Source organism: Actinomadura luzonensis (assembly GCF_022664455.2).
Taxonomy (GTDB): Bacteria; Actinomycetota; Actinomycetes; order Streptosporangiales; family Streptosporangiaceae; genus Nonomuraea; species Nonomuraea luzonensis.
Window position 1 is genome coordinate 2,986,832 of the sequence record NZ_JAKRKC020000002.1, and the last position, 115,343, is coordinate 3,102,174.

The 115,343-nt window shown below is 73.6% G+C and carries 102 protein-coding genes, 3 pseudogenes and 2 riboswitches (2 of these 107 running past the window's edge); of the genes and pseudogenes, 75 read left to right on the forward strand and 30 right to left on the reverse strand.

What is annotated here, in order from left to right; translation table 11 throughout:
- From pknB to thiO, 4 genes are all read right to left on the reverse strand, one after another.
- Positions 1-297, reverse strand: partial view of a Stk1 family PASTA domain-containing Ser/Thr kinase gene (gene pknB, locus MF672_RS44235; RefSeq protein ID WP_242381482.1) — the beginning only. Its footprint begins 1,776 nt before the window's first position; the window shows 297 of its 2,073 coding nt (coding positions 1-297); it begins with the start codon at positions 295-297; its stop codon lies off the left edge, out of view.
- Positions 298-475: 178 nt separating this feature from the next.
- Entirely contained in the window at positions 476-1,231 is a 756-nt protein-coding gene (locus MF672_RS44240) for a thiazole synthase (RefSeq protein ID WP_302893381.1), read from the reverse strand.
- On the reverse strand, positions 1,224-1,424 hold the full coding sequence (gene thiS, locus MF672_RS44245) for a sulfur carrier protein ThiS (RefSeq protein ID WP_242381483.1): 201 nt from the start codon (positions 1,422-1,424) through the stop codon (positions 1,224-1,226). The genes MF672_RS44240 and thiS overlap by 8 nt, the downstream gene beginning before the upstream one ends.
- Positions 1,421-2,686 carry a glycine oxidase ThiO gene (thiO, locus tag MF672_RS44250; RefSeq protein WP_242381484.1) on the reverse strand — a complete coding sequence of 422 codons (1,266 nt, stop codon included), beginning with the start codon at positions 2,684-2,686 and terminating at the stop codon, positions 1,421-1,423. Before thiO ends, thiS begins: the two co-directional genes overlap by 4 nt.
- Positions 2,677-2,794: riboswitch (TPP riboswitch) on the reverse strand. It overlaps the preceding gene by 10 nt.
- Positions 2,795-2,875: 81 nt before the next feature.
- Between thiO and MF672_RS44255 the strand changes: the two genes are divergently transcribed.
- The 3 genes from MF672_RS44255 to thiE are packed head-to-tail and all read left to right on the forward strand — an operon-like array spanning position 2,876 to position 5,063.
- On the forward strand, positions 2,876-4,039 hold the full coding sequence (locus tag MF672_RS44255) for an NAD(P)/FAD-dependent oxidoreductase (RefSeq protein WP_242381485.1): 1,164 nt from the start codon (positions 2,876-2,878) through the stop codon (positions 4,037-4,039).
- 30 nt (positions 4,040-4,069) lie between these two features.
- Positions 4,070-4,447 (forward strand): Rv2175c family DNA-binding protein, encoded by a 378-nt coding sequence (locus MF672_RS44260; RefSeq protein ID WP_242381486.1) that lies wholly within the window; start codon positions 4,070-4,072, stop codon positions 4,445-4,447.
- On the forward strand, positions 4,425-5,063 hold the full coding sequence (thiE, locus tag MF672_RS44265; RefSeq protein WP_242381487.1) for a thiamine phosphate synthase: 639 nt from the start codon (positions 4,425-4,427) through the stop codon (positions 5,061-5,063). The genes MF672_RS44260 and thiE overlap by 23 nt, the downstream gene beginning before the upstream one ends.
- Before the next feature lie 344 nt (positions 5,064-5,407).
- On the opposite strand, the gene MF672_RS44270 is transcribed toward thiE, so the two are convergent.
- Positions 5,408-6,478 (reverse strand): polyprenyl synthetase family protein, encoded by a 1,071-nt coding sequence (locus tag MF672_RS44270; protein WP_242381488.1) that lies wholly within the window; start codon positions 6,476-6,478, stop codon positions 5,408-5,410.
- Positions 6,479-6,611: 133 nt separating this feature from the next.
- Here MF672_RS44270 and metF point away from each other — a divergent pair, with 133 nt between their 5' ends.
- Entirely contained in the window at positions 6,612-7,532 is a 921-nt protein-coding gene (metF, locus tag MF672_RS44275; RefSeq protein ID WP_242381489.1) for a methylenetetrahydrofolate reductase [NAD(P)H], read from the forward strand.
- Positions 7,533-7,703: 171 nt separating this feature from the next.
- On the opposite strand, the gene MF672_RS44280 is transcribed toward metF, so the two are convergent.
- Together MF672_RS44280 and MF672_RS44285 are read right to left on the reverse strand one after the other, a co-directional pair.
- Complete coding sequence (locus MF672_RS44280; RefSeq protein WP_242381490.1) at positions 7,704-8,279, reverse strand: GNAT family N-acetyltransferase; 576 nt, start codon at positions 8,277-8,279, stop codon at positions 7,704-7,706.
- A gap of 9 nt (positions 8,280-8,288) precedes the next feature.
- Positions 8,289-8,765, reverse strand: a complete 477-nt coding sequence (locus tag MF672_RS44285) for a YbaK/EbsC family protein (RefSeq protein ID WP_242381491.1) — start codon at positions 8,763-8,765, stop codon at positions 8,289-8,291.
- A 121-nt stretch (positions 8,766-8,886) separates the two neighbouring features.
- Here MF672_RS44285 and MF672_RS44290 point away from each other — a divergent pair, with 121 nt between their 5' ends.
- Positions 8,887-9,723 carry a L,D-transpeptidase family protein gene (locus MF672_RS44290; RefSeq protein WP_242381492.1) on the forward strand — a complete coding sequence of 279 codons (837 nt, stop codon included), beginning with the start codon at positions 8,887-8,889 and terminating at the stop codon, positions 9,721-9,723.
- Positions 9,724-9,763: 40 nt separating this feature from the next.
- Here the strand turns inward: MF672_RS44290 and MF672_RS44295 are convergent, their stop codons facing one another.
- The gene (locus tag MF672_RS44295; protein WP_242381493.1) at positions 9,764-10,168 is read right to left on the reverse strand and encodes a winged helix-turn-helix transcriptional regulator; all 405 of its coding nucleotides are present in this window, start codon (positions 10,166-10,168) and stop codon (positions 9,764-9,766) included.
- 81 nt (positions 10,169-10,249) lie between these two features.
- Here MF672_RS44295 and MF672_RS44300 point away from each other — a divergent pair.
- Positions 10,250-10,507, forward strand: a pseudogene (locus tag MF672_RS44300) (NmrA family transcriptional regulator); the annotation flags it as partial.
- 265 nt (positions 10,508-10,772) lie between these two features.
- Positions 10,773-11,129, forward strand: coding sequence for a Rossmann-fold NAD(P)-binding domain-containing protein (locus MF672_RS44305; protein WP_247815746.1), 357 nt, complete (start codon positions 10,773-10,775; stop codon positions 11,127-11,129).
- 75 nt (positions 11,130-11,204) lie between these two features.
- Here the strand turns inward: MF672_RS44305 and MF672_RS44310 are convergent, their stop codons facing one another.
- Both MF672_RS44310 and MF672_RS44315 read right to left on the reverse strand, forming a co-directional pair.
- Positions 11,205-11,771, reverse strand: a complete 567-nt coding sequence (locus tag MF672_RS44310; protein WP_247815747.1) for a hypothetical protein — start codon at positions 11,769-11,771, stop codon at positions 11,205-11,207.
- A gap of 89 nt (positions 11,772-11,860) precedes the next feature.
- Positions 11,861-12,514: a TetR/AcrR family transcriptional regulator gene (locus MF672_RS44315; protein WP_242381200.1), complete on the reverse strand. Its 654-nt coding sequence runs from the start codon at positions 12,512-12,514 to the stop codon at positions 11,861-11,863.
- A 96-nt stretch (positions 12,515-12,610) separates the two neighbouring features.
- Between MF672_RS44315 and MF672_RS44320 the strand changes: the two genes are divergently transcribed.
- The 3 genes from MF672_RS44320 to MF672_RS44330 all read left to right on the forward strand — a co-directional run bounded on the left by MF672_RS44320 (position 12,611) and on the right by MF672_RS44330 (position 14,874).
- Positions 12,611-13,801, forward strand: coding sequence for a cytochrome P450 (locus MF672_RS44320; protein ID WP_242381199.1), 1,191 nt, complete (start codon positions 12,611-12,613; stop codon positions 13,799-13,801).
- A gap of 11 nt (positions 13,802-13,812) precedes the next feature.
- On the forward strand, positions 13,813-14,004 hold the full coding sequence (locus tag MF672_RS44325; protein WP_242381198.1) for a ferredoxin: 192 nt from the start codon (positions 13,813-13,815) through the stop codon (positions 14,002-14,004).
- Positions 14,005-14,427: 423 nt separating this feature from the next.
- Positions 14,428-14,874, forward strand: coding sequence for an SAV_6107 family HEPN domain-containing protein (locus tag MF672_RS44330; protein ID WP_302893382.1), 447 nt, complete (start codon positions 14,428-14,430; stop codon positions 14,872-14,874).
- 463 nt (positions 14,875-15,337) lie between these two features.
- Here the strand turns inward: MF672_RS44330 and MF672_RS44335 are convergent, their stop codons facing one another.
- From MF672_RS44335 to MF672_RS44355, 5 genes are all read right to left on the reverse strand, one after another.
- Complete coding sequence (locus MF672_RS44335) at positions 15,338-15,850, reverse strand: hypothetical protein (protein ID WP_242381196.1); 513 nt, start codon at positions 15,848-15,850, stop codon at positions 15,338-15,340.
- 814 nt (positions 15,851-16,664) lie between these two features.
- Positions 16,665-17,159, reverse strand: a complete 495-nt coding sequence (gene bldD, locus MF672_RS44340) for a transcriptional regulator BldD (RefSeq protein ID WP_026214021.1) — start codon at positions 17,157-17,159, stop codon at positions 16,665-16,667.
- 301 nt (positions 17,160-17,460) lie between these two features.
- Positions 17,461-18,327, reverse strand: a complete 867-nt coding sequence (locus MF672_RS44345; protein ID WP_242381195.1) for a universal stress protein — start codon at positions 18,325-18,327, stop codon at positions 17,461-17,463.
- Between the two features lie 46 nt (positions 18,328-18,373).
- Positions 18,374-19,792, reverse strand: a complete 1,419-nt coding sequence (locus MF672_RS44350) for an amino acid permease (protein ID WP_242381194.1) — start codon at positions 19,790-19,792, stop codon at positions 18,374-18,376.
- Between the two features lie 126 nt (positions 19,793-19,918).
- A complete protein-coding gene (locus MF672_RS44355) occupies positions 19,919-21,163 on the reverse strand; it encodes an arginine deiminase (protein WP_242381193.1) in 1,245 nt (414 codons plus the stop codon).
- A 160-nt stretch (positions 21,164-21,323) separates the two neighbouring features.
- Here MF672_RS44355 and pyrR point away from each other — a divergent pair, with 160 nt between their 5' ends.
- From pyrR to MF672_RS44515, 32 genes and pseudogenes are all read left to right on the forward strand, one after another.
- Positions 21,324-21,893, forward strand: a complete 570-nt coding sequence (gene pyrR / locus MF672_RS44360; protein WP_242381192.1) for a bifunctional pyr operon transcriptional regulator/uracil phosphoribosyltransferase PyrR — start codon at positions 21,324-21,326, stop codon at positions 21,891-21,893.
- Positions 21,890-22,807, forward strand: coding sequence for an aspartate carbamoyltransferase catalytic subunit (locus tag MF672_RS44365; protein WP_242381191.1), 918 nt, complete (start codon positions 21,890-21,892; stop codon positions 22,805-22,807). Before pyrR ends, MF672_RS44365 begins: the two co-directional genes overlap by 4 nt.
- Entirely contained in the window at positions 22,804-24,093 is a 1,290-nt protein-coding gene (locus MF672_RS44370; RefSeq protein ID WP_242381190.1) for a dihydroorotase, read from the forward strand. Before MF672_RS44365 ends, MF672_RS44370 begins: the two co-directional genes overlap by 4 nt.
- Positions 24,090-25,199 carry a glutamine-hydrolyzing carbamoyl-phosphate synthase small subunit gene (gene carA / locus MF672_RS44375; RefSeq protein WP_242381189.1) on the forward strand — a complete coding sequence of 370 codons (1,110 nt, stop codon included), beginning with the start codon at positions 24,090-24,092 and terminating at the stop codon, positions 25,197-25,199. The genes MF672_RS44370 and carA overlap by 4 nt, the downstream gene beginning before the upstream one ends.
- A complete protein-coding gene (carB, locus tag MF672_RS44380) occupies positions 25,186-28,473 on the forward strand; it encodes a carbamoyl-phosphate synthase large subunit (protein ID WP_242381188.1) in 3,288 nt (1,095 codons plus the stop codon). The genes carA and carB overlap by 14 nt, the downstream gene beginning before the upstream one ends.
- A 37-nt stretch (positions 28,474-28,510) precedes the next feature.
- The gene (locus MF672_RS44385; protein ID WP_242381203.1) at positions 28,511-29,377 is read left to right on the forward strand and encodes a dihydroorotate dehydrogenase electron transfer subunit; all 867 of its coding nucleotides are present in this window, start codon (positions 28,511-28,513) and stop codon (positions 29,375-29,377) included.
- Positions 29,367-30,344, forward strand: coding sequence for a dihydroorotate dehydrogenase (locus MF672_RS44390; RefSeq protein WP_242381187.1), 978 nt, complete (start codon positions 29,367-29,369; stop codon positions 30,342-30,344). Before MF672_RS44385 ends, MF672_RS44390 begins: the two co-directional genes overlap by 11 nt.
- 52 nt (positions 30,345-30,396) lie before the next feature.
- Positions 30,397-31,089, forward strand: a complete 693-nt coding sequence (gene pyrF / locus MF672_RS44395; RefSeq protein ID WP_242381186.1) for an orotidine-5'-phosphate decarboxylase — start codon at positions 30,397-30,399, stop codon at positions 31,087-31,089.
- A gap of 329 nt (positions 31,090-31,418) precedes the next feature.
- Positions 31,419-31,742, forward strand: a complete 324-nt coding sequence (mihF, locus tag MF672_RS44400; RefSeq protein WP_020541698.1) for an integration host factor, actinobacterial type — start codon at positions 31,419-31,421, stop codon at positions 31,740-31,742.
- 116 nt (positions 31,743-31,858) lie between these two features.
- The gene (gmk, locus tag MF672_RS44405) at positions 31,859-32,452 is read left to right on the forward strand and encodes a guanylate kinase (protein ID WP_242381202.1); all 594 of its coding nucleotides are present in this window, start codon (positions 31,859-31,861) and stop codon (positions 32,450-32,452) included.
- A gap of 4 nt (positions 32,453-32,456) precedes the next feature.
- Positions 32,457-32,726, forward strand: a complete 270-nt coding sequence (gene rpoZ, locus MF672_RS44410; protein ID WP_242381185.1) for a DNA-directed RNA polymerase subunit omega — start codon at positions 32,457-32,459, stop codon at positions 32,724-32,726.
- A gap of 7 nt (positions 32,727-32,733) precedes the next feature.
- A complete protein-coding gene (gene coaBC / locus MF672_RS44415) occupies positions 32,734-33,981 on the forward strand; it encodes a bifunctional phosphopantothenoylcysteine decarboxylase/phosphopantothenate--cysteine ligase CoaBC (protein WP_242381184.1) in 1,248 nt (415 codons plus the stop codon).
- 149 nt (positions 33,982-34,130) lie between these two features.
- Positions 34,131-34,454 (forward strand): hypothetical protein, encoded by a 324-nt coding sequence (locus MF672_RS44420; protein WP_242381183.1) that lies wholly within the window; start codon positions 34,131-34,133, stop codon positions 34,452-34,454.
- 129 nt (positions 34,455-34,583) lie between these two features.
- Positions 34,584-35,771 carry a methionine adenosyltransferase gene (gene metK / locus MF672_RS44425; RefSeq protein WP_242381182.1) on the forward strand — a complete coding sequence of 396 codons (1,188 nt, stop codon included), beginning with the start codon at positions 34,584-34,586 and terminating at the stop codon, positions 35,769-35,771.
- Positions 35,772-36,744: 973 nt separating this feature from the next.
- Positions 36,745-39,073: pseudogene (locus tag MF672_RS44430) on the forward strand (primosomal protein N').
- A gap of 49 nt (positions 39,074-39,122) precedes the next feature.
- The gene (locus tag MF672_RS44435) at positions 39,123-40,592 is read left to right on the forward strand and encodes a hypothetical protein (protein WP_242382546.1); all 1,470 of its coding nucleotides are present in this window, start codon (positions 39,123-39,125) and stop codon (positions 40,590-40,592) included.
- 37 nt (positions 40,593-40,629) lie between these two features.
- Positions 40,630-41,973 (forward strand): hypothetical protein, encoded by a 1,344-nt coding sequence (locus tag MF672_RS44440; protein ID WP_242382550.1) that lies wholly within the window; start codon positions 40,630-40,632, stop codon positions 41,971-41,973.
- A 30-nt stretch (positions 41,974-42,003) separates the two neighbouring features.
- Positions 42,004-42,552: a peptide deformylase gene (gene def, locus MF672_RS44445; RefSeq protein ID WP_242382555.1), complete on the forward strand. Its 549-nt coding sequence runs from the start codon at positions 42,004-42,006 to the stop codon at positions 42,550-42,552.
- A 5-nt stretch (positions 42,553-42,557) separates the two neighbouring features.
- Positions 42,558-43,484, forward strand: coding sequence for a methionyl-tRNA formyltransferase (fmt, locus tag MF672_RS44450; protein ID WP_242382565.1), 927 nt, complete (start codon positions 42,558-42,560; stop codon positions 43,482-43,484).
- A 23-nt stretch (positions 43,485-43,507) separates the two neighbouring features.
- Positions 43,508-45,151: an RsmB/NOP family class I SAM-dependent RNA methyltransferase gene (locus MF672_RS44455; protein WP_242382566.1), complete on the forward strand. Its 1,644-nt coding sequence runs from the start codon at positions 43,508-43,510 to the stop codon at positions 45,149-45,151.
- Positions 45,152-45,242: 91 nt separating this feature from the next.
- A complete protein-coding gene (gene rpe / locus MF672_RS44460) occupies positions 45,243-45,905 on the forward strand; it encodes a ribulose-phosphate 3-epimerase (RefSeq protein WP_242382567.1) in 663 nt (220 codons plus the stop codon).
- 53 nt (positions 45,906-45,958) lie between these two features.
- A complete protein-coding gene (locus MF672_RS44465) occupies positions 45,959-46,768 on the forward strand; it encodes an oxygenase MpaB family protein (RefSeq protein ID WP_242382568.1) in 810 nt (269 codons plus the stop codon).
- A gap of 65 nt (positions 46,769-46,833) precedes the next feature.
- Positions 46,834-46,964, forward strand: a riboswitch (FMN riboswitch).
- A 107-nt stretch (positions 46,965-47,071) separates the two neighbouring features.
- Positions 47,072-48,322 (forward strand): bifunctional diaminohydroxyphosphoribosylaminopyrimidine deaminase/5-amino-6-(5-phosphoribosylamino)uracil reductase RibD, encoded by a 1,251-nt coding sequence (gene ribD, locus MF672_RS44470; RefSeq protein WP_242382569.1) that lies wholly within the window; start codon positions 47,072-47,074, stop codon positions 48,320-48,322.
- Between the two features lie 3 nt (positions 48,323-48,325).
- On the forward strand, positions 48,326-48,916 hold the full coding sequence (locus MF672_RS44475) for a riboflavin synthase (protein WP_242382570.1): 591 nt from the start codon (positions 48,326-48,328) through the stop codon (positions 48,914-48,916).
- Positions 48,913-49,578, forward strand: coding sequence for a nicotinamide mononucleotide transporter family protein (locus MF672_RS44480; protein WP_242382571.1), 666 nt, complete (start codon positions 48,913-48,915; stop codon positions 49,576-49,578). Before MF672_RS44475 ends, MF672_RS44480 begins: the two co-directional genes overlap by 4 nt.
- Positions 49,575-50,807 (forward strand): bifunctional 3,4-dihydroxy-2-butanone-4-phosphate synthase/GTP cyclohydrolase II, encoded by a 1,233-nt coding sequence (locus MF672_RS44485; protein WP_242382572.1) that lies wholly within the window; start codon positions 49,575-49,577, stop codon positions 50,805-50,807. The genes MF672_RS44480 and MF672_RS44485 overlap by 4 nt, the downstream gene beginning before the upstream one ends.
- The gene (ribH, locus tag MF672_RS44490; protein WP_242382573.1) at positions 50,804-51,271 is read left to right on the forward strand and encodes a 6,7-dimethyl-8-ribityllumazine synthase; all 468 of its coding nucleotides are present in this window, start codon (positions 50,804-50,806) and stop codon (positions 51,269-51,271) included. The genes MF672_RS44485 and ribH overlap by 4 nt, the downstream gene beginning before the upstream one ends.
- A 76-nt stretch (positions 51,272-51,347) precedes the next feature.
- Positions 51,348-51,815 (forward strand): PH domain-containing protein, encoded by a 468-nt coding sequence (locus MF672_RS44495; RefSeq protein ID WP_242382574.1) that lies wholly within the window; start codon positions 51,348-51,350, stop codon positions 51,813-51,815.
- 69 nt (positions 51,816-51,884) lie between these two features.
- The gene (locus MF672_RS44500) at positions 51,885-52,751 is read left to right on the forward strand and encodes an AAA family ATPase (protein WP_242382575.1); all 867 of its coding nucleotides are present in this window, start codon (positions 51,885-51,887) and stop codon (positions 52,749-52,751) included.
- On the forward strand, positions 52,744-53,889 hold the full coding sequence (locus tag MF672_RS44505; protein ID WP_247815749.1) for a vWA domain-containing protein: 1,146 nt from the start codon (positions 52,744-52,746) through the stop codon (positions 53,887-53,889). The genes MF672_RS44500 and MF672_RS44505 overlap by 8 nt, the downstream gene beginning before the upstream one ends.
- Positions 53,882-54,985, forward strand: coding sequence for an XdhC family protein (locus MF672_RS44510; RefSeq protein WP_242381641.1), 1,104 nt, complete (start codon positions 53,882-53,884; stop codon positions 54,983-54,985). Before MF672_RS44505 ends, MF672_RS44510 begins: the two co-directional genes overlap by 8 nt.
- Positions 54,985-55,536 carry a nucleotidyltransferase family protein gene (locus tag MF672_RS44515; protein ID WP_242381660.1) on the forward strand — a complete coding sequence of 184 codons (552 nt, stop codon included), beginning with the start codon at positions 54,985-54,987 and terminating at the stop codon, positions 55,534-55,536. The genes MF672_RS44510 and MF672_RS44515 overlap by 1 nt, the downstream gene beginning before the upstream one ends.
- On the opposite strand, the gene MF672_RS44520 is transcribed toward MF672_RS44515, so the two are convergent.
- The gene (locus MF672_RS44520; protein WP_242381642.1) at positions 55,522-56,409 is read right to left on the reverse strand and encodes an endonuclease/exonuclease/phosphatase family protein; all 888 of its coding nucleotides are present in this window, start codon (positions 56,407-56,409) and stop codon (positions 55,522-55,524) included. The two genes, MF672_RS44515 and MF672_RS44520, sit on opposite strands and share 15 nt — an antisense overlap.
- Before the next feature lie 92 nt (positions 56,410-56,501).
- Here MF672_RS44520 and MF672_RS44525 point away from each other — a divergent pair, with 92 nt between their 5' ends.
- From MF672_RS44525 to MF672_RS44530, 3 genes are all read left to right on the forward strand, one after another.
- Positions 56,502-57,542: an LLM class F420-dependent oxidoreductase gene (locus MF672_RS44525; RefSeq protein WP_242381643.1), complete on the forward strand. Its 1,041-nt coding sequence runs from the start codon at positions 56,502-56,504 to the stop codon at positions 57,540-57,542.
- 91 nt (positions 57,543-57,633) lie between these two features.
- Positions 57,634-57,696 (forward strand): putative leader peptide, encoded by a 63-nt coding sequence (locus MF672_RS52370; protein WP_407654814.1) that lies wholly within the window; start codon positions 57,634-57,636, stop codon positions 57,694-57,696.
- A gap of 52 nt (positions 57,697-57,748) precedes the next feature.
- Complete coding sequence (locus MF672_RS44530) at positions 57,749-59,035, forward strand: dicarboxylate/amino acid:cation symporter (RefSeq protein WP_242381644.1); 1,287 nt, start codon at positions 57,749-57,751, stop codon at positions 59,033-59,035.
- Positions 59,036-59,095: 60 nt separating this feature from the next.
- Here MF672_RS44530 and MF672_RS44535 read toward each other — a convergent pair whose 3' ends face one another.
- Complete coding sequence (locus MF672_RS44535; RefSeq protein ID WP_242381645.1) at positions 59,096-59,449, reverse strand: hypothetical protein; 354 nt, start codon at positions 59,447-59,449, stop codon at positions 59,096-59,098.
- A gap of 290 nt (positions 59,450-59,739) precedes the next feature.
- On the opposite strand from MF672_RS44535, the gene MF672_RS44540 reads away from it, so the two are divergent.
- From MF672_RS44540 to MF672_RS44570, 7 genes are all read left to right on the forward strand, one after another.
- Positions 59,740-61,413, forward strand: a complete 1,674-nt coding sequence (locus MF672_RS44540; protein ID WP_242381646.1) for a serine/threonine-protein kinase — start codon at positions 59,740-59,742, stop codon at positions 61,411-61,413.
- Between the two features lie 47 nt (positions 61,414-61,460).
- Positions 61,461-62,522 (forward strand): M24 family metallopeptidase, encoded by a 1,062-nt coding sequence (locus MF672_RS44545; RefSeq protein ID WP_242381647.1) that lies wholly within the window; start codon positions 61,461-61,463, stop codon positions 62,520-62,522.
- Between the two features lie 26 nt (positions 62,523-62,548).
- Positions 62,549-63,109 (forward strand): elongation factor P, encoded by a 561-nt coding sequence (gene efp, locus MF672_RS44550; protein ID WP_242381648.1) that lies wholly within the window; start codon positions 62,549-62,551, stop codon positions 63,107-63,109.
- 1 nt (position 63,110) lies between these two features.
- On the forward strand, positions 63,111-63,521 hold the full coding sequence (gene nusB / locus MF672_RS44555; RefSeq protein WP_242381649.1) for a transcription antitermination factor NusB: 411 nt from the start codon (positions 63,111-63,113) through the stop codon (positions 63,519-63,521).
- Positions 63,522-63,829: 308 nt separating this feature from the next.
- The gene (locus tag MF672_RS44560; RefSeq protein ID WP_242381650.1) at positions 63,830-64,582 is read left to right on the forward strand and encodes a methyltransferase domain-containing protein; all 753 of its coding nucleotides are present in this window, start codon (positions 63,830-63,832) and stop codon (positions 64,580-64,582) included.
- Between the two features lie 54 nt (positions 64,583-64,636).
- A complete protein-coding gene (gene dinB / locus MF672_RS44565) occupies positions 64,637-65,878 on the forward strand; it encodes a DNA polymerase IV (protein ID WP_242381651.1) in 1,242 nt (413 codons plus the stop codon).
- 228 nt (positions 65,879-66,106) lie between these two features.
- A complete protein-coding gene (locus MF672_RS44570; protein ID WP_242381652.1) occupies positions 66,107-66,511 on the forward strand; it encodes an SCO2097 family morphological protein in 405 nt (134 codons plus the stop codon).
- Positions 66,512-66,706: 195 nt separating this feature from the next.
- Here MF672_RS44570 and MF672_RS44575 read toward each other — a convergent pair whose 3' ends face one another.
- The 4 genes from MF672_RS44575 to MF672_RS44590 all read right to left on the reverse strand — a co-directional run bounded on the left by MF672_RS44575 (position 66,707) and on the right by MF672_RS44590 (position 72,294).
- Positions 66,707-67,270: a dihydrofolate reductase family protein gene (locus MF672_RS44575; protein WP_242381653.1), complete on the reverse strand. Its 564-nt coding sequence runs from the start codon at positions 67,268-67,270 to the stop codon at positions 66,707-66,709.
- 149 nt (positions 67,271-67,419) lie between these two features.
- On the reverse strand, positions 67,420-69,879 hold the full coding sequence (locus MF672_RS44580) for a transglutaminase TgpA family protein (RefSeq protein WP_242381654.1): 2,460 nt from the start codon (positions 69,877-69,879) through the stop codon (positions 67,420-67,422).
- A 56-nt stretch (positions 69,880-69,935) separates the two neighbouring features.
- On the reverse strand, positions 69,936-71,204 hold the full coding sequence (locus MF672_RS44585) for a DUF58 domain-containing protein (protein ID WP_242381655.1): 1,269 nt from the start codon (positions 71,202-71,204) through the stop codon (positions 69,936-69,938).
- Between the two features lie 55 nt (positions 71,205-71,259).
- On the reverse strand, positions 71,260-72,294 hold the full coding sequence (locus MF672_RS44590) for an AAA family ATPase (RefSeq protein ID WP_407654802.1): 1,035 nt from the start codon (positions 72,292-72,294) through the stop codon (positions 71,260-71,262).
- 416 nt (positions 72,295-72,710) lie between these two features.
- Between MF672_RS44590 and mraZ the strand changes: the two genes are divergently transcribed.
- The 18 genes and pseudogenes from mraZ to MF672_RS44680 all read left to right on the forward strand — a co-directional run bounded on the left by mraZ (position 72,711) and on the right by MF672_RS44680 (position 94,931).
- A complete protein-coding gene (mraZ, locus tag MF672_RS44595) occupies positions 72,711-73,142 on the forward strand; it encodes a division/cell wall cluster transcriptional repressor MraZ (RefSeq protein ID WP_242381657.1) in 432 nt (143 codons plus the stop codon).
- 220 nt (positions 73,143-73,362) lie between these two features.
- Entirely contained in the window at positions 73,363-74,328 is a 966-nt protein-coding gene (rsmH, locus tag MF672_RS44600; protein ID WP_242381658.1) for a 16S rRNA (cytosine(1402)-N(4))-methyltransferase RsmH, read from the forward strand.
- Positions 74,318-75,097, forward strand: a complete 780-nt coding sequence (locus MF672_RS44605) for a hypothetical protein (RefSeq protein WP_247815750.1) — start codon at positions 74,318-74,320, stop codon at positions 75,095-75,097. The genes rsmH and MF672_RS44605 overlap by 11 nt, the downstream gene beginning before the upstream one ends.
- 1,187 nt (positions 75,098-76,284) lie before the next feature.
- Complete coding sequence (locus MF672_RS44610) at positions 76,285-78,015, forward strand: peptidoglycan D,D-transpeptidase FtsI family protein (RefSeq protein ID WP_242383955.1); 1,731 nt, start codon at positions 76,285-76,287, stop codon at positions 78,013-78,015.
- Between the two features lie 40 nt (positions 78,016-78,055).
- Positions 78,056-79,594: a UDP-N-acetylmuramoyl-L-alanyl-D-glutamate--2,6-diaminopimelate ligase gene (locus MF672_RS44615; RefSeq protein ID WP_242383953.1), complete on the forward strand. Its 1,539-nt coding sequence runs from the start codon at positions 78,056-78,058 to the stop codon at positions 79,592-79,594.
- Positions 79,594-81,029: pseudogene (locus tag MF672_RS44620) on the forward strand (UDP-N-acetylmuramoyl-tripeptide--D-alanyl-D-alanine ligase). The gene MF672_RS44615 and the pseudogene MF672_RS44620 overlap by 1 nt, the downstream one beginning before the upstream one ends.
- The gene (mraY, locus tag MF672_RS44625) at positions 81,026-82,084 is read left to right on the forward strand and encodes a phospho-N-acetylmuramoyl-pentapeptide-transferase (protein ID WP_242381908.1); all 1,059 of its coding nucleotides are present in this window, start codon (positions 81,026-81,028) and stop codon (positions 82,082-82,084) included. Before MF672_RS44620 ends, mraY begins: the two are co-directional and overlap by 4 nt.
- Positions 82,081-83,457, forward strand: a complete 1,377-nt coding sequence (gene murD / locus MF672_RS44630) for a UDP-N-acetylmuramoyl-L-alanine--D-glutamate ligase (RefSeq protein ID WP_242381909.1) — start codon at positions 82,081-82,083, stop codon at positions 83,455-83,457. The genes mraY and murD overlap by 4 nt, the downstream gene beginning before the upstream one ends.
- On the forward strand, positions 83,454-84,734 hold the full coding sequence (gene ftsW / locus MF672_RS44635) for a putative lipid II flippase FtsW (RefSeq protein WP_242381910.1): 1,281 nt from the start codon (positions 83,454-83,456) through the stop codon (positions 84,732-84,734). Before murD ends, ftsW begins: the two co-directional genes overlap by 4 nt.
- A 12-nt stretch (positions 84,735-84,746) precedes the next feature.
- Complete coding sequence (gene murG / locus MF672_RS44640; RefSeq protein ID WP_242381911.1) at positions 84,747-85,823, forward strand: undecaprenyldiphospho-muramoylpentapeptide beta-N-acetylglucosaminyltransferase; 1,077 nt, start codon at positions 84,747-84,749, stop codon at positions 85,821-85,823.
- A complete protein-coding gene (gene murC / locus MF672_RS44645) occupies positions 85,820-87,220 on the forward strand; it encodes a UDP-N-acetylmuramate--L-alanine ligase (protein WP_242381912.1) in 1,401 nt (466 codons plus the stop codon). The genes murG and murC overlap by 4 nt, the downstream gene beginning before the upstream one ends.
- A 217-nt stretch (positions 87,221-87,437) precedes the next feature.
- On the forward strand, positions 87,438-88,103 hold the full coding sequence (locus MF672_RS44650; protein WP_242381913.1) for a cell division protein FtsQ/DivIB: 666 nt from the start codon (positions 87,438-87,440) through the stop codon (positions 88,101-88,103).
- Positions 88,104-88,438: 335 nt separating this feature from the next.
- Positions 88,439-89,938, forward strand: coding sequence for a cell division protein FtsZ (gene ftsZ / locus MF672_RS44655; RefSeq protein WP_242381914.1), 1,500 nt, complete (start codon positions 88,439-88,441; stop codon positions 89,936-89,938).
- A gap of 102 nt (positions 89,939-90,040) precedes the next feature.
- Positions 90,041-90,733 carry a YggS family pyridoxal phosphate-dependent enzyme gene (locus MF672_RS44660; RefSeq protein WP_242381915.1) on the forward strand — a complete coding sequence of 231 codons (693 nt, stop codon included), beginning with the start codon at positions 90,041-90,043 and terminating at the stop codon, positions 90,731-90,733.
- 141 nt (positions 90,734-90,874) lie between these two features.
- Entirely contained in the window at positions 90,875-91,375 is a 501-nt protein-coding gene (locus MF672_RS44665) for a cell division protein SepF (protein WP_242381916.1), read from the forward strand.
- A gap of 80 nt (positions 91,376-91,455) precedes the next feature.
- Positions 91,456-91,743: a YggT family protein gene (locus tag MF672_RS44670; RefSeq protein ID WP_242381917.1), complete on the forward strand. Its 288-nt coding sequence runs from the start codon at positions 91,456-91,458 to the stop codon at positions 91,741-91,743.
- 105 nt (positions 91,744-91,848) lie between these two features.
- A complete protein-coding gene (locus tag MF672_RS44675) occupies positions 91,849-92,721 on the forward strand; it encodes a DivIVA domain-containing protein (protein ID WP_242381918.1) in 873 nt (290 codons plus the stop codon).
- Between the two features lie 41 nt (positions 92,722-92,762).
- Positions 92,763-94,931 carry a hypothetical protein gene (locus MF672_RS44680; RefSeq protein ID WP_242381919.1) on the forward strand — a complete coding sequence of 723 codons (2,169 nt, stop codon included), beginning with the start codon at positions 92,763-92,765 and terminating at the stop codon, positions 94,929-94,931.
- Positions 94,932-95,057: 126 nt separating this feature from the next.
- Here MF672_RS44680 and ileS read toward each other — a convergent pair whose 3' ends face one another.
- A complete protein-coding gene (ileS, locus tag MF672_RS44685; protein WP_242381920.1) occupies positions 95,058-98,207 on the reverse strand; it encodes an isoleucine--tRNA ligase in 3,150 nt (1,049 codons plus the stop codon).
- A gap of 456 nt (positions 98,208-98,663) precedes the next feature.
- On the opposite strand from ileS, the gene MF672_RS44690 reads away from it, so the two are divergent.
- Genes MF672_RS44690 through MF672_RS44700 form a run of 3 tightly spaced genes read left to right on the forward strand, consistent with a single transcriptional unit; the run spans position 98,664 to position 100,541 of the window.
- Complete coding sequence (locus MF672_RS44690) at positions 98,664-99,053, forward strand: TraR/DksA family transcriptional regulator (protein ID WP_242381921.1); 390 nt, start codon at positions 98,664-98,666, stop codon at positions 99,051-99,053.
- Positions 99,054-99,100: 47 nt separating this feature from the next.
- Entirely contained in the window at positions 99,101-99,619 is a 519-nt protein-coding gene (gene lspA, locus MF672_RS44695; RefSeq protein ID WP_242381922.1) for a signal peptidase II, read from the forward strand.
- Positions 99,612-100,541, forward strand: coding sequence for an RluA family pseudouridine synthase (locus tag MF672_RS44700; RefSeq protein WP_242381923.1), 930 nt, complete (start codon positions 99,612-99,614; stop codon positions 100,539-100,541). Before lspA ends, MF672_RS44700 begins: the two co-directional genes overlap by 8 nt.
- Before the next feature lie 8 nt (positions 100,542-100,549).
- Here MF672_RS44700 and MF672_RS44705 read toward each other — a convergent pair whose 3' ends face one another.
- From MF672_RS44705 to MF672_RS44730, 6 genes are read right to left on the reverse strand one after another with little or no spacing between them, the layout of a single operon-like run.
- Complete coding sequence (locus tag MF672_RS44705; protein WP_247815752.1) at positions 100,550-102,313, reverse strand: serine/threonine-protein kinase; 1,764 nt, start codon at positions 102,311-102,313, stop codon at positions 100,550-100,552.
- A gap of 9 nt (positions 102,314-102,322) precedes the next feature.
- Positions 102,323-102,637: an AzlD domain-containing protein gene (locus MF672_RS44710; RefSeq protein WP_242384123.1), complete on the reverse strand. Its 315-nt coding sequence runs from the start codon at positions 102,635-102,637 to the stop codon at positions 102,323-102,325.
- Positions 102,637-103,323 (reverse strand): AzlC family ABC transporter permease, encoded by a 687-nt coding sequence (locus MF672_RS44715; RefSeq protein WP_242384124.1) that lies wholly within the window; start codon positions 103,321-103,323, stop codon positions 102,637-102,639. Before MF672_RS44715 ends, MF672_RS44710 begins: the two co-directional genes overlap by 1 nt.
- 11 nt (positions 103,324-103,334) lie before the next feature.
- Positions 103,335-104,177 (reverse strand): AraC family transcriptional regulator, encoded by an 843-nt coding sequence (locus MF672_RS44720; RefSeq protein WP_247815753.1) that lies wholly within the window; start codon positions 104,175-104,177, stop codon positions 103,335-103,337.
- Positions 104,178-104,230: 53 nt separating this feature from the next.
- Positions 104,231-105,910 (reverse strand): serine/threonine-protein kinase, encoded by a 1,680-nt coding sequence (locus tag MF672_RS44725; protein WP_247815754.1) that lies wholly within the window; start codon positions 105,908-105,910, stop codon positions 104,231-104,233.
- A gap of 10 nt (positions 105,911-105,920) precedes the next feature.
- On the reverse strand, positions 105,921-107,819 hold the full coding sequence (locus MF672_RS44730) for a serine/threonine-protein kinase (protein ID WP_242384029.1): 1,899 nt from the start codon (positions 107,817-107,819) through the stop codon (positions 105,921-105,923).
- A gap of 304 nt (positions 107,820-108,123) precedes the next feature.
- Between MF672_RS44730 and MF672_RS51915 the strand changes: the two genes are divergently transcribed.
- Positions 108,124-108,987, forward strand: a complete 864-nt coding sequence (locus MF672_RS51915; protein ID WP_308210645.1) for a chorismate mutase — start codon at positions 108,124-108,126, stop codon at positions 108,985-108,987.
- 95 nt (positions 108,988-109,082) lie between these two features.
- Here the strand turns inward: MF672_RS51915 and MF672_RS44740 are convergent, their stop codons facing one another.
- Complete coding sequence (locus tag MF672_RS44740; protein WP_242375858.1) at positions 109,083-110,201, reverse strand: SGNH/GDSL hydrolase family protein; 1,119 nt, start codon at positions 110,199-110,201, stop codon at positions 109,083-109,085.
- A gap of 150 nt (positions 110,202-110,351) precedes the next feature.
- Positions 110,352-111,737 carry an amino acid permease gene (locus MF672_RS44745; RefSeq protein WP_242375857.1) on the reverse strand — a complete coding sequence of 462 codons (1,386 nt, stop codon included), beginning with the start codon at positions 111,735-111,737 and terminating at the stop codon, positions 110,352-110,354.
- 173 nt (positions 111,738-111,910) lie between these two features.
- Between MF672_RS44745 and dnaE the strand changes: the two genes are divergently transcribed.
- Positions 111,911-115,343, forward strand: the 5' portion of a protein-coding gene (gene dnaE / locus MF672_RS44750; RefSeq protein ID WP_242375856.1) for a DNA polymerase III subunit alpha. The gene runs 95 nt beyond the window's last position; only the first 3,433 of its 3,528 coding nucleotides appear in the window; the start codon lies at positions 111,911-111,913; the stop codon falls past the right edge of the window.

Sequence of the window (115,343 nt, forward strand, 5' to 3'; positions counted from 1 at the left end):
CGGCACGTACTCCATCGACAGGTAGACGACGTCGTTGTCGGTGCCCTGGTCGAAGACGTGCACGACATTGGGGTGGGAGAGACTGGCCACCGACTTCGCCTCGCCGATGAACCGCCTGACGAACGCGGGGTCCTCGGCGAGCGAGCGGTGCATGACCTTCAGCGCCACCGTGCGGTCGAGCCGCACGTCGAGCGCCAGGTAGACGGTCGCCATACCGCCCCGGGCGATCCGGCTCTCGATGCGATAGCGTCCATCGAGGAGCCGCCCGACCAGAGGGTCCGCAGTCGTCGTATCCACCCCGCCGAGTTTACGGGCGTTTTGGCACCGGCAGGGCCCGGCCGCCCGAAACCGATGCCGAGCCGTGCCCCCTGGAACGCACCATAGTCCCGCGGGCCCCGCTGTGTCCCACCCGTGCCACGAAAGGCCGGGTCACGGGCAGGGCGCGGGGGTCACGGGGTCGTCATGGGGTCACGGGTCACGGGGTCATGGGCGAGGACGCCTCGGCGTAGCGGCGGCGCGGGATGCGCCCGGCCTGCCGCGCCAGCCGCCCGGCCGACACCGCCGCCTTCATCGCCGCCGCCATCAGGTCCGGCCGCTGCGCCCGGGTGACCGCCGTGGCCAGCAGCACCGCGTCGCAGCCCAGCTCCATCGCCAGCGCGGCGTCGCTCGCCGTGCCGATGCCCGCGTCGAGGATCACCGGCACCGAGGCGGCCTCGACGATCAGCTCGATGTTGTGCGGGTTGCGGATGCCGAGCCCCGACCCGATCGGCGCGCCCAGCGGCATCACCGCCGCGCACCCGGCCTGCTCCAGCCGCCGGGCCAGCGCCGGGTCGTCGCCGATGTACGGCAGCACCACGAACCCGTCGGCGACCAGCCGCTCGGCCGCGTCGAACGTCTCGATCGGGTCCGGCAGCAGCGTCCGCTCGTCGGCGATGACCTCGAGCTTGACCCAGTTCGTCCCCAGGGCCTCGCGGGCCAGCCGGGCCGTCAGCACGGCCTCGCCCGCGGTGAAGCAGCCGGCCGTGTTCGGCAGCACCTTGATGCCGCGCTCGCGCAGCACGTCCAGCACCGAGCCGCGCGCCGCCGGGTCGAGCCGCCGCATCGCGACCGTGGTCAGCTCGGTGCCCGAGGCCGCGAGCGCCTGGTCGAGCACCTCCAGCGAGGGCGCCCCGCCGGTGCCCATGATGAGCCGGGAGGCGAACTTCTCCCCGGCGATGATCAGCTCATCCACCCTGCACCGCCGTCAGCACCTCCACGCGGTCGCTGTCGCGCAGCGCCGTGGTCTCCCAGGCGCCGCGCGTGACCACCTCGTCGTTCACGGCCACGGCGACCCCGGTGGTCGCCGTGGTCAGGGCCCGTACGGCCTGCGCCACGGTCGTGCCGTCGGCGAGCTCGTGCGCGGCCCCGTTGATCTGGACAATCATGCGATCTCCTGAACTCCCCCCGACTCGTGGAACCTGGCGGGCGAGCACAACGCGCCCAGCGCGTCCAGCTCGGCCGCCTCCTCGCCACCGCTCTCCCCGGCGACCAGGGCCGCCGTGAGGGGCGCGAGCAGCACGCCGCCCCGGTGGTGACCGGTGGCGAGGACGAGCCCCGGCGCGCCTCCAGGGCCGATGACCGGCAGGTTGTCGGGCGTGCCCGGGCGCAGGCCCGCCACCACGTCGGCCAGCTCCAGCTCGGTGACGCCGGGCACCAGCTCCCTGGCGTCGCGCAGCAGCTCGTACAGGCCGCCCGCCGTCACGCGGGTGTCGAAGCCCAGCTCCTCCTGGGTGGCGCCGACCACCAGCTCGCCGTCGCCCCGGGGGACGAGGTAGACGGACGAGCCGTGGACGGAGCCGCGTACGCACCGGGTGAGCAGCGGCCGCGGCGAGCGCAGGCGCAGGATCTGGCCCTTGACCGGGCGCACCGGGACCCCGGCCAGGCCGCCGCTCCAGGCGCCGGCCGCGAGCACCACCCGCCCGGCCCGCACCTCGGACGGCCCCGCGCCCTCCTCCAGCCGCACCCCGACGACCCTGCCCGCGCCCGGCGGCTCCGCTCCCGTGTCGTCCTCGCGCAGCAGCCCGGTGGCGCGGGCCCGGACCAGCGGCACCCGCAGCCGCTCCAGCGCGGCCAGCAGCGCCGCCGTCACCCGGCGCGGGTCCACCCAGGCGTCACCGGCCGCCAGCAGCCCGCCGCGCACCGACGGCGCCAGCATCGGCTCCAGCCGCCGGCACTCGCGCCCGGTCAGCCGCTCGACCGGCAGCCCCAGCTTGTCCATGAACGCGGCCAGCTCGTCCAGCGCCGCGAGGTCGTCGGCCCCGAACGCCACGTCCAGGGTCCCCTCCGCGCGCAGGTCCACCCCGGGCCCGGTGGCGGGCAGGCCCGCGTCGGCGGCCAGCTCGGCCGCGAAGGCCGGCCAGCGGCGCAGCGACGCCATCCCGAGCCGCAGCAGCGGCGCCTCGGTGTAGGTGACCTCGCTGATCGGGGCCAGCATGCCGGCCGCCGCGTGCGAGGCCCCGCGCGCCGGACGCGGATCGACCACGGCCACCCGCCGCCCGGCCCGCGCCAGCCGCCACGCCACGGACAGCCCGACGACCCCGCCCCCCACGACCACGTCGGTGAGCCCGGAGAGCCCGCCGCCCGCGCCGGAGAGCCCGGCGGTCGTAGTGGAGAGCCCGGCGGCTGCGCCGCCTGCGTTCGCGTCCATCGTGCGCTCCCTTCGCCGGCATGATCCGGATCAGGTGTCTTGCGGTCGAAGGCCCGCTGGCAGCCTTCCTCTCAGCCCGGTCACGGCCGGACTCCCGCGCGTCTTACGCCCACAGCCTACGACCTCACCGGCGTGTCCCCGCACGCCCCCCTTCGCCGCCGGGCCGCGCGCCCGTCTATGGTCTTGGTCGTGAACCATGTCGTGGTGGTGGGAGCGGGCCTGGCCGGCGTGCGCACGGTCGAGGCGCTGCGCGGGCGCGGATTCGACGGCACGATCACCCTGGTCGGACGGGAGCGCCACCGCCCCTACGACCGCCCGCCCCTGACGAAGAGCGTGCTGCTGGGCGAGTCCGACACCACCTTCGTCGACACCGACCTCGCCGCGCTGCGCGTCGCCTTCCGGCCCGGGGTGTCCGCCACCGCGCTGCGCCCGGGAGCCGTCGAGACGACCGAGGGCGAGCTGCGCTACGACGGCCTGGTCATCGCCACCGGCGCCGACCCGGTCAGGCTGCCCGGCGACGGCCCGCAACACGTCCTGCGCACCCTGGACGACGCCCACGAGCTGCGGGCCGCGCTGGTGCCCGGCGCCCGCGTCGCGGTCATCGGCGCGGGGTGGATCGGCGCCGAGGTGGCGACGGCCGCCCGCCGCGCCGGCTGCCACGTCACCGTCGTGGAGGCCGGGCCCGCGCCGCTCTTCACCGCCGTCGGCGCCGAGATCGGCGCCCGCACCGAACGCTGGTACGACGGCATCGACCTGCGCCTGGACACCATGGTCCACTCCGTCGAGGAGGGCGGCGTCGAGCTGGTCGGCGGCGAGTTCCTGGACGCGCACGTGGTCGTCGCCGGCATCGGCGTCCGCCCCGCCGTCGAGTGGCTCGCCGACGCCGACCTCGACCTGCACAACGGCGTCGTCGTGGACGAGCGGCTGCGCGCCTCGCTGCCCGGCACGGTCGCGGTGGGCGACTGCGCCGCCTGGTGGTCGCGCCGCTTCCAGGCCAGGCTCCGCGTCGAGCACTGGGACACCGCGCTCAACGCCCCCGAGGTCGCCGCCGCCGCCCTGCTCGGCGAGGACGCCGTCTACGACCCGGTGCCGTACTTCTGGTCCGAGCAGTTCGGGCACATGGTCCAGTACGCGGGCCACCACCCGGCCGGCGAGCGCCTGCTCTACCGCGGCGGCCCGGAGGGCAAGTGGTCGGCCGTCTGGCTGCGCGCCGACGACACCCTCGCCGCCGTCTTCGCCGTGGACCGCCCCCGGGACCTCGTCCAGGGCCGCCGGCTCATCGACGCGGGCGCCCGCCTCCACGCGGAACGCCTGGTAGATCCAGAAGTACCCCTACGGGATTGTGTTGTTTGAGCAAGCACGCCATGTGGTAGTTGTGGTTCCGTGACGCTTTCTGTTGCACAGATCGACCGGGAGACCGACCAACTCGTCGACGAGTGGCTCACCCTCCCCGAAGTGGCCCGGCGCCTCGACCTTCCGATGGGGCGGGCCAAGCAACTCCTCAAGGACCACAAGCTCCTCGGCGTGCGCCGGGAGGGCAGTGGCGGGCCGCAGGTGCCCGCGGTGTTCCTCGACGGAAAGGAAGTGATGAAGGGCCTGCCGGGCACGCTGACCGTGCTGCAGGACGCCGGCTACGACGACGTCGAGTCCCTGCGCTGGCTCTTCACCCCCGACGACTCGCTGCCCGGCTCGCCCATCGAGGCGATCAGGGCCGGCCGTCACACCGAGGTCAAGCGGCGTGCCCAGGCCCTCGCTTTCTGACGCCCGCCTCTATCTCTGCACCGGCGCCCGCCGCGACCGCGGCGACCTCGCGCAGTTCCTCGACACGGTGCTGGCCAACGGCGTGGACATCATCCAGCTGCGGGAGAAGGGCCTGGAGGCCCGCGAAGAACTCGCCCTCCTCGAAGTCTTCCGCGACGCCTGCGACCGGCACGGCAAGCTGCTGGCGGTCAACGACCGGGCCGACATCGCCTACGCGGCCCGTCCCGACGTGCTCCACCTGGGGCAGGACGACCTTCCAGTGACGGTCGCGCGAGAGATACTCGGCGACGACATCGTCATCGGACGGTCCACCCACTCCACCGCCGAGGCTTCCGCCGCGGCCGTGGAGGAGGGCGTCGACTACTTCTGCTGCGGGCCGATCTGGCCCACGCCGACCAAGCCCGGCCGTCCGGCCCCCGGCCCGCCGCTGCTGCGGCACGCCGCGGGGCTGGGCACGGCGCGGCCGTGGTTCGGCATCGGCGGCATCGACCTCGGCAACCTGGACGAGGTCCTGTCGTACGGGGTGCGCCGGGTCGTGGTCGTCCGGGCGATCACCGACGCCGACGACCCGGGCGCGGCCGCGGCCGAGTTCGCCAAACGGCTGGCGGCAGCCTGACCGGAGCCCCCACAGCCGGTCGCACTCCGGCCCCCCACAGCCGGCCCCACCACGGTCGGGCCCGCCACAGTCGGGCCCGCCACAGCCGGCCCCACCACGGTCGGGCCCGCCGGCCCGGCCACCGACCCGGGCCACGGCCCCATCACACCGGCCGCACTCCGGCCGGCACCCCGCCTCTGCCCGACGCGCCGCCCCCTCCCTCCGGACGGGGCGGCGCTCCAGTTTTTCGCGGGGTCTGGTGGTGCGGGAGGCGGCGACCGCCAGGCCGGACGGGGCGGCGCTTCAGCTTGGTGGCGCGTGTCTGGCGATGCCGGAAGTGGCGGCGGCGGTCCAGCTTGTGCGGGTCAGGTGGTGCGGGAGGTGGCGGCGATCGCGAGGCCCTCCAGCGCCGCCCTGGCCTCCTCGGTGACCGGGGCCCGCGCGAGGGCGTCCAGCGCCTCGCCCAGGTAGACGCCGATCAGCTCCTCGCACTCGCGCAGCGCCCCCGTGCCCTCGATGACGTCGCGCAGCGTCGCCACCCCGTCCTCGTCCAGGCGGGGGTCGCCGAGCAGCCGCCGGACGGCCGCGGCCGCGCCGGGGGAGGCGGCGGCCAGGGTGCGGGCCACGAGCATGGTGCGCTTGCCCTCGCGCAGGTCGTCGCCCGCGGGTTTGCCGGTCTGCGCCGGGTCGCCGAAGACGCCCAGGATGTCGTCGCGGAGCTGGAAGGCGATGCCGACGCGCTGCCCGTAGCCGGTGCACAGCTCGTCCATCCAGGGCGTGAGCTTGCGCGCGGCGAGCGCGAGGCCGAGCCGCAGCGGCTGCTCCACCGAGTACTTGCCGCTCTTGTACAGCGCCACCCGCAGCGCCGAGTCGAACGTGTTCTCCCCGTGGGCCTGCTCCAGCAGGTCGAGGTACTGGCCGCACATCAGCTCGGTGCGCATGTGGTCGTGCACCGGCTGGGCCGCCTCCAGCGCCTCGCGCGGCAGGCCGCTGGTGCGCCACATCTCGCCCGACCAGATGAGCAGCAGGTTGCCCAGCAGGATCGCCGCGCCCTCGCCGAACTGCTCGGGGGAGCCGTGCCAGGCCGCCTTCTCGTGCATGGCCTGGAAGCGGCGGTGCGCCGCCGGCATGCCGCGGCGCAGGTCGCTCTTGTCCATCACGTCGTCGTGCACGAGCGCGCTGGCCTGCAGCAGCTCCAGCGAGGCCGCCGCGGTGAAGATGCCGGGGTCGTCGTCCGCGCCGCCCGCGCCGCGCCAGCCCCAGTAGCAGAACGCGGGCCGCAGCCGCTTGCCGCCCGCCAGCAGGTCCTCGGCGGCGGCGCGCAGCGGCTGGAAGTCGGGGTCGCCGGCGGCGGGGAGCCGGTGCTCGACGAAGGCGCCCAGGGCACGCTCCACCCGCGTGCGCAGGACGTCCATGCTCACGGCGTCAGAGGTCATGCCTTTGAGACTAGTGGCCGGTCGGAGCGCTTCCGCTCGGGGCCGGGGTGAGGTACGTGAACCCCGCCGGGCCGGGCGGGAGCGGTCGCGGCGGGGCCTCCGCGACCGCCGCCGCTGCCTGTAACCTTGGGCCATGGCGCTTGGTCGACCCTCCGTCCTGCCCGGACGTGTCCCCACCGTCCGCGACATGCTCGCCGCCGGGGGCCGCACGTTCTCCTTCGAGTTCTTCCCGCCCAAGACCGACGAGGGCGAGCGGCAGCTCTGGAAGGCGATCAGGGAGCTGGAGTCGTTGCGGCCGGCGTTCGTGTCGGTCACCTACGGCGCCGGCGGCTCCACCCGCGACCGCACGGTCGACATCGTCGAGCGCATCGCCCACGACACCACGCTCACCCCGGTCGCCCACTTCACCGCGGTCAACCACTCGGTGCGCGAGCTGCGCCACCTGGTCGGGCGCTTCGCCGACGCGGGCGTGCGCAACATCCTGGCCGTGCGCGGCGACCCGCCCGGCGACCCGGCGGGGGAGTGGGTCCGGCATCCCGAGGGCGTCCTGTACGCCGAGGAGCTGGTGCGGCTGATCCGGCAGTCGGGCGACTTCTGCGTGGGCGTGGCGGCGTTCCCCTACAAGCATCCGCGCTCGCCGTCCATCGAGTCCGACACCGAGTTCTTCGTGCGCAAGTGCCGGGCCGGGGCCGACTACGCGATCACCCAGATGTTCTTCCAGGCCGACGACTACCTGCGGCTGCGCGACCGGGTGGCGGCCCAGGGCTGCGACACCCCGATCATCCCGTGCATCATGCCGGTGACGCAGATGAGCACGATCGCGCGCTCCGAGCAGCTGTCGGGCGCGCCGTTCCCGCCGGACGTGGCGGCGCGCTTCGAGGCCGTCAAGGACGACCCGGCGGCGGTGCGGCGGCTCGGCATCGACCACGGCGCCGAGCTGTGCCAGCGGCTGCTGGACGAGGGCGCGCCCGGCATCCACTTCATCACCTTCAACCGCTCCAGCGCCTCGCGCGAGGTGTTCCAGCGGCTCGCCCCGGTCCCGCTCACCGCCTGAGCCCCGGCAAGGGCGGCCCCGGCGCGCGTCAAAGCCGTCACCCGCCCGCAGGGGGACCGGGCGGATGACGGCAGGAGACACCTGTCATGCCGTAAAGGGTCGGTCACTTTCCGTCGTGGTTCATGCCCGCGGTCATGACATGGCAAACCCCGCACCAGGCGGAGGCCGGGCTCAGGGCAGCGGGAGGGGGCGGCCCGCGATGGCGTACTCCTCGTAGCCGCCCGGGAAGACGAACCGTGACAGCAGGTCGGTGAAGCCGAGGCTGGCGTAGAGGTGGCGGGCGGCGGTCGGCCGGTCGTGGGTGGACAGCACCGCCGAGCGCTCGCCGCGGCCCGCGCAGAGGGTCCTGATCATGGCGCGGCCGATGCCCTTGCCCTGGTAGTCGGGGTGGACGTGGATCTCGGCCAGCTCGAAGGCGTGGCCGAGCCAGGCCTGGGCGGTCTCGCGGCCGGACTGCTCGGTGAGCGCCCTGAGCACGACGTCGTGCCACCACTGCCCGGGCGCGCCGCGGAAGCCGTAGGCGAAGCCGACGGTCCTGGGCTCCTCGCGGTCGCCAGGAGTCAGCGACGGTTCACGCAATTCGGCGAAGTAGCACTGAAAATGGGGATATGTCGCGTGATTGCGCATGATGGCCTTGCGGCCGGTGATCTGGTCCCCGGGCGGGTTCATCGCTGCCGTGTAGATCCCGATCACCGTCTCCAGCCGCTCGGTGAACTCGGCCGGCCCCGCCCCGCGAAACTCGATCACCGTCGCACCCTACTCGACGTCCACCGCGACGCCCCCGGTGATGCGCACCAGCTCGTCGAACGTCGTCGGGAACACCGTCAGCGGATGCCCGCCGGCCGCCCACACCACCTCGTGCTTGCTCAGCCAGTTGTCCACCAGCGTGCGCACCGGCGCGGGGTGCCCGACCGGGGCCACGCCGCCGATGGGCTGCCCGGTCGCCGCCCGCACGAACTCCGGCGTGGCCCGCCGCACCTTCGCCGCGCCCGCCGTACGGGCGATCAGGCCGGTGTCGACGCGGTGGGCGCCGCTCGTCAGCACCAGCAGCGGCTCACCGTCGGCGTCGAAGATCAGGCTGTTGGCGATGGCCCCGACCTCGCAGCCGAGCTGCGCCGCGGCGGTCGCCGCCGTGGGCGCCTTCTCCGGCAGCACGATGACCTCGCCGCCCGCCCCCAGCTCACGCAACGCGGACTGCACGACGACGGCGTTAGGAGGCAACTTCTCAGACATGGGGACACTCTAAACAGGTTGACGGCTTGATTACCCGTTCGTGGTGACTGGTGTAGTGTCCTGTGATCCGCTGCACACGGCATGAGAGGTGGTACGGGTGGGGTTTTCGCGACTGCCCGGAATGGCTGCTCTGCTGACGGCCGGAGCCGTCGCGCTGTCCGGCTGCGGCACGACCGCGGCGCGACCACCAGCCCTGCCGTCCGCCGCCGCGTCCACTCAGGGGCCCGCTCAGGGGCCCGCTCAGGCGCCCGCCGCCACCGGCGGGGCCGCCGCGCAGGCAGGCCCCTCCGCCACCTCCGCGGCCCCCGTCGCCGCGCCTCGTAAGACGCTGAAGCTGGGCGCCAAGGGCAAGGCCGTCACCTGGATGCAGCGGCGGCTCACCGAGCTCGGCTACCGCCCCGGCAAGGCCGACGGCCGCTACGGCGGCACCACCCTGGCGGCGGTGTGGGCGTTCCAGAAGGTCAACGGCATCCGGCCCACCAGCACGATCGCCAGGCGCACCTGGGAGGCCCTGGAGAGCCCGAAGGCCCCCAAGGTCCTGGTGCCCGGCGGCAGAGCGACCCGCGCCGAGGTCAACCTCACCAAGCAGATCATGGTCCTGTACGTCGGCGGCCGGCCGGCGCTCATCACCCACATCTCCTCCGGCAGCGGCGTCCCGTACTGCGAGACCGCGGTGTGGCAGGGCAAGGAGCAGCGTTTCTGCGGCTCGGCGAGCACGCCCACCGGCGACTACCGGACCACCTGGCGGGCGAGCGGCTGGCACAAGTCCTACCTGGGCGAGCTGTACAACCCCATCTTCTTCAACGGCGGCATCGCCTTCCACGGCGCGCTGTCGGTGCCGCTCCAGCCGGCCTCGCACGGCTGCGTCCGCATGCCGATGAACGTGGCCGAGGTGCTGCCGGGGATGCTCGGCAAGGGCGTGCCGGTGCACGTGCGGGGCCGCTTCAAGGGGCTGTGAGCCCCGGGGCCGACCTCGGGTCTCAGCCCGGCTCGCCCGCTCAGCCCGGCTCGCCCGGGTGCTCGGCGTCCCAGCGGTCCCTCGCGGCGGCCATGGCCGTCCTGTGCTCCCTCGACCAGTCCGCCAGCCGCTCCACCGTCTCCGCGAGGCTCCGGCCGATCGGCGTCAGCCGGTACTCCACCTGCGGCGGGATGGTCGGGTACGCCGTCCGCTCGACCAGGCCGTCCCGGCACAGCCGCCGGGTCGTCACCGTCAGCATGCGCTGGGAGACGCCCGGGATCGCCCGGTGCAGCTCCCTGAACCGCCGCACGCCCTTGGCCAGCTCGACGAGCACCAGCACCGTCCACTTGTCGCCGAGCCGGTCGAGCACGTCGCGGATCCCGCAGTCCTCGTCCCCGCACGGCCCGCTGACCTGGGCGGTTACGTCGGTGTGCGCGACTGACATGAAAGTGCCTCCTTATGGCGGACGCCCGGGTGCGCCCATGCTGGTGACCGTCTAACCGGGCACAACACCAGGAGTGGTCAGATGATTCTCGTCACCGGCGTGTCGGGGCAACTGGGCGGGGCGATCCTCGCCGGGCTGCGGGCCGTGGGCGGAGTGGAGGCGGCCGGGGCCAGCAGCTCCGCAGGCGTCGCGGACCGGACGGCGGACTTCGACCGCCCGGAGACGCTCGCGGAGGCGTTCGCGGGCGTGGACGTGCTGGTCTTCGTCTCGGCCGGGTACGCCGAGGACGACGTCGTGCTGGCCCGCCACGGGGCCGTGGTGCGGGCGGCCGCCGAGGCAGGGGTGCGGCACGTGGTCTACACGAGCCTCGCCGGGTCGGGGGAGCGGCTGACGCTCGCGCTCGCGCACCGCTGGACCGAGGCGCGGCTGGCCGAGGCGCCGTTCGGCGTCACCGTCCTGCGCAACGGCCTGTACGCCGAGCTCGTGGCCGGGCTGGCGCTCGCCGGGGCCGCGGCGGCGGCCGGGAGCGGGGTGTTCGCGGCGCCGCTCGGCGACGGGCGGCTGACGGCGGTGGCCCGCGACGACCTGGCGGCCGTGGCCGCGCGTGGCGGCCGAGACGCAGGCCGACCTGGCGGCCGGGGTGCCGGCGCGGCACGCGGGGCGGACGTACGAGCTGGAGGGCGTGGCGCCGGTCGGCGGTCCGGACCTGGCGGCGGCGCTGGCCGGCGCGCTCGGCCGGCCCGTCACCTACCGGCCGGTGCCGCTGGCGGCGGCGCGGGAGGGGCTGGCGGGGCTGGAGCCGTACCAGGCGGGGCACAGCATGTCGATCTACGCGAACATGGGGGCGGGGCTGCTGGAGGCGCGTGGGGGCGATCTGGGCGCGTTCCTGGCCGCGCCGCGGCCGGTCCTGGACGTCGTCGCCGACACCCTGAAGGCGGCCCTGGCGTCCGCGGCGGGTTAGCGCGGGGCGGCCGGGTGAGCGCGGGGCGGGCGTTCAGAGCGCGGCGGGGCGGCCGGGTGAGGGCGGGGCGGCCGTTCAGGGCGCGGCGGGGCGGGCCTGGTCGGGCTCGGCGGACGGGGCCGGTGCGCGGCGGGGCGGGCGGCGGGCCGTCAGGGCCAGCCCGGCGGCCTGGACGAGCCCCGCCGCCGGCAGCAGGAAAGCCGTGGCCGGCTGCCAGCCGGGCAGCCCGGCGACGAAGTCGGACGCCTGGTAGAGGCGGCCCAGCAGCCGCGGCGCGTTGACGAAGGCGACGACGCACCCCAGCGCGTACGGCACGATCAGGAACCCCGACAACACGAGCAGGAACGTCCGCCCTCGCGCCGAGCGCCGCCCCAGCAGCGGCCCGACGGCCAGATAGGCCAGCGCGGTCACCCCCACCACCAGGGCCGTCAGCGCCACCACCCGCCAGGCGTCCACGCCGAGCGAGGTCAGCCCGTCGGGCCCGATCCTGCCGCCCTCCCACCCGGGGCCGCGCACCTGCGCCTCGGCGGCCTGCCCGACGGCGGCCCACCCGGCCAGCGCGTACGCCCCCACGAGCGCCGGCCCGGCCGCCAGCAGCACCACCCCCGCCCGCCGCCCCCGGCCCGCACGCCCCCGGCCCACACGCCCCTGCCCGCCCCTGTGCTCAGCCCCGGCCGGTCGCCCTCACCCGCCACGCGCACCCCCACACCACGTCCCTTGAGGATCCCGGGTCAGCTTGCCATCCCCGGCCGCTCGGCGTGGACGCGGACGCCCGGCCGCGCCTCCAGCGCGCGCAGCCCGTCCAGCGCCAGCTCGGCCGCGCGCCGGGCGGTGCCGTGCATGTGCCCCAGCGACCGGTCCTCGCCGAGCTGGGCCATCACGGCCAGCTTGACCGCCCCGAACAGCGCGCCCACCGCGGCCGCCGCCTCGACCTCGTCCAGCTCGTCGGGGCACGCCTGGCGCAGGGCCGCCGCCAGCTTGAGCTGGCTGTCGTAGAGCAGCAGCAGCGCCCGCGCCCGCAGCCCGGGCTCGGCCATGATGAGCCGCGTCCGCAGCCCCGCCTCCTCGAACGTCAGCCCCCCGGACTGCAGCGTCCACTCGAAGGCCGCGTCGATGAGCCGCATCAGCAGCGCGACGACGGACTCGCCGGGGCGGCGGCTCTCCAGCAGCGCCAGCGCCCGCTCCAGCCGCTCCTCCATGTCGTGGAAGACCAGGTCCTCCTTGCCGGCGAAGTAACTGAAGAACGTCCGTGTGGACACCTCCGCCGCGGCGGCGATCTCCGCGAGGGTGGTGTCGGTGTAGCCCTTCTCGTCGAACAGCCGGAGCGCCGCCTCGATCAGCGCCCGGCGCGTGCGCTGCTTCTTACGCTCCCGCAGTCCTGCCATGGGCGAACTTTACTGCATGTCCAGCTTTCTTTCATCGGTTGTAATTTTGCAACCGATGAGGTTTTCTGGACGTACGTCCCGGAGAGGAGCCGAGGCATGTCCGATCTGACCCTTCCCATGGTGCGGCAGCGCCCGCTGGACCCGCCCGACAAGATCGACGAACTGCGGCACCAGGCCCACATGCACCGCATGACGTACGCCGACGGCCACGTGGGCTGGCTCGTCACCGGCTACGCCGCCGCCCGCGCGGTGCTGGCCGACCCCCGTTTCTCCAACCGCCCGGAGAAGATGCACCCGCCGCTCCCCGGCCGGATGGAGCTGCTCAGGCGGCAGGGCTTCAAGCCGCAGCCCGGCCTGTTCCTGCGTACCGACCCGCCCGAGCACACCCGCTACCGCAGGCTGCTCACCGGCCAGTTCACCGTGCGCAGGATGAAGGCGCTGGAGCCGAGGATCGCCGAGATCACCGAGGAGTGCCTGGACGCCATGGAGGCCGCGGGGCCGCCCGCCGACCTGGTGCAGGCGTTCGCGCTGCCCATCCCGTCCCTGGTGATCTGCGAGCTGCTCGGCGTGCCGTACGAGGACCGCGCCCGCTTCCAGGAGGACGCGCGGGTGCTGTTCAACCTGGAGGCCGGGCTCGAGGAGGCGCTGGCCGCCATCGGCAGCACGATGGCGTACCTGCGCGACCTCATCGGCCGCAAGCGCAAGGAGCCGGGCGACGACCTGCTGAGCGGGCTCGTCGAGGGCGGCGAGCTGGACGACGAGGAGCTGACCGGCGTCGGGTTCCTGCTGCTCATCGCCGGGCACGAGACCACCGCCAACATGCTCGGGCTCGGGACGTACGCGCTGCTCGCCAACCCCGGCCAGCTCGCGCTGCTGCGCGCCGACCCCTCGCTCGCGGACAACGCCGTCGAGGAGCTGCTGCGCTACCTCACCATCATCCATCTGGGGCCGCTGCGCAGCGCCGAGGAGGACGTCGAGATCGAGGGCAACCTCATCAGGGCGGGGGAGACGGTCACGCTCAGCCTGCCCGCGGCCAACCGCGACCCCGCCCGCTTCCCCGGCGGCGACACCCTCGACCTGACCCGGCCCGCGACCGGCCACCTCACCTTCGGCCACGGCATCCACCAGTGCCTCGGCCAGCAGCTCGCCCGGGCGGAGATGCGCCTCGCCTACCCCGCGCTGCTGCGCCGCCTGCCTGGCCTACGCTTGGCCGTAACGCCGGAGGAGGTGCCGATGCGCTCGGACATGTCGATCTACGGAGTGCACCGCCTCCCTGTCACCTGGTAGAGGTCATCAACATGGAAATCAAGGCAGACACGACCGTGTGCATCGGGGCGGGAATGTGCGCGCTGACGGCGCCCCAGCTGTTCGACCAGAGCGAGGACGAGGGCACGGTGCTGGTCCTGCAGCGCGAGGTGCCGGCCGAGCTGGAGGACACCGTGCGGCGCGCGGTCAACCTGTGCCCGTCGGGAGCCATCTCCGCCTCCTGACCCCGCCCCCGTCCCCTTCCCCGTTCGAGCCGCCGCCGCCGCGACACGCCGTCGCGGCGGCGGCTTCCGCCTGTTCGGAGCGTTTCTCTTCAAGGTCATCGAACCTGTGTTCGTGGAACCGGTTGACACCGGAGGGTGATCGAAATTATGTTCGACCTAGTGGCGGTGAGGCTCGCGGCTCAGCGTCACGCGGACCTGGTCGCGGGGTGATCGCTTCCCCGAGCGTGACCCGCGGCGAGGCTCCACGGGCGAAGGGCACGTCCTCGTCGTCGGCGGAGACGAGCGGGCGTGTCCTGGCCGGACGGGGAGAGGGGAAGCTCCTCGTCCGGCCGGCCCGGCGGAAATGTCGGTGGCGTCTGCGATTGTTGGACCTACCGGTGAAGAAAGCCGGCAGCCGCCCACGACTTCGAGGAGGCGCGCAAGATGGCACCAAGGCCTAGAGACACGCCCGGGCCCCGGCTGTCGCCTGCGGTTCGGGCGCACCTGGCCGACGCACGTTCCAGCCTGGCGGAGGCGAGCGCCGCTCGCACCCCGGCTTCCCGATATGTGGCCGCGCACCTGGCGGCCCTGAGAGCGGCCGCGGCGATGCTCGCCGCCCGTCCCCGTCCCGCCGAGAGCCGCCGGCGCAAGCTGCGCAGCGCCTGGGAGCTGCTGCCCGAGGCGGAGCCCCACCTGGCCGAGTGGGCCGCCTACTTCTCGGTGACCGCCGCCAAGCGGGCCGCCGCGGAGGCGGGCATGACCAGCCGCATCAGCGCGGCCGACGCCGACGAGATCCTGGCCGAGGCCGACACCTTCGTCTCGACCGTCGAAGACCTGCTGGGGGTTCCCGTCCAGCCCCAACTACCACTGAACGTCCCGCTCGCCGGATGAAGAGCTGATCCGGCCGTCCCCGGCGACGAGAACGGGACGTCCGAGACCGCCTGACCCGTCGGCGGTGCACGACCCGACGCGGCTCCCGCGCACGCCCCGGTAGGCGCGCCGCGACCCGATCGGGAGCACGCTGAGCTCCCTGATCGTGAACTTGCGCATGGGCGTGAGCAAGCCCATGAGGATTGAGCCCGCCGCCACCTGGGCGATCGTGACGCCGAGCCGCACGCCGTGGGCGCATCTCAGGGCCTCACGCTGCGAAGCAGCCCGCCGACGCGCAGCGGCCTCCTTGCGATCACCACAGCGGCCCCAACCCCGTCAGCCCGAACGACACCCGCGGCGACGCCCCGAGCAGCCACGAACCCAGGCACTCGTCCAGCAACGGCCCGGACGAGGCCCGGGCGCGTGGATTGACGGCCCAGGACGCGATCGAGCCACGACGCCTCGATCGGCACATGGCCGAGGGCTACTGCCCTGCCGGCTTCTTGAAGATCAGGCCGAAATCTATGGCGAACCCGGGCTTGTCGAGATGGGGAGTGACGCCGACCAGTTCCCACCCCTCCTGTCCCTGCACATCGCACATCTCCTGAAGCGGCACGCGAAGATCCCGGTAGAAGATCACCCTGTAGTTCCACACTGTCATGAACTCATCTCCCTGTGCGACGATCGAGTACCAGGGAAACTCACACCAGCCGATTTGGCCAGCGCCGAAATCCTCCGAACCGCGTCCCCGCCCCCCTCCAGCGCCGCCCGCAACCTGACCACGCTGCGGCCGAAGCGCGCCGCCAGGGCGCGGATCGACTGCGCCGACATCCCGTACCGGGCGCGCAGCACCGCCGTCCGCTCCCCGCTCGATACTCCGCACCCCAGCGGCGACGAGCGCGTCACGCACCGGTGTGCGGGAGAAGCGGAGCTGCTGCCCGATCTGGCGTATGGCGGTGGCCACGTCCAGGCCCCGCCGAGCACGGGAGGTCTTCACGCCGGGCACCGTCCAAGACGACGGCTCAGCGCGACGCTGGGCAGGAAGGGCCACGATGGCGCATGACGGCTTCGCACGTCGGCTCAGGGTGAGGCGACGGTGCGGGCGTGGCCGTCGCGGTCGGTGGCTCTCAGGCGCGCACGAGGCCAGCCGCGAAGGCCGGACTCGGGAGGCCACTCGGAAAGGCCGGACTGCAAGGCCACGCTGAGAGGCCCTGTCTGCGACCGCGGGATCGGAGGCCCGCACCGCGGACACTCAGGCTCGCGGGCGCTGGTGAGAGGGGCCGCCATGCCGTTGGGGAGCCGGCGAGCGCAGGCCCGGCGAGCCACAGGCGGCGATGGCCGCAACGGTGGCCAGGCCGGCATCGGCGGGTCCGGCTCTCGGCGGGGCGCGAGCCGCCGAGCCCTCGGACGGCCGGAGGGCGTGCGGTGTGCGGTTCCGCGCCCCAGGGCCCAGGCCCCGCTCACAGGGCTTCGGGCCCCTGGCCCAGGATTCGAGCTCACGCCCGCGAGGCGAGCCCGGAGGCATGGCCCGACGCCGGGCGTAGGCGGTCGCCGACGCGGCTCCAGGGGCCGGCGCGGCGCGTCAAGGGGCCGTGGTGCGGGGCCATCCCGATGGGGCGTCAAGGGGCCGTGGCCCGGCGTCAGGCGTCGGGGCCCGTGGAAGCGGGTCCTGTTCCGGCGTCAGACGTCGGGGCCCGTGGAAGCGGGTCCAGGTCCGGCGTCGGGCGTTGCGGGCCCGTGGTGTGGGGGCCCGGGCCCGGCGTCCAGGCCCCGGTGGTGGGGCGTGGACGGGGGTGGGGCGGGCCGGTGGGTCAGAAGGACTCGACGGCGCGGCGGGCCTCGGCGTCCAGGACGCCCCAGCTGATGAGCTCCTCGGTCAGCTCGCTCGGCGACTTGTCATAGATCACGGCCAGGGAGCGCAGATCCTCCTGGCGGATCGACAGCACCTTGCCGTTGTAGTCGCCACGCTGGCTCTGGATGGTGGCGGCGTAGCGCGCCAGCGCCCCCGCCTTCTCCTTCGGCAGCGTCGCCAGCCTCTCCAGGTCGATCACAAGCTTGGGTGTCGGGCCCAGCGGGCTGGGCGCGGCCCCGCCCGGCAGCAGCTCCGATACGGGCACTCCGTAGAAGTCGGCAAGTTCGGCAAGCTTCTGCACCGTGACCGCACGGTCGCCACGCTCGTACGAGCCCACGACCACGGCTTTCCACCTGCCGCGCGACTTCTCCTCGACTCCATGCAGGGACAGGCCCTGCTGGGTGCGGATGGCGCGAAGTCGTGCACCCAGCGACTTTGCGTACTCAGACGGCATCGTGTGGCCCCCCGGCTCTCGTATGTATCGCTCTCAGTAGATTGTGCTCCCTTGCGGCATATGCCCCGGCCACCGGGGGGTGTGGTGCCGGGCTCGGCACCATCGGTAGCCATGGCTCTGGGTTTACCCCAGAAGGCCGCGAGGTGTGGTTACGCACAGTGACGGTAAAGGGGTGGACGCCGAAGGTCAAGCTGATTGGAAAAAAGATGCCGAATCCGGTCCGGTAGGGATCGCCGCAAACGCCCCTCATGTCCCAGAGGTAACACTACTTCGTCACAGTTTGCCCATCAGTGCGCCCACGTCAGGGCCGTCGCGTCAGAATCATGACAGGGCGGGTCGCCGCTCGTACGATCTTCAGCGAGGTATCCCCGAGGAACACCCGCCGGAGTGGCCCGGTGTCGCTGGAAGCGCATATGATCATCTCGCCGGGGAGCCACGACGCCGCGCCGAGCGCCTGCGCGACCGTGCGGCCCTCCAGCACCTCGACCTCCACGCGCAGCCGCCGCGCCTGGCCCCGCGCCGCCGCGCGCAGGTCGGTCGCGGCCTGCTCGCGCAGCCGCACCAGCATCTCCTCCTCGGCCCGGGCCCGCCGGCCGGGGCTGACGACCAGCGTCACCAGCCGCAGCGGCAGCTCCAGCGCCACGGCGGCGCGGGCGGCGTCCTTGACCGCGGCGTCGCAGCCGGGGCCGCGCCGGTAGGCGACGGTGAGGCGGTCGAAGGCGGGCGGCGGGCCGTCGCCGAAGCCGCGCGGCGCGAGCAGGACGGGAACGGAGGAGGCGTGCAGGAGCTGGTCGGCGGTGCTGCCCACCGCGATGCGCCCCCTGGCGCCGCCCGGGGCCGAGCCGATCACCACGACGTCGGCCGCGCGCCGGCGGGCCAGCTCCACCAGCCCGCGCCCGCTGTGCCTGGCGGTGTGGACGACGTACTCCGCCTCTTCGCCGGCCAGCCCGCGCGCCTCGGCGAGCGCCGCGTCCGCCTGCTCGGCCAGGTACGCCCGCCAGGCCGCGTCCTCCGCCCGCGCGGGGCCCGGCGTGGTCCAGGCGGGCGGGCGCACGTTCGCCACCGTGAGCCGGGCGCGGGCCTGGCGCCGCAGCAGCAGCGCCAGCGCCAGCCCGTCGCGGGCGCGCGGCCCCGGCACGTATCCGGCCAGCACCTCCTCCACCTTCACGACGACGACTCCAGCCTCATGACGACCAGCCTCATGACGACCCGGCTCACGACGGCGCCCCGAGCCGTGAGCGCCGGAAGCCGTACAGGAAGTAGCAGGCCAGCCCGGCCAGCATCCACAGCCCGAACGCCGCCCACGTCACCCCGGCCAGCCCCGCCATCACCACCCCGCACATGACCGCCCCGAGCACCGGCGTGAGCGGGAAGAACGGCACCCGGAAGCCGCGCGGCAGGTCCGGCCGGCGCCGCCGCAGCACCAGCACGCCGACGTTGACCAGGGCGAAGGCGAACAGCGTGCCGATGCTGGTGGCCTCGGCGAGCTGCCCCAGCGGCACCATCCCGGCCAGCACCGAGACGAAGGCGGCCACGATGAGCGTGTTGGCGACCGGCACCTGCCGGCGCGGGTCCACCCGCTGGAACACCGGGGGCACCAGCCCGTCGCGGGACATCGCGAACAGGATGCGGGTCTGCCCGTACATGACGGTCAGCACGACGCTGGCGATCGCCACGACCGCGCCGAACGACACGATCAGGCCCGGCCACGTGGACCCGGCGGCCCGGTCGGCGATGGCCGACAGGCTCGCCTCGGAGCCCTCGGGGTCGAACGCGCTCCACGGCTGGGCGCCGACGGCCGCCACGGCGACCAGTACGTACACGAGGGTCACGATCGCCAGCGACAGGATGATCGCCAGCGGCAGGTCCCGCCGCGGGTTGCGCGCCTCCTCGCCCGCCGTGGAGGCCGCGTCGAAGCCGATGTAGGAGAAGAACACCTGCGAGGCCGCCGCGGTCACCCCGGCCACCCCGAGGGGCGCGAACGGCGTCAGGTTGCCCGACCGGAAGGCGGTGAACGCCACCGCGCAGAAGAACAGCAGCACCGCGATCTTGACCAGCACGAGCACCGCGTTGGCCCGCGCGCTCTCCGACGCGCCGTGCAGCAGCAGCCAGGTCGCGAGCGCCACGATGAGGATCGCCGTGACGTTGACCACGCCGCCGTCCTGCCCGGGGGAGCGGGTGATCGCCGCGGGCAGCTCGACGCCGAGGAGCGAGCGCAGGAACGCGTTGAGGTACTCGCCCCAGCCGACGGCCACGGCCGCCACGGACACGGCGTACTCCAGCATCAGGCACCAGCCGCACACCCACGCCACCAGCTCGCCCAGCGTCGCGTACGCGTACGAGTACGACGACCCGGACACCGGGATCGTCCCGGCCAGCTCCGCGTACGACAACGCCGACAGCAGCGCCGTCACCGCCGCCAGCACGAACGACAGCACCACCGCCGGCCCCGCCTTGGGCACCGCCTGCCCGAGGATGACGAAGATGCCGGTGCCGAGCGTCGCGCCCACGCTGAACAGCGTGAGCTGCCACAGCGACATCGTGCGCCGCAGCTCGCCGCCCTCGCCGTGGCCGCCCTCGGCCACCAGCCGCTCGGTGGGCTTGGTGCGGAACAGCCGCGCGATCGCCGTCATCCCCCACCCCCCGAGAACGTGCTGGTCAGCGCCACCGGCGTGACGATCGTGCCCGCCCCGGGCGGGAGTATGCGCCCGCCCCCGCGCCAGCGGTGCGAAGCCGGTCAGACGCCGGTCGGGCGCCGGTCAGATGCCGTCGCGTTCGAGCGGGCAGCTCATGCAGCGCGGCCCGCCGCGGCCCCGTCCCAGCTCGCTGCCCCTGATCGTGATCACCTCGATGCCGTGGTCGCGCAGGTAGGCGTTGGTCGTGGTGTTGCGCTCGTAGGCGACGACCACGCCGGGCTCCAGGGCCAGGCCGTTGCAGCCGTCGTCCCACTGCTCGCGGGCCGCCGCCCGGGCGTCCTGCGCGGCGGTCAGCACGGTGATCGCCGGCAGGTCGAGCGCGTGCGCGATGGCCCGGTGCATGTCCTCCGGCGGGTGGTCGGTGAAGCGCAGCTCCTTGGCCGAGCGGCCCGGCTCGATCGTGTACGACGGCAGCATGCCGAGCCCCGCGTACTGGGTGAACACCCCCACGTCGAGCATCGTCATCACGGTGTCCAGGTGCATGAACGCCCGCGCCTTCGGCAGGTCCACGGCCACGATCCGGCGGGCCGCCCCGGCCCGGAACAGCCGCCGCGCCAGCATCTCCACCGCCTGCGGCCGGGTGCGCTCGCTCATCCCGACCAGGACCGCGCCGCGCCCGATCACCAGCACGTCGCCGCCCTCCATGGTCGCGGGCGCCGCCGAGTGGCCCGGCATCCAGCAGTGGAAGCCGCCCTGGTCCGGCCGGTCGAAGCCGCCGGCGAACATCGGGTGGTACATGTAGACGGCCTCCATGTTGACCGTCTCGCGCATGCGGGCCTTCTTGCGCATCGCGTTGATCGCCACGCCGTCGTACACCCAGCAGGAGGTGTCGCGGGTGAACAGGTGGTTCGGCAGCGGCGGCAGGATGAAGTCGTGCTCGCCCATGGCGTGCACGGTCACCGACTGCGGCTCGCAGCCCAGCTCGGCCAGCTCGCCCTTGGTGATGCCGCCGGTCAGGTAGAGCTGCAGGGTGGCCGCGTCCATGGCGTCGAGGGTGTTGCGGACGTCGTCGATCGCGCCCGGCCCGAGCCAGCGCTCGTCCACCACCGCGTCGAGGATGTGCTTGCGGGCCTCCGGGATCTCGACCGTCTCCCGCAGCAGGTCGTCGAGCAGATGGACGACGATGCCGCGCGAGCGCAGCACCTGCTGGAACTCCTCGTGCTCCTCCATCGCGCGCTGCACCCACAGCACGTCGTCGAACAGGAACGCGTCCTTGTTGGCGGGGGTGAGCCGCCGCAGCGCGAGGTCGGGCTTGTGCAGGAGGACCTGGCGCAGCCGCCCGACCTCCGAATCGACGTGGAATGTCATCCTTGCCATATCCCCGGCCCGCGGCCGGATCTCACGCCGCGCCGGGCCCGACACTCGCGGGGGGCCTCGCGTTGTACCTGGTAGCCCCTGGTACTGTGTGTCCCGACCAACACCCTTTTAAGACCCGTCCCGTGAGGCGGGAAAGGTGGTGAGCTTCGTCATGTCCGACCCCCAGCCGGGCGCACGCCCGGACGCGCGGGCGGTGCTGGAGGCCCCTGACGTCCACCGGGCGCTGACCCGCATCGCGCACGAGATCCTCGAACGCACCAAGGGCGGCGACGACGTCGTCCTGCTCGGCATCCCCACCCGCGGCGCGACCCTCGCCCGCCGGCTCGGCGACCGCATCGAGCAGTTCGAGGGCGTCAAGATCCCCGTCGGCTCGATCGACGTCACCATGTACCGCGACGACCTGCGGCTGCGCCCCGCCCGGCCGCTCGGCCGCACCGAGCTGCCGCCCGACGGCATCGACGGCAGGATCGTCGTCCTGGTCGACGACGTCCTCTACTCCGGCCGCACCGTCCGGGCCGCGCTCGACGCGCTCAACGACCTCGGCCGCCCCACCGCCGTCCAGCTCGCCACGCTGGTCGACCGCGGCCACCGCGAGCTGCCCATCCGCGCCGACTACGTCGGCAAGAACCTCCCCACGGCCAAGAGCGAGAAGGTCAAGGTCTACCTGCAGGAGACCGACGGACGCGACGCCGTGCTTCTCATGAAGGGGGAGCCCAGGTGAACCGTCACCTCATCTCCGCGGGCGACCTGTCCAAGGACGACGCCCTGCTCATCCTCGACACCGCCGAGGAGCTGGCGAGGGTCTCGGAACGTTCCATCAAGAAGCTGCCGACGCTGCGCGGCCGCACGGTGGTCAACCTGTTCTTCGAGGACTCCACGCGCACCCGCATCTCGTTCGAGGCGGCGGCCAAGCGGCTGTCCGCCGACGTCATCAACTTCTCGGCCAAGGGCTCCAGCGTGTCCAAGGGCGAGTCGCTGAAGGACACCGCGCTCACGCTGGAGGCCATGGGCGCCGACGCGGTCGTCATCCGGCACGGCTCCTCCGGCGCGCCGCACCGCCTGGCCACCTGGGTGCGCGGCAGCGTCGTCAACGCGGGCGACGGCACCCACGAGCACCCCACGCAGGCGCTGCTCGACGCCTTCTCCATGCGCCGCCGCCTGGGCGGCCTGGACGGCCGCAAGGTCACCGTCGTCGGCGACATCCTGCACAGCCGGGTCGCCCGCTCCAACGTGCTGCTGCTGCACACGCTGGGCGCCGAGGTCACCCTGGTCGCGCCGCCCACGCTGCTGCCGGTCTCGGTCGGCGACTGGCCGTGCGAGGTGTCCTACGACCTCGACGCGGTGCTGCCCAAGTCGGACGTGGTCATGATGCTGCGGGTGCAGAAGGAGCGGATGAACGCCGCGTACTTCCCCAGCGAGCGCGAGTACTCGCGCCGCTACGGCCTCGACCGCGACCGCTTCGCCAAGATGCCGGACGAGGCCATCGTCATGCACCCCGGGCCGATGAACCGGGGCATGGAGATCGCCGCCGAGGTGGCCGACTCGGCCCGCTCCACCATCGTGGAGCAGGTCGCCAACGGCGTCACCATCCGGATGGCCGTCCTGTACCTGCTGCTCGGGGGAGAGATCGCGTGATCGTCGTCAAGAACGTCAGGATCCTCGGCGGCGAACCCGCCGACATCCGCATCGACCAGGGCCTGATCGCCGAGATCGGCCAGGGGCTGAGCGGCGGCGAGGAGATCGACGGCGGGGGCGCGATCGCGCTGCCCGGCCTGGTCGACCTGCACACCCACCTGCGCGAGCCCGGCCGCGAGGACGCCGAGACCGTGCAGACCGGCACCCGCTCGGCGGCCCGCGGCGGCTACACCGCCGTGCACGCCATGGCCAACACCTCGCCCGTCGCCGACACCGCCGGCGTCGTCGAGCAGGTGTGGCGGCTCGGCCGCGAGTTCGGCCACTGCGACGTGCACCCGGTCGGCGCGGTCACGGTCGGCCTGGAGGGCCGCCAGCTCGCCGAGCTGGGCGCGATGGCCGACTCCGCGGCCCGGGTGCGGGTCTTCTCCGACGACGGCCGCTGCGTGGACGACGCGGTGCTCATGCGCCGCGCCCTGGAGTACGTCAAGGCGTTCGACGGCGTCGTCGCCCAGCACGCCCAGGAGCCCCGCCTGACCGAGGGCGCCCAGATGAACGAGGGCGTCGTCTCCGGCCGGCTCGGCCTGACCGGCTGGCCCGCGGTCGCCGAGGAGGCGGTCATCGCCCGCGACTGCCTGCTGGCCGCGCACGTCGGCTCCCGCCTGCACGTCTGCCACGTCTCCACGGCCGGCTCGGTGGAGATCATCCGCTGGGCCAAGTCCAAGGGCTGGGACGTCACCGCCGAGGTGACCCCCCACCACCTGCTGCTCACCGACGACCTCGTCGAGGACTCCCCGGTGGGCGCCTACAACCCCATCTACAAGGTCAACCCGCCGCTCCGCACCCGCGCCGACGTCGAGGCGCTGCGCGCCGCGCTGGCCGACGGCACGATCGACATCGTCGCCACCGACCACGCCCCCCACCCGGTCGAGGACAAGGAGACCGAGTGGTCGGCCGCCGCCATGGGCATGGTCGGCCTGGAGACCGCGCTCAGCGTCGTGCAGGAGGCCATGGTCGAGACCGGGCTGCTCGACTGGGCGGGCGTCGCCGAGCGCATGTCCGTCACGCCGGCGCGTATCGGGCGCCTGGCGGGGCAGGGGCAGCCGCTGGAGGCGGGCGGACCGGCCAACATCACGCTCTACGACCCGTCCGCGCGCACGCTGGTGGACCCCTCCGCCTTCGCGTCCAAGAGCAGGAACACCCCCTACGAGGGCATGACGCTGCCCGGCAGGGTGGTGGCCACGTTCCTGCGGGGCAGGCCGACCGTACTCGAAGGGAAGCTGGTTTGAACACTCCTGCCGTTCTCGTCCTGGAAGACGGCCGCGTCTTCCACGGGACCGCCTACGGCGCCGAAGGCGAGACGTTCGGCGAGATGGTCTTCAACACCGGCATGACCGGCTACCAGGAGACCCTCACCGACCCGTCCTACCACCGCCAGATCGTCGCCATGACCGCGCCGCACATCGGCAACACCGGCGTCAACGACGAGGACCCGGAGTCCCGCCGCGTCTGGGTCGCCGGCTACGTCGTGCGCGAGCCGTCCCGCGTCGTGTCGAACTGGCGGGCCACCCGCTCGCTCGACGACTACCTCAAGGAGCAGGGCGTCGTCGGCATCGCCATCCCCGGCACCCGCGCCCTGACCCGCCACCTGCGCGAGCGCGGCGCCATGCGGGCCGGCATCTTCACCGCCCCGTCCGCGCCGGTCGAGGAGCTGGCCGAGCGGGTGCGGCGCTCGCCGGGCATGACGGGCGCGGCGCTGGCCGCCGAGGTCGCCACCACCGAGCCGTACGTGGTGCCCGCCATCGGCGCGAAGCGCTTCACCGTCGCCGCCGTCGACCTCGGCATCAAGGGCATGACGCCGCACCGCATGGCCGAGCGCGGCTGCGAGGTGCACGTGCTGCCCGCCGGCGCCTCCTACGAGGAGATCATGGCCGTCGAGCCGGACGGGGTGTTCCTGTCCAACGGCCCCGGCGACCCCGCCACCGTGGACGTCACGCCGCTGCGGCAGGTGCTGGAGGCCAGGGTGCCGTTCTTCGGCATCTGCTTCGGCAACCAGATCTTCGGCCGGGCGCTCGGGCTGTCCACGTACAAGCTGCGCTACGGCCACCGCGGCGTCAACCAGCCGGTCCAGGACGTGCGCACCGGCAAGGTGGAGATCTCCGCGCACAACCACGGGTTCGCCGTGGAGGCGCCGCTCGACGGGCCGTTCGCGACCCCGTACGGGCAGGCCGAGGTCAGCCACGTCAACCTGAACGACCGCTGCGTGGAGGGGCTGCGGCTGCTCGACGGCAGCGCGTTCAGCGTCCAGTACCACCCCGAGGCCGCGGCCGGGCCGCACGACGCCGCCTACCTGTTCGACGAGTTCTGTGAGGTCATGAGCCGTGCCCAAGCGTGAGGACATCAGGTCGGTCCTGGTGATCGGCTCGGGGCCGATCGTGATCGGCCAGGCGTGCGAGTTCGACTACTCCGGCACGCAGGCGTGCCGGGTGCTGCGGGCCGAGGGCTTCCGCGTCATCCTGGTCAACAGCAACCCCGCCACGATCATGACGGACCCGGAGTTCGCCGACGCCACCTACGTCGAGCCGATCACCCCCGAGTTCGTCGAGAAGATCATCGCCAAGGAGCGGCCCGACGCGCTGCTGCCCACCCTGGGCGGCCAGACCGCGCTCAACACCGCGGTCGCGCTGCACGAGTCGGGCGTCCTCGACAAGTACGAGGTCGAGCTGATCGGCGCCGACTTCGACGCGATCCAGGCCGGCGAGAACCGCGAGCGGTTCAAGGAGATCGTCGCCAAGGTCGCGCGCGAGCACGGGCTGAACGCCGAGTCCGCCCGCTCGGTCATCTGCCACACCATGGACGAGGTGCTGGCCGGCGCGGCCCAGCTGGGCTACCCGCTGGTCGTGCGGCCGTCGTTCACCATGGGCGGGGCGGGCTCCGGCTTCGCCCACACCGAGGAGGACCTGCGCCGCATCGCGGGCGCCGGCCTCGACGCCTCGCCGACCACCGAGGTGCTCCTGGAGGAGTCCATCCTCGGCTGGAAGGAGTACGAGCTGGAGGTGATGCGCGACAAGGCCGACAACGTCGTCATCGTGTGCTCCATCGAGAACATCGACCCGATGGGCGTCCACACCGGCGACAGCGTCACCGTCGCGCCCGCGCTGACCCTCACCGACCGCGAGTACCAGAACATGCGCGACGTCGCCATCGCGGTCATCCGCGAGGTCGGCGTCGACACCGGCGGCTGCAACATCCAGTTCGCGGTGGACCCGCGCACCGGCCGCATGATCGTCATCGAGATGAACCCGCGCGTGTCGCGCTCGTCCGCGCTCGCCTCCAAGGCCACCGGCTTCCCGATCGCCAAGATCGCCGCGAAGCTGGCCATCGGCTACACCCTCGACGAGATCCCCAACGACATCACCAAGGAGACCCCGGCCTCCTTCGAGCCGACCCTCGACTACATCGTGGTCAAGGTGCCGCGCTTCGCCTTCGAGAAGTTCCGCGGCGCCGACCGCACGCTCACCACGCACATGAAGTCCGTGGGCGAGGCCATGGCCATCGGCCGCTCCTTCCCCGAGGCGCTGCAGAAGGCGCTGCGCTCGCTGGAGAAGAAGGACTCCTCCTTCACCTGGGCGGGCCCCCTCGGCGACAAGGACGAGCTGCTGGAGGCGTGCCGCACCCCGCACGACGGCCGGCTGCGCACGATGCAGCAGGCCATCAGGGCCGGCGCCACGCCCGAGGAGCTGTTCGCCGCCACGAGCGTCGACCCGTGGTTCATCGACCAGCTCTTCCTGCTGCACGAGGAGGCCCAGGCGGTCGCCGCGGCCGACGACCTCACCGCCGAGGTGCTCGGCCGGGCCAAGCACCTCGGGTTCAGCGACCTGCAGATCGGCGAGATCCGCGGCATCGACGAGGCCAGGGTGCGCGACCTGCGGCACGCGCTCGGCCTGCGGCCGGTCTACAACACCGTCGACACCTGCGCCGCCGAGTTCGCCGCCAGGACGCCCTACCTCTACTCGACCTACGACGAGGAGAGCGAGGTCCCGCCCGGCGAGCGCAAGAAGGTCATCATCCTCGGCTCCGGGCCCAACCGCATCGGGCAGGGCATCGAGTTCGACTACGCCTGCGTGCACGCCTCCTTCGAGCTGTCGCGGGCCGGGTTCGAGACCGTCATGGTCAACTGCAACCCCGAGACCGTCTCCACCGACTACGACACCTCCGACCGGCTCTACTTCGAGCCGCTGACGCTGGAGGACGTCCTGGAGGTGGTGCACGCCGAGCAGCAGGCCGGGCCCGTGGTGGGCGTGATCGTGCAGCTCGGCGGGCAGACGCCGCTCGGCCTGGCGCAGGCGCTCAAGGACGCCGGGGTGCCCGTCGTCGGCACCTCGCCGGAGTCCATCCACCTCGCCGAGGAGCGCGGCGCGTTCGGGCGGGTGCTGGCCGAGGCCGGGCTGCCCGCGCCCAGGCACGGCACCGCGCTCACCGTGGCCGAGGCCAGGGAGATCGCCGCGGAGATCGGCTACCCGGTGCTGGTGCGGCCCTCGTACGTGCTGGGCGGGGCCGGCATGGCCATCGTCTACGACGAGGAGACGCTGGACACGTACATGGCGGCCCAGGAGGGCGGCCACCCGGTGCTCGTCGACAAGTTCCTCGACGAGGCCATCGAGATCGACGTGGACGCCCTGTTCGACGGCGAGGAGCTCTACCTCGGCGGCGTCATGGAGCACATCGAGGAGGCCGGCATCCACTCCGGCGACTCGGCGTGCGCGCTGCCGCCGATCACGCTCGGCAGCTTCGACATCAAGCGCATCCGCGCGGCCACCGAGGCCATCGCGCGGGGCGTGGGCGTGCGCGGGCTGCTCAACGTCCAGTACGCGATGTCGGCCGGCGTCCTGTACGTCCTGGAGGCCAACCCGCGGGCCTCGCGCACCGTGCCGTTCGTGTCCAAGGCCACGGCCGTGCCGCTGGCCAAGGCGGCGGCCCGGGTGATGCTGGGCGCCTCGGTGGCCTCGCTGCGCGCCGAGGGCATGCTGCCGGCCGAGGGCGACGGCGGCACGCTGCCGCTCGACGCCGCGATCGCGGTCAAGGAGGCGGTGCTGCCGTTCAACCGCTTCCACGGGGTCGACATCGTCCTCGGGCCGGAGATGCGCTCCACCGGCGAGGTCATGGGCATCGACGAGTTCTTCGGCATCGCCTACGCCAAGTCCCAGGCCGGCGCCTACGGGCAGCTCCCGACCAAGGGACGCGCGTTCGTGTCCGTGGCCAACCGCGACAAGCGTGCGATGATCTTCCCTGTGAAGGCGCTCGCCGACCTCGGCTTCGAGATCCTCGCCACCGAGGGCACGGCCGAGGTGCTGCGCCGCAACGGCGTCCATGCCAAGATCGTGCGCAAGCACAGCGAGGGGCCCGGCCCGGGAGGTGAGCCGACGAGCGTGCAAGCCATCCTCGACGGCGAGGTCGACCTGATCGTCAACACGCCCTTCGGCAGCCCCGGGCAGTCCGGGCCGCGGCTCGACGGCTACGACATCCGCACCGCCGCGGTGCTGCGGGGCATCCCGTGCATCACGACGGTGGCGGGGCTCGCGGCGGCGGCGGCGGGCATCCAGGCGATCGTGCGCGGCGACGTGGGCGTACGGTCTCTCCAGGAGCACGCGCGGGCGCTGCGGGGCTGAGCCGCTGATCGGGCCCCGCCACGGGAGGTGAAGACGACTGGCCGGCACTCCGGTGCAGGTGACGGGCACGGTGCTGACGACGCGCCGGGTCGACGCCTACCATGCGCTGACGGTGGTGGCGCCCGGCATCGCCGAGCGCTTCCGCCCCGGTCACTTCGTCTCGGTGGCCGTCGGAGGGGCTTACACGTCGATGGTGACGCGGCGCGCGTTGTCCGTCCACGACGTCAAGTCCGACTACGGCGGCACGGTCGAGCTGGTCTTCACCGTCCGCGGGCGGGGCACCGCATGGCTCGCCGAGCGGCGCGCCCGCGACACGCTCGACCTGGTCGGGCCGCTCGGGCGGCCCTTCCCGCTGCCCCGCGACCCGGCCCACTGCGTGCTGGTCGGCGCCGAGTACGGCTCGGCCGTGCTGTTCCCGCTGGCCGACGCGCTGCTGGCGCGGGGCTGCCGGGTCGACTTCGTGCTCGGCGGTGCGGGGGCCGAGCGGGTCTTCGGGGCGATGCGGGCCCGCCGCATCGCCGAGACGACCACGCTCACCACCGAGGACGGCTCGCTCGGGTTGCGCGGCAAGGTCACCGACGCGCTGCCCTCGGTGATCGCCGACACCCGGGCCGACGCCGTCTACGCCTGCGGGCCGATGGAGACGCTGCGGGCGGTGACGGCGGTCGGCATGGAGTTCGACATCCCGGTGCAGGTGGCCGTCGAGGAGCAGATGGGCTGCGGCATCGGGGTGTGCATGACGTGCGTCATCCCGGTCATCGGGGACGACGGGGCGACCAGGATGGTCAGGGCGTGCGCGGAGGGACCGGTGTTCCGGGGGGAGCGGGTGCGCTTCGAGGACGTGGGAACGATCCCGTTCGACGCGCTCGGCGCCCCCGGAGGCGGTGCGCGACATGTCAGTTGATATGCGGACTTTTCTGGCGCACGTGGAGCTGGCCAACCCGATCACCACGGCCGCCGGGTGCGCTGCCTCCGGACGGGAGCTGGCCCAGTTCTTCGACCTGCACCGGCTCGGCGCCCTCACCACCCGCTCGATCACCATGGCGCCGCGCGCCGGGCGGCCCACGCCGCGCATGGCCGAGACGCCCTCGGGCATGCTCAACGCCGTGGGGCTGCAGGGGCCGGGCATCGACGCGTTCCTGGAGCGCGAGCTGCCCTGGCTCGCCCAGCGCGGCATCAAGACCATCGTCTCGATCGGCGGCGGCACCGTCGCCGAGTACTCCGAGCTGGCCCGCAGGCTCGCCGACGCGCCCGGGGTCACCGCGCTGGAGGTCAACCTCTCCTGCCCCAACATGGAGGACCGCGGCCGGGTCTTCGCCCGCGAGGGCAGCGCCGCCGCCGAGGTCATCGCCTCCGTGCGCTCCATCATGCGCTACGACGTGCCGGTGGTCGCCAAGCTCGCCCCCGACGTGGCCGACATCGTGGCCGTCGCCCGGGCCTGCGTGGACGCCGGCGCCGACGCGCTGTCCATGATCAACAACCCGCTCGGCATGGCGATCGACACCGAGGCCCTGCGGCCCTCGCTGGCCGCCGTCACCGGCGGGCTGTCCGGGCCGGCCATCCTGCCGCTGGCCGTGCGCTGCGTGTGGCAGGTGCACGCCGCACTGCCCGGGGTGCCGCTCATCGGCATCGGGGGCGTCATGACCGGCAGGGACGCCTTCCAGCTCGTCCTGGCGGGCGCCTGCGCGGTCGGTGTGGGCACCGCCCTGTTCCACGACCCGTACGCCTGCCTGCGCATCGAGCGCGAGCTGGAGGACCTGCTGCGGGCCCGCGGGTTCCAGCGCCTCGCCGACGCCGTCGGGCTCGCGCACCGGCCGCCGGGGAGCGCCCCCCGGCACCTGCTCGTCGACACCGAGGAGAGCGCGCCCTGACGGGCGCCGCCTCCGTACCCGAACGTCCCGGAAGAACCGAGGAGAGCACGTCTTGACTCCCGCACCCATCGCCGTCGCCCTCGACGCCCCCGACCTGGAGACCGCCGCCCGCTGGGCGGCCCTGGTGACCCCGCACGTCAGCACGGTCAAGGTGGGCCTGGAGCTGTACCTGCGCTACGGGCCCGACGTCATCGCCTCCGTGCGCGGCGCCAGCGGCGTGCGGGTGTTCCTGGACCTGAAGCTGCACGACATCCCCAACACCGTCTCCGGGGCCGCGCGCGCCGTCGCCCGGCTGCGGCCGGCCATCCTGACCGTGCACGCGGCCGGCGGGCCGGCGATGATCCGCGCCGCGGTGGAGGCCGCGCCGCACACCCAGATCGCCGCGGTCACCATCCTGACCTCGCTGCGCGAGGCCGACCTCGACCGCATCGGCGTGCGCGGCCCGGCCGACGACGCCGTGCGGCGGCTGGCCGCCCTGTCGGTGGAGGCGGGAGCCACCGCGCTGGTGTGCTCGGCGCACGAGGTGCCGGCCGTGCGCCGCGAGGTGGGCGAGCACATCACCCTCATCACGCCCGGCGTGCGGCCGGCGGGGGCCGACACGCAGGACCAGATGCGGGTGGCGACGCCCGAGCAGGCGCTCGCCGACGGCGCGGACCTGCTCGTGATCGGCCGGCCCATCACCGGCTCCCCGGACCCGGGCGCGGCGGCGGCCGCCATCGCCGCCTCGCTCCGGCGCGCGTCCTGACGAGCGTTGCGACAAGATCATAGCGGGGCTGACCTGCAAGATCAAAATGGTCGCCGCGCCGGGTTTCGGACCAGGTGAGGGCCGGGTTTCGGACAACGGCCGACGATGGGAATGCGATCATCGTTGCGTTTCGCGACAGCGTCGCGAGCCGACGCGCGAACGCGGATGTGAGGGCGATTTGATCAGCGCTGGGTGATTTTACAGTCACGCAGAGTGATGAAGTGGATTTTGTGACGAGAGAAACCGCTCTTGGCGTTGCCTAGGGGGCGATGACCAGCTAGTTTCCCTTCCCGTCCGAGTACATCGACAGAAATTCGAGGTGACCCGGCGTGGCTCTTCCTCCCCTGACCCCTGAGCAGCGCGCCGCAGCCCTGGAAAAGGCTGCCAAGGCCCGTAAAGAGCGTGCCGAGGTCAAGAACCGGCTCAAGCATGGCGCGGTTTCTCTGGCTGAGGTGCTCAAGGATGGGCAGACCGACGACGTCATCGGCAAGATGAAGGTGTCGGCCTTGTTGGAATCGCTCCCCGGCGTGGGCAAGGTCCGCGCCAAGCAGCTCATGGAGCGGCTTGCCATCGCCGAGTCCCGTCGCGTACGGGGCCTCGGCGCGAACCAGAGGGCCTCCCTCGAGCGCGAGTTCGGTGGCAACGAGAGCTAATCTCTGTTCCACACGGAAACGCGGGTTCAACGGGGGGTAGGAACGTGACCGACAGGTCCTGGTCCGGCGATGCACATGCCCACGAGGCGGTCGGACCGGGGACGGAGGTCGAAGTCCTGCCCGGCAACGAACGGCGGCTGACGGTCCTGTCCGGGCCGTCGGGCGTCGGCAAGTCCACGGTCGTCGCCGAGCTCCGGCGGGCACACCCCGAGGTGTGGCTGTCGGTCTCGGTGACCACCAGGAGGCCCCGGCCCGGCGAGGCGCACGGGGTCCACTACTTCTTCGTCGACGGCGCCGAGTTCGACCGGCTGGTGGAGTCGGGCGAGCTGCTGGAGTGGGCGGAGTTCGCGGGCAACCGCTACGGCACGCCGCGCGAGCCGGTGCTGAAGAAGCTCGCCGACGGCGTCCCCACCCTGCTGGAGATCGACCTGGAGGGCGCCAGGCAGGTGCGCGGCACCATGCCGGACGCCCTGCTGGTGTTCCTGGCCCCCCCGAGCTGGGAGGAGCTGGAGAAGCGGCTGCGCGGCCGCGGCACCGAGCCCGAGGACGTCATCGCCCGCCGCCTGGAGGCGGGGCGCGTCGAGATGGCGGCCGAGCCCGAGTTCGACCTCACGCTGGTCAACACGAGCGTCCAGGACGTGTGCGACCGGCTGATAGCCTTGATGACTGACCCTCACGGGGTCAGGACATCCACCGAACGAGAGGTCTGACATCGTGGCAGGCACCGCTGCGGCCGCGGAGGGCATCACCAACCCGCCGATCGACGCGCTGCTCGACATCGTCGACAGCAAATACTCCCTGGTGATCATGGGCGCCAAGCGCGCGCGTCAGATCAACGCCTACTACTCCCAGCTCGGCGAGGGCCTGCTGGAGTACGTCGGGCCGCTGGTCGAGACGCACGCCCAGGAGAAGCCGCTGTCCATCGCGCTGCGCGAGGTCTCCGAGGGCCTGCTGACGGCGGAGCCCATCGAGGGCGCGGCCTGACCCCTCGATGAAGGTCGTCCTGGGCGTCAGCGGCGGCATCGCCGCGTACAAGGCGTGCGAGCTGCTGCGGCTGTTCACCGAGTCCGGGCACGAGGTGCGGGTCGTCCCGACCCGCGAGGCGCTGAAGTTCGTGGGCGCGCCCACCTGGGCCGCCCTGTCGGGCAACCCCGTGTCGGCCGAGGTGTGGGACGACGTGCACGAGGTGCCCCACGTCCGCATCGGCAAGTCGGCCGACCTCGTCGTGGTGGCCCCGGCCACCGCCGACCTGCTCGCCAAGGCGGCCCACGGGCTGGCCGGCGACCTGCTCACCAACACGTTGCTCACCGCGACGTGCCCGGTCGTGTTCGCGCCCGCGATGCACACCGAGATGTGGCAGCACCCCGCCACCCGCGCCAACGTCGCCACGCTGCGCGAGCGCGGCGCGATCGTGCTCGACCCGGCCGTCGGGCGGCTCACCGGCGCCGACACCGGCCCCGGCCGGCTGCCCGACCCCGCCGAGATCTTCCAGGTCTGCCTGCGCGTGCTGCGCGGCAGGCCGCTCGACCTGGCCGGGCGGCGGGTCGTGGTGTCCGCGGGCGGCACCCGCGAGGCGCTCGACCCGGTCCGCTACCTCGGCAACCGCTCCTCGGGGCTGCAGGGCTACGCGCTGGCCCGCACGGCGGCCGCCCGCGGCGCCGAGGTCACGCTGGTGGCCGCCAACGTCGCGCTGCCCGACCCCGCCGGGGCCACGGTCGTGCGGGTGGAGTCCGCGGCGGAGCTGCGCGAGGCGGTGCTCGCCGCGTCGGGCGAGGCCGACGTGGTCGTCATGGCCGCCGCGGTGGCCGACTTCCGGCCCGCGGCCCGGCACGACGCCAAGATCAAGAAGAGCGACGGCGAGCCCGAGCCGATCCGGCTGGCCAAGAACCCCGACATCCTCGCCGAGCTGGGCGAGCGCCGCCGCGCGGGCGCCTCCGGCTCAGGCGGCCCCGCCGGGTCTGCCGGCGCTGCCGGCCCCGGCGGCTCCGCCGGTCCCGCGGTCATCGTCGGGTTCGCCGCCGAGACCCACGACGTGCTCGCCAACGGTCAGGCGAAGCTGGCCCGCAAGCGCTGCGACCTGCTGGTGGTCAACCAGGTGGGGGAGGGGCGGGCCTTCGGCACCCCCGACAACGCGGCCACCGTGCTGGTGGCGGGCGGCGAGCCGGTCGAGGTGCCGCTCGGGCCCAAGGAGGACCTCGCCGACGCCGTCTGGGACCTGGTCGCCGCGCGACTCGCGTGACCCCTGTCACAAAAGTGGCGAAAACGTACAAAGCGTGTAAGACCGATTACTCGATCACCTGTTGCGACACTCCCGCCCGCCTGCGGATACTTGGGGCGAAGGGGGATGGAATGCCGTTGGGTTCTGCTGTCAGGGATCGGTGTAGGACGTTGCTCGGCGACCAGGGGGACATCCATTACGTGTTCCCCGCGCTCGCCACCGGCCCCGCGGGCACGGGGCACTTCCTCGTCGTCGTCACCGGGACGTCCATCGCGGTGCTCGCCACCAGGACGCTCAGGACCGACCGCCCCATCGGCGTCTACGCCGAGTTCCCCCGCCGCACCCGACTCGGCCCCATCCTGCCCGGCCCGGTCATCGAGCTGGGCACCATGGTGTTCGAGTTCGACGAGGAGTACGCCGCGGTGGTGGCCGCCGCCGACGCCGAGGCGTTCGCGCCCGAGACCCTGCCCCCCGACCCGCTGCCCGAACTGTGACGGCCGGCGGCGGGGACGGTTTCGCGACCCGGCACCCGGTAGGGCTAGACTTCGGCGAGGCCCCGGCGTGCGTCCCAATGCCCCGGGCCGTTGATACGTCAGCAGCCGCTGCATTGAGGAGCCACTGAGTTGTCACGTCGCCTGTTCACCTCCGAGTCGGTGACCGAGGGCCACCCGGACAAGATCGCCGACCAGATCAGTGACGCGATTCTCGACGCCATGCTCAAGGACGACCCCAAGAGCCGGGTCGCCGTCGAGACGATGATCACTACCGGCCAGGTCCACGTCGCAGGCGAGGTCACGACCGAGACCTACGTCGACATCCCCGGCGTCATCCGCGAGAAGATCCTGGAGATCGGCTACGACGCCTCCCACAAGGGCTTCGACGGCGCCTCGTGCGGGGTGTCGGTGTCCATCGGCGCCCAGTCGCCCGACATCGCCCAGGGCGTCGACGACGCCTACGAGCACCGCGTCGACGGCGACGGCGACGAGCTCGACCGCCAGGGCGCGGGCGACCAGGGCCTCATGTTCGGCTACGCCTGCCGCGAGACGCCCGAGCTGATGCCGCTGCCGATCACGCTCGCCCACCGCCTCGCCCAGCGCCTGTCGCAGGTCCGCAAGAACGGCACCGTCCCCTACCTGCGGCCCGACGGCAAGACCCAGGTCACCATCGAGTACGACGGCGACACGCCCGTCCGCCTCGACACCGTGGTCGTCTCGACGCAGCACGCCGCCGAGATCGACCTCAAGGAGATGCTGGCGCCCGACATCAAGGAGCACGTGGTCGACCCGGTGCTCGCCGAGCTCGAGCTCGACATCGAGGGCTACCGGCTGCTGGTCAACCCGACCGGCCGCTTCGAGATCGGCGGCCCGATGGGCGACGCCGGCCTCACCGGCCGCAAGATCATCATTGACACGTACGGCGGCATGGCCCGTCACGGCGGCGGCGCCTTCTCCGGCAAGGACCCGTCCAAGGTCGACCGCTCGGCCGCCTACGCCATGCGCTGGGTCGCCAAGAACGTCGTCGCGGCCGGGCTCGCCGACCGGTGCGAGGTGCAGGTGGCGTACGCGATCGGCAAGGCGCAGCCGGTCGGCCTGTTCGTCGAGTGCTTCGGCACCGAGAAGCTGCCGGTGGAGAAGATCCAGGACGCCGTGCTGCAGGTGTTCGACCTGCGTCCGGCGGCCATCATCCGCGACCTCGACCTGCTGCGGCCGATCTACTCCGAGACGGCGGCCTACGGGCACTTCGGGCGCGAGGGCTTCTCCTGGGAGTCGACGGACCGCGCCGAGTCCCTCCGCACCGCCGCCGGCCTCTGACCTGACCGGGTCGGCCCCGTCCGGCCGACCCGACTCCCGGGCCCATCCGACTCACCGGCCGCCCCTGCTCGCCGGTCCGATCCAGCTCGGTCGGCCACTCCCACGGTCGGCCGCTCGGACGGGTCGGCCACTCGGACGGGTCGGCCACTCCCACGGGTTGGCCGCTCGGACGGGTTGGCCACTTGGACGGGTTGGCCACTCCCACGGGTTGGTCGCTCGGACGCGTCGGCCGCTCGGACGCGCTGGCCTTTCCGGGGCCGCCACGTCGCCCGGCCGACCCGCCGCTGACGCGCTCAGGCGGCCGGGCGGATCGCACCGCCCGGCTCTGACCGGCTCGTGGGGGCGGGTCCTGCCGCATGCGTGGCGCCGCGGCCCCTCGGGCGAGCCGTGTCGTCGGTTGGCGCCGCGGCCTGCCGAGTACGCCATCTCGCCTGCCGGGCGGGGTGACGACGCTCGGCGGCGGGGCCGTCGGGGCGTATCTGGCCCGTGGCGGCCTGACGAGTACACCGGGTCGCCTGGCGGCGTGGTGGCTCGCCGGATGAAGTGCGTCGCCTGACTGCCTGGCGGCCTGTCGTGTGGGGCATGTCGCTTGGCGGTGTCGCGGTGCGTCGGGGCGAGTCGCGGTGCCTGAGGCGTCGCTGTTCGTGCGGCGGGGAGAGCCGGCCGGAGGGCAGGGCTGCTCGTCGCGACCGACCGGCTCTTCCGGAGGCGTCGCTGTCGTTCGCGGAGTCGGCGTCCGGGCGGGAAGCCGGTCGTCCGGGCGGACAGCCGGTCGTCCGGGCGGCGTCGCTTCCCGTGCGGTCCCTGACGACCTCGGCCCGTCCCTCAGGGCTCAGGGCTGGTGGCTGACGGCCTGGCAGGAGCGGGTTGTGCTGCCATGGGGCCGTCGACGCGCTGTGAGCTGCGCCGATCCCGGACGGCTCGATCCGGCGGCCGGGCCTGCGAGGGGAGCGGGGTCTGGTAGACGTTATGCGTGACCGACTCCGACGACGCCCTCCTGCCGCTCGACGCCGTGCGGCCCGCGGCCTCGTCGTCGGCGAAGGACGCCTCGCCGGCCAAGGACACCAGGGGCGCCGTCGTCCCCGCCCCCGCGCGTCCTGTCGCCAGGATCGCCGTGGACAGCCCCCTGCCCCACCTCGACCGCCCCTTCGACTACCTGGTGCCCGCCTCGATGCACGAGACGGCCGAGCCGGGCGTGCGGGTGCGGGTGCGGTTCGCGGGCAAGCTGGTGGACGGGTTCCTGCTGGACCGGGTGGACGAGAGCGACCACGAGGGCCGGCTGACCCCGCTGGAACGGGTGGTGTCCCCCGAGCGGGTCCTCACCCCTGAGGTCGCCGCCCTGGCGCGGGCGGTCGCCGACCGGTACGCGGGCACCCTCACCGACGTGCTCCGCCTCGCCGTCCCGCCCCGCCACGCCAAGGTGGAGGCGGAGCAGCCCAAGGAGGGGGCGGACGAGCCCGGGGAGGAGCCGGCCGGGGAGCCCGCGGGGAGCGCCTGGGACGACTACCCCGCCGGCCCGTCCTTCCTCGACGCCCTGCGCGACGGCAGGGCCCCGCGCGCCGTCTGGTCCGCCCTGCCCGGGGCCCGCGGCTGGGCCCGGCCGATGGCGGAGGCCGTCCGGGCGGCCCTGGACGGCGGCAGGGGAGCGGTCCTCGTGGTCCCCGACGGCAAGGACGTGGCGCTGGCCGACGCCGAGTTCGCCCGCGCCCTGGGCCCCGGCAGGCACGTGGCGCTGACCGCCGACCTCGGCCCCGCCGAGCGCTACCGGCGCTGGCTGAAGGTGCTGCGCGGCCAGGTGCGGGCTGTGGTCGGCACCCGGGCCGCGATGTTCGCGCCGGTGGCCGGGCTCGGCCTGGTGGCGATCTGGGACGACGGCGACGACCTGCACGCCGAGCGGCTGGCCCCGTACCCGCACGCCCGTGAGGTGCTGGGCCTGCGCGCCCACCGCACCGGCGCGGCCATGCTCATCGGCGGCTACGCCCGCACCGCCGAGGCCACCCAGCTCGTCGCCGGCGGCTGGGCGCGGCCCATCGTGGCGGCCCGCGCCACGCTCAGGAGCCTCGCCCCCCGGGTGCGCCCGGTCGGCGAGGACGCCGAGCTGGCCAAGGACCAGGCCGCCCGCCAGGCCCGCCTGCCGAGCCTCGCCTGGCGCGCGCTGCGGCACGGGCTGGAGGGCGGCGGCCCGGTGCTGGTCCAGGTGCCGAGGCGCGGCTACCTGCCCGCCCTGGCCTGCCACCACTGCCGCACGCCGGCTCGCTGCGTCCTGCCGCCCACCCGCGCCGCCGCCCACCTCCTCGACGCCCCGACCGCCGGCACGACCGAGGACAGGCCGACCAAGGACAGGCCGACCAAGGGCGGGCCGACCAAGGGCGGGCCGACCAAGGACGGGCCGGTCCAAGGCGGGCCGGGAAAGGGCGGGCCGGCGGCGCTCACCATCCCCATGCCGGGCGCGCCCGGCGCACCCCTGCCGCCCGCCGGCGACTCGGCGTTCGGCGCGTTCGGGGCGGCCGGCGACGCCGCGCCGGTCGGCGCGCTCTGCCACGGGCCGCTCGCCCTGCGGGGCGGCCACGCCGCCCCCTACTGCCGCTGGTGCGGCCGGGTGGACGCGGCCTGGCGCTGCCCGAACTGCGGCAGCCCCGCCTGCGGGCCGTCGTCACCGGCGCCCGCCGCACCGCCGAGGCTGGGCCGGGCGTTCCCGTCGGTGCCGACGTGCGCACGTCCGGCCGCGACGGCGTGCTGGTGCCGCCGTGCCCGCCGCCCGCGCCCTGGTCGTCGCCACGCCCGGCGCCGAGCCGGTCGCCGAGGGCGGCTACGCGGCGGCCGTGCTGCTGGACGGCTGGGCGCTGCTCGGCCGGGCCGACCTGCGCGCCGCCGAGGAGGCCGTGCGCCGCTGGATGAACGCCGCCGCCCTGCTCCGCCCCGCCGCCGAGCTGGTGGTGCTGGCCGACGCCGCGTTGCCCGCCGTCCAGGCCCTCGTCCGCTGGGACCCCGTCACGCACGCCGAGCGCGAGCTGGCCGACCGGGCCGAGCTGGGCTTCCCGCCCGCCGTGCGGATGGCCACGCTCACCGGCCCGGCCGCCGCCGTCCGGCAGATGCTGGACGAGGCCCGCCTGCCGGACGACGCGCAGGTCCTCGGCCCGGTGCCGGTGGACGACGCGGGCCAGGAGCGGGCCATGGTCCGCGTCCGCAGGACGGGTGGGGCGGCGCTGGCGGCGGCGCTCAAGGGGGCCAGCGGGGTGCGCGCGGCGCGTAAGGCGCCGGATGTCGTGAGGGTGAGTGTCGACCCGCTCGACCTGATTTAGACCGTTTCCCCGATTCGCTCATCCGGGGGCCAGCCGTTAGCGTGCCCCTGTGTCGATCGAATGGGTGAACCAGGCCATCGACGACCTGCGCGCCTGGGGGCGCGCGCGGGAAGTCGAGGTGGACGCGGACGAGGTCCGCCTGCTCTGCGACTACGCCAGCGACTACCTCAACGTCAACGAACTCGGCGATTTCACGCCGGAAACCTTCGACGAGCTGCTTCTGTCCATCTACCCGCGCAAGGTCATCGCGCCTCCGGAGAGCGCCCCGGAGACCATCGCCGCGGCCCGCACCCTGGTCGCCTACCTCAGCGAGGCGGGCGCCGTCCCCGAGGAGCGGGCGGCCGCCATGCGCGAGCGCCTCACCGACATCGAGCCGCGCATGCCCGGCGCGCTCGCCGACACCTCCAACTTCGGCATGGCCAAGAGCCTGTTCAGCTCCATCGGCCCCGAATCGCTCGAACAGTCCGTCGCCATCCCGTCCGGCGAGGTGCCCGACCTCGGCGAGGCGCCCTGCGACTGCCCCGGCTGCACGCCGCTGCCCGCCGCCCGCCTGGCCCCGCGCGACGAGCTGACCGCGGCGCTCGCGGCCGTCCCCATGCTGCGCGAGCGGCCCCTGCCCGGCGCGGGCGAGCCGCTGCGCGAGTGGGCCGCCGTGGTCGCCGGCGTGCTCGAACGCGACCCGCGCGGCTCCGTCACCGGCTCCGCCGAGATCGACGAGGGCCTGTACGACCTGTTCGACATGCTCTACCGGCTCCAGGTACGGGTGCCGGTCGGCGTCATCGGCGACTACCTCGACGACCTGAGCGCCGACGGCGGGAGCGACCTCGACGCCGTGCTCGGCCGCCTGGCCTGGTACGGCCTGATCAAGGTCGAGGACGGCGAGGCCGAGCTCACCCCGCTGGCCGTCTGGGGCCTGCGCGAGCACTACCTGTCGCTCGGCCTCGACGCCCCCGAGGCGCCCGACCTGGCCGAGTCCGACGCGTTCGGGCTCATCCAGGGTCTGCTCGAAGGCGTGCCCGCCGAGCTGGCCGAGAGCGACATCGAGCGCTGGCTGAGCGGCCGCACGCCCGGCGAGGCCGCCGGCGAGCTGCTGTCGGCCGCCTCCGGCGCGCCCGCCGTGGCGCGCGGCATCGCCGTCACCATCGTCGACCGGCTCGGCGCCGAGGCCGAGCCCCAGGTGCGCGGCCACCTCGACGACGCCGAGCTGCGCCCCCACGTCATCCACTGGCTGGCCGCGCGCGGCCTGCCCGCCCCTCAGCTCACCCAGGACGAGCTGCTGTGGGTCAGCGTCGACATGCTCGCCCTGGCCATGCCGGCCGCCGAGGAGGACCCGGAGATCTTCGCCGAGAACATGGCGGCCTCCGGCCCGCCGGCGCATATGATCGAGGAGATGTGGCGGGTCGACCACCCCGACGTCGTCGAGGTCCTGGAGCTGCTGGGACGTTCCATCCCCGACGGCACGGTCGCCAAGGCCGCCCGCAAGGCGGCCTTCAAAGCCCGCTCCCGGGCCATCCGTTGAGTACGCTCCTGTGACTGCTGTGCAGTAAGTTTCGTGAGTGGCCAACAACGTCTTCGACCTCGCCGAGCTGCGCAAGCTGATCGATGAGCAGGCCGCCGTGCCCCCACGGCAGCCTGAGGCGGCTCCCGCTGAGGAGCACGAAGCGCTGACCTTCCCGCCGGTCCTGCTGGCGTCCGACGCCGAGCTGGCCCGGGCGGTGCCGTCGGTGCCGCTGGTCGCCGACGCGATCCGGCTCACCACCTGGACGGGCGAGCGCGCGGTCGGCGCCGACGGGCACCTGAGCGAGGCCGACGCCGCGGCCGCCGCCGCCCGGCTCGGCCTGAGCGCCGCCCGGCTGCGGCTGGTCTGGATCGTCGCCGTCAACACCGGCCTGCTGAAGATCGTGGCCGGGACGGCCTCCCGCGGGCCGCTGTCGATGCAGCTCACGGTCGAGGCCACGCTGGAGTTCTGGGACGGCGTGGTCATGGACGTCCTCGACCGCGCCGACGACGGCCTGACCGGCTCGGCGGTGGTCGACGGCCACCTCGCCGAGATGCTGGCCACGATCTACTCCGTGCGCTCCGGCGTCGCCACCGCCAACCTCGCCCGCGGCATCCTGCAGTCCCACGAGGTCGCCTGCGCCCCCGGCCCGGCCGAGATGCGCAGGCTGGCCGCCGCGCTGCCGGCCGAGCTGCTGGAGGCGCTGTCGCTGCTGACGTACTGCGGGCTGGTCGAGCAGACGCCCGCCGGGCGCACCGCGCTCACCCCGCTCGGGGTGTGGGCCGTCCGCCGCGACCTGCTGCGCGAGGGGCACGACGCGCCGACCAGCGAGGAGGTCGAGGTCTTCGCCGACCTGTCGGCGGCCGAGCTGGTCGAGGCGCTGGTCAAGGGCACGGCCACGCAGAGCGCCGTGGCGGGCTGGCTGGAGCGCCGCCCGCCCGAGGCGGCCGCCCGCGACCTCGTCGCGATCGCCGCCACCGGCACCGCCGGGCAGCGCGGCGCGGTCGGCGCCGTCCTGGAGGAGCTGGGGCCCGAGGCCGAGGCGCCCGTCCGCGAGGCGCTGGAGCAGCCCCTCGTGCGCCGCTACGCCGCGTCCTGGCTGCACATCCGCGACCTGCCGGCCCCGCCGCTCAGCCCCGACGACCACACCTGGCTCGCGGTCGACTCGCTGGCGGCCCTGCTGCACCTGTCCGGGCCGCACCTGTCCGGGCCCGCCGCCGCGCGCCTCGACCCGCCGGAGGACCTCGTCAGGCTCATCGGCGAGATGCCCGCCGTCGGCCACCCCGACACCCTCGCCGTGCTCGACCTGCTGGCCGGCCGGCACGGCGACCCGTCCGTGGCCAAGGCCGCCCGCAAGGCGGCGATGAAGGCGCGCTCGCTGGAGCACACTAAACTGGGCTGATCCCTCGCCCGACGAAACGGAGTTGACCCTTTGGCGATCCAGTCGATCCGGCTGTTCGGAGACCCGGTGCTGCGCACCCCGGCGGCCCCTGTCGTCGACTTCGACAAGGAGCTCCGCAAGCTGGTCAAAGACCTCACCGACACGATGATGGACGCGCCCGGCGCGGGCCTCGCGGCCCCGCAGATCGGCGTCGGCCTGCGGGTGTTCACTTACTACGTGGACGACCAGCTCGGCCACCTGATCAACCCCGACCTCGACCTGTCGTCCGAGCTGGACGAGGAGGGCGAGGAGGGCTGCCTGTCCTTCCCCGGCCTGTCGTTCCCGACGCCGCGCGCCGTCCGCGCCGTGGCCAAGGGCTTCGACATGCACGGCGAGCCGGTCACGCTGGAGGGCACCGACCTCATGGCGCGCTGCTTCCAGCACGAGACCGACCACCTCGACGGCATCCTGTTCATCGACCGCATGGACCCCAAGCAGCGCAAGCTCGCGATGAAGGCGGTCCGCGAGGCCGAGTGGAGCGGGCTCGCCGCGCCCGTCGTCAAGTTCTCGCCGCACGCGACCGGCGGAAAGGCGCTCTGACAAGCATGCGTCTGGTCTTCGCGGGCACGCCCGGCACTGCGCTGCCGTCGCTGCGCACCCTGATCGACTCGCCCCGGCACGAGGTGGTGGCCGTCGTCACCCGCCCCGACGCGCAGTCCGGGCGGGGGCGCAAGGTGCACCCGTCGCCGGTGGCCGAGCTCGCCGAGGAGGCGGGCATCGAGGTGCTGCGCCCGCAGAAGGCCGGCGATCCCGCCTTCCTCGACCGGCTCCGCGCGCTGGAGCCCGACTGCTGCCCCGTGGTCGCCTACGGCGCGCTGCTGCCGCAGTCCGCGCTCGACGTGCCCCGGCACGGCTGGATCAACCTGCACTTCTCGATCCTGCCCGCCTGGCGCGGCGCGGCGCCCGTCCAGCACGCCGTGCTGCACGGCGACGAGATCACCGGCGCGACGACGTTCCGGATCGTCAAGGAGCTCGACGCCGGGCCCGTCTACGGCGTCGTCACCGAGGAGATCCGGCCCGGCGACACCAGCGGCGAGCTGCTGGAGCGGCTGTCGGTGTCCGGGGCCGGGCTGCTGGCCGCCACGCTCGACGGCGTCGAGGACGGCACGCTGGAGGCGCGGCCGCAGCCCGCCGACGGCGTCACCCTCGCCCCCAAGATCAACGTCGCCGACGCGCGGGTCGTCTGGGCCAGGCCCGCCATGCACGTCGACCGCCTCGTCCGGGCCTGCACCCCCAATCCGGGGGCGTGGGCCGAGTTCCGGGGCCAGCGGGTCAAGCTCGGCCCGGTCCGCATCGTGCCGGGGGAGCGCCTCGGCCCCGGCGAGGTCGCCGCCGACAAGACGCGGGTGCTCGTCGGCACCGCCACGGACGCGGTCGAGCTGGGCGAGGTGCAGCCGCAGGGCAAGCGGCTGATGAGCGCCGTCGAGTGGGCTCGGGGAGTCCGCCCGGAGGGCAAAGAGATCTTCGAGTGACCCGGCGGGGGAAGTCTGACGGCATGAGCACCAGGGGCGAGCACCAGGACGGCGCGGGCGGCCCGCGCGGCACCGCGCGCGGCGCGGGCGACGGCCGTGGCACTGCGCGCGGCGCGGGCGACGGCCGTGGCACCGGTAGTAGCACCGGCACCGGCACCGGCGGCGGTTCGGGGCGGAGGCGGCCCGGGCAGGGGCGGCCCGGGCAGGGGCGCGGGGGGCCGCGGATCCCGCGCGACGAGGCCAGGCTCGCCGCGTTCGACGTCCTGCGCGCCGTCGACGAACGCGACTCCTACGCCAACCTGCTCCTCCCGCGCCTCCTGCGCGAACGCGGCATCAAGGGCCGCGACGCCGCCCTCGCCACCGAGCTGGCGTACGGGACGCTGCGCGGGCTCGGCACCTACGACGCGATCATCGAGGTCTGCAGCGACCGCGCGCCCGACCCCGCCGTGCGCGACGCGCTGCGCCTCGGCGCCCACCAGCTCCTGCGCATGCGCGTCCCGCCGCACGCCGCCGTCGGCACCACCGTCGACCTGGTACGCCTGCGCGTCGGCCCCGGCCCGGCGAAGTTCGCCAACGCCGTGCTGCGCAAGATCGCGTCCAGGACCGTGGAGGAGTGGCTGCCGATCGTCGCGCCCGACCCCGGCGCCGACCCGGTCGGCCACCTCGCCGTCGCCCACGCCCACCCGCGCTGGATCGTCTCCGCCTTCCGCGACGCGCTGGGCGGCGACGCCGAGCTGCCCGACCTGCTGGCCGCCGACAACGCCCGCCCCCTCGTCACCCTGGTCGCCCGGCCGGGGCGCAGCGACCTCGAGGAGCTGGCGGAGTACGGGGCCACGCCGGGCCGCTACTCCCCGTACGCCGCCTACCTGCCGGAGGGCGACCCCGGGCAGATCGAGGCCGTGGCGGAGACCCGCGCGGCCGTCCAGGACGAGGCGAGCCAGCTCGTCGCCCTCGCCCTGACCCGCGTCCCGATCACCGGCCACCCGGCCGGGAGCCTCGTCTCCCCGGACGGGACGCTCGGCGACGGCGCGACCAGGGCGCGCGCCTCCCGCGGCGACGAGGCCGTGGAGCGCTGGCTCGACATGTGCGCCGGCCCCGGCGGCAAGGCGGGCCTGCTGGACGCCGTCGCCGCCTACGGCGACGTCTCCGGCGGGCCGTCCGGGTTCCCCGGCGGGGCGCTGCTGCTGGCGGCCGACGTCCAGTACCACCGGGCGCGGCTGGTCTGGCAGACCACCCGGCGGGCGGCCGTCGTCACCGCCGACGGCACCGAGCCCGCCTGGCGTCCCGGCGTCTTCGACCGCGTCATGCTGGACGCGCCCTGCACCGGCCTCGGCGCGCTGCGACGCCGGCCCGAGGCCCGCTGGCGGCGCGACCCCGCGGGCATCGCCGAGCTGGGCAGGCTGCAGCGCCTGCTGCTCGGCGCCGCCCTGGACGCGGTCCGGCCCGGCGGCGTCGTCGCGTACGTCACCTGCTCGCCGCACCTCGCCGAGACCCGGGTCGTGGTGGGCGACGTCCTCGCCCGGCGCGCTGACGCCGAGCAGCTCGACGCGCGGGAGTACCTGCCCGAGGTGGACGGCCTCGGTGACGGGCCGCACGCCCAGTTCTGGCCGCACCGGCACGGCACCGACGCCATGTTCCTCGCCCTCCTCCGCAGACGCCCGTCCTGACCTCCCCGCCGGCGCGGCGGGGCGGCGTCCGGCGCGCTCGCCGGGGCGCGGGCCGTTCACCGTGACGGCGTTCACTAGACTGGGCGGAATCATGGCCGTACAGATCTCGCCCAGCATCCTCGCCGCCGACTTCGCCAGGCTCGCCGACGAGGCCGCCGCCGTGCCCAACGCCGACTGGCTGCACGTCGACGTCATGGACTACCACTTCGTGCCCAACCTGACCCTCGGGCTGCCCGTGGTCGAGGCGCTGCGCAAGGCGACCTCCACGCCGCTCGACTGCCATCTCATGATCGCCGACCCCGACCGGTGGGCCCCCCAGTACGCCGAGGCGGGCGCGGGCAGCGTCACCATCCACGCCGAGGCCGCCAAGGCGCCCGTCCGCACGCTGCGCGAGATCCGCGCGCAGGGCGCGCGGGCCGGGCTCGCGCTCAACCCGGCCACGCCGGTCGAGCCGTACGAGGACCTGCTGCCCGAGATCGACATGCTGCTGCTGATGACCGTCGAGCCGGGCTTCGGCGGGCAGAAGTTCCTCGACCTCGTGCTGCCGAAGATCCGCCGGGCGCGTGAGCTGGTGAGCCGGCACGGCGGCCGGATCTGGGTGCAGGTCGACGGCGGCGTGGACGCCGGGACGATCGGGCGCTGCGCCGAGGCGGGCGCCGACGTGTTCGTGGCGGGCAGCGCGGTCTACGGCGCCTCCGACCCGGTCGCGGCCGTCGACGAGCTGCGGGCCGCCGCCACTCGCGCCCGGGGCTGAGCCCGTCCCCCGGGCCGGCATGAACCATCCCCAAGCTGGGTAATTAATCACTTATGAGCGACCATGGCATCTTCGGCCCCGACTCGGTGACCTGGCGCGTGATGGGCGAGCCCATCCTCCTGGTCGGCGGCTTCCGGGCCCTGCTCATGCAGGGCCTGCACCCGCGCGCGATGCGCGGCGTGCTGCAGAACTCCGCGCTCATGGACCCGGCCGAGGCGTGGTCGCGCTTCCAGCGCACGACGGAGTTCGTCCGCGTCCGCACGTACGGCAGCACCGAGGAGGTCGAACGGGCCGGCCGCCGGGTCCGCAAGATCCACGCCAAGCTGACCGGCCACGACCCGGACACCGGGCTCACGTTCCGCCTCGACGACCCCGAGGCGCTGCGCTGGGTGCACGTCGGCGAGGTCGACTCCTACCTGTCGGTGGCCCGGCGGGCGGGCGTGCGGCTCAGCGACGCCGACGCCGACAGGTTCGTCGCCGAGTGGCGGCGCGCCGCCGAGGTCGTCGGGCTGAGCGCCGGCGACGTGCCCGGCTCGGTCGCCGAGCTGCGCGACTACATCCACGCCGAACGGCCGGGGCTGCGCTTCGTGCCGGAGGCCGCCCACCCGCTGCGCCTGTCGCTCAACGCGCCGCTGCCGCTCCTGCTGACCCCGCTCAAGCCCGCCCTGCCCGCGCTCACGCTGCTGGCCTTCGCCACGCTGCCGCGCTGGGCCAGGCGGCTGTACGGCCTGCCCGCCACGCCCGTCGGCGACCTGTGGGCGACCGCGACGCTGCGCACCCTGCACACCGGGCTCGGCCTGGTCCCGGCCCAGGTCCGCTACGCGCCGGCGGCGCGGCGGGCGCACCGGCTGATGGCCGCCTGAATCCGGGGGCGGGGGGCGGTCGCGTTCGGCGTTTCGGACATGGCACACTGAGAGAAGAAGAGAGCTAGCGTGCTCCGGGGTCGGTGAAACTCCGAACCGGCGGTGACAGTCCGCGACCCGGCCGATGCCATCGGCCGGTTGACCCGGTGGAATTCCGGGACCGACGGTTAAAGTCCGGATGGGAGGTAGCGCGCGAGGTGTCCGGTGTACCGCCGGGCGCCTTCTGTGGTGCATTGCGTGCACCACCGTAAAGTCCCCCGGGGCCCGCCGTGGCTTGGAGCTACTGGCGAGTAGGAGACCCGGGTGGAGGTACCCGAGCAGGCCCCGGAACGGGGCGCCGGGCCGAACGGCGCGCCGACGCCGGACGACACAGCGTCCAGCACCGCGCCCAACACCGCGTCCAACAGCACCGCGTCCGACGCTGGGCACATGGCGCGCGCCGTCGCGCTGGCCGCGCGCGGTCTCGGCACCACCAGCCCCAACCCGGTCGTCGGCTGCGTCGTGCTCGACGCGGGGGGCGCGGTCGCCGGCGAGGGCTTCCACGCGTACGCGGGCGGGCCGCACGCCGAGGTCGTGGCGCTGGCGCAGGCGGGGGAGCGGGCGAGGGGCGGCACCGCGTACGTGACGCTGGAGCCCTGCGACCACACCGGGCGGACCGGCCCGTGCAGCCGGGCGCTGCTCGACGCCGGGATCGCCCGGGTCGTGGTCGCCGTCGCCGACCCCAACCCGAAGGCGGCGGGCGGCGCGGCGCGGCTGCGGGCCGCCGGGGTCGCGGTGACCACCGGCGTGCTGGCGGCCGAGGCGGAGCGGGTCAACGAGGCGTGGCTCACGTACGCGCGGCTCGGCCGGGCGCACGTGACCTGGAAGTTCGCCGCCACGCTCGACGGCCGCTCGGCCGCCGAGGACGGCACCAGCCAGTGGATCACCTCCCCCGAGGCGCGGGCCGACGTGCACCGGCTGCGCGCGGCCGCCGACGCGATCGTCGCCGGGATCGGAACGGTCCTCGCCGACGACCCCCGCCTCACCGCCCGTCCCGCCGAAGCCCGTCCCGCCGAAGCCCGTCCGGCCGGAACCGGCTCCGCCGGGCCGCGCGACCGTGCGGCGAGGCGTGCGCCGCTGCGGGTCGTGGTCGACACCGACGCCCGCACGCCCCCCGGCGCCCGCGTGCTCGACGACCAGGCCCCCACCCTCGTCGCCGTCGCCGACGACGCCCCCGCCAGCCACCTCAAGGCCGACGTCCTGCGCCTGCCCCGCCACGGGTCCGGCCTCGACCTGGGCGCCCTGCTGACGGAGCTGGCCGCGCGCGAGGTCGTCGGCGTCTTCCTGGAGGGCGGCCCCACGCTCGCCGGCTCGTTCCTGCGCGCGGGCCTGATCGACCGCGTGGTGGCGTACGTGGCCCCCGCGCTGCTCGGCTCCGGCCGCGCTGCGCTCGGGCCGGCCGGGGCGGACACGATCAGCGCCATCCACCGCCTGACTTTTGACGAAATTTCCCCCATCGGGCCAGATGTCCGGCTGATTGCCCGGCCCGTCGCACAACCGAGCAGGGAGCAGTGATCGATGTTCACCGGAATCATCGAGGAAAAGGGCGAGGTCGTCGCCATCGAACACCACGGCGGCGGCGCCAGGCTGTCCGTACGCGGCCCGCTGGTCACCTCCGACGCCCGCCACGGCGACTCGATCGCGGTCAACGGCGTCTGCCTGACGGTCGTCGAGGCCGCGGACGGCGTCTTCACCGTGGACGTCATCAGGGAGTCGCTGGAGCGCAGCTCCCTCGGCGCGCTGACCACCGGGTCGGCCGTCAACCTGGAACGGGCCGTGCGCGCCGACCAGCGCCTCGGCGGCCACATCGTGCAGGGCCACGTGGACGGCACCGCCGTGCTGCTGTCCCGCGCACCCGGCGAGAGCTGGGACGACCTGCGCTTCTCCCTCCCCGAGGCGCTGAGCCGCTACGTGGCCGAGAAGGGCTCGATCGCGATCGACGGAATCAGCCTCACGGTCACCACGGTTGACGACGAAGGCTTCGGCGTGAGCCTCATCCCGACCACGCTGAAGCTCACCACCCTGGGCGAGCGCCAGGTGGGCGACCTGGTCAACCTCGAGGTCGACGTGATCGCGAAATATGTGGAAAGGCTGGTGGTCAGGCAGTGAACTGGGCGGACGCCGGATTCACGGTATTCGGCACACACGTGCTCTGGACGGACCTGGTCGGCAACATCGCCGCCCTGTCCACGGTGCTGCTCGCGATGCGCAAGTCGATGTGGACCTGGCCGGTGCAGTTCACCGGCTCGGTGCTGCTGTTCATCGCCTCGATCAACGCGCACATCACCGGCAACGCGCTGAAGCAGGCCATGTTCGCGGGCCTGGCGATCTACGGCTGGTGGGCGTGGCGGCGCGGCACGCAGGACGGCAGGCAGCTCGCCGTCCGGCCCGCGCTGTGGTGGGAGCGTTCGCTGCTGGTCGGCGTGCTGCTCGTCGGGACGGTCCTGGTGGGGCTGCTGTTCTGGGTGACCGGGCTGTCGTGGGGGGCGCAGGTGCCGCTGCCGAAGGGCGCGTTCCTGGTGGCCGCCGACGCCTACATCTTCGTCGGCAGCGCCATGGCCACCTGGGCGCAGGGCCGGGCGCTGACGGACTTCTGGATCGTGTGGGTGGCCGTCGACCTGGTCGGGGTGCCGCTGGCGTTCAGCTCCGGCCTGGTCGTGTCCGGCTCGGTGTACGGGGTGTTCTTCATCCTGGTGGTGATCGGCTACGTGAAGTGGCTGCGGGAGTACCGGGCCCGCACGGCGGCGCCCGCGGTGGCGGTGGCGCAATGAGCGGGCAGGAGCAGGACAGGATCGAGCTCGACCCGGTCGAGCGCGCCATCGAGGACATCCGCAACGGCAAGCCCGTCGTGGTCGTCGACGACGAGAACCGGGAGAACGAGGGCGACCTCATCTTCGCCGCCGTCAAGGCCACGCCCGAGCTGTGCACGTTCATGATCAGGCACACCAGCGGCATGATCTGCGTCGCCATGGAGGGCAAGGAGCTCGACCGGCTGGGGCTGCCGCTCATGGTGTTCCACAACAAGGAGCGCATGCGCACGGCGTACACGATCACCGTGGACGCCCGCGACGGCGTCACCACCGGCATCTCCGCCGCCGACCGGGCGAGGACCATCCGCACGCTCGCCGACTCCGCGACCGAGCCCAACGAGCTGGTGCGCCCCGGGCACGTCTTCCCGCTGCGCTACCACGAGGGCGGCGTGCTGGCCCGGCGCGGCCACACCGAGGCCGCGGTCGACCTGGCCCGGCTGGCCGGCCTGTCCGGCGCCGGCGCGCTCGCCGAGATCGTCAACGACGACGGCAGCATGGCGCGCCTGCCCGAGCTGCGCCGCTTCGCCGACGAGCACGACCTGGCCCTGGTCTCCATCGAGCAGCTCGTCGACTACCGGCGGCGGGCCGAGAGCATGGTCACCCGGGTCGCCGAGACCCGCCTGCCGAACGTGTACGGCATGTGGCGCGGCTACGGCTACGCCAGCGCCCTCGACGGCGGCGAGCACATGGCGCTGGTCTTCGGCGACCTCGGCGACGGCGAGAACATCCTGGTGCGGGCCCACTCCGAGTGCCTGACCGGCGACGTGTTCGGCTCGCTGCGCTGCGACTGCGGCGTGCAGCTCGACCACGCCATGTCGGCCATCGCGCAGGAGGGCCGCGGCGTGGTCGTCTACCTGCGCGGGCACGAGGGCCGCGGCATCGGCCTGCTGGCCAAGCTCAGGGCCTACAGCCTCCAGGACAACGGCTCCGACACCGTCGACGCCAACGTCGAGCTGGGGCTGCCGGTCGACGCCCGCGAGTTCTCCAACGCGGGGCAGATCCTCGCCGACCTCGGCGTGCGTTCGGTGCGGCTGCTCACCAACAACCCGGCCAAGCTCAGGGGCATGGACGGGTACGGCATCAAGGTCCTCGGCCGTGAGCCGATGCCCGTGGCCATGAACCCCTACAACGAGCGGTACCTGACGGCCAAGCGCGACCGCCTCGGCCACGACATCTCGGAGGCTTCATGAGCGGGCAGGGACGCCCCGTGGCCACGGCGCCGGACGCCGCGGGACTGACGGTCGGGGTGGTGGCGGCGAGCTGGCACGCCGAGATCACCGACCAGCTCGTGGCGCGGGCCGTGCAGGCCTGCGACGACAGCGGGGCGCGGGCCACCGTGGTGCGGGTGCCGGGATCGCTGGAGATCCCGGTGGTCGCCCAGGCGCTGGCCCGCCGCTGCGACGCGGTGGTGGCGCTGGGCGCGGTCATCCGCGGCGAGACGGCCCACTTCGACTACGTCTGCGACTCGGTGACCGCCGGCCTGACCCGGATCTCGCTGGACGAGCGGACCCCGGTCGGCAACGGCGTGCTCACCGTCGACACCCTCGACCAGGCGCTCGACCGGTCGGGGCGGCCGGGCAGCAAGGAGGACAAGGGCTACGAGTCGGCCGTCGCCGCCCTGGAGACGGCGCTGCTGCTCCGAAGCCTCGCCTGAGCGGCGGCGCGCGGCGGGCCGGGTCTCCGGCCCGTCCTGCTGCGGGACCGGGCCTGACCTGCGGTAGGTTCTCCTCGTGTCAGAGCCCGACGTCCCGCAGCCGTCCCCGCCCGTCGCCCTGCCCGTCACCTGGCGCCCGGGTGTCCCGCGCCTGGTCCCCTACGTCTTCGCCGCGGTGATCGTGGCCGGGGCGGTGATCATGGCGATCTTCATCGCGGCCCCGTTCCAGCTCCCCGACCGCATCGCGATCGTGGCGTTCGGCGGCGCGGTGGCGTACGTGCTGCACCTGCTGGGCCGGGTGCGGGTGACGGCCGACGAGGAGGGCGTCACCCTGGTCAACGCCGTGCGCACGCACCGCTACTCCTGGCCGGAGGTCCTGGCGGTGTCGATGGACCCGGGCGACCCCTGGCCCCGCGTCGACTTCTCCGACGGCCGCACGATCGGCGCCATGGGCATCCAGGGCTCGGAGAAGGAGCGCGCCGCCCGGGCGGTGGCCGAGCTGTCGGCGCTCATCCGCGAGCGCGGTGAAGCCCGGGAACTCTAGGGCTCGGGAATGCCGCGGAGGCGGGTGTCGACGTAGCCTGAAAGCGTGCTGCGGCGGACAATCAGGGCAATGGACATCCAGTCACCGGGAAAGCTCGTCGAGCTGCTCGACCGGCACGCCTATCTGGCCGACGAGGGGCTGGCGACGGCCGCGTTCCTGGCCCTGCGGATGGGGCGGCCGCTGTTCCTGGAGGGCGAGGCGGGGGTCGGCAAGACCGAGCTGGCCAAGACCCTCGCCAAGCTGCTCAAGGCGCCGCTCATCCGGCTGCAGTGCTACGAGGGCCTGGACGCCGCCCAGGCCCTGTACGACTGGGACTTCGCCCGCCAGCTCCTGCACCTCAAGGCGGCCGAGGCGGCCGGCGTCACCGACGTCGGCCGGCTGGAGGGCGAGATCTACGACCGGCGCTTCCTCATCGCCCGCCCCCTGCTGAAGGCCGTCGAGACGCAGCCCAGCGTGCTGCTGGTGGACGAGATCGACCGGGCCGACGACGAGTTCGAGGCGTTCCTGCTGGAGGTCCTGTCGGACTTCACGATCTCGATCCCCGAGCTGGGCACGATCAGGGCGGAGACGCCGCCGGTGGTCGTGGTGACCTCCAACCGCACCCGCGAGGTCCACGACGCGCTCAAGCGGCGCTGCCTCTACCACTGGCTGGAGCACCCCGACTTCGACCGCGAGGTGGCCATCCTGCTGCGCCGGCTGCCCGGCTGCGGCGAGACCCTGGCCCTGCAGGTGGCGCGGGCCGCCGAGCGGCTGCGCCGGGCCGGCCTGGTCAAGCCGCCCGGCGTGGCCGAGACGCTGGACTGGACGGAGGCGCTGCTGACGCTCGGCGCCAAGGAGCTGGACCCGGGCCTCGCCGCCGCCACGCTGGGGGCGGCGCTGAAGTACCGGGAGGATGTGGCGAGCGTCCTCGGCAACGGGCTGCTCCAGCATGACTGACGGCCCAGGCAGCGGGCCCGGCAGCGGTGCGGCCGGTCGTCCGGACGGCGGCGCGCTGGCCGCCACCATGACCGGGTTCGCCAGGACGCTGCGCGCGGCCGGCGTCGGGGCCGACCACGAGCGGACGCGGGGCCTGCTGGACGCGCTCGCCCACCTCGACGTCACCGACCGCGCCGCCGTCTACTGGGCCGGCCGGCTCACCCTGTGCGCGGGCCCCGACGACCTGCCCCGCTACGACCGCTGCTTCGCCGCCTACTTCGGCGGGCACCGCGCGACGACCGCCCGCGCCGCCGTCACGAGCGTCACCCGGCACCTGGCGGCCCGCGACGACCCGGACGCCGCCGAGCGGGACGGCGGCGCGACGGCACGCCCGCCGCGCCCGCCACCGCCAGCCCGCCGAGGTGCTGCGCCACCGCGACGTGGCCCGGCTCACCGAGGCCGAGCGCGCCGAGGTGCACCGCATGCTGGACCCTGCTGGCCGGGCCCGGCGCCGGGCCGGCGGCGCTCGCGCCGCTTCGAACCCGCCCACCGCGGCGTCCTGGACCAGCGCCGCACCGTCCGCGAGGCGCTGCGCAAGGGCGAGGTGGCCCGGCTCCGGCGCCGCAGGCACGCCACCCGGCCGCGCCCGGTCGAGCTGTTCGTGGACGTCAGCGGCTCCATGGCCCCCTACGCCGAGACCCTGCTGCGCTTCGCCCACGCCCTGGTGCGCAGCGAGCCGCGGGCCACCCGCGTCTACTCCGTCGGCACCCGGCTCACCCCGATCACCGCCGAGCTGCGCCACCGCGACCCGGGCACCGCGCTGAACGAGGCGTCCAAGGCGATCCCCGACTGGAGCGGCGGCACCCGGCTGGGGGAGGAGCTGAAGGAGTACCTGGCCCGCTTCAGCGCCCGGGGCGCGATCGTGGTGATCGCCTCCGACGGCTGGGAACGCGGCGACCCCGCGCTGCTGGGCGCGCAGCTCGCCCGGCTGTCGCGGCAGGCGTACCGGATGATCTGGGTCAACCCGCACAAGGGGTATGAGGACTACCAGCCGCTCACGGGCGGCATGCGGGCGGCCCTGCCGTATCTCGACGACCTGGTGGCCGGGCACAGCCTGGCCGCCTTCGAGCGACTCAGTGAAAGGCTCGCCCATGCGTGACGTGCTGCCGGAGATCATGCGGTGGTGGAGGTCGGGGCTCAAGTTCGGGCTGGCGACGGTGGTGAGCACGTTCAGCAGCGCGCCGCGGCCGCCGGGCGCGGCCATGGCGGTGCGCGGCGACGAGGTGGTGGGCAGCGTCTCGGGCGGCTGCGTCGAGGGCGCGGTGTTCGAGCTGGCCGCCGAGATCGACACGCCGGTGCTGCAGCGGTACGGGGTCAGCGACGACGACGCCTTCGCCGTCGGCCTCACCTGCGGCGGCATCATCGACATCCTCGTCGAGCCGGTCTCGATCGAGACCTTCCCGCAGCTCGGCGAGGTGGCGGCGTCGATCGCGGCGCACGAGCCGGTCGCCGTCGCCACCGTCGTGTCGGGCCCCGGCCGGACGGGCGCGCGCCGGATCATCTGGCCGGACCGCGCCTCGGGCAGCCTCGGCCCGAGCCGCCTGGACGAGGCCGTGGACGACGACGCCCGCGGCATGCTCGCCCAGGGCGCGACCGGCCTCAGGCGCTACGGCGGGGAGGGGGAGCGGCGGCTGGACGACCTCGCGGTGTTCGTGCACTCCTTCGCGCCGCCGCCGCGGATGCTGGTGTTCGGGGCGATCGACTTCGCCGCGGCGGTGGCCAGGGTCGGCAAGTTCCTCGGCTACCACGTCACGGTGTGCGACGCCCGGCCGGTGTTCGCCACGCCCAAGCGTTTCCCGGACGCCGACGAGGTCGTGGTCAAGTGGCCGCACGACTATCTCGCCTCGGTGCAGGTGGACGCGCGCACGGTGATCTGCGTGCTGACCCACGACCCGAAGTTCGACGTCCCGCTGCTGGAGGTGGCGCTGCGCACCGAGGCCGGGTACGTCGGCGCGATGGGCTCGCGCCGCACCCACGACGACCGCCTGGCCCGGCTGCGCGAGTCGGGGCTCACCGAGGAGGAGCTGGCCCGGCTGCGCTCGCCGATCGGGCTGGACCTCGGCGCGCGCACCCCGGAGGAGACGGCGGTGTCGATCGCCGCCGAGCTGATCCAGCTCCGCTGGGGCGGCACCGGCCGCCCGCTGTCCAGCACGGAGGGCCGCATCCACCACGAGACCCCTCCCGAGGCGCCGTGATCGCGGGGTTGCTGCTCGCGGCGGGCCGGGGCGCCCGGTTCGGCACGCCGAAGGCGCTCGTCGAGTACGCCGGCGAGTCCCTGCTCGACCGCGGCGTGCGCCTGCTGGCGGAGGGCGGCTGCGACCCCGTCGTGGTGGTGCTGGGCGCGGCCGACGCGCCGGTGCGCGGCGCGCTCGCGGTGCGCAACCCCGACTGGGCCACCGGCATGGGCTCCTCGCTGCGCGCCGGCCTGGCCGCGCTGCCCGGCCAGGCCACGGCCGTGGTGGTCGCGCTGGTCGACCAGCCGCTGATCCGGCCGGGCGCGGTGCGCGCGCTGATCGCCGCGCGGGCCGGCCTGGCGGTCGCCACGTACGCCGGCCGCCGCAGGAACCCGGTGCTGATCGCCCGCGAGCACTTCGCCGAGGTGGCGCGGCTCGCGACCGGCGACGTCGGCGCCCGCGCGTTCATCGCTGCCCACCCTGAGCTGGTCACCGAGGTGCCGTGCGACGGCCACGGCGACCCCGCCGACATCGACACGCCCGCGGACCTGGCCGCCCTACAGCCGGAATGAGGCCAGGGCGGCGCGGTGGTCGCTGCCGGTGGCCGGCGCGACGCCCGCCTCGGTCGCCGTCATGCCCTTGAACAGGATGTGGTCGGGCCGGGTGACCGGGAACTCGGCCGGCCAGGTGAAGCCGAACCCGTCGCCGGCCACGCCCTGCGCGTCGGTGAGCGGCGGCGTGAGGCCGCGCATGCCGCGGTCGGTGGTGGCGGTGTTGAGGTCGCCGAGCAGCAGGATGCGCTTGCTCGGGTCGGCGTCGACGAGCCCGCGGGCCTGGGCCAGGGTGGCGTCGCGGGTGGCGGTGTGGCCGGGGCGGGCCGAGGCCAGATGCATGACGTACACGGTGACCTTGCCCTTGGGGGTGGTGACCACGGCGCGCAGGGCGCGCGGCCAGCCGAGGCCGACGTCGATCGGCTTGGTCTCGCTGAGCGGGTAGCGGCTCCACAGGCCGACCGTGCTGACCGGGTAGTGGTACCTGAACATCTTGTTGAGCTGCTTGGCGGCCGGGCCGCCGGGGGTCAGCTCCTGGGCGGCCAGCAGGTCGAGGTCCTTCGCGATCGCGCGGACGGCCTCGCCGGAGGCGTCGTTGCGCACCCCGACGTTGACCGTGCCGACCGACAGGTCGCCCTTGCCGCCGGGCGGCGTGCGCAGCAGCGTGGAGCCGAACATCGCGGCCCACACCACCCCCGGCACCAGCGCGGACGCGGCGGCCACGGTGGAGCGGGCCAGCGCGGCGGCGAGCAGCAGCACCGGCACGGCCGCCCCGACCCAGGGCAGCAGGCTCTCCAGGACCGGCGTGAACCCGCCGAGCGGAGGGATCAGCCGATGGCCCGCCAGGACCGCGGCCACGACCGCCGACAGCACCACGACAATCCGACTCAGCACCCGTCCCAGGCTAGCCGCTCCCCGTTCCGGATCCGGCGCGATAGCCTGTTCGCGTCGAAACGGAACATCATTCGGTTCATCGGGAGCCCGGCATGCGCATCGGTATGGCACTCAACTACTCGGGCGGCTTCAAGGAGACCGTCGCCGAGCTGGCGGACTACGAGAAGGCCGGGCTGGACATCGTGTTCGTCGCCGAGGCCTACTCCTTCGACGCCGTCAGCCAGATGGGGTACATCGCGGCGAAGACCGAGCGGCTGCAGATCGCCTCCGGCATCCTGCCCGTCTACTCGCGCACGCCGACGCTCATGGCCATGACGGCGGCCGGGCTCGACTTCGTCTCCGACGGGCGCTTCACGCTCGGCATCGGGGCCTCGGGGCCGCAGGTGATCGAGGGGTTCCACGGGGTGCCGTACACCGCGCCGCTCGGGCGTACGCGGGAGGTCATCGAGATCTGCCGCCAGGTGTGGCGGCGCGAGCGCGTGCAGCACCAGGGCAAGCACTACCAGGTGCCGCTCCCCGCCGGCCAGGGCACCGGCCTGGGCAAGGCGTTGAAGATCATCAACCATCCGGTGCGCTCCCGCATCCCCATCGTGGTCGCCGCGATCGGCCCGAAGAACGTCGAGCTGGCCGCCGAGCTGGCCGAGGGCTGGGAGCCGATCTTCTACGTCCCGGAGAAGGCCGGTGAGGTGTGGGGCGCGTCCGTGGCGGCGGGCAAGGCCCGGCGCGACCCCGAGCTGGGCGAGCTGGACGTGATCGCGCAGGCGTCCCTCGCGATCGGCGACGACGTGGCGGGGCTGCTGGAGTTCGGGCGGCCGATGGCGGCCCTCTACATCGGCGGCATGGGCGCCAAGGGCAAGAACTTCTACAACGACCTGGCCCGGCGCTACGGCTACGAGAAGGAGGCCGAGCTGATCCAGGACCTCTACCTCCAGGGCAAGAAGGAGGAGGCCGCGGCGAAGGTGCCGGCCGAGCTGCTGGAGAAGATGTCGCTGATCGGCTCCGAGGGCTTCGTCCGCGACCGGGTGCAGGCGCTGAAGGAGTCGGGGGTGACCACGCTGAACGTGGCGCCGCTCGGGCGCACGCACGAGGAGCGGGTGCGGCTGATCGAGCAGATCAAGGACATCGCGGGCTGACACCGCCGAGTGGGATGAATCACTCTCAGCGGGAGGAATGCTCCGAACCTGGCCGGTGTTGTAGCGCCCCGTGAGGTTCTCCCCGGTGATCGTGCTGCTCGTCGAGCGGCTGCACGTCGACCTGTGCCGCGTGCGCACGGCGTTGTGTCGCTGACCCGACGACTCCGCGACCCACCCTTTCCTCACACTTTCGGAGCTACTCTCCCGTGAAGAGATTCTCTTTCTCGCTCCAGCTCCTCGCCGGTCTCGCCGCCGGCGTCGCGCTGGGCTTCGCCGCCCGCGTCTGGGACGTGACGTGGCTGGCCGAGACCCTGACCAGGGTCGGCCAGATCTTCGTCCAGCTGCTCAAGCTCGCCGTGCCGCCGCTGGTCTTCACCGCGGTGCTGGTCAGCGTCGCCAACCTGCGCAACGTCAACGGCGCCGCCAGGCTCGCCGGCAAGACCCTGCTGTGGTTCCTGATCACCGCGGCGGTGTCGGTGGCCCTCGCCATCGGGCTCGGCCTGCTCATCGACCCGGGCCGCGGCGTCACCCTCGACACCGGCGCCGCCAAGGCCCCCGACCACGCCGGCACCTGGCTCGACTTCGTCACCGGCATCCTGCCCACGAACGTCGTGACCGCGTTCACCGAGGTCAACGTCCTGCAGATCGTCTTCCTCGGCGCCGTGCTCGGCGCGGCGGCGCTGGCCGCCGGCGACAAGGCCGAGCCGGTCCTCACGCTCGCCCGCTCCGTGCTGGAGCTGGTGCAGAAGGTGCTGTGGTGGGTCATCAGGCTCGCCCCCATCGGCACCGCCGGCCTGATCGGCAAGGCCGTGTCCACCTACGGCTGGGACCTGCTGGCGCCGCTCGCCAAGTTCAGCGCCGGGGTCTACCTCGGCTGCCTGCTGGTGCTGCTGGCCGTCTACCCGGTGGTGCTGGCGGTCTGGGGCAAGGTCAACCCCGTCCGCTTCTACCGCAACGCCTGGCCCGCGATCGAGCTGGCGTTCGTCTCCCGCTCGTCGGTCGGCACGCTGCCGCTGACGCAGCGGGTCACGGTCGAGCGCAACGGCGTGGACCGCGACTACGCCTCCTTCGCCGTGCCGTTCGGAGCCACCACCAAGATGGACGGCTGCGCCTCGGTCTACCCGGCGCTGGCCGCGATCTTCGTCGCCCAGGTCTTCGGCGTGCCCCTGGACCTCGGCGACTACCTGCTGATCGCGTTCGTCTCGGTCGTCGGCTCGGCCGCCACGGCCGGCCTCACCGGCGCGACCGTCATGCTGACGCTCACGCTCAGCACGCTGGGGCTGCCCCTGGAGGGCGTCGGCCTGCTGCTGGCCATCGACCCGATCCTCGACATGATGCGCACCGCCACCAACGTCACCGGCCAGATGGTGGTGCCCGTGGTGGTGGCCCGCTCCGAGGGCCGCCTCGACACGGCGGTCTTCGACGCCCCGCCGCAGTCCCTCGACGACGCCCCGGCCGAGCCGCGCCGGACACCGGAGCCGGTCGCGGCCTGACCCGCGGTGACGACGGGCGGGAGGCTCAGCGGCCTCCCGCCCGTCGCGTTGCCGGAGGTCCTAGCTGTCGCACTGCCGCGAGATGCGGCGTCCGGTCTTGGCGTCGGTACAGGTCTTGCAGGTCCGGTTCGGGCTGGTCGCGGTCGGTTCCTTGGTGGTCACGCATTCGGTCTCGGTGGCTTCGCTGCTCTTGTTCTCGCAGTACTGCTTCTTGTATCCGCTGCCTTTCTTGCCGCGGCAGTAGAAGCAGCGCTTGCCGCCTTCCTCCAGCCATTTGCATTTCGGTGCGTGGCCGGTCGGGCAGTCGGTGGCCGCGACGGTGTCGCGGGCGGGTCCGGCCTGCGCCTGAGAGGGAATCGACGGGATCAGGGCGGCCGCTGCAAGGGCGCTGACCGCGCAGATTTCCTTGAGCATGGGTCCTCCCGGTATTCGCGCTTTCCACTTGCTCTTCCATCGTGGCCCGCGGTCCTGCGAATTCGTCAAGACGAACGACGTCATTTTTTTCCGGACGACTAAACCGTGACGCCCGGACAATTGGCGGTGAATTTGCTTTCCGGTGCCTTTCCTGTTGCCTGGTGCCGGGCCCGCGCGGCCGGCGGGCGGTCCGGACGGGAGGGGCCAGGAGGGCCGGTTGTGGGGGCGGCAGGGGTTGGCGGGCCCTAGGGTGGGTCGGAAATCATGATTTTTCGAGTCTTGGCGGGGATATGTCCGACGCTTCGTTGATCGCCGACCGGTACCGGCTGGACGAGCGCATCGGCCACGGGCCGGCGGGCGAGGTGTGGCGGGGGTACGACACGCGCGCCGACTGGGTCGTGGCCGTCAAGGTGCTGAGCGGCGCCGGGTCCAGGGAGCTGCTGCGGCAGCATGCCCAGGCTGTGGCCAAGGTCATCCACCCCAACGTGGCCATGGTGCTGGACGTCGGCGAGCACGACGGCGCGCCGTTCCTGGTGATGGAGTACCTCACGGGGCCGAGCCTCGGCGAGGAGCGCGCGGCCGCCGGCGGCACGCTCGGCGTGGTCGAGGTGTGCGACCTGGTGGGGCAGGCGGCGGCCGGGCTGGACGCGGCGCACCGGGCCGGGGTGGTGCACGGCGAGATCGACCCGGACGGCTTCCGGCGGGCCGGGAGCGGGGTGCTCAAGGTCGTCGGGTTCGGGCTCGGCGCCGCGGGCCCGACCGGCGGCGACCGGCGGTACCTGGCGCCTGAGCGGGCCGCCGGGGGAGAGGCGCTGCCCGCCGGGGACGTGTTCGCGCTGGGGTGCGTCTGCTACGAGCTGCTGTGCGGACGGCATCCGTTCGCCGGCCAGGCAGGGGACGGCGGTCCCGAGGGCGGGAGCGCTGCCGGCGGCGGTCCTGACGGCGGTCCCGCGGGCGGTCCCGGTGAGGGAGCCGGTGAAGGAGCCGGTGAAGGGGCCGGCGGGGCGCCGCGGCCGCCGGGCGCGTTGCGGGCCGGGGTGCCCGCCGAGCTGGACCGGCTGGTGCTGGCCATGATCGCGGCCGATCCCGCCCGCCGCCCCTCCGGCGAGGCGATCCGCCGCGCGATGGTCACCATCGCCCATCCCCGCGCCAACCCCGACGCCCCGGCCCCCGCCGGAACGCCCGGCACGCCCGGCATGCCCGGCATGCCGGTCACGGGCGCGATGTTGCGCGACGGCGTCCCGGCGGGAAGGGGCCACGGGCCGGCGACCGGCGCGCCCCGCGCCGGGGACACGGCCGTCTACCAGGCCGGCGACCTCCCGCCCGAGCCCCCGCGAACGCGCGGCAACCGGCTGTTCGTGCAGCTCGGCGCCGCCCTGGCCGCCATCGTCGTGGTGACACTCGGTCTCGTGGTGTGGGCCGGCGCGCGCGGCGGCGACGAGCCGGGCGCGGCATCCACTCCCGAGCCCACCGGCGTCGCGACCACTGCGCCGACCACTGCGCCGACCACCGGGCCGACCACCGCAGCGGTGCCGGGGGAGACGCCGACCACGACGTCCGACTGGCCCACCGCCACCCCCAGCGGCCAGCCGTCCCCCGGGATCGTGGCCACGCTCGGGCCCGGCATCGACCCGCCCACCGCGCTGCTGGAGACGCCCCCCGTCCGCGGCACCCTGGGCCCCGGCCGGCAGCCGCCGAACGGCTGGAACGGCTGGCTGTCCGCCTTCAGCGACGCCATCGACAGCCAGACCCGCCTGAACGGCATCAACCCGGACGTGGCGGCCAAGGCCCGCGACAAGCTCCAGAAGGCGGCCAGGAAGGCCGCGGAGGGCCACCCCGACTCGACCCTCGACCACGTCGCCGGGATCTACCGCGACCTCCGGCGCGCCCAGGAGCGGGGAGACATGGAGCGGAGCGGGCCGCTGGCGGAGTTCATCCGGGAATGGGAGGTCCGGGGCGCCTGAGCCCCCGCCCTCACCTGCCCGTCCCCGCCTGCCCGTACAGTGGCGCAATGACCTTCGACCACGCGGCGCGCCGGGCGCGGCTCGCCGCGCTGCTGCCCGGCCACGAGGTCCCGGCCCTGCTCGTCACCTCCGCCGTCAACGTCCGGTGGCTGACGGGGCTGGCCAGCTCCAACGCGGCCGTCCTGGTCAGGGCCGACGGCACGGCGCTGCTGGCCACCGACAACCGCTACATCGGCAAGGCCAGGACGCTGGACGTCCCGGTGGTCGAGGCCGCGGACGTGGCGGCCCGGCTGGCCGAGCCCGGCGCCGGCATCGAGGCCGCCAGCATGACGGTGGCCACCTACCGCCGGCTGGGCCGCGGCCTGAGCGGCCGCCTGTCCGCCGAGCTGGTGCCGCTCGGCCCCGTGGTGGAGGAGCTGCGCGCGGTCAAGGACGACGCCGAGCTGGAGCTGCTGCGCACCGCCTGCGCGATCACCGACCAGGCGTTCGCCGACGTGACGTCGCGCATCGTGCCCGGCATGACCGAGCGCGAGCTGGCCCGGCTGCTGGAGAACCGCATGACCGAGCTCGGCGCCGACAAGCCGGCCTTCGACTCGATCGTGGCCGCGGGCGAGAACGGCGCGATCCCGCACCACGCCCCCACCGGGCGCGAGCTGCGCGCCGGCGATCTGGTGACGATGGACTTCGGCGCCCGCTACCAGGGCTACCACGCCGACATGACGAGGACCGTCAGCCTCGGCCCGCCCGCCGCCTGGCAGCGCGACCTGTACGACCTGGTCGCTGCCGCCCAGCGCGCCGGTCGGCACGCCCTGGCCCCCGGCGCGGCGGCGGACGAGGTGGACCGGGCGGCCCGCTCGTTCATCGAGGCCGCGGGCCACGGCGAGCACTTCCGGCACGGCCTCGGGCACGGCGTCGGCCTGGAGATCCACGAGGAGCCGTTCCTGGGCCCCTCGCGGACCGGTAGACTAGAGGATCGAGTTCCGATCACCGTCGAGCCGGGGGTCTACCTGCCCGGCCGGGGCGGCGTCCGGATCGAGGACACCCTCGTGACCCGTGCGGGCGGGCCGGAGCTTTTCACCAAGACGACCAAGGAGCTGCTCGTCCTTTAGAGCGGCCGCACGCGGGAGAAGAACGAGTGGCGACGACCAACGACCTCAAGAACGGCATCGTGCTGAAGCTCGAGGGCGGTGAGCTCTGGAGCGTTGTCGAGTTCCAGCACGTCAAGCCAGGCAAGGGCGGCGCGTTCGTGCGCACCAAGCTCAAGAACGTCCTCTCCGGCAAGGTCGTCGACAAGACCTTCAACGCCGGCGTGAAGGTCGACGTGGCCAACGTCGACAAGCGCGAGATGCAGTACTCCTACAAGGACGGCGCCGACTTCGTCTTCATGGACACCGAGACCTACGACATGGTCACCGTGCCCGCCGCGACGGTCGGCAGCGCCGCCAGCTACATGCTGGAGAACACCACCGCCACGGTGGCCTTCAACGAGGGCGCCGCGCTCTACGTCGACCTGCCCGCCGCCGCCGAGCTCACCATCGCCGAGACCGAGCCCGGCCTCCAGGGCGACCGCTCCACCGGCGGCACCAAGCCTGCCAAGCTGGAGACCGGCGCGGAGATCAAGGTCCCGCTGTTCATCACCACGGGCGAGAAGGTCAAGGTCGACACCCGCACCGGCGAGTACCTCGGCCGGGCCTGAGGTGTCGGCACGCGGCAAGGCACGCAGGCGGGCCCTCGACATCCTCTTCGAGGCCGAGCTGCGCGACGAGGACCCGCTGAAGATCCTCGCCGAGCGTGTGGAGCGGCAGGAGCCGCCGGTCAACGAGTACACCTCGGCCATCGTCGAGGGCGTCGCCCGGCACCGCGCGCGCATCGACGAGCTGATCACCACCTACGCCGAGGGCTGGACGCTCGACCGCATGCCCGCGGTCGACCGCAACCTGCTGCGCGGCGGCACGTACGAGCTGCTGTGGATGCCCGACGTCCCCGAGGGCGTGGTGATCAGCGAGTGGGTGCACCTGGCCGGCGAGCTGTCCACCGACGAGTCCCCCCAGTTCGTCAACGGGCTGCTGGCCCGCTTCAAGCAACTCAAGCCAAGCCTCACCCTTTAGAGACCCGCCGGAACCTTCCGTTTCGGGATAACCTCTGACCACGCCGGGCCTGTACGGCACGCGAGGCGAGGGGCGCGCCGTCACGGCCGGGCACCCGACCGCCTGCCGTGTGGGGCGCGGGCGGCTGACTGCGTACGGAGGAGTGGCGCGTCACCAGCCGCGACGCGCCCCTCTTCACCTCTCCCGCCATCCCTGCCGTTCTGCTTCGCCCTGTGCGGAGCGGGCGGCGCGCGCACGGCGTAGGCTGGGGCGCGTCGAGGGAGCCGCCCGCGAAGCAGCAGCTCGCGGGGCGAGAGGAAGGCCGAACGTTGCGAGCTGAGAGCGCCACGAAGACCCCGGCGGCGCGGACCGCCGTCGTCTGGGACGCGTTGCGGTCGGCCCTGGCCGAACGGGCCGCGGCCACCGGCCGCGAGGCGCTCGATATCGTCGACGCCGGCGGCGGCACCGGCGGCTTCGCCGTGCCGCTGGCCGAGCTGGGCCACTCCGTCACCGTCGTCGACCCCAGCCCCGACTCGCTGGCCGCGCTGGAGCGCCGCGCCAAGGAGAAGGGCGTCAGCGTGCGCTCCCTGCAGGGCGACGCCGACGGCCTCGGCGAGCTGCTCCAGCGCGACAGCGCCGACCTGGTGCTGTGCCACAGCGTCCTGGAGTACGTCGAGGACCCGCGCAGCGCCCTGGCCGCGGTCGCGGGTGTGCTGCGCGGCCAAGGCGTCGTCAGCGTGCTGGCCGCCAACCCGATCGCCGCCGCCGTGCACCGCGCCCTGGCCGGGCAGTTCGACGAGGCGCGGGCGGTGCTGGACGACCCCGACGGCAGGTGGGGCGACCGTGACCCCACGCCCCGCCGCTTCACCGCCGACGCCGTCAGCGAGCTGCTGACCGCCACCGGGTTCACGCCCGGCCCGGTCCACGGCGTGCGGGTCTTCGCCGACCTGGTGCCGAGCCGGCTGCTCGACGGCGAGCCGGGGGCCGCCGAGTCCCTGGTGGCGCTGGAGCAGGCCGCCGCCCAGCACCGCGTGCTGCGCGACATCGCGAGCCAGGTCCACGTGCTCGGGCAGCGCGGCTGAACGCCCGCCCGGCACCCCTGACTGTCGAATTCGTGTTCGGATAGAATCGACGGCGTGTCCCGTAAGCAGATCACCGGCATCGGCCCCGCACCGCGCACCGGGGCCGATGACAGCGGCTGCCCGATCCTCCACGTCGACATGGACGCCTTCTTCGCCAGCGTCGAGCTGCTCGAACGCCCCGAGCTGCGCGGCCGCCCGGTGATCGTGGGCTCGCCCGCCGGGCGCGGCGTCGTGCTCAGCGCCACCTACGAGGCCCGCGCGTACGGCGTGCACTCCGCGATGCCGATGAGCCGGGCCCGCCGGCTCTGCCCGCAGGCCGTGATCATCCCGCCGAGCCACGGGAAGTACTCCGAGGTCTCCAAGGGCGTCATGGAGATCTTCCACACGATCACCCCGCTGGTCGAGCCCATCGCCTCCGACGAGGCGTTCCTCGACGTCGGCGGCGCCCGGCGGCGGCTCGGCCCGCCCGCGGCCGTCGCCGCCCTGATCAAGGAGCAGGTCCTCGACCGCTACGGCATCACCTGCTCCGTGGGCGTCGCCGCGAGCAAATTCGTGGCAAAGCTCGCCTCCAAGCAGTGCAAGCCCGACGGGCTGCTGGTGGTCCCCGCCGACGAGGTGGTGTCCTTCCTCCACCCGCTGCCCGTGTCGGCCCTGTGGGGCGTCGGCGAGCGCACCGAGCAGTCCCTGGTCCGGCTCGGCATCCGCACCGTCGGAGACCTCGCCAGAGTGCCGCAGGGCACGCTGCAGCGGGAGCTGGGCCAGGCCGTCGGCGGCCACCTCGCGGCGCTCGCCTGGGGGCGCGACGAGCGGCCGGTGACCGCCCACGTCCCCGACAAGAGCATCGGCAACGAGGAGACCTTCGCCGCGGACGTCGACGACCCCGACGTCATCAGGCGCGAGCTGCTGCGCCTGTCGGAGCGGGTGGCCGCCAGGATGCGTAAGGGCGGTCACGTGGGAAGAACTGTAAGTGTGAAGCTTCGCCGAGCCGATTTCACGACGATCAGCCGCTCACGCACGCTGCGCGAGCCGACCGACGTGGCCCAGGTGATCTACGCCACCGCCTGCGAGCTGTTCCAGGCGGCGGGGCTGGAGCGGGTGCGGCTGCGCCTGGTGGGGGTCCGGATGGAGAACCTGCGTCCGGCCCAGGAGGCCACCCGGCAGCTCGGTCTCGGCGAGCGGGAGACCGGCTGGAGAGAGGCCGAGCAGGCCATGGACAAGGCGATCCGCAGATTCGGTCCCGATGCGGTGGTCCCGGCATCGCTCGTACGTGGCAAGCTTGATGAAATAGAGACATGACGCCGATGTCTCTCCTCTGTGGTGCGCCGGTGTCACGATTTTGGGGGAAGGGGGGCGAGTTGGGCCACAATAGAGCCATGACGTCACCTCCGGTTTGGTCTGCGTTGGACGTTTGCTTTCGCCTACGTCTACAGCCTCGTATTCTGGGGATAACCGACCGCGAGGTCCGGACACCCCGTGTCGTCCGTTGCCGTCTTCCCCGTCCTGGGGCCGTCCTTGGGAGGCGCCGTGCCGCTCTCTGAGCACGAGCAGCGCTTGCTCGAACAGATCGAGCAGGCCCTCTACGCCGAGGACCCGAAGTGGGCCAACACCGTAAGGATCAGCGACCCGCGCCGCCACTACAAACGTCGCCTGATCAAGGCCAGCATCGGCTTCGCCCTCGGCGTCGTCGTCATGATGGTCGGCGTCGTCCTGAGCGGCGCTGCTCTGATCCCGCTCGGCGTCGGCGGTTTCGTGGTCATGCTCGCGGCGTGTCTGTGGGGCCTGTCCAGCTGGAAACGCATGAACGGCTTCGGCGACTCGCCGCCGGCCGCCGGGCAGCGCGGGCCGGGCAAGCAGGCCCGCCGCACCAACCGGGGCACGTTCATGGAGCGCATGGAAGAGCGCTGGCGCCGGCGTCACGACGAACGCTGAGCCGCCGTCCCGCCTCCTGACTCCCGTGGCCGGATCGGCCGGCGACCGGGGTGCCGGGCCCGGGTCCAGAGGTGGATCGGACGCGCGGCTGACGTTGAGAGCGTGCGGCCTTCCCGCAGAGGGGAGGGGCCGCACGCTCTTCGCGTCTCCGGCCCCCCGCTGACCGGCCCGCCTGACCACCCGCGGCCGATCGGCTCAGCGGCGGACGCGGTAGCGGATGTGGGTGGCCTCTGGGGTGTCGATCACCTGGCCGATGTCCAGCTCGATCTCCGACGGCAGGACGTCGAACAGCCGGCGTCCCGCGCCCAGGAGCACAGGGATGTGGTGGATCTGCACCTCGTCCAGCACCCCGGCCTGGAGGGCCTGCCGCACCGTGTACGCACCGCCACGAATCTGCACGTCCCGTTCCCCGGCGGCGGCCTTCGCCTGCGCCATCGCGCTTTCGATCCCGTCGTTGACGTAGGTCACCAGCGGATAGCCCCACCGGGCGGCCGGGCCGGGCGGCCGGTGACTGGGGACGAAGATCGGCAGACCGCCGTGCGAGCCGCCCCAGTGGTCCATGAGCTCGGCGGTCCGCCGTCCCGCGAGGATCGCGCCGGCCCGGTTCCATTCGTCCTGGAACTGCTTGACCGGCTCGGGATGCCGGTCCGAGTCGGCCCATTTGTGCAGCCGCTCGCCGTCGTGGCCGCCGAGGAAGTCGTTGGGGTCGGCGATGTACCCGTCGAGGGACATCGACATGTCGAGCACTGACTTGGACATGGCCACTCCCTAACTGTGTCCGTAGAACACTGTGTACGCTAGAGACAGTTTTGGCGGATGGCAAGGGGAGGCGACCCGCCAGTACCGAGGGCTTGGAGGCGGTCTCCATGCTGCCGGGCCGGCCTTCCGGCCGGCCCGGGCTCGATGGCTCAGGGCGTCTTGTGGGCGGCGGCGCGACGGAGCCGGATCGTCTCCAGCAGGTCGAACCCGTCCAGCAGCCGCTCCCCGACCCCTCGCAGCCGCCGCAGCGTGGACGGCGGCAGCAGCACGGCCCGGATCCGCCGCCCCCGCGTCACCGTCGCCGCCAGCGCCTGCCGCACCGTCCGCAGCTCCTTGCGCAGCGGCCCGACCGGCCCGGGTGTCCGGGCGAACAGGACCCGCTCGACGGCCGAGGCGATGCCCGAGACCGCGGCCGCCGCCTCCGCGTCGAACTCGTACTGCTGCACCAGCCGCCGGGCCAGCGCCCGCGGCGTCTCGCTGGGCTCGCGGGCCAGGCCGTAGTCGCACAGGACGTCGTCCAGCTCGGCCCAGGCCGCCGCCACCGCCGGGTCGCGGCCCGCGGCGCCCTCGCCGGCGGCCACCCTGGCGGTCAGCTCGTCGCCCGGCTGGGCCACCTTCCAGCCCAGGACGCGCACCCGCCGGTTCCTGGTGACGACCCGCATCGCGGCGGGGATCAGCAGGAGCAGCAGCAGCGCGGCCAGCCCGAGGCCGATCTTGGCGATCAGCGGCGTCGACTCCTCCTGCGGCAGCGCGCCCGGCAGGAGCTGGCTCTCCCGGTCCAGCTCGCGCGGGTTCTGCCGGGCGCCCGGGTCGACCGGCTCGTCAGCGGCCGCGCTGGAGGCGCCGGGCGTCGGCGTCGAGGCGTCGCCGGTGGGCCGGGGGGCGGGCACCGAGTACGCCGGCGGCCGCGCGCTGCCCTGTCCCAGCGCCCCGGCCGGGGTCGGCTCGAACGGCAGCCAGCCCACGCCGTCGAAGTACAGCTCGGGCCAGGAGTGGGAGTCGTTGGTGCCGACCTCCCAGCGCCCGGAGACGCTGGTGCCGCCGGTATAGCCGATCGCCACCCGCGACGGGATGCCGATCAGCCGGGCCAGCACCGCCATCGACGCGGCGAACTGCTCGCAGTAGCCGGCCCGGCTGTGCAGCAGGAAGTCCGACAGCGCGTTGTTGTCGTGCCCCTGGGTGCGCAGGCTGTAGCTGAAGCCGCCGGTCCTGGTGAACCACTCCTGCAGCTTCACCGCCGCCTCGTACGGCGAGGAGACGTTGCCGACGATCTTCTCGGGCAGCTCCTGGATCGCCGCGGGCAGGTTGCGGGGCAGCTGCAGGAAGCGCGGGTCCACCGCCCCCCGCTCGAACGGCAGCGACTCCAGCAGCTCGCGCGTCGGCGCCGGCTCGCTGCTGACCACCTGGTAGTCCAGCCCGGCCGCCTCGTCGCCGGTGGAGAAGACCATCAGGGTGTCGACGTCGGCCCGCCAGTCGCCGTCCACCTGCACCTCACGCGGCGGGTACGGCAGCGGCAGGAACTTCAGCTCCTCGATCTCGTCGCTGATCTGCACGTCGGTCGTCACGTTCGTGATCTTCGTACGCCCGGTGAGCCCGGGCGGCGGCGGCAGCGGGCCCTCGTCGGTCCGGTTCTCCGGCGCGCCCTTGGGCTGGGTCATGCCGAACTGCCGCCCGTCGAAGGTGTCGAGCGTGTAGATCCGCATGTAGTGGGGCTGCTGGTCGCTGCTGGCGTAGGTCAGCACCACCCGGCGTTCGGGCAGTTCGAGCTGGCCCTTCAGGTTCGCGATCGGGTTGGGGATGCTGATGGAGTTGCCGCGCCCGCCCGTCCCGCTGCCGCCCACCCCGAACTGGAAGAACGACACCGGCTCCATCGTCGGCAGCAGCGCGGGCACCAGCACGGCCAGCACGATCGCGGCGAACCCGATGCGCTTGCCCGACAGCCGCAGCCCGCTGGTGTCGGCCGACGCCGTGCTCCGCGCCGCCGGGGCGCCGGGCGCGGCCGGCGTCGCCGCCATCCGGGTCCTGCGCACCAGCACCGCCCGGCCCCAGTGCCCCACCCGCTCGCGCCCGTCCGAGATGAGCAGGCCGACGAAGCCGAGCGCGGCGATGATGAACGCCGGCCAGCTGATCGGGTCGGGCAGGATCGTCGCCGGGACCGTGGCGAGGGCCAGCAGCGGCAGCCCCGCCAGGGCCGCCCGCCGCAGCCGCGCCGCGAACAGGTCCACCAGGATCGCGATCAGCGCCACCCCGCCGGTGGTCAGCAGCACGATTCCGTCCGTGACGGGCACCGGCGCGGCGAAGCGCTGGATGTCGGCCCAGCCGACGCCGAGCAGCCGGCCGAGCTCCAGCACCGACGCCTTCGTCGGCACCAGCAGCCCCCACGCCTCCTCGGCGGCGAAGGACACCGTCAGGTAGAGCCACACGGCGGCCAGCGCCAGCAGCGGCGCCGCCCACGCCGGCAGCGACAGGCGGCTGCTCACCAGCCCCGCCGCCACCACGGCCAGCACCACGCCGAGCGACGACCAGAACCACGTCCCGCCCTCGAAGAGCGGGTAGAGCAGCACGGTCGCGGTGAACGCGGCCACGCCGGAAGCGATCGTCAGTCTCATCTGCCGTTCCTCACGCGGGCCTCACTCGGGCCTCGCATCGGGCCTCACCCGGAACCTCACGCGGGGCCTCCCGCCGCCGGGTTGAGCACGTACCTGCCGCCGCGGTTGGCGGCGTCCTGCCAGACCGACGCGATCGAGGTGCCGGCGGGCAGCCGCACGATGCGCCAGCCGTAACCGGCGAGCACGGTCTGCACGGCCTCGTGGTCCTCGCTCGCCCCCGGCTCGCCGCCCTCCCACGTGCCGACGTCGAGCAGCACCGCCACGCCGGTGATGCCGCTGTGCCGCAGCCGGGCCAGCTCCCGCGCCTCCTCCGGGTCCAGCGCGCCGAGCACGGCCACGATCAGCCCGTCGCCGCCGCCCTGGCGCAGCGCCGAGATGCCCATCTCCAGCGAGCGGGCCGGGCTGTGCCGCACCACCGCGAGGGTGTCGAGCAGGGAGTAGCTGAGCCCGCTGTCGGTCAGGTGCTCGGGCCCCTGGTCGGTGACCAGCCGCAGGCCCAGGCCCTCACGGGCGAGGTGCACGCCGATGGAGGCCGCGGCCGAGACCGCCACCTCGAACGACGAGCGCGGCCCCTCGCCGCGGTGCGCGTGCCGCCGGGTGTCGAGCAGGAGCGCGCCGCGGCTCTGCCACTGCTGCTCCTCCCTCCGCACCATCAGCTCGCCGCGCCGGGCCGTCGAGCGCCAGTGCACCCGGCGCAGGTCGTCGCCCTGCCGGTACTCGCGCGGCGCCACGTCGTCGTCGCCGGCCGCCGCCACGCTCCTGGTGCGGCTCTCGCCGCCGCCCGACCACTCGCCGGACAGCCGCACGTGCGGCAGCGCCGCCACGTGCGGGGTCACCACGAGCGTGTCGCTGATCGTGAACGACCGGCTCAGCTCCACCAGCCCGAACGGGTCGGCGATGCGCACCGACAGGGGCCCGATCGAGTAGCGGCCCCGCAGGTCGGAGCGCACCCGGTAGTCGATCTCCCGCACCCCGCGCGGCTCGACCCGGTCCAGCACGAACCGGGGCCGCACGCCCAGCGCGTACGGGACGGTGTCCTCGATGAGCAGCAGCCCGGTGGGCAGCCGGGTGACGTTCTCCAGCCGCAGGGTGACGGTGGCCTCGCCGCCGACCTCCGCCCGCGGCGGGTCCAGCCGCCTGGCGCAGCTCAGCCGGTACCGGGTCCGCGCCACCACCATGGCGGCCAGCAACGGCAGCGCCGTCACCAGCACCCCGATCCTGAACAGGTCGTTCTCGCCCAGGAGCAACGCCATCACCAGGGCCGCGATCCCGGAGGCGAGGAACGAGCGCCCCCTGCTGGTCAGCGCCCGCAGCCCGGCCCTCACCGCGCCTCACCCGCCCCGGGCCCCCGGCGGCCGTCGCCGCCGCGCCGCGCGCCCATCAGCGGCCCCGCGTCTCCGGCACCGGCACGCGCCTGATCAGGTCGGCCACCACCTGCTCCGGCAGCCGCCGCTGCCCCTGCGCCTCGATGCTGGGCAGCAGCCGGTGCGCCAGCACGGGCACCGCCAGGTCCTGGAGGTCGTCGGGGATGACGTAGTCGCGGCCGGCCAGCGCGGCGTGCGCCCGCGCGGCCCGCACGAGCTGCAGCGTGGACCGGGGCGAGGCGCCCAGCCGCAGGTCGGGGGAGTGGCGGGTGGCCACGACGAGGTCGATCGCGTACTTCTTGACCGGCTGGGAGACGTACACGCCGCGCACGGCCTCGATGAGCGCCCGCACCTCCGACGTGGTCGCCACCGGCTCCAGCTTGTCCAGTGGCGAGGTGCCGCCGTGCACGTCGAGCATCTCCAGCTCGGCCGTCGGCTCGGGGTAGCCCATCGCGACGCGGGCGGTGAAGCGGTCGCGCTGCGCCTCCGGCAGCGGGTAGGTGCCCTCCATCTCGATGGGGTTCTGCGTGGCGATCACCATGAAGGGGGCGTCGAGAGGGTACGTCACCCCGTCCACCGTGACCTGGTGCTCCTCCATGCACTCCAGGAGGGCGGACTGCGTCTTGGGGGAGGCGCGGTTGATCTCGTCGCCCACCACGATGTTCGCGAAGACGGGCCCCGGCTTGAACTCGAACTCCCGGGTCTGCTGGTTGTAGGCGCTCACGCCGGTGATGTCGCTGGGCAGCAGGTCGGGGGTGAACTGCACCCGGCGTACGGGGCAGTCGATGGAACGCGCCAGCGCTTTGGCGAGCATCGTCTTGCCGACGCCGGGGACGTCCTCGATCAGGAGGTGCCCCTCGGCGAGCAGGACCGTGAGGGTGAGGCGTACGGCGTCGCCCTTGCCCTCGATCACCGACTCGATCGCCTCGCGGATCCGGTGGGCTACGGTGACCAGCTCGTCGAGCTGGGGAGGGACGTCATGGGTTACTGCCACCAGGCCTCCATGAAAGTGCGACGGCCGCCCGCGGTGCCATTGCGGGAGCCATGCCATTCCTTTTCCATTGTGTGTACGACCCTACGACGCTGTGGGTTCTCGAGCGACATTTGTGGATATTCCAGAGAACCTGGGCGATGTTCCCGATTAGGTGGCGTGCGGGTCCGTATCCCGTGACACTCGCCCCCACGAAGCGCCCCACATTCCCCCACCGCGCATCCGCGCCCTTCCATAGCGCGTCGAGGGCCTATTCCGCAGGACTTCCCGGCACTCGACACGCCCGTGCGAGCTGATCGCGCGGCCGCCCCCCGCCACCCCACACCACCGCTCTGACCTGCGGAAACGCAAGGGAAACCGATGGTGAAGACGGTTCGAATCAGTTGACGGTGGGGAGAAGTGGAGTATGGTGGTGCGCAGTGGAGGGCGCGGTGCACCAGCGCTGAGCGCTTCACTAGGCACGGGAGGTGGCGCCGATGTTCCTCGGCACCCACCACCCGCGTCTGGACGACAAGGGACGGCTGTTCCTGCCGGCTAAGTACCGTGAGGAGCTGGCGGAGGGTCTTGTGATCACCAAAGGCCAGGAGCGATGCCTCTACGTGTTTCCCGTGGAGGAGTTCCAGCGCATTACCGAGGCTCTCCGGACCGCCCCGGTCACCGCCAAGGCGGTGCGTGACTACAGCCGCGTCTTCTTCGCCAGCGCGTCCGACGAGACTCCGGACAAGCAAGGACGCATCACCATCCCGCAGGGCCTGCGCCAGTACGCCGGCCTGGAGCGTGACTGCGTCGTCATCGGGGCCAACACCCGGCTGGAGATCTGGGACGCCCAGGCATGGGACACCTATCTCAGCGAACAGGAGCAGGCGTTCGCCGATCTGTCGGAGGAGGTGCTGCCAGGGATCTTGTAGAGACCACGGTCGATCCGTCGGAGCTGTCGTTCGGCGAGGTCTCCACCCGCAACCACTGCCTGTCAACTGATGCACCTTCCCCGGTGTCAGTGGGCAGGCGTCCACGAAGAGGGTGCGGATGGGGACCTGGCCGGGCGGCGCCGGGTGGGGACCCAGGAATGACCCGGATCGATCGGTAAGCGCGTCATCCGCGAGCAAGGACGCGAGAGGGGGGTTGGAGATGCAGGGCGACGTCGGCACGGGCGGTCACGTTCCGGTGATGCTCGAGCGCGTGCTGGAACTGCTCGGCCCCGCGCTCACCGGCCCCGACCCCGTCGTGGTCGACGCCAATCTCGGCCTCGGCGGCCACTCGGCGGCCTTGCTCGCGGCCCACCCGGGGCTGCGTCTCATCGGGATCGACCGCGACCCTTTCGCGATCGAGCACTCCACGCGCAGGCTGAGCCCGTACGCGGAGCGCGTCACCCTGGTGCACGCCTCCTCCGGCGACCTGCGGGAGGTGCTGGACAGGGCCGGGCGGCCCGTCGTCAACGGGGCGCTGTTCGACCTCGGGGTGTCCTCGCCGCAGCTCGACGAGGCCGAGCGCGGGTTCGCCTACTCCTACGACGCGCCCCTCGACATGCGCATGGACACGCAGCAGGAGCTGACGGCGGAGACGGTGGTCAACACCTACAGCGCCGCGCAGCTCACCCGCATTCTGCGTGACTACGGCGAGGAACGATTCGCCCCGCGTGTCGCGGGCCTCATCATCCGAGAACGGGCTAAAGAGGCAATAACCTCGACTAAGCGGCTTGCGGACATCGTGCGCGACGCGATCCCCGCCGCTACCCGGCGCACCGGGGGAAACCCCGCCAAGAGGACTTTTCAGGCGCTGCGCATCGAGGTGAACGCGGAGCTGTCCGCCCTGGAGGCGGCGCTGCCCGCGGCACTCGACGCGCTGGCGCTGGGTGGTCGAGTCGTCGTGCTCTCGTACCACTCACTCGAGGACCGGCTCACCAAGCAGGCCCTCACGGCGCGAACCAGGGACACCGGCCCCCCCGGGCTGCCCGTCCCACTGGAGGCTCACCAGCCCAGGTTCCGCCTGCTGACGAGGGGAGCAGAGCTCCCGAGCGAAGAAGAGCTCGCCCGCAACCCGCGGGCGGCCTCGGCCCGGCTACGGGCGGCAGAGAGGATCCGTGTTGACGACTGAGCAGGAGACCGGCCGGGGCGCGGCCGTGCGCCGCGCGGTGCCCAAGGCGGGGTCCAAGACGGTCCCCAGAACCGGCGTGCGCCGGTACGGCGGGCCGCACCAGTCCAAGCCGGACCCGTCCGAGCCGCCGCAGTCCAGGACGCCGCAGGCCAAGGCGCCGCAGGCCAAGGCGTCGCGGCCGAAGGCGGGGCTCCGCACCGAGCCGCGTCCCACCGAGCCGCGTCCCACCGAGCCGCGTCCCACCGCGCCGCGTCCCACCGAGCCGCGTCCCACCGCGCCGCGTCCCACCGATCCGCGTCCCACCGCGCCCCGTCCCACTGAGGCGCGTCCCACTGAGGTGCGTCCCGCTGAGTCGCGCCCGGCCGAGCGGCGGGGCGGCGTCCAGGGCGTTCGCGGCGGCACGGCGGGCCCGCGTCCGTCGGCGGCGCGCCGGCGGGCCGTGCGGCGCCAGCGCACGCCGTTCGTGCTGCTCGTCGTCGGCCTGATGTCCGGCGGCCTGGTCAGCCTGCTGCTGCTCAACACCATGCTGGCCCAGGACACGATCACCGACGCCAAGCTGCGCGAGCAGATCGCGGTGGCGCGGCAGGAGAACGAGAAGATCGAGCAGGACTACCAGCGCAAGACCCAGCCCGGCGTCGTCGCCGAGCTGGCCGAGCAGCAGGGGCTGCACACCGACTGGGACGACGTCAACGGCATGACCGGCGACGGCGCCGGTGCCGGTGCCGGCAGCGAGGCGGGCGAGGCGGGCGAGGCGGACACGGCACGGTGAGGGAATCAGGCGGCAGGGGGCAGGGTCCCGGCCGCGGCGCTGGCGGCGCCGGCTCTCCAGGAGGGCCCGGCGCCGCTCGTCGTACGCCGGGCGGGCCGGGGCGGACAGGGCGCCAGGGCGGCTCCGCCCGTTCCGAGGGGACGGGCCGCCCGGCGTCGCCGGACAATCCGCCGCGCCGGCCGCGCACGCGTCCCGACCCGCTGGACCTGCCGTTCGGGCACGACGACGACCCCCGCGCCCGCCCTTCCGAGGACCCGCCCGGCTCCCACCACGACGACGACGCCGACCCGGGCCGCCCCACAGGCCGCCGCGACGGCGGCCGTGGGGACGGCCGCCGAGGAGGCAGCGGCCGGGGAGACGGTGGTCGTGGAGACGAGGGCGCTGGAGACGGTGGCCGTGGCCGCTCGGACGCCGGTGGCGCTGAGCGCGGCCGCGGCCGTCCCGGCGACGCCCGCGGCTCCGAGCGCGCTCGTGGCCGAGGGGACGATTCCCGGGGCTCCGAGCGCGCCCGTGGCCGAGGGGACGACGCCCGGGGCTCGGAGCGTGGCCGCGGCCGTCCCGGTGAGGACCGCGAGCGCGCCGACGGCGGCCGCGGCCGTGGCGGTGAGAGCGGCCGTGGTGGCGAGAGCGGCCGTTCCGGGGAGAGCGGCCGTGGCCGCCCGCGCGGCGGCTCAGGCGAGCCCGCCCCGCGCCGCCGCCCGCCCATGGAGGACGACGACCGCCCCAGGGGCCGCCCCGCCGCCCAAGCCCGCGACACCGGCCCCCGCCGCCGCACCCCCGGCACCCGCGACGACGACGGCCGTCCCCGCCGCACGCCTTCCGGCCGTGACGACGACGGCCATCCTCGCCGTACGCCTTCCGGCCGTGACGACGACCTCCGTCCGCGCCGCGCCCCGGCGGACCGCGACGACGACGGCCGTCCCCGCCGTACCCCTCCGGGCCGCGACGACGACGGCCGGCCGCGTACCCGTAACGACGACCCGCGCCCCCGGCGCGACGACGACCCGCGCTCGCGCCACGAGGACGGCCCGCCGCGCCGCCCCCGGACCGTCCCCAGGCCGGAGCGTGAGCGGCCCGCCTTCCGCCGTCCCGGCGACGACCGGGGCCCGCGCGGCGGCGACGTCCCCCCGCCGAGGGGCCCGGGACGCCGGCCGCCCGCGCCGCCGCGCCCGCCCAGGCCGCCCCTGGTGCTGCGCCTGGGCAGCCCGCGCCGCCGCGTCAACATCGGCCTCATCGGCATGACGTTCGTGTTGTCGATCTTCGCCGGCCGGCTGATCCAGATGCAGGGCCTGGACTCCAAGGTGTACGAGGCCGCCGCCGTCGACCAGCGCCAGCACGTCGAGACGATCCCCGCCAAGCGCGGCTCGATCACCGACGCCGAGGGCCACGACCTGGCGGTCACGGTCGAGGCGCGCGAGCTGTCGATCGACCCGTCCAAGGTCGCGGCCGACATCCGCCCGAAGGTGGTCAAGGCCCTCGCCCAGCAGCTCGGCAAGAGCGAGCAGGACATCGCCGCCAAGCTGGCCAGGACCGACACCCGCTACCAGCGCCTGGCGACGGACGTCGACCCGGTCGTGGCCACCCGCCTGCTGCAGGCCGAGATCCCGGCGCTGAGCGCGAAGAAGACCTACCGCCGCGTCTACCCGGCCGGCGACCTCGCGGGCAGCCTGATCGGCTTCATCGGCGACGAGGGCAAGGGCCTGGTCGGCATCGAGCGCACCAGCGACAAGCTGCTGGCCGGCCGCGACGGGCAGCAGCGCGTGGAGACCGGCCGCGACGGCCAGCGCATCCCGATGACCAGCAGCCAGCGCACGCCCCCCGAGGACGGCAGGGACGTGCGGCTGACCATCGACCGCGACGTGCAGTGGGCCGCGCAGAAGTCGATCGGCGACCAGGTGAAGGCGACCGGCGCGGACAGCGGCACGGTCATCGTCATGGACGTGCGCACCGCCCAGATCGTCGCCATGGCCAACGCCCCCGAGCTGGACCTCGGCAACTGGCGCGCGGCCCCGGCGGCCAGCCAGATCAACAAGGCCGCCGCCGACGTTTTCGAGCCGGGCAGCACCAACAAGGTCATCACGGCCGCCGCCGCGCTGGAGGCCGGCATGGTCACCCCGGACACCGTGTTCGAGGTGCCCGACCGCATCAAGTGCTACGACCAGGTGCTGCGCGACGCGCACGCGCACGCGGCCGAGTCGATGACGTTCCGGCAGGCGATGGCCGAGTCCAGCAACGTCGCCACCGTCATGGCCGCGCGCAAGGTCGGCAGCGCCCGCCTGTACGCGATGCTGAAGGCGTTCGGCTTCGGCAGCACGCCGGGCGGCGGGGTGCCGGGCGCGGAGGCGGGCCTGCTGCCCGACTACCGCAAGTGGTCCGGCAGCCAGAGCTGCACGGTCGCCTACGGCCAGGGCGTGTCAGTGACGGCGCTGCAGATGGCCAGCGTCTACCAGACCATCGCCAACGGCGGCGTCAAGATCGAGCCGCAGCTCGTGGCCGGCACCACCGACGCCGGCGGGCGGTTCGTCCCCGCCGCCCCGGGCAGGCAGACCAGGGTGGTGAGCGAGACGACCGCCAAGGAGATCACGACCATGCTGGAGAGCGCCGTGGGCGCGGAGGGCACCGGCCACCTGGCCGCCATCCCCGGCTACCGGGTGGCGGGCAAGACCGGCACCGCCAACCGCTACGACGCCGCCCTGGGCCGCTACGACGGCTACACCGCCTCCTTCGCCGGGTTCGCCCCGGCCGACAAGCCCCGCCTGGTGGTGCTGTCGGTGCTGCAGAACCCCAAGAAGGAGCACTACGGCGGCGAGATCGCGGCGCCCGTGTTCAAGGATGTGATGACGTTCGCCATCAAGAGCAAGAAGATTCCTCCCACAGGCTCCGCCGTGCCGCCGGTGCGTACGCGCGCCGGAGAGTGACCAGGGAAGGTACGCTCTCGCCGTGCGTCCCCCGTCGTCTATGCGTCCCACGACCAATGCGCCCCGTCCGCTGACCGGGCTCGCGACCATGCTCGACGCCGGTTCCGGCACGTCGCGGTCGCCTCACGCCGCCCTGACCGGCGTCACCATCGACTCCCGAGACGTCCGCAGGGGCGATCTCTACGTGGCGTTGCCCGGCAACCGGGTCCACGGCGCCACGTTCGCCGCCGAGGCGATGGCGGGCGGGGCGGTGGCGATCCTGACCGACCGGGCCGGGCGCGAGGCCGCCGCGGCCACCGGGCTGCCGGTGCTGATCGTGCCCGACCCGCGCGCGCTGCTCGGGCAGATCGCCTCCTGGGTGTACGGCCAGCCGGCCCACGACATCCAGGTCCTCGGCGTGACCGGCACCAGCGGCAAGTCCACCACCTCGTTCATGCTGGAGGCGGGCCTGCGCGCGGCCGGCCACACCACGGGCCTGGTGGGCGGCGTCGAGATCCGCGCGGGCGAGCTGCGCTTCCAGCCGACGCTGACCACGCCGGAGGCGACGGCGCTGCACGGCCTGTTCGCCCTCATGCGCGAGCGGGGCGTCACGGCGGCGGCGATGGAGGTCTCCAGCCACGCCCTCGCCCTCGGCCGGGTCGACGGCGTCTACTACGACGTGGCGCTGTTCACCAACCTCTCGCAGGACCACCTCGACTTCCACAAGGACTTCGAGGACTACTTCGCGACCAAGGCCCGGCTGTTCCAGCCGGAGCTGAGCCGCGCCGGGGTCACCAACCTCGACGACCGCTACGGCCGCGAGCTGCTGCACCGCGCCAAGGTGCCGATGACCACGTTCTCGGCGCAGGGCGACCCGGCGGCCGACTGGCGGGCGCTGGACGTGCGGCTCGGCGCCGACGGCAGCGCCTTCCGGGTGACCGGGCCGGGCGGCGTGGAGGCCGACGCGCGCATCGCGCTGCCGGGGCCGTTCAACGTCGCCAACGCGCTCGGCGCCATCGTCACGCTGGTCGAGGCCGGGGTGCCGGTGCAGACCGCGGTGCACGGCGTCGGCACGCTGGCCGGCGTGCCGGGCCGCATGCAGCGCGTCACGACGGCCGAGGACGAGTTCCAGGCGGTCGTCGACTACTCGCACAAGCCGGGCGCGGTGGAGTCGGTGCTGCGCTCGCTGCGCGAGGTCACCGCGGGCCGGCTGGTCATCGTGCTCGGCTGCGGCGGCGACCGCGACAAGGGCAAAAGGCCCATCATGGGTGAGATCTCCGCCGAGCTGGCGGATGTGGCCATTTTCACGAGCGACAATCCCCGTACGGAGGATCCGCTCGCCATCCTCGCCACGATGATGGAAGGAGCGCTCCGCGTTCCGCAGCACGACCGCGCTCATGTGATCATTGAGCCCGACCGCGCGGCCGCCATCGGCCTGGCGATCTCCCGCGCCGGCCGCGGCGACGTGATCGTCGTGGCGGGCAAGGGTCACGAGCAGGGCCAGTACGTTTCAGGCGAGGTGATCCCCTTCGACGACCGCGAGGTCGTCGCCGAGGCGATCCACGCACGCAAGGAAAGCACGGAAAGCAGGAAGCACTGATGATCCCGATGCCTCTGGCCAGGATCGCCGAGATCACCTCCGGCACCCTGTCGGGCATGGCCGATCCCCGCGCCGTGGTGCGCGGGCCCGTCGTGATCGACTCGCGGGCCGTCGAACCGGGATCGTTGTTCGTCGCCCTCCCCGGCGCGCGGGTGGACGGCCACGACTTCGCCGCGCAGGCCGTGCGGGCCGGAGCCGTCGCCGTGCTGGCCGCCAGGCCCGTCGACGCGCCCGCGGTGCTCGTCCCGGACCCCGCCACGGCGCTGGCCGAGCTGGCCAGGGCGCAGGCCGCCGCGCTGCCCGGCGCCACCGTGATCGGCGTGACGGGCTCGGCCGGCAAGACCACTACCAAGGACCTCCTGGCCCGGCTCACCGCCAGGATGGGGCCCACCATCGCCCCCGTCGGCAGCTTCAACAACGAGCTCGGCCACCCGCTGACCGTGCTGCGCGCCGACGCCGAGACCCGCTTCATGGTGCTGGAGCTGGCCGCCCGCAACGTCGGCCACATCAAGGAGCTGACCCGCATCGCGCCGCCGCGCATCGGCGTCGTGCTCAACGTCGGCACCGCGCACCTCGGCGTGTTCGGCAGCAGGGAGGCCATCGCCAAGGCCAAGGGCGAGCTGGTCGAGGCGCTGTCGCGCGACGGGGTGGCGGTGCTCAACGCCGACGACCCGTTCGTGCGGGAGATGGCCTCGCGCACCGAGGCCAGGGTCACCTTCTACGGCCGGGGCGAGGACGCCGCCATCCGCGCCGAGGGGGTCGAGGTGGACGCCCGCGGGCGGGCCTCCTTCACGCTGCGCACCCCGTCCGGCGCCGCGCCGGTCTCGCTCCAGCTCTACGGCGGGCACGCGGTGGAGAACGCCCTGGCCGCCGCGGCGGCGGCGTACGAGCTGGGGCTGCCCGTCGCCACCATCGCCGAGGAGCTGTCGGAGGCCACGCCGCGCAGCCGGTGGCGGATGGAGGTCACCGAGCGGCCCGACGGCGTCACCGTCGTCAACGACGCCTACAACGCCAACCCTGACTCGATGCGGGCCGCGTTCCAGACCTTCGCCGTGCTCGGCGAGGGCCGGCGGCGCTTCGCCGTCATCGCGGCCCTTCGCGAGCTGGGCGACGAGGCGCCCGCGCTCAACCGCGAGCTGGGCGTGCTGGCGGGCGGCGCGGGGCTCGCCGGGCTGATCGTCGCCGGGCCCGACGCCGAGCCGTCCTGGAGGGCGCCCGCGGGCCGCGAGCGCCGCCCAGGGCGCCGGCGGGCCGCCGGGGCGCCCCAGCCCCGGGCGGGGCCGCCACGCGCGTCGTGCACGTCCCCGACGCCGCCGCGGCGGCCGCCGAGCTGAACGCGTGGCTGCGCCCCGGCGACGCGGTGCTCATCAAGGGCCCGCGGGCCATGGGCCTGGAGCGGACGGCCGAGCTGGTCCTCGGAGGTGCCCCCCAGTGACCAACATCATCATCGCCGGCGCGGTGGGCCTCATCCTCTCGATGCTGGGCACCCCGCTGGCGATCCGGCTGTTCTCGCGGCGCGGCATCGGCCAGCAGGTCCGCGAGGAGGGCGTGCAGGCCCACCTCGGCAAGCGGGGCACCCCCACCATGGGCGGCACGGTGTTCGTCCTGGCCGCCCTGTTCGCCTACGGCGCCTCCCACCTGGCCACCCTCACACCGCCGACCGTCTCGGGCACGCTGGTGCTGTTCCTGATGACGGGGCTCGGCGCGGTCGGCTTCCTCGACGACTTCATCAAGATCTACAAGCAGCGCAGCCTCGGCCTGCGCAGCGGCGCCAAGGCGCTCGGCCAGCTCGTCGTCGGCGCGGTCTTCGCGGTGCTGGTCGTCCGCCAGCCCAACGTCTACGGCATCACCCCCGCCGAGACCCGGCTGTCGTTCCTGCGCGACATCGGCCCCTCGATCGGCATCGTCGGGTTCACCGTCTGGGTGCTGATCATGATCGTCGGGTTCTCCAACGCGGTGAACCTCACCGACGGCCTCGACGGCCTGGCCAGCGGCGCCTCCGGCGTGGTGCTGGCGGCGTACGTGCTGATCGGCAACTGGCAGCTCCGCAACAACTGCATCGACCAGCTCGGCCCCAACTGCTACTGGGTGCGCGACCCCCTCGACCTCGCCGTGGTCGCCGCCTCCGTGCTCGGCGCGCTCATCGGCTTCCTGTGGTGGAACGCCCCGCCCGCCCGCATCTTCATGGGCGACACCGGCTCCCTCGCCCTCGGCGGCGTGCTCGCGGGCCTCGCCATCGCCACCCGCACCCAGCTCCTGCTCATCATCCTGGCCGGCCTGTGCGTCATCATCACCCTGTCGGTGATCATCCAGGTCGGGTTCTTCAAGATGACCGGCAAACGCGTCTTCCGCATGGCCCCCCTCCAGCACCACTTCGAGCTCAAGGGCTGGGCGGAGACCACCATCGTGGTCCGCTTCTGGCTGATCGCCATGCTGTGCGCGGCGCTCGGGCTCGGCCTGTTCTACGTCGAGTGGATGCCCAAGCCATGACCCTCACCTGCGTCGCCGGCCTCGGCGTCTCCGGCACCGCCGTGGCCCGCACCCTCGCCGAGCGCGGCGAGCGGGTCGTCGTCGTGGAGGCCGCCGAGGGGGAGCGGCAGCTCGCCGCCGCGGCCGAGCTGGCCGGGCTCGGCGTCGAGACCCGCTTCGGCGAGATGGTCCTGCCCGAGGGCGCCGGCCGGCTCGTCACCACCGGCTGGGCGCCGCACCACCCGCTCGTCGCCGCCGCGCTGGAGGCGGGCGTGGAGGTCGTGGGGGAGGTCGAGCTGGCCTGGCGGCTGCGCCCGCCGCACGCCGCGCCGTGGCTGGCGCTGACCGGCACCAACGGCAAGACCACCGCCGTGCGCATGCTCACCTCCATCCTGACCGCCGCCGGGCACAAGGCGCTGGCCGTCGGCAACGTCGGCGTCCCCGTGGTGCGGGCGGTCGCCGAGCCGTACGACGCGCTGGCCGTCGAGCTGTCCAGCTTCCAGCTCCACTGGTCGGCCACGCTGGCCCCGCACGCCGCGGCGATACTCAACGTGGCCCCCGACCACCTCGACTGGCACGGCTCCATGGCCGAGTACGCCGCCGCCAAGGGCCGCATCTACGAGCGCGCCGGCACCGTGATCCACAACGCCGACGACCCCGAGGCGACCCGGCTGGCCGCGCCCTACCCGGGCGCCGTCGGCTTCACGCTGCGGGTGCCCGGCCCCGGCCAGATCGGCCTCGTGGAGGACCTGCTCGTCGACCGGGCATTCGTGCCCGACCCGGTGTCGGCCGCCGAGGAGCTGGCCACCCTGGGCGACATCCGGCCGCTCGCCCCGCACAACGTGGCCAACGCCCTGGCCGCCGCGGCGCTGGCGCGGGCGTTCGGCGTGCCCGGCGAGGCCGTCGCCCGCGGCCTTCGCGACTTCGTGCCCGACCCGCACCGGCTGTCGTTCGTGGCGCGCGTGGCGGGGGTCGACTACGTGGACGACTCCAAGGCCACCAACCCGCACGCCGCCGCCGCGGCCCTCGCCTCCTACCCGTCGATCGTGTGGGTGGCGGGCGGCCAGCTCAAGGGCGCGGAGGTGGACGACCTGGTCCGCGCCGCCGCGCCCCGGCTCCGCGGCGTCGTGCTGCTCGGCGCGGACCGCGCCAGGATCGCCGAAGCCGTCGCGCGACACGCCCCGAATGTCCCCGTCGTGGACATCGCCGATCGCGACACTGGTGCGATGGAGAAAGTCGTCACCGAAGCGGCGCGCCTGGCCTCCCCGGGCGACACCGTGCTGCTCTCCCCGTCGGCGGCCTCGCTCGACATGTACCCCGGCTACCCCGCCCGCGGACAGGCCTTCGCGCGCGCCGTGCGCGGGCTGGAGGAGCGCGCCGGGGGAGCGGTGTGAGCACCACCGCCGAGGAGCGCCCGCGGCCCCGCGTCGCCAAACCGGGCAACCCGGTGCGCGAGCAGCTCGCCGCGCTGCGCGAGCTGCTCGACAAGCCGCTGACCACCTACTACCTCATCATCATGTGCAGCGCGCTGCTGCTCGCGCTCGGCCTGATGATGGTGCTGTCGGCCTCCAGCATCGAGGCGCTGCAGAAGACCGGCAGCCCGTTCTCGTGGTTCATCAAGCAGTCGCTGTCGGCGGCGATCGGCGTGCCCGTCATGTACGCCTGCTCGCGCCTGCCGGTCAGGTTCTTCCGCTGGGCCGGCTACCCGCTGATGGCGTTGTCGATCATCGCGCTGGTCATGGTGCTGTTCATCGGCTCGACCGAGCTCGGCGCGCAGCGCTGGATCTACGTCGGCCCGCTCACCATCCAGCCGTCGGAGCCGGCCAAGCTCGCGCTGGTGATCTGGGGCGCCGACCTGCTGGCGCGGCGGGCCAGGCAGGGCCGCATCGAGTGGCGGCAGCTGCTGATCCCGCTCATGCCGGGCACCGCGATCCTCGTCGTCATGGTGCTGCTGGGCCGCGACCTCGGCACCACGCTGGTGCTGTTCATGATCTTCCTGGCCCTGCTGTGGGTGGTGGGGGCGCCGCTCAAGCTCTTCGGCGGCATCATGTCGCTGGCCGTGCTGGCCGCCGTCATCATGATCAAGGTGGAGCCGTACCGGATGAGACGCATCGGCTCCTTCCTCGACCCCTGGGCCGACGCCCAGGGCGACGGCTACCAGGCCGTGCAGGGGCAGATCGCGATGGGCTCGGGCGGCTGGTTCGGGCTCGGCCTCGGCAGCAGCAGGCAGAAGTGGAGCTGGCTGCCCCACGGCGAGAGCGACTTCATCTTCGCCATCGTCGGTGAGGAGCTGGGCCTCATGGGCACGCTCCTCGTGGTCGCGCTGTTCGGGCTGCTCGGCTACGCCGGGCTGCGCGTGGCCGTCCGGGTCAACGACGCCTTCATCAGGCTGTCCGCCGCCGCGATGGTGGCCTGGATCGTCGGTCAGGCCACCGTCAACATGGGCGCCGTGCTGAGCGTCCTGCCCATCACCGGCATCCCGCTCCCGCTGGTCTCCTACGGCGGCTCGTCGCTGCTGCCCACGCTCGCGGCGCTCGGCATGCTGCTGTCGTTCGCCAAACGCGAGCCCGGCGCGCGTGAGGCTCTGGCGGCTCGTGGCCCCGGACCCGGCGCGCGGGCCCTAAGCTGGCTTGGCCTGGGCGGTACGACCAGAGGCCGAGCAAAACGTTAGGGAGTGACCTTGATGAGGGTGGTCCTCGCCGGTGGGGGGACGGCCGGGCACATCGAGCCGGCGCTCGCCCTTGCGGACGCGCTGCGCCATCTCGATCCCGGCATCGGCGTCACCTGCGTGGGCACCGAGCGCGGGCTGGAGACCCGCCTGGTGCCCGCCAGGGGATACGAGCTGGAGCTGGTGCCGGCGGTCCCGCTGCCGAGAGCGATCACCCCGAGCCTGCTGACCGTGCCGGGCCGGCTGGCCGGGGCGATCAACGCGGTCGCGGGCGTGCTCGACCGCGTCGGGGCCGACGTGCTGGTCGGCTTCGGCGGCTACGTCGCCACGCCCGCCTACCTCGCGGCCAAGCGGCGCGGGCTGCCGATCGTCGTCCACGAGGCCAACCCGCGCCCCGGCCTGGCCAACCGGCTGGGCGCGCGGCTCACCGACCACGTCTTCACCGGCTTCCCCGACGCCGCGCTGCCCAAGGCCGAGTACATCGGCACCCCGCTGCGCCGCGACATCGTCACCCTCGACCGGCTGTCCATGGGCGACAAGGCCCGCTCGTGGTTCGGGCTGGAGAGCGACCGGCCGACGCTGCTGGTGTTCGGCGGCTCGCAGGGCGCCCGGTCGATCAACCAGGCCGCGCTGGCCGCCGCGCCCGCGCTGCGCCGCGCCGGGGTGCAGGTGCTGCACGTGCTCGGCCCGAAGAACACCGTCGAGCACGAGCCGCCGCCCGGCGACCCGCAATACGTCCTGCTGCCCTACGTCGACCGCATGGACCTCGCCTACGCCGCCGCCGACGTGGCCCTTTGCCGCAGCGGCGCGCTCACCTGCGCCGAGCTGACCGCGGTGGGGCTGCCCGCCGCGTACGTGCCGCTGCCGCACGGCAACGGCGAGCAGGCGCTCAACGCCGAGCGCATCGTGCGCGGCGGCGGCGGGCTCATGGCCGACGACGCCGAGCTGTCGCCCGAGTGGATCATCCGGAACGTGCTGCCGATGCTGCACGACCCCGAGCGCGTCGCCGTCATGTCGGAGGCCGCCTCCCGGCTCGGGCGCAAGGACGCCGATATCATGCTTGCCAGGAAAGTGTTGGAGATAGCCCGATGAGTCTCGTCAAGCTGGTCGATCCCGTCCGCGTCGAAGAACTGGGGCGGGTGCACTTCATCGGCATCGGCGGCGCGGGCATGTCCGGCATCGCCCGCATCCTGCTCAAGCGCGGCGTGCGGGTGTCGGGCAGCGACGCCCGCAGCTCCGAGCTGGTCGCCGAGCTGCGCGACCTCGGCGCGGTCGTGCACATCGGCCACGCCGCCTCGCACATCAGGGACGTCGACACCGTCGTCGTCTCCACCGCCATCCGCGACTCCAACCCCGAGCTGGGCGAGGCGCTCAAGCAGGGGCTGCGCATCATCCCGCGGGCGGCCGCGCTGGCCTCCGTCATGGCCGGGCGCACCGCCGTGGCCATCGCCGGCACGCACGGCAAGACCACCACCACCTCGATGCTGACGGTGGCGCTGCAGAAGTGCGGGGCCGACCCGTCGTACTGCGTGGGCGGGCAGCTCGTCACCACCGGGCTCGGCGCCGACGACGGCTCCGGCACGGTGTTCGTCGCCGAGGCCGACGAGAGCGACGGCTCGTTCCTCATGCTGGCCCCCGACATCGCCGTCGTCACCAACGTCGAGGCCGACCACCTCGACAACTACGGCGACCCGCGGGCCGTGCACGACAGCTTCGCCCGCTTCGCCGACCGGGTGGGCTCGCTGCTGGTGCTGTGCGCCGACGACCCGGGCGCGGCCGAGCTGGCCGGGCGGGCCCGCTCGCGCGGGCTGCGGGTGCGCACCTACGGCGCCGCCGAGGGTGCCGACTACCGCGTCACCGGCGTCCGGCCCGACGGGTTCGGCACGGTCTTCGAGATCGAGGGGCGGGGCGACGTGCGGCTGGCCGTCCCCGGGGCGCACAACGCGCTCAACGCCACCGCGGTGATCGCCGTGGCCGACGAGCTGGGGCTGGGCTTCGAGGAGATCAGAGAGGGCCTGGGGGCCTTCACGGGGGCCAAGCGGCGCTTCGAGGCCAAGGGCGAGGCGGGCGGCGTCGCCGTCTTCGACAGCTACGCCCACCACCCCACCGAGCTCGCCGCCGACCTGCGGGCGGCGCGCGACGTCGTCGCCTCCTACTCCGGGCACGGGCGGGTCATCGCGATCTTCCAGCCGCACCTCTACTCGCGCACCCGCTTCTTCGCCGACGAGTTCGGCGCGGCGCTCGGGCTCGCCGACGAGGCCATCGTGCTCGACGTGTACGGGGCCCGCGAGGACCCGGAGCCCGGGGTGTCGGGGGCGATGGTCGCCTCGCGGGTGCCGCTGCCCGAGGGGCGGGTGTCGTACGCGCCGGACCGGGCCGCGGTGCCGGGGCTGGTGGCGGAGCGGGCGCGGCCGGGCGACATCGTCCTGACGATGGGCGCGGGCGACGTCACCGAACTCGGCCCCCAGATCGTCACCCGCCTCTCCTGACCCGCCCCCGCTCTCCGGAGCCGCACCCCTCCGCCACCGGCCCCTGGAGGCGGCGGCGAGCGCCCCGGAGCGCCCTGCCCCGGGCCCCTGCGGGTTGAGGGAGGCAGGGCGGCAGAAGGTGCTGAGGGGGGAATCGGGCGGGGTCCGGGCGTGGCGTGGCACGCGGGCCGCGCCCCCGGCGTAGGTTCGGTGCCGATATGGGTGATGTGGGAGGGCGATGAAGGCGCGGACGGCGTTCCTGGTGCTGCTCACCGCGGGGGTGGTGGGCACGGCCGCATGGCTGGTGTTCTTCTCGCCGGTCCTCGGCGTGCGTTCGATCGAGATCGTGGGAAATCTCACAGTGCCCAGCGAACGCATCGAGCGGCAGGCCGGCGTCGCGGACCTGCACCCCCTGGCCACGGTCGACCTGGCCGGCGTCCAGTCGAGAGTGCTCGGGATCAGGCAGCTCGCCAGCGCCAAGGTGGACCGCGTCTGGCCGGGCACGCTGCGCATCGAGGTGGTCGAGCGGGAGCCGGTCGCGGCCGTCCCGGCCGGCGACAAGGTGGCGATCGTGGACGGCCACGGCGTCGTGATCGAGGTGCGGCCCACGGCGCCGCCCCTGCTGCCGGTGCTCAGGGTCGACAACCTGGCGGCCGGCGACCCGGCCACCGTCGCCGCGCTCCAGGTGATCCAGGCCGTCCCGGACGCGATCGCGCCCAAGGTGCGCCAGGTGCGGGCGGGCACGGCGGAGGGCGTGACGCTGGAGCTGTCCGACGGCCGCACGGTCGTATGGGGCGGTCCCGACCGTCCGCAGGAGAAAGGCCGCATTCTGACCGCGCTCCTCAAACGGGAGAAGGCGAACGTCTACGACGTCAGCTCGCCCGACGTGGTCACCCTGAAGTGATCAAGAGTGTCAGGGTCTGGCAACTCCGCGGCAACGGCATCGCCGAGCCTGTGCGAGGTGGGGGTCGCGGCGTGAGAGCCTAAAGTCGGGGATCGGACCTGGGAGTGCCCCGACCAGGCGCGACTTCGGAGCGAATCGGACAGCCCGCGACACGCCGGACGCGCTTGCGGCGCGGTTAGTTGACCCGCCCGGAGCGCAACTCCTACTGTCCGTATCAATCCTCAGGTTGACATAAATCTAAATCTCAACCTGAGGTTGAGAGTTACCCGAACTGACAAAAAGCGGAGACGATCCGCACCGAAATGGCAAGTCAACGAGCGGAAAGGCCCCTCGTCGTGGCAGCACCGCAGAACTACCTCGCGGTCATCAAGGTCGTCGGCATCGGCGGCGGCGGAGTCAACGCCGTCAACCGGATGATCGAGGAGGGACTCAAGGGCGTCGAGTTCATCGCCATCAACACCGACGCCCAGGCGCTGCTGATGAGTGACGCCGACGTGAAACTCGACGTGGGCCGCGAGCTCACGCGCGGACTCGGCGCGGGCGCCAACCCCGACGTCGGCCGCAAGGCCGCCGAGGACCACCGCGAGGAGATCGAGGAGGTCCTCAAGGGGGCCGACATGGTCTTCGTCACGGCGGGCGAGGGCGGCGGCACCGGCACCGGCGGCGCCCCCGTGGTGGCCAACATCGCCAGGTCGCTGGGGGCGCTCACCATCGGCGTCGTCACCCGGCCGTTCAGCTTCGAGGGACGCCGCAGGGCCATGCAGGCCGAGGCGGGCATCGAGACGCTGCGCGACGAGGTCGACACGCTGATCGTCATCCCCAACGACCGGCTGCTGTCGATCTCCGACCGGCAGGTCAGCGTCCTGGACGCCTTCAAGGCGGCCGACCAGGTGCTGCTGTCCGGTGTGCAGGGCATCACCGACCTCATCACCACGCCCGGCCTGATCAACCTGGACTTCGCCGACGTCAAGTCGGTCATGTCCGGCGCGGGCTCGGCGCTCATGGGCATCGGCCACGCCCGCGGCGACGACCGCTCGGTGGCGGCGGCCGAGATGGCGGTCTCCAGCCCGCTGCTGGAGGCCAGCATCGACGGCGCCCACGGCGTCCTGCTGTCCATCGCGGGCGGCTCCGACCTCGGCCTGTTCGAGATCAACGAGGCCGCCCAGCTCGTCTCGATGGCCGCCGCGCCCGACGCCAACATCATCTTCGGCACGGTCATCGACGACGCCCTCGGCGACGAGGTGCGCGTGACGGTGATCGCGGCCGGCTTCGACGACGTGCCGGGACCGGCCGTCAAGGAGCTGCCGCGGCCCGCCGCGCGCGCCGCCGCCACGCCGCCGCCCGCCGCCCCGGTGTCCTCGCCGGCCCGGCCGAGCGTGTCCTCGCCGAGCGTCAAGTCCGAGCCGCCCGTGCTGCGCTCCGAGGGGCGTCCCGAACAGCGGGCGGACTTCCGTCCCGAGCCGCGCGCCGAGGCCCGTCCCGAGCCGCGCCCGGACTTCCGCGCCGAGCCGCGTCCCGAGCCCCGTCCCGAGCTGCGCGCGGAGCCCCGTCCCGAGGCCCGTCCCGAGCCGCGGGCGGAGTTCAGGCCGGAGCCGCGCCCGGAGCCGAGGCCGGAGCCGGTGCGACCGGTGGAGCCGGTGCAGGCGGTGGCCGAGCCGGTCGACGAGGCGCCCGCCGACGAGCCCTCCGGCCCCGTCTCGATCCCGCGGCCCGCGCCCGAGCCCGCCAACCCGCCCACGCCCATCACCTCCCGCATGTCGGAGCCCGCCAAACGTCCCCGGGTGATCTTCGAGGAGCAGGAAGAGGAGCTCGACGTCCCTGACTTCCTCAAGTAGCGCGGACGCCCCACGCCGCTCCCCGGGACCACGGGAGCGGCGCCGTCATGTGCGCGCGGGCGAACAGGGTGCGCCGACGCCGCTATCGAGAGGAAGACTCACGTGAGAAGGGACGAGATCGCGGCCGGTCTCGCCGAGGTCGAGGCGCGCATCGCGGCGGCCTGCCGCGCGGTGGGCCGCGACCGCGGCGAGGTCACGCTGATCGCCGTCACCAAGACCCGCCCCGCCGAGGACGTCAGGATCCTGTCCGGGCTGGGCGTGCGCGACGTCGGCGAGAACCGCGACCAGGAGGCCGCCCCGAAGGCCGCCGAGCTGGCCGGGCTCCCGCTGACCTGGCACTTCGTCGGCCAGCTCCAGACCAACAAGGTCCGCTCGGTGGTCGGCTACGCGGACGTGGTCCACTCCGTCGACCGGCTCCGGCTGGTGGAGGCGATCAGTCGCGAGGCTGTCCGCCAGGGCCGCGACGTCGGCTGCCTCATCCAGGTCGCCCTCGACGAGGACCCGGCCAGGGGCGGCGCGCTCCCGGCCGACGTGCCGGCGCTCGCCGACGAGGTCGCCCTCGCCGAGGGCGTGTGGCTGGGCGGCGTCATGGCGGTCGCGCCGCTCGGCGAGGAGCCGGCCAAGGCGTTCGAACGGCTGCGCGAGGTCGCCACGCGGGTGCAGGAGCAGCATCCCCGCGCCACGATGGTCTCGGCCGGCATGAGCGGCGACCTGGCCGAGGCGATCGCGTACGGGGCGACACACGTGCGCGTCGGTACGGCGTTGCTCGGTCGTCGCAAGCCCTTCGTCAGGTAATGTCCCCTCAAGTGGGTCTTCAGGCCCATGATCAGGTAGAGGTCGAATTCGGCGGAGGGTCCGAGGGGGTTACGGCTACCGCCTCGGCGCCCGGCGCCGGGCCCGAGCGAGGGCGACCATGAGCAGGAGGACGACGTAGCGATGGCCGGCGCGATGCGCAAGATGGCGGTCTACCTCGGTCTCGTGGAGGACGACCGCTACGAGAGGTACGAGACCTACCAGGACGACTACGCCTACGAGGAAGAGGTGCAGCGGACCGGCGAGGATCGGCCCGTGGCGGCCCAGGACCGCGACGACGAACCCGACGCCCCGGTGCCCGCGCCCAGGCCCTCCACGGCGATCCTGGAGCGCCGCACGACCGATCTGGCCCGCATCACCACGCTCCACCCGCGTACGTACAACGAGGCGCGCACCATCGGCGAGCACTTCCGCGACGGCACCCCGGTCATCATGAACCTGACCGAGATGGTTGACAGCGACGCCAAACGGCTGGTCGATTTCGCGGCAGGTCTCGTCTTTGGCCTACACGGGAGCATCGAACGTGTTACCAACAAGGTGTTCCTGTTGTCCCCTGCCAATGTCGAGGTGACCGCCGAGGACAAGGCTCGAATCGCGGAACGCGGGTTCTTCAATCAGAGTTAGAGTCTCTGTATGTCCATCACCCCCAACCGGGTCTCAGCGAGGCCGGGAGGGCTCACCGGAAGTGGAGGCGCGGCCGGGCCGTGGCGATCGTGGGTCAGATCTTGGTCGTTGTCCTGTCTCTCTACCTGGTGCTGCTCATCGGCAGGATGATCTTCGAGACGGTGCAGGCGTTCGCCCGTCAGTGGCGGCCGACCGGCGTCGTGCTGGTGCTGGCCGAGGCCACGTACACCGCGACGGATCCGCCTCTCAAGTTCCTCCGCCGTTTCATTCCTCCGCTCCGGTTGGGTACGGTGGCCTTTGACCTAAGCTTCACTGTCCTGTTCATCGTGGTCCTGATCTTGATCCAGATCGCGGGGCTGCTGCGGTGACCGGGCCGGTGTCGCGCAGGTCGTGATCCAACTCGTGTCCGCGCTGAAGTGATTCGGGTTACCGTCCCTCCGGACAGACTCCAAGCGCGCCAAGGAGACCAAAAGATGCCGCTGACGCCCGCTGATGTGCGGAACAAGCAGTTCAGTACCACCCGGCTGCGGCCGGGCTACGACGAGGAAGAGGTCGACGCCTTCCTCGACGAGGTGGAGGCTGAGCTCGACCGCCTGATCCAAGAGAACGAGGAGCTCCGCGCCAAGCTGGCCGAGTGCCTGCGCGGAAAGGTGCCGGGCGGCATGAGCATGCCCATGGCCTCCGCGCCGGTCCAGGAGCAGCCCAAGCCGGAGATGATGGCGCCGCCGCAGCCGGAGCCCATGCGGGCCCCCGAGCCGCCGCCGGTGCAGCAGCCGCCCGTCCCCGTGGCCATGAGCATGCCTCCCGCCGAGGACAACATGGACACCGCGGCCCGCGTGCTCGCCCTCGCCCAGCAGACCGCCGACCAGGCCATCGCCGACGCCCGCCGCGAGGCCGACGAGACCGTCACCCGCGCCCGCCGCGAGGCCGACGAGATCCTCACCAAGGCCCGCCGCCAGGCCGAGCAGGTCATCGGCGACGCCCGCGCTCGCGCCGAGACGCTCGAGCGCGACGCGCAGGAGCGCCACCGCCAGGCCATGGGCTCGCTGGTGCAGACCCGCGACGAGCTGGAGCGCAAGGTCGAGGAGCTGCGCAGCTTCGAGCGCGAGTACCGCAGCAGGCTCAAGCTCTACCTGGAGAACCAGCTCGCCGAGCTCAACGTCTCGGCCGAGGGCAGCGGCGGGTTCCCCGTCATGTCCGGCGGCCCCGGCGGCCAGGCTCCGGCGATGCACGCCGTGCCCCAGGGTGGTCAGCCGCCGCTCCCCGGCAGCCCCAACCCCTTCGGCGGCGAGGCTCCGCAGGGCGCTTTCCCCGGCGCTGACGGTCCCCACAACGACCGCCGGTAAAGTAACGGGTCACTAGGACCTGTCACTCGAAAGAGCCCTCTGTGATCCTTATCAGTGCTGGTTTGGTGCTCGCGGCGGTCGTGCTGCTGATCGCGGGCTTCGTACTGGCGAAGCCGTTCCTGATCATGTGGTCCATCGTGGTCAGCGTCCTGTCCGCGCTGTTCCTGGTGATCGGGGCGTTCCTGCGGCGACACGAGCTGTTCCCCGGTGGTGGGCGGGCCGCTGCGCCGGCCACCCCCCCTCCCGCAGGGCTCATGCCGCCTCCCGGCTCGCCGTACACCCAGACCGGTCCTGTGGCTCATCAGCCGCCACCCCACGCGCGTCCGCAGCCGCAGCCGCCGCAGCGGACGGTGACCCTTCCGGCCCCCGGCCCGCGCCGCCCCCCGGCGGGCGGGGTCGCACCGGACGCGATCGTGCTGGTGATCCCCGGCCGCAAGCGCTACCACGTGGCCGGCTGCCGGCAGCTCGCCGGCAGGGAGCACGAGGAGCTCACCTACGAGGAGGCTCGCGAGGAGGGCTTCACGCCCTGCACGACGTGCCTGCCCGACGCAGCGCTCGGCGGACGGCAGCTGCCGCCTGCCGCCGACCCCGAGCCCGCCCCCGGAGCCGGTGCCGCGCCCGTCGCGGAGAGCCGGGCGGAAGGCCGGGTGGAGACCTCCGCGGAGACCCGCGACCTGCGTCCGCCGGCCGCGCCGCCGAAGCCCGGCACCACGGCTTCCACCCCCACCCCGGAACCCCCCACCGCCCCCGGACGCCCCGCCACCGCCTCCACGCCACAATCCCCCTCCGGCCCGCAGCCCGCATCCGGCCCGCAGCCCAGCTCCGGCCCACCGTCCGCATCTGGCTCGCGCCCCGCCTCCGGCCCGCAAGCCGGCCCTGGCCCGCAACCCGCCGCCAGGCCGCAGCCGTCCACCGGCCCACAGACCCCGGCCAAGTCGCAGCCCGCCTCGGGCCCGCAGGCTCCCGCCAGGCCGCCGCAGTCCGGCTCCGGCCCACAGGGACCGGACAAGTCGCAGCTCGGCTCCGGTTCGCAGGCCCCCGCAAAGTCGCAGCCCGCCTCGGGCCCGCAGGCTCCCGCCAGGCCGCAGCCCGGCTCCGGGCCGCAGGCTGCGGCCAAGTCGCAGCTCGGCTCCGGGCCGCAACCGGCCGCGAGGCCGCAGCCGTCCACCGGCCCTCAGGCCGCCGGTGGTGCGAAGGGCTCTGCCGGTGCGAAGGGCTCTGCCGGTGCCAAGGGATCTGCCGGTGCGAAGGGGCCGTCCGGTTCGGAGGCCGCCGCCCACGAGGAAGGCGCCGCCGGATGGTTCGGCAGGCCGGCCGCCGCCCCCGCACCCTCGGGGAAGGCCGCCAAGGGCCCCTCCACCTCCGCCGCCTCCGGCCGTCCCGGATCGGACGACGAGCAGGCGGAGACGGAGACCTCCATCTTCCAGCCGCCGCCGTTCGCGAACCGGCCCGAGGGCGGCCCGAAGCCCGGCGCAGCCCCTGCCGGTGAAAAGGCCGGGGCTTCCGGCTCCCAGGGCAGGACGCCCGGCGGCAAGCCGGGAAGCGCTGCCGCCAAGCCGGGGAGCCCCACTGGCAAGCCGGGCAGCACGGCCGGCAAGCCCGCCGAGCCCGGCGTCCCGGCATCGGGCGCGCCTGGCAAGGCGGCCGGTACGCCGCCGAAGGGCCTGTCCGGAGGCGGTCGTACGCCCGCGGTCGTGCCCGACGAGGACGAGGCCGAGCGCACCGACCCCTCCCTGTCGTTGCCGATCCCGCCCCCCGGCCAGGCCACGGGGCGGGATGACGACGAGGACGACGCTTCCGGGCCCGCCACCGCGCCGCAGCCCCGCATCCCTTCCTCGCCGGCCGCGCCGCCGTCCCGTCCGGAACCGCCCGAGCGGCCCTCGTCCGGCCCCAAGACGTTCCCCGTGGCGGCGCCCGAGGAGGAGGCCGCCCTGGAGCGGCCGGCGTCCTCGGCCGAGTCGGAGGCCAAGCCCAAGGGCCCGCTGCCGTCCGGCCCCAACCCCCAAGCTGGTGAGCCGACCGCCGGGAAGGGCCCGGGGAAGGGCACGGTGAAGGTCATCGTCGGCACTCGCCGCTACCACAGCACCGACTGCCCGCTGATCAAGGGCGCGGGTGACAGCGGTGTCGAGACGATGACCGTCGCGGCGGCCGAGGCGGCCGGGCTGACGAGCTGCTCGGTCTGCCAGCACGACCGCGAGACCGTCTCCTGACGACGACGTAGCAGAAGAAGCCCCCGGTCGAGGCGCGACCGGGGGCTTCTTCGTGTCGGCGGGCGGGGGAGACGCGAAAGGGGCGCGCCGCGCGGCGCGCCCCTCGTACGCGGGACCCGTGCCGGGTCAGGCGCGGCGGAGCTGGAAGGTGAGGCCCAGGTCCTCGTCGGTGTGGGACGGCAGGCCCTCGGCCGTGCCCTCCGTCACCGACGTGGCCAGCACCTCCTCCGCCACCACCTGCGGCTCGTCCCGCAGCGCGGCGGCGAGGTCGGCGGACCCGGCGGCGGACCACCACAGCTCGATGCGGTCGGTGATCGACAGCCCGGTGGCCTTGCGGGCTTCCTGGACCAGGCGGATGACCTCGCGCAGCAGGCCGGCGCGGCGCAGCTCGTCCGTCAGCTCCAGGTCGAGGGCGATGGTCTCGCCCGCTCCCGCGCCGATGGCGCCGGTCTCGACGGCCCAGCCGGCCCGGGGCTGCTCGTTGACGATCACGTCGTCGGGGCCGAGCATGATCTCGCCCAGCTCGTCCGCCTCCACCATGACCGTGCCGCCGGAACGGATGGCGCGGGCCACCCGGGCCGGATCGGCGGCCGTGACGGCGGCGGCCACCAGCTTGGTCTGCGGGCCGAACCGCTTGCCGAGCGCCCGGAAGTTCGGCTTGACCGTGTAGTTCACGAGGTCGGCGCTGAAGCCGGACATGTCCTCCAGCGTCTGAACGTTGAGCTCGTCGGCCACCAGCCCGCGCAGCTCGGCCGGGAGCGCCGGCCAGCCGTGCGCGCCCACCAGGGCCCGCCCGAGCGGCTGCCGGGTCTTGACCCCCGACGACGCGCGGGCCGAGCGGCCCAGCTCCACCAGCCGCCGCACCAGCGCCATCCGGTCCGACAGCACCGGGTCGAGCAGGTCCTCGCGCACCTCGGGCCAGGACGCCAGGTGCACGGAGGCGGGGGCGTCGGCCGCGCGCAGCACGTCCCAGAGGTAGTCGGTGACGAACGGCGTGATGGGCGCCATCAGCCGCAGCGTCGTCTCCAGGCACTCGTACAGCGTGGCGAAGGCGTCCTGCGAGCCCTGCCAGAAGCGGCGGCGCGAGCGGCGCACGTACCAGTTGGACAGGTCGTCCAGGAAGTCGGCCAGGCGGCGGCCGGCGCGCTGGGTGTCGTACTCCTCCAGCGCCGCCGTCACCTCGGCGACCGTGCGGTGCAGCTCGGCCAGCGCCCACCGGTCGAGCAGCGGGCGCTCGGCGGCCGGCGTGGCCTCGGCCAGCCGGGCCGGCGACCAGGACTCGGCGTTGGCGTACAGGGTGAAGAACGACGAGGTGTTCCACAGGGTCAGCAGGACCTTGCGGACGATCTCCTCCAGGGCGTTGTGCCCCACCCGGCGGGCCGCCCACGGCGAGCCGGAGCAGGCCATGAACCAGCGCAGCGCGTCGGCGCCGTGCTCGTCCATCAGCGGGATCGGCTCCAGGATGTTGCCGAGGTGCTTGCTCATCTTGCGGCCGTCCTCGGCCAGGATGAGGCCGAGGCAGAGCACGTTCTCGTAGGAGGACTTGCCGAAGACCAGCGTGCCGACGGCCATGAGCGAGTAGAACCAGCCGCGGGTCTGGTCGGTGGCCTCGCAGATGAACTGCGCCGGGTAGACGCCCTCGGGCATGCCGCGCTCGCCCCACTGCGCGAACGGCATGGAGCCGGAGTCGTACCAGGCGTCGATGACGTCGGGCACCCGGCGGGCCTCGGCGCCGCAGGACGGGCAGGGGAAGACGACGTCGTCCACGTACGGCCGGTGCGGGTCGAGGGCCGAGACGTCCTGCCCGGCCAGCGTGCCCAGCTCCTCCAGCGACCCGACGCAGGTGACGTGCGTCTCGTCCGCGCCGCACACCCACAGCGGCAGCGGCGTGCCCCAGTAGCGCGAGCGCGACAGCGACCAGTCGACGTTGTTGCGCAGCCACTCGCCGAACCGGCCCCACTTGATGGTCTCGGGGTACCAGTTGGTGCCGGCGTTCTCGGCCAGCATCTGGTCCTTGATCGCGGTGGTGCGGATGTACCAGGACGGCAGGGCGTAGTAGAGCAGCGCCGTGTGGCAGCGCCAGCAGTGCGGGTAGCTGTGCTCCATGTGGCCGCCGCGGTAGAGCAGGCCGCGGGCCCGCAGGTCCTCGGTCAGCTCCTCGTCGGCGTCCTTGAAGAACGTGCCGCCGACCATGGGGACGTCGTCGAGGAAGCGGCCGTCGGGGCCGATCGGGTTGACGACCGGCATGTCGTAGCGCTTGATGACCGCCATGTCGTCGGCGCCGAAGGCGGGCGCCTGGTGGACCAGGCCGGTGCCGTCCTCGACGGTGACGTAGTCGCCGAGCACGACGTAGTGGGCGCCCGGGATGTCGACCAGCTCGAACGGCCGCGCGTAGGCCGTGTGCTCCAGGTCGCGGCCGGTGTAGCGGGCCAGCTCGGTCGCGCCCTCGCCGAGGACCGACAGCAGCGGCTCGGCCACCACCAGCACCTCGCCGTCGGCGGTGCGGGCGGCGACGTAGGTGACGTCGGGGTGCACGGCGACCGCGGTGTTGGACACCAGCGTCCACGGCGTGGTCGTCCAGATGAGCAGCGCGGCGCCCAGCTCGGCCAGCGGCCCGGACAGCACCGGCATGCGCACGTACACCGACGGGCTGGAGACCGTCTCGTACGCGCCCGGCTGCCCCATCTCGTGGTCGGACAGCCCCGTGCCGCAGCGCGGGCAGTACGGCGTGATGCGGAAGTCGCGGAAGAGCAGCCCCTTGTCGAAGACGACCTTCAGCGACCACCACACCGACTCGATGTAGGACGGGTCCATCGTCCGGTAAGCCTGCGACAGGTCGATCCAGTAGCCCATCCGCTCGGTGAGCTGCTCGAAGGCGTCGACGTGACGCAGCACCGACTCGCGGCACTTGGCGTTGAACTCGGCGATGCCGTACGTCTCGATGTCGCGCTTGCCGGACAGGCCCAGCTCGCGCTCGATGCCGACCTCGACCGGCAGGCCGTGGCAGTCCCAGCCCGCCTTGCGCGGGACGCTGAAGCCGCGCATCGACTTGTAGCGCGGGAAGAGGTCCTTGAACACGCGCGCCTCGACGTGGTGCACGCCGGGCAGGCCGTTGGCGGTGGGCGGGCCCTCGTAGAACACCCACGACGGGTTGCCCGCGTTCTGCTCGACGGAGCGCTCGAAGATCTTCCCGTCCCGCCAGCGGTCGAGGACCTCGCGCTCGAGCGCGGGCAGGTCGACCTGCGCGGGAAGAGGGCGGAAGGTTGGGGAAGACATCTCGGGCGTGACCTCCACGCTTGATCGGCCGGCTGGGCAAGCGTGAAGGGACGAAGCCGTGCGGCTCCGCGGTACCACCCTTCTTGACCCCGCCCGCGGGCGGAGCCCTCTTCATTCGCTCTGCTGCCGGGTCTAATGAGCTCGGATCGAGCCGTTCTTCCGGCGGCTCCGGGGTGATATCCCTCACAGTCGGGCCCCATCAACGCCTTGCAGACTCAAACCATAACGCAGAGTGGGAGCCGGAGCTTCCAGGTTTTCCCGGTGGCGGCCACAGGTGTCGGTACGCAGCTCGTAAACGGCGACAAAGTTGTGGGAATGGACACCGCTGAGGAGGAGTTAGATGCGCGAGGCGGGATAGTACGGGGGAGGTAAACCGTCCGGCGGGTCGTTTGTCGTTCCGTTATGAGGATCCTAAGCTGCCCGCACTCAAGGCCTTGATCAGCAATGGAGGCAGCCATGGCGGCAGTCACGCAGACCGCTACACCGTCGATGTGGTCGGAAGAGGAGCTGGCCGAGGTTCGCGGCAGGCTCCAGCAGGAGATCGACGAGCTCGAGGCGGACATCTCCCGCCACGAGAGCGAGATAGCCTCTGGCGAGATCACCCAGGGCGCGGGCGACGACCAGGCGGACGCCGGCGCCAAGACGTACGAGCGCGAACGCGAGATCGCCCTTACCCTGAATGCGCGCGATCTGGTCGCGCAGAACGAACGTGCGATCGCCAGGATCGACGCAGGGACCTATGGAGTGTGCGAATCGTGCCACAAGCCGATCGGCAAGGAACGCCTGCAGGCGTTCCCGAGGGCGACGCTGTGCGTGGCCTGCAAGCAGAGGGAGGAGCGCCGGTAGCGTCACCGGCGGGCAGGCCCCGCCGCCGCCTCGCCGCCGTCCTCGTCGTGCTGGCGGCCGTGATCTACACGGCCGACCTGATCACCAAGACGGTGGTGCTGCGGACGCTTGAGGGCAAGGCGCCCCTGGTCGTCGTCCCTGACGTCCTCCAGTTCCGGGTGATCTTCAATTCCGGTGCCGCGTTCAGCATCGGCACCGGAATGACCTTCGTCTTCACGCTGATCGCCGCCGGCGTCGTGGCGGCGATCGTGCGCACCGCGCGCAAGCTGGGCAGCCGGGCGTGGGCCGTCACGCTCGGCCTGCTGCTCGGCGGCGCCCTCGGCAACCTCACCGACCGGCTGCTGCGCTACCCGTCGGGCCTCGGCCGGCCCACACAGCTCCAGGGGCACGTGGTCGACTTCATCGAGGTGCTGCCGGGCCACTTCCCGGTCATCGACTACTTCCCCGTCTTCAACATCGCCGACTCGGCGATCGTCTGCGGCGGCATCCTGGCGGTGCTGCTGGCCTGGCGCAACGTGCAGATCGACGGCAGCCGCGAGGTCAAGGGGGCGGGCGAGAGTGAGTGAGCGGCGCAGCCTGCCCGTGCCGGACGGCCTGGAGGGCGAGCGGCTCGACGCCGCGCTCTCGCGCCTGTTCGGCTTCTCCCGCACCCGCGCCGCCGAGCTGATCGCGGACGGCGAGGTGCTGGTCGACGGCCGGCAGCCGGCCAAGTCGGACCGGGTGCGCGGCGGCGCCTGGCTGGAGGTGACGCTGCCGCCCCCGCCCACCACGCCCATGCCGGTGGCCGAGCCGGTGCCCGGCATGACCATCGTGTACGAGGACGACGACATCCTCGTCGTCAACAAGCCCATCGGCGTGGCCGCCCACCCCACCGTCGGCTGGACCGGCCCCACCGTCATCGGCGGCCTGCTCGGCGCCGGCCACACCATCGCCACCAGCGGCGCCGCCGAACGCCAGGGCATCGTGCACCGCCTCGACGCCAACACCACCGGCGCCATGGTCGTCGCCAAGAGCGAGCACGCCTACTCCCACCTCAAGCGCGCCTTCAAGGAACGCACGGTGGACAAGCGCTACCACGCCCTCGTCCAGGGGCACCCCGACCCGTTCCGCGGCACCGTGGACGCGCCGATCGACCGGCACCCGTCCGGCGACGGGCGCTTCGCGGTGGTGGCCGGCGGCAAGCCGTCCGTCACCCACTACGACACGATCGAGGCGTTCCGGGCGGCGTCGCTGCTCGACATCAAGCTGGAGACCGGCCGCACCCACCAGATCAGGGTCCACATGTCGGCCCTCCGCCACCCCTGCGCCGGCGACCTGTTCTACGGGGCCGACCCCACGCTCGCCGCCCGCCTCGGCCTGACCCGGCAGTGGCTGCACGCGGTCGCGCTCGGCTTCGAGCACCCCTCGACCGGGGAGTGGATGTCGTTCAGCACCGACTACCCGGCCGACCTGCAGAAGGCGCTCGACCTGGTGCGGCAGGAGTCCTAGGGCCGGCCTCAGCCGGAGCCCTCGACCACGCCGGGCGACTCGGCCGGCTTGCTGTCCTTGGACCCGCTGTCCTTCTGGTCGGACTCGCGCTGCCCGGACGGGTCCGGCCGCGGGGTCTTGGCGGGGGTCTTGGCGGGGGTCTTCTTCTGGCTCGGTCCGCCGCTGGGCCGGTCGCCGGTGGGGGAGGGGGTGCCGCGGGGCGTCCCGTCCGCGGTGCGCTGCGGCTGCGGAGCGCCGTCGCCCTGCCGTACGGACTCGGTGGGCGGCGCGGAGGACGGCTCCCGCGAACGGGACGGGGACTGCGAGGGAGACGGGTTCCCGGTGACCACGGCCGGCTGGGTGGCGGACGGGGAACGTAAGGAGCCGTCCGCGCGGCCGGACCACCAGGCCGCGCCGCCCGTCACCGCCGCCACCAGGACCGCGCCGCCGGCGATGGCGGCCCAGGGCACCCCGTGCCGCCGCCGTCCGCCGCCCACGACCGTGCCCGGCTCGGCCGTGCCGCCCGGCCCGACCGGGCCGCCCGCTTCTCCGCCACCCGCCGGCACCGTCGCCCCCGCGACTCCTGCCCCTGCGGCTCCGGCTCCCGCGGCTCCGGCTCCCGCGGCTCCGGGCGCTGCGGCTCCGGGTCCTGGCGTCACGGGTCCCGCGGCTCCGGGATGCGCTGCTCCGGGTCCCGGGGCTCCGGCCTGTGAGGGCCCGACCTGCGAGGGCCCGACCTGCGAGGGCCCGGCCTGCGAGGGCCCGACCTGCGAGGGTCCGGCCTGCGCCGCGCCGGCCTGGGCGGCCCAGGCTCCGGCCGCGCCCGCTGCCGCGCCGCCCGCCGTCCCGGCTCCCGGGCCCGCTGCGGGACCCGCTGCCAGGCCCGCGGCCGGGTCGGCGGCCGGGTCTGCCGCCAGGGCGCCGCCCGGGACGACCACCGTCGGCGGCAACGTCCCGGCTCCACCGGCCGCGCCGCCCAGGAGGATCGCCGACAGCTCCCGCTCGGCCTCGTCCAGCGTCATGCGCTGGGCCGGGTCCTTGCGCAGCAGGCCGTGCAGCACCGGCGCGAGCGCGCCCGCGCGCGTCAGCGGCTCCGGGTCGGCGTGCATGACCGCGCCCAGCGTCGTCAGCGGGTTGTCCCGCTGGAACGGCGAGTGTCCCTCGACGGCCAGGTAGAGCGTGACGCCCAGCGACCACAGGTCGGAGGCGGCCGAGGCCCGCCCGCCCGCCGCGCGCTCCGGCGCGATGAAGGCCGGCGTGCCGATGAGGACGCCGGTCCTGGTGACCGGGGTGTCGTCCTCGGTGGTGGCGATGCCGAAGTCGGTCAGCACCGCCCGGCCGTCCTCGGCGAGCAGCACGTTGTCGGGCTTGACGTCGCGGTGCAGCACCCCGGCCGCGTGCGCCGCGCGCAGCGCCTCCATGAGCTGCAGGCCGATCCGCGCCGTCTCCTCGGGGGACAGGGGGCCCTCCGAGCGGATCAGCTCACCCAGCGTCCTGGACGGGACGAGCTGCATGACGATCCACGGATGCCCGCCCTCCTCCAGGACGTCGTAGACGGTGGCGACGCCCGGGTGCGCCACCCGGCCCGCCGCCCTGGCCTCGCGGAAGGTGCGCAGCGCGAACACCTCGCGCTCCGGCCCGGTCAGATCGGGCGGCGGCAGCACCTCCTTGACGGCCACGTCCCGGCCCAGCACCTCGTCATGGGCCTGCCACACCTTGCCCATGCCGCCCCTGCCGATCGCCTTGAGCAGCCGATATCTCCCGCCGACCGTCACCGCTGCAGAATCGGACATGCACCGCGACTACCCAAGGATCAGCCGGGCAAGCGCGGTCACCGCCGCCGCGCAGACCAGCACGGCGAGGAACGGCGCGCGCAGCAGCAGCGCGACCACCGCCGCCACCAGCCCGGCCGTGCGCGCCGGGTCGAAGCGCAGCCCGCCCGCCTCGGTGAACGTCTGCACCGCGATCAGCGCCGCCAGCAGCGTCACCGGCACCAGCTCGGCGAACCTGCGCACCACCGGATGCTCCAGCACCCGCCGCGGCGCGGCCAGCCCCGCCAGCTTCAGCGCGTAGCAGCCGGCGCACAGCACCGCGATCGGCCACCACCATCCGCTCATCACGCCCGAACCCCCGCCTCGCGCCGGCGCAGCATGACGGGCAGCACGGCCGCCGCCGACAGCAGCACCGGGACGCCGGGCGGCAGGAACGGCGTGGCGGCCAGCGCGACCGCCGCCCCGCCCAGCGCCAGCGCGGCGAGCTCGCCGCCGGCCCGCAGCCGCGGCCAGAGGATGGCGAGGAACGCGGCCGGGCCCACCACGTCCAGGCCGAACGCGCCGGGGTCGCCGAGGAACGCGGTGCCGTACGCGCCGGCCAGCGTCGTCAGGTTCCAGGTGAGGTAGAGGCTGGCGAAGGTGGCGACGAAACCGGCCCGCGCCGCGTCGCGGCCGGGCTGGGCGAGGGAGACGGCGGCGGTCTCGTCGATCACGCCGTGCGCGGCCAGCAGCCGCAGCGGGCCGCGTACCCGGAGCAGGTCGGCCAGGCGCAGGCCGTACAGGGTGTTGCGGCCGCCGAGCAGCAGCGCGCCCGCGACCGCCGCCACCGGGTCGCCGCCCGCGCCGGCCGCGCCCGTCAGCGCGAACTGGGAGGCCCCCGTGAACGTCAGCAGGCTGAGCACGCACGCCTGCGGCACGCTCAGCCCCGCGGTGACGGCCGCGGCCCCGAAGGCGAGCCCCGACAGCCCCACGGCCAGGCCCACGCCGAGACCGTCCCGCACGGCGGCGGGACGATGTGTCGTTCCATCCATGGGCCAGGAGGCTAGGCCCCGGGCGGTCCGCCGGTCTTGTACGTTCCTGCGGCACGTTGGTACGCGGCGGGCGGTACTCCGACGATGCGGCGGAAATGCCGGGTGAGGTGCGCCTGGTCGGTGAAGCCCACCTCGGCGGCCACCAGCGCCGGCCGTACCCCGTCCTCCAGCAGGCGGCGCGCGGTGCGCACGCGCAGCGAGGTCAGGTACGCGTGCGGCGGCAACCCCGTCGCCTCCTTGAACGCCCGCAGCAGCCCGAACGGCCGCGCCCCCACCGCCGCCGCCAGCTCCTCCAGCGCGGGCGGGTCGGCCAGGCGTTCGTGCAGCAGGGCCACGGCCTCGCGCACCGCCCGGCCGCCCGCGCCCGGCGGGGTGCGCGGCGGGCCGGGCACGGCGTGGCGGGCCAGCAGCCGGGCGAACATCGTCCGGCTCAGCGTCGAGGCGGCCAGCGCGTCGCCCCGCTCGGCCGCCTGGTGCGCCCGCGCCAGCAGTGCCGCCACCGCGTCGTCGCGCGCCACCTGCCGGGGGAAGTACGGCGTGCCGCGCAAGGCCCCCAGCTCCTCCGCGATCGCCGACACCGCCTCGATCGACGGGTACAACATCCGGTACGACCAGCCGTCCGGCGTGCCCGCCTGGCCGGTGTGCGAGGCGTCGGGGTTGACCAGCACCAGCTCGCCCGCCGCCGCCCGGTGCGTGGTGCCCCGGTAGTCGAACTCCTCCACGCCCCGCACGATCAGCCCGATCGCGTAGCCGTCGTGGACGTGGCGGGAGAAGCGGTGCGTGACGTAACGGGCCTTGAGCAGGTCGGTCTCCGGCACCGCGGGGTGCCGGAAGAAATGGGCCTGCTCTCTCACACCTGCTCACTCACAAGGGGCTCTGTCACAAGGGCTCGGTCACAAGGGCTCGGTCACAAGGGGCGGAAGGTTTTGGCGAAGGCGTCGAAGTAACGCCTGTCCTGCGCCCAGCGGGAGTCGGGGGCCTCCCAGTAGAGGGCGAAGGGGCGGCCGTCGGCGGTGTGGAAACCGCGGTTGATCACGTGGATGAGCTCGCCGGAGCGCATCCGGGTGAACTCCCAGTCGGCCGCCTTCAGCCCAAGGTACCGGACGCCGGTGATGCCGATGCGCGTGTAGCCCTCGAACTCGCCCTTGGCCCGGATCTCCTTCTCCAGGGCCAGCCAGTGGGCCTTCGGGTCCTGCCACGGCAGGTCGGGGACGGTCCATTCGACGATCAGCTCGCCCGGCGTGCCGGGGCCGGTGACGGAGATGCTGTCCCTGGTGGGGTTCTTGCTGGCCTGCCAGCCCTTGGGCAGGCCGATGGTGAAGCCGCCCTCCTTGTTCGTCACCGCCCGCCAGCCGGCGGGGAGCGAGCGCGCCGGACTCCGGGACGGGGTGGGCGACGGCGTGTCCGGTGGGGCGGTGGTGGGCGGAGCGGTGGCCGTAGCGCTGGCCTGGGCCTGCGTGGACGCGGACGTGGTCGTGGTCGTCGCGGCGGGCGTGGCCCAGTGCTCGCGCAGCAGGAAGCCGCCCGCGCCGAGGACCGCCAGCGCCGCCACGGCGGCCGGCACCCCGACGCGCAGCGCCCGGCCGCGCCGCCGCCGCTGCTGCTCGGGCAGCGTGGTGTGGGAGCCCGGGTGACGCCCCTGATGAGCCGTCGCGGGCGACGGCCCGCCGGGCCCGGTGTGCGCGGTGGACCCGAAGTGCGGTCCGTGCCCGGCACGGGCGGCCTGCGCGCTGGGCCACGCGTGCGCGGCGGGTCCGGGCGTGGCGGGGCCGGGCGCGGCGGGGCCGGGCGCGGTCGCGATCTCGTACAGCAGTCGCGCGGCCTCCTCGGCGGGCGTCCGGGCGGCCGGGTCGCGGTGCAGCAGCCCCATCACGACCGGCGTCAGCGCCCCGGCCCGGCGCGGCGGCTCGGGCCGGTCGCGCAGCACCGCCGCCACGGTCGCCGCCCACGAGTCGCGCTTGAACGGCGGCTCGCCCTCGACGGCCGCGTACAGCGTCGCCCCCAGCGACCACAGGTCGGACTCCGGCCGGGCGGGCTCGCCGTTCAGCCGCTCCGGCGGCATGTACGCGGGCGTGCCCACCAGCCCGCCGGTCGCCGTCAGCCCCGCCTCCGCCTCCAGCGAGGCGATGCCGAAGTCGGTCAGCACCACCCGGCCGTCGTCGGCGAGCAGCACGTTCTCGGGCTTGACGTCGCGGTGCAGCACGCCGGTCGCGTGCGCGGCGCGGAGGGCGTCCAGCACCCGGCCGCCGATCGCCGCCACCTGCCCGGGCGGCAGCGGCCCCTGCTCGCGCACCACCTGCGCCAGCGAGCGCGAGCGCACGAGCTGCATGACGATCCACGGCCGGCCGTCCTCCTCGACCACGTCGTGGACGACCACCACCGAGGGGTGGTCGAGGCGGCCCGCCGCCCTGGCCTCCCTGATCGTGCGGCGGTTGAGCTCGGCCCGCTTGGCGTCGCCGACGCCCGCGTACCGGACCTCCTTGATCGCGACCGTGCGGTCGAGCAGCTCGTCGTAGGCGCGCCACACCACGCCCATGCCGCCCTCGCCGAGCGGTTCGAGCAGGCGGTACCGGTTGCTGACGCGCACGGCGGGAAGCCTACTTGGCCGGTTTGAAGGACGCGCAGAACCCCTCGAAGAAGTGGTAGTCGTCCTTCCAGTGGCTGTTGAGCGTGTGCCAGTAGATGGCGTACGCCCGCCCGTTGTCGGTGACGAAGCCCCGGTTGCGCACCCGCGTCTTGCCGGTGTTGGTGTTCCAGGTGAAGTCCCAGTCGGCGGCGGCCTTCTGGTAGTCGACCCGCTTGATGTCGAGCTTCTTGTAGCCGCCGAAGTTGTTCTTGAGGTAGGGCTCCTGCTTCTTCCAGTCCTTGTACGGGTCCTTGCCCGGCTTGGCGGCCTCCTCCACCATCACGTAGGCGTTGGACGCGGCCCCCGGCCCCTTGAACTTGACCTGCAGCCCGCTGCGGTCCCACACGTCCCAGCCTGGCGGCAGCCCGATGGTGAAGCCCATCTTCTTGTCCTTGTACCACTTCCAGCCCTTGGGCAGGCTGGCCGCCTCGGCCGTCTTCTCCGGGGTCGGGGTGGGGGTGGCCGTGGGCGTCGGGGTGGCGCTCGGCGTGGCCGAGGCGGACGGGCTCGTGGACGGGCTCGCGGACGGGCTGACGGACGGGCTCGCCGATCCGCTCGGCGACGCGCTGCCGTCGCTCGCGCCCGGCGAGGACGGCGCGGAGGCCGAGGAGGTGACGCCCGCCGTGGCGGCGCCGCTGCGGCGCGGGTCGTCGTCGGGGGCCGAGCGCAGCCCGAGGTAGCCGGCCACGCCCGCGACCAGGAGCACCGCGAGGGCCGCCGCGACGACCGGGCCCGGCCGCCGCTGGGGGTGTTCGCCCGCGTCCCCCGCGTCCCTCGTCGACCCCGTGGACCCGGCGGGCGGCTTCGGGCCGCCCGTCACGGGGGTGAGCCGGGCGCCGGTCTCGGGAGGGGTGACGGCCGGCGCGGGCGCGAGGTCGGGGTCGGTCGGGGTGTCGTCCTCGGCGGGCGGCTTGGGCTGGTAGGGCTGCTTGCGCGGCTTCGCGGGCGCGGCGGGGCGGCGCGGGCGCGCGGCCGGCTCGGCGCCCGCCCGCGCGGACGGCTTGGTCTCGACGGGCAGGGCGGAGAACTGCGCGGTGGGCGCCGGGCTGGCCAGCGCGAGCGCCCGGCGCAGCATGCGCTCGGTCTCCTCGTACGTCAGCCGCTGCACCGGCTCCTTGGCCAGCAGCCCGGAGATCACCTCGGCCAGCGGCCCGGCGTGCGGCGCGGGGTCGGGCTCGTCGGTGAGCACGGCGTGCATGGTGGCCAGCGCCATGCCGCGCTCGTGCGGCGAGCGGCCCTCCACCGCCGTGTACAGCGTCGCGCCCAGCGACCACAGGTCGGACTCGCGCCGCGCGGGCAGCCCCTTGAGCCGCTCGGGCGCGATGAACGCCGGCGTGCCGGCCAGGCCCGTGACGGTGAGCTGCGTCTCGGTCTCCAGCGTGGCGATGCCGAAGTCGGTCAGCACCACCCGGCCGTCGTCGGCGAGCAGCACGTTCTCGGGCTTGACGTCGCGGTGCAGCACGCCCGCCTCGTGCGCGCGGTGCAGCGCGTCGAGCACGGCCAGGCCGATCTCGGCCACCCGCTTGGGGGGCAGCGGCCCCTCCTGCTTGATGACCGCCCCCAGCGAGCGCGACTGCACGAGCTGCATGACGATCCAGGGACGGTCGTCCTCCTCGATCACGTCGTGCACGACGATCACGTTGGGGTGCTCGAACCTGGCCGCCGCCCTCGCCTCGCGCATCGTGCGCCGGTTCAGGAGCTGCACCTCCTCGCCCAGGGCGGCCGCGTACCGGACCTCCTTGACCGCGACGGTGCGGTCGAGGAGCTCGTCGTGGGCGCGCCAGACGATGCCCATCCCGCCCCTGCCGATGATCTCCTGCAGCTGGTAGCGGCCGGCGATGCGACGTCCTGCCTGCTTACGATCCGACATCAACGGCCTCAAACCCTCCCTCTCGGCCAAGAAATACTCCCATAGCGAGGGATCAACGGCGACTCGCGCGAAGGACAGTCCGCCCTGCGAATTCGGCCATGCGGCAGGTGGGAGCGGGGTGTAGGGTGCAGATATGACTTGTCACCAGGCGTTTACCGAGCCGGCTCCGGGAGGGCCGGTCGGCAGCTAGCGACCGCCTGGAGCCGGCACGAGGCAGAGACACCCCCGTCTCTGCCTTTTTCGTTTTCCCGCCGGCTCCTTCCGCACAGGCGCGTGGGCCGGCCCGTCCGAGGAGGGTTGGGTCATGTCGTCGACCTTGGAACGGAACGCGGTCGCCGTCGGCGAGCTGCTCGTGGGCGAAGGGCCCGCGGTCGTCATCGGAGGCCCGGTGCGGCTGCGGGCGCACCCGCCGGAGGCGGACGTCCACCAGGTGCTGAGACAGGCCCGCGGCGCCGCGGGGCCGGTCCTCGCCGAGCCCCGCACCGCCGCCGACCTGCCCGCGATCGCCTCGCTGGCGGACGCGGCGGTGGTGGGGGCCTCGTGGACGCGGGACATCCCGCTGGTGCGCGCGGCCGCCGGGCTCGGGCTGCCCGTCGTCGTGGAGCGGCGGGCCGGGGCGTCGCCGGAGGAGTGGCTGGGGCTGGCCGCCTACTGCGCGGCCGAAGGCGACGGGCGGGTGGTGCTGTGCGAGGGCGGGCGGCCCGACCTGGCGCTGCTGCGGGCCGTCCGGGCGGCGTCGGGGCGGCCGGTCCTGGCCGACGTCTCCGCCGACGCCGGGCTGTCGGCGGCGGCCGTCGCGGCCGGGGCCGACGGGCTCGTCGCCGGCGGGCCGGCCGCGCTGAGGGCGGCGGAGGAGGCCGTGACGGTCGTCGGGGCGCTGCTGCGGCCCGAGTCGCCGGCGACGATCCCCGAGTGCCGGGCCGCCATCGACCGCGTGGACGCCGCCCTGGCCACCCTCCTCGAACGCCGGGCCGCGCTCGCGGGCACCGTGCAACGGCTCAAGCCCGTCGGCGGGTTCGCCGGGCGCGACCTGGCGAGGGAGCGCGCCCTGGTGGCCCGCATGGCCGTGCGCGCCCCGTCACTGGGGGCGGCCCGCCTGGCGCCCGTCATGAACGCCGTCATCGAGGCCGGCCTCCACCTCGCCGAGGAGCAAGCCCGCCACCCATGACCTCCCGCTGCCGTGACTCCCGCCACCCATGACCTCCCGCCGCCATGACCTCCCGCCGCCCGCGCCTGCCCCTGCCGATGGCGTCGGCCCGTCGCTCAGGGGGCGGCCAGGCGGAAGTTGTTCAGCGGACGCCCGGGCCCGGCGGCGATCTGCCGGGTGATCAGCTCGGCGAAGCGCCGGTAGCCCTCGCCCGTCGGGTGGTAGCTGCGCGCGTTGACCGCGAGCGGGTCCATGTCCAGGGCCAGCCCGTTCAGGTACGGCTGCGGCCGCCCCACCTCGTGCCCGGCGAACGCCTCGTAGGCGTCCACGTACTCGGCGCTGCCCGCCCCGCCGAACGCCGCGATCGCCCGGTCGAAGTCGCGCACCACCGACCCGACGGCGTCGTTGAGCCGCCGCGTCACGCCGTTCAGCCAGCGCTGGTCGGCGACGCCGAGGTTGTCGACGGAGGCCACCGGGTCCTGCGGGAACGGGCGCGGGTAGCCGAGCACGACGATCCGGGCGGCGGGGGCCCGGCCGCGCAGCTCCCGCAGCACCCGCAGCAGGTCGGCGCGCAGCCGCTCGATGCGGCCGGTCACGGCGGCGTCCTGGTCGACGCAGGCCGACGACCACGGCAGCTTGGCGATGCAGGCGGTGAGGACCCGGGAGAAGCCCGTGTCGTTGCCGCCGATGCTCAGCGTCACCAGGCTCGCGGCCGGCCCCACCCGGTCGATCTGCGGGCGCTGCCCCCACTGGCCGGTGAGGAGCTGGCCCGTGGTGGCGCCGCTGCAGGCGTAGAAGGAGGTGCCGCCGGCGAAGCGGTAGGCGCGGGCGACCACCGGCACGTACGAGCCGCCGGCCCGGTGGCAGCGGTCGGCGCCGTCGTTGACCGGCCGCGTGTCCTGGTCGTAGACGCCCTCGCCGGAGGAGTAGGAGTCGCCGAGCCCGACGTAGGCGCCGCTCTGCGCCGCCTCCAGGGGCGTGAGGCGGATCCGCTCCGGCAGCCGCCCGGCGGGCGCGGCCCCGTCGGGGCAGCCGGCGTCGAGGACGGCGCAGGCCAGCTTCGGTAACACGCCCAGGGGCAGGCACGCCACGGCCAGGGCGACGCCGAGCGCGACCGCGACGGCGGCCCGCGCGGCCGCCCGCCGCCGCTGCCGGATCGAGGAAAGGGCGCCGTCCGGCCCAGGACCGGCGGCGCCGGGGCCCGCCCGCGTCACCTCAGGAGGCGCGATGACCAAGGTCAGGTCATCGTCCCCCGCGAGGACGGCCGCCGCGCCGATGCCGGTGTCGCCCGGCGGGGCGGGCTGTGGCGAGGGACGGTCGGTCCCGGGCCCTGATGCGTCCAGTGCGGCCTCCCCCCGAACGGCGGACTTCGTGCCCCAACGAGACTAACCCGGCTCCGGCCGCCCTTCGCGGGCCCCGACCCGCCCGGCGGGCGCGCCCCGCCGCCTGCGCACCAGCGCCCACCCGCCCGCGATGCACGCGACCAGCGCGGGGATGAGGAAGAACGCCACCCGCTGATCGCGGTCGGCGAACGGCATCAGCAGCACCACCAGCGCCAGGAAGCCCAGCGTCAGCCAGTTCGTCCAGGGGGAGCCGGGCATGGGGAAGGCCGAGCGGTGCCCCGCCCGCCGCAGCCGCGTCTGGCACAGCACCAGCACCCCCCACGTCGTGATCACGCCGAGCGAGGCGACGGCGGTGGCGATGTTGAACGCCCGCTCCGGCAGGAAGTAGAACAGCGCCACCCCGGCCAGGAACGTGGCCGCGGTGAACAGGATGCCCCCGATGGGCACGTGCCGCGGGCTCAGCGTGGCGGCGAAGCCGGGGGCCTCCCGCTTCAGCGCCATCGACCGCAGGATGCGCCCGGTGGCGTACAGGCCGGAGTTGCAGGACGACATCGCCGCCGTGATCACGACGAGGTTCATCGCGTCGGCCGCCCACGGCACCCCGAGGCCGGAGAAGACGGTCACGAACGGCGACACGCCCGCCCGGTAGGCGGTCCACGGCAGCACCATCGCCAGCAGCAGCACCGACCCCACGTAGAAGATCGCGATGCGCCACACCACGCCGTTGATGGCCCTCGGCATGACCTCGCGCGGCCGGGCCGTCTCGCCCGCCGCGATGCCGACCAGCTCGATCGAGGCGTAGGCGAACACCACCGACTGCAGGCTCATCAGCACCATCGGCAGCCCGGTCGGCGCGAACCCGCCGTGCGCGGTCAGGTTGCCCGGCCCCGCGCCGCCGACCGAGAGGACGACCAGCACCAGGCCGACCACCAGGAAGGCGGTGATGGCCAGCACCTTCAGCAGCGCGAACCAGAACTCCAGCTCGCCGAACAGCCGCACCGACAGCAGGTTGACCACCAGGACCAGGCCGAGGGCGATCAGCGCCGTCAGCGCCTGGGGGAAGGCGGGCGCCCAGTAGTGGATGTAGGCGGCGATCGCGGTCAGCTCGGCGATGCCGGTGAACGCCCAGTTCACCCAGTACATCCAGCCGCTGGCGAAGGCCGCCCACGGGCCGATGAACTCGCCGGCGTACTCGACGAACGACCCCGACGTGGGCCGGTAGAGCACCAGCTCGCCGAGCGCCCGCATGACGAAGAAGGCCGCGAGGCCGGCCGCGGCGTACGACAGCACCAGGGCGGGCCCGGCGGCCTGCAGCCGGCCGCCCGCGCCGAGGAACAGGCCCACCCCGATCGCCCCGCCGATGGCGATCATCTGGACCTGCCGGTTGCCCAGCGCGTGGGTGTATCCCTCGTCGGTCTGCGTGCGCACTCCGCGTCCTTCCCGCTACTTTCCGTGCCCACGACGATATCGGCGCTGCTGATCGCGCGGGTCCCCGGCGCGCCGTCCCGGCGATCGCCGCGGGGCGGCTCCGGGTTGTCGGTGCGGGCCACTAGAGTCGGAGCGCATCATCAGGAACAGGCAGACTCGGGAGGCGCCGCTCCATGTCGTCCAGCGACTCGTTCGTCCATCTGCACGTGCACACCGAATACTCGATGCTGGACGGCGCCGCCCGGCTGAAGCAGATGTTCAAGCAGGTCGGCGACCTCGGCATGCCGGCGATCGCGATCACCGACCACGGCAACATGCACGGCGCCTACGACTTCTTCAAGCAGGCCACCGGCGCCGGCATCAAGCCGATCATCGGCATCGAGGCGTACGTCGCGCCGGAGAGCCGCCACAACAAGCGGCCGGTGCTGTGGGGCGAGCCGCACCAGAAGAAGGACGACGTCTCGGCGGGCGGCTACTACACCCACATGACGATCTGGGCCCGCGACAAGACGGGCCTGCACAACCTGATGAAGCTCAGCTCGCGCGCCTACACCGAGGGGTTCGTGCGCAAGTGGGCGCGCATGGACGCCGAGACCCTGGCCGAGCACTCCGAGGGCCTGATGGCCACCACCGGCTGCCCGTCCGGCGAGGTGCAGACGCGGCTGCGGCTCGGCCAGTACGACGAGGCGCTGAAGGCCGCCGCGAAGTACCAGGAGATCTTCGGCAAGGACAACTTCTACCTGGAGATCATGGACCACGGCCTCGACATCGAGCGCCGCGTCCGCGACGGGCTGACCCGCATCAGCAAAGAGCTCGACATCCCGCCGCTGGTCACCAACGACTCCCACTACACCTACGAGTCCGACGCCGCCTCCCACGACGCCCTCCTGTGCATCCAGACGGGCAAGCAGCTCTCCGACCCCGACCGCTTCCGCTTCGACGGCAGCGGCTACTACATCAAGACCGCCGACGAGATGCGCGCCGTCGACTCCTCCGACCTGTGGGCCGAGGGCTGCCGCAACACGCTGCTGGTGGCCGAGAAGGTCGATCCCGAGGGCTTCTTCACCTACAAGAACCTCATGCCGACCTACCCCATCCCCGACGGGATGACGGAGGAGGAGTTCTTCCGCCAGGAGGTCTGGAAGGGCCTGCGGCGGCGCTTCCCCGAGGGCGTCGACGACGAGCACCGCGAGTGGGCCGAGAACGAGCTGCGGGTCATCATCCAGATGGGCTTCCCCAGCTACTTCCTCGTGGTCGCCGACTTCATCATGTGGGCGAAGAACAACGGCATCCGGGTCGGCCCGGGCCGTGGCTCGGCGGCGGGCTCGCTGGTGGCGTACGCGCTGGGCATCACCGACCTCGACCCGATCCCGCACGGCCTGATCTTCGAGCGCTTCCTCAACCCCGAGCGCGTGTCCATGCCCGACGTCGACATCGACTTCGACGAGCGCCGGCGCGGCGACGTCATCCGGTACGTCACCGAGAAGTGGGGCGCCGACAAGGTCGCCATGATCGCCACGTTCGGCACCATCAAGGCGAAGGCCGCCATCAAGGACGCCGGCCGCGTCCTCGGCTACCCGTACGCGCTGGGCGACAAGGTCTCCAAGGCGTTCCCGCCCGCCGTGATGGGCAAGGACATCCCGCTGGCGGGCATCTTCGACAAGGACCACCCGCGGCACGCCGAGGCCGGCGAGCTGCGCAGGCTCTACGAGGAGGACGTCGACGTCAAGGCGACGATCGACCTCGGGCGCGGCCTGGAGGGCCTGATCCGGCAGACCGGCGTGCACGCCGCCGGCGTGATCATGTCCGCCGAGGTGCTGACCGACCACATCCCGATCATGCGCCGCGACTCCGACGGCGCGATCATCACGCAGTTCGACTACCCGACCTGCGAGACGCTCGGCCTGCTGAAGATGGACTTCCTGGGCCTGCGCAACCTCACGATCATCGACGACTGCCTCAAGCTCATCGAGGCCACCAGCGGCGAGCAGATCGACCTGCTCAAGCTGCCGCTCGACGACCGCAAGTCGTACGAGCTGCTGGCCCGGGGCGACACGCTCGGCATCTTCCAGCTCGACGGCGGCGGCATGCGCACCCTGCTGCGCCTGATGAAGCCCGACAACTTCGAGGACATCTCCGCCGCCCTCGCGCTCTACCGCCCCGGCCCCATGGGCGCCAACTCGCACACCAACTACGCGCTGCGCAAGAACGGCGCGCAGGAGATCACCCCGATCCACCCCGAGCTAGAGGAGCCGCTGCAGGAGATCCTGTCCACGACCTACGGCCTGATCGTCTATCAGGAGCAGGTCATGGCCATCGCCCAGAAGGTCGCCAACTACTCGCTGGGCGGCGCCGACCTGCTGCGGCGCGCGATGGGCAAGAAGAAGAAGTCCGAGCTCGACAAGCAGTTCGTCACCTTCGAAGCCGGCATGAAGGACAACGGCTTCTCCGACGCGGCGATCAAGGCCCTGTGGGACATCCTGCTGCCGTTCTCCGACTACGCCTTCAACAAGGCCCACACCGCCGGCTACGGCCTGGTCTCCTACTGGACCGCCTACCTCAAGGCCAACCACCCGGCCGCCTACATGGCCGCGCTGCTGTCGTCGGTCAAGGACGACAAGGACAAGTCGGCGCTCTACCTCAACGAGTGCCGCCGCATGGGCATCAAGGTGTTCCCGCCGGACGTCAACGACTCCGACTTCGACTTCACCCCGCGCGGCACCGACATCCGCTTCGGCCTGTCGGCCATCCGCAACGTCGGCGCGAACGTCGTCGACGGCATCATCTCCGCGCGCAAGGAGAAGGGCCGCTTCGCCGACTTCAAGGACTTCCTGCGCAAGGTGCCGGCGCTGGTCTGCAACAAGCGCGTCATCGAGTCGCTGATCAAGGCCGGCGCGTTCGACTCGCTCGGGCACGTGCGCAAGGGCCTGGTGATGGTGCACGAGCAGGCCGTCGACGCGATCATCGACATCAAGAAGAACGAGGCCATCGGCCAGGACTCGCTGTTCGGCGCGATCGACGGCGGCGAGGACCAGACGTTCGACGTGCAGATCCCGCCGGGGGAGTGGGACAAGACCACGCTGCTGCAGTTCGAGCGCGAGATGCTGGGCCTGTACGTGTCCGACCACCCGCTGTTCGGCGTCGAGCACATCCTGGCGGCCGGGGCCGACTGCTCGATCGCCGCCCTCCAGGACGACAGCCGGCCCGACGGGCAGATCGTGACCGTGGGCGGCATCCTCAGCGGCGTGCAGCGCAAGGTCACCAAGAAGGGCGACACCTGGGTGCTGACCCAGCTCGAGGACCTCGAAGGCGCGATCGAGGTGATGATCTTCCCGTCGGCGTACCAGCTGTGCGCGACGCTGCTGGCCGAGGACGCGATCGTGTTCGTCAAGGGCCGCATCGACAAGCGGGAGGAGGTCGCCAAGATCATCGCGATGGAGGTGACCGCGCCCGACCTCACCCAGGAGGCCGGGGGACCGCTGCTGGTGAGCCTGCCGCTGACCCGCTGCACGCCGCCGGTGGTGACCCGGCTCAAGGAGATCCTGACCACGCACCCGGGCACGTCGGAGGTGCACCTGCAGGTCCACAACGGGCCGCGGACGACGG

Coding starts and splice junctions, on each gene's coding strand:
- MF672_RS44270 (WP_242381488.1), bottom strand. CDS start 6,478: ATGACCTCTGACGCCGTGAGCATGGACGTCCTGCGCACGCGGGTGGAG.
- MF672_RS44650 (WP_242381913.1), top strand. CDS start 87,438: ATGAAGGCGCGGACGGCGTTCCTGGTGCTGCTCACCGCGGGGGTGGTG.
- rsmH (WP_242381658.1), top strand. CDS start 73,363: ATGCAGGGCGACGTCGGCACGGGCGGTCACGTTCCGGTGATGCTCGAG.
- MF672_RS44325 (WP_242381198.1), top strand. CDS start 13,813: ATGGAAATCAAGGCAGACACGACCGTGTGCATCGGGGCGGGAATGTGC.
- bldD (WP_026214021.1), bottom strand. CDS start 17,159: ATGCCGTCTGAGTACGCAAAGTCGCTGGGTGCACGACTTCGCGCCATC.
- MF672_RS44590 (WP_407654802.1), bottom strand. CDS start 72,294: ATGGCATGGCTCCCGCAATGGCACCGCGGGCGGCCGTCGCACTTTCAT.
- fmt (WP_242382565.1), top strand. CDS start 42,558: ATGCGTCTGGTCTTCGCGGGCACGCCCGGCACTGCGCTGCCGTCGCTG.
- MF672_RS44500 (WP_242382575.1), top strand. CDS start 51,885: ATGGACATCCAGTCACCGGGAAAGCTCGTCGAGCTGCTCGACCGGCAC.
- MF672_RS44715 (WP_242384124.1), bottom strand. CDS start 103,323: ATGGATGGAACGACACATCGTCCCGCCGCCGTGCGGGACGGTCTCGGC.
- murD (WP_242381909.1), top strand. CDS start 82,081: ATGACCCTCACCTGCGTCGCCGGCCTCGGCGTCTCCGGCACCGCCGTG.
- mraZ (WP_242381657.1), top strand. CDS start 72,711: ATGTTCCTCGGCACCCACCACCCGCGTCTGGACGACAAGGGACGGCTG.
- MF672_RS44455 (WP_242382566.1), top strand. CDS start 43,508: ATGAGCACCAGGGGCGAGCACCAGGACGGCGCGGGCGGCCCGCGCGGC.
- MF672_RS44465 (WP_242382568.1), top strand. CDS start 45,959: ATGAGCGACCATGGCATCTTCGGCCCCGACTCGGTGACCTGGCGCGTG.
- MF672_RS44355 (WP_242381193.1), bottom strand. CDS start 21,163: ATGACATTCCACGTCGATTCGGAGGTCGGGCGGCTGCGCCAGGTCCTC.
- MF672_RS44545 (WP_242381647.1), top strand. CDS start 61,461: ATGACCTTCGACCACGCGGCGCGCCGGGCGCGGCTCGCCGCGCTGCTG.
- coaBC (WP_242381184.1), top strand. CDS start 32,734: ATGAAGGTCGTCCTGGGCGTCAGCGGCGGCATCGCCGCGTACAAGGCG.
- MF672_RS44475 (WP_242382570.1), top strand. CDS start 48,326: ATGTTCACCGGAATCATCGAGGAAAAGGGCGAGGTCGTCGCCATCGAA.
- MF672_RS44665 (WP_242381916.1), top strand. CDS start 90,875: ATGGCCGGCGCGATGCGCAAGATGGCGGTCTACCTCGGTCTCGTGGAG.
- ribH (WP_242382573.1), top strand. CDS start 50,804: ATGAGCGGGCAGGGACGCCCCGTGGCCACGGCGCCGGACGCCGCGGGA.
- MF672_RS44510 (WP_242381641.1), top strand. CDS start 53,882: ATGCGTGACGTGCTGCCGGAGATCATGCGGTGGTGGAGGTCGGGGCTC.
- MF672_RS44575 (WP_242381653.1), bottom strand. CDS start 67,270: ATGTCCAAGTCAGTGCTCGACATGTCGATGTCCCTCGACGGGTACATC.
- rpe (WP_242382567.1), top strand. CDS start 45,243: ATGGCCGTACAGATCTCGCCCAGCATCCTCGCCGCCGACTTCGCCAGG.
- MF672_RS44710 (WP_242384123.1), bottom strand. CDS start 102,637: ATGAGCGGATGGTGGTGGCCGATCGCGGTGCTGTGCGCCGGCTGCTAC.
- MF672_RS44675 (WP_242381918.1), top strand. CDS start 91,849: ATGCCGCTGACGCCCGCTGATGTGCGGAACAAGCAGTTCAGTACCACC.
- MF672_RS44690 (WP_242381921.1), top strand. CDS start 98,664: ATGGCGGCAGTCACGCAGACCGCTACACCGTCGATGTGGTCGGAAGAG.
- ileS (WP_242381920.1), bottom strand. CDS start 98,207: ATGTCTTCCCCAACCTTCCGCCCTCTTCCCGCGCAGGTCGACCTGCCC.
- MF672_RS44525 (WP_242381643.1), top strand. CDS start 56,502: ATGCGCATCGGTATGGCACTCAACTACTCGGGCGGCTTCAAGGAGACC.
- thiS (WP_242381483.1), bottom strand. CDS start 1,424: ATGATTGTCCAGATCAACGGGGCCGCGCACGAGCTCGCCGACGGCACG.
- MF672_RS44320 (WP_242381199.1), top strand. CDS start 12,611: ATGTCCGATCTGACCCTTCCCATGGTGCGGCAGCGCCCGCTGGACCCG.
- MF672_RS44730 (WP_242384029.1), bottom strand. CDS start 107,819: ATGTCGGATCGTAAGCAGGCAGGACGTCGCATCGCCGGCCGCTACCAG.
- MF672_RS44705 (WP_247815752.1), bottom strand. CDS start 102,313: ATGTCCGATTCTGCAGCGGTGACGGTCGGCGGGAGATATCGGCTGCTC.
- MF672_RS44580 (WP_242381654.1), bottom strand. CDS start 69,879: ATGAGACTGACGATCGCTTCCGGCGTGGCCGCGTTCACCGCGACCGTG.
- MF672_RS44285 (WP_242381491.1), bottom strand. CDS start 8,765: ATGTCTGAGAAGTTGCCTCCTAACGCCGTCGTCGTGCAGTCCGCGTTG.
- murC (WP_242381912.1), top strand. CDS start 85,820: ATGAGTCTCGTCAAGCTGGTCGATCCCGTCCGCGTCGAAGAACTGGGG.
- pyrR (WP_242381192.1), top strand. CDS start 21,324: ATGTCCGACCCCCAGCCGGGCGCACGCCCGGACGCGCGGGCGGTGCTG.
- thiO (WP_242381484.1), bottom strand. CDS start 2,686: ATGGACGCGAACGCAGGCGGCGCAGCCGCCGGGCTCTCCACTACGACC.
- MF672_RS44390 (WP_242381187.1), top strand. CDS start 29,367: ATGTCAGTTGATATGCGGACTTTTCTGGCGCACGTGGAGCTGGCCAAC.
- metF (WP_242381489.1), top strand. CDS start 6,612: ATGGCGCTTGGTCGACCCTCCGTCCTGCCCGGACGTGTCCCCACCGTC.
- MF672_RS44540 (WP_242381646.1), top strand. CDS start 59,740: ATGTCCGACGCTTCGTTGATCGCCGACCGGTACCGGCTGGACGAGCGC.
- MF672_RS44485 (WP_242382572.1), top strand. CDS start 49,575: ATGAGCGGGCAGGAGCAGGACAGGATCGAGCTCGACCCGGTCGAGCGC.
- MF672_RS44535 (WP_242381645.1), bottom strand. CDS start 59,449: ATGCTCAAGGAAATCTGCGCGGTCAGCGCCCTTGCAGCGGCCGCCCTG.
- MF672_RS44615 (WP_242383953.1), top strand. CDS start 78,056: ATGCGTCCCACGACCAATGCGCCCCGTCCGCTGACCGGGCTCGCGACC.
- MF672_RS44330 (WP_302893382.1), top strand. CDS start 14,428: ATGGCACCAAGGCCTAGAGACACGCCCGGGCCCCGGCTGTCGCCTGCG.
- MF672_RS44290 (WP_242381492.1), top strand. CDS start 8,887: ATGGCTGCTCTGCTGACGGCCGGAGCCGTCGCGCTGTCCGGCTGCGGC.
- MF672_RS44350 (WP_242381194.1), bottom strand. CDS start 19,792: ATGACGGCGATCGCGCGGCTGTTCCGCACCAAGCCCACCGAGCGGCTG.
- MF672_RS44505 (WP_247815749.1), top strand. CDS start 52,744: ATGACTGACGGCCCAGGCAGCGGGCCCGGCAGCGGTGCGGCCGGTCGT.
- murG (WP_242381911.1), top strand. CDS start 84,747: ATGAGGGTGGTCCTCGCCGGTGGGGGGACGGCCGGGCACATCGAGCCG.
- MF672_RS44295 (WP_242381493.1), bottom strand. CDS start 10,168: ATGTCAGTCGCGCACACCGACGTAACCGCCCAGGTCAGCGGGCCGTGC.
- MF672_RS44315 (WP_242381200.1), bottom strand. CDS start 12,514: ATGGCAGGACTGCGGGAGCGTAAGAAGCAGCGCACGCGCCGGGCGCTG.
- MF672_RS51915 (WP_308210645.1), top strand. CDS start 108,124: ATGTCGTCGACCTTGGAACGGAACGCGGTCGCCGTCGGCGAGCTGCTC.